Genomic DNA, 115343 nt, shown 5'->3' with positions numbered 1-115343 from the left:
CGGAATATACCGCATCCCCCATAAAACGGTATCCATACAGACTGGGAAGCCATGCCCCCTGCTTCATCGCATTATCGTCCCAATCCTTAAACAGGGAAAACGCATAGGTTTTCTTTCCGGAATCACTGACGGGACACAGCTCCTGCATCTCCTTCAGCACAGCCAGCATATCCTCCGCCGTATTCAGCTCCGGACAGCCTAATTCCTGATACAGATCCCATCGCAGATATACCCCGGAGTTACAGTCCGTCCCCTCCATGGGTGTGGTGGGGGACAGGGTGGTTACTTCGGAAGGAATCATATAAATCCCCTCTTCCTCCACAAGCTCCTTATTGCTGTATTCAATGGCTTCCCTGTATCTTTCCAGATTTTCTTTTCCCTGGATCAAGCCGGACATATCCATCACCAGGCCCGCGGTAACCAGATCCTGAAGCCTTCCTCTGTCCGCAGAGGTGAAAATCAAATCCCCCAGATTCCCGGCAGCACTCCTTGTCTGGAACAGGGTATCTCCCCCGCCCGCCACATTGGGTGCGATAATATTCAGTTCCATATTAAATTTATCTTTCACTATTTTGGCAAACCAGCCCGACTGGATTCCCTGGTAATTGGCCTGGGAATCAAATACATCCACCGTAAGGAATTCCTCGTATTTACTGTCTCCGCCGGACAGGCTCTGCGCTGCCTGCGCCCCGTCCTCCTGCGGCGCTGCGGCAGGTTTTCCGTCCCCGCACCCTGCCGCCATGGACACCGCCACAGCCGCACATAAAAGTAAGCTCACAAGTTTCTTCTTCATAAGATCCTCCTTCTTTTATCATAGTATGAATCCTTTGTTCTATCAACCTTTAACCGAACCTATCATAATACCCTTAACAAAATATCGCTGGAATATGGGATAAATAAATAAAATGGGCAGGACTACAATGACGGAAACCGTCATGCGGATGGAGGTGGGCGTCTGCTGGGTCGCCAGCGCCGCCATATTCAGGTTTGTACCGCCGCTGCTGTTTTTTACCATGGTTGCCAGGGAATTCGCCTGGTTTATATACTGGTAAAGGATATACTGCAGGGAATACAGCTTCTGATCCGTCACATAAATAAGCGTATCCTGGAACGCGTTCCACTGGGCCACCGCTGAAAAAATAGCGATGGTGGCCAATATGGGAGTGGAGGTGGGAAGGATGATCTTCAAAAACACCTTCATAACACCTGCCCCGTCAATTTCCGCCGCCTCCTGCAGTGAGCGGGGAATGGATTCCATATAGGTCTTCACCAGTATGATATTGAAGGGCTGTACAATCACGGGAACCACATACACCCAGAAGGAATTGGTCAGATGCAGGTTCTGCATGGTAAGGAACATAGGGATCAGCCCCGCATTAAAATACATCGTCACCACCATCAGCCGGTACCAAAGCTTCCGTTTCCACATCCGCTCCTGGGTGAACATAAATCCCAGAAACGCCGAAGCCAGCACCGTACAAACCGTTCCGATTACCGTCCGCCCCACAGATACAAGCGCCGCAAGCCCAAGCCCCTTTAACTGCAGCACCTGCTTATAATTCTCCAGATGCAGCTGGCTGGGCAGAAAATTAATGCTTCCGTTTCCGCTTAAATCATTTGCGCTGACGGAATTGATAATGAGATAATAAAAAGGGTAAAAGCAAATCAGGGTAAACAGGCCGAATCCCACGTAATTGATAATTGCGAACAGGATATCCCCTTTTGTTCTTTTCATCCTTTTTTCCTTGATTACAGCTTTCATACACAGCCTCCTAAATAATGGATTCTCCTCTTACCCTTTTGGATACAAAATTGACAACCACCAGAAGAGAAACGCTCACCACACTTTTCATCATACTGATTGCCGTGGCAAGGGAAATGCTCCTGCCCGTAATGCCCAGATTATAAACATACAAATCCAGAACCTGGATATGTGTCTTATTAAATGCATTCTGGAATACAAAATACTGATCCATCCCGTTATTCAGGAAATTGGCTATGGACAGCATCAGCAGTACGAAAAAGGTAGGCATCAGCGCCGGCAGTGTGATATGCCGCATCAGCTTAAACCGCCCTGCGCCGTCCACTCTGGCCGCCTCATATAACTCCTGATCCACTCCTGAAATCGCCGCAAGATACATAATGGCACTCCATCCCAGGCTCTTCCAGGTATGCCACAGCAGCATGGACAGCCATGTGTGGGAATCGCTGTCCAGGAATTTGACCGCCTCAGAGGTAATCCCCAGATTCTGCAGAAGCGTATTCACCATGCCCGTATTGGAGAACAGGCTGAACGCCACCGAATACACCAGGACCCAGCTGATAAAATTGGGCAGAGTAGTCATCGTCTGCACCAGGTTTTTAAACCATTTACACTTGATTTCACTTAGAAAAACGGCGAATCCCAGAGGCAGGACAGAAGTCAGAATACTCAGGAAACTCATTGCAAAGGTATTCTTCATAACCTGCCAGAGCTGCGCCAGCTGGGTTTCATTGCTGAAAAACATCCGAAACCACTTCAGTCCCACAAACGGGCACTGACTCAGCCTCAGCGGCGCCTTATAATCATAAAATGCATAAATCCATCCGTGCAGCGGGAAATAGGAAAACAAAAAACACAAAATCAAAAAGGGAAGAATCATTAAAAACATTTTCTTTCCCTGCTTCTCCCGGGCATTAACCGGCCTTTTTCCGCCTCTCCCTTTCATCTCAAATCCCCTTCCTTTCCGCGATAGTATCAGCTCCCGCCTTGTTTCTAAAGGGATTCTATCATTCCTGCCTTCTCTTTAATACACCACAATTTTCATCATTTTCCTTCAAAAATCCCCCTTTTTCAGGTAATGTGGAATTTTCCCGGTAAAAAAAGTGGAATTTGTCCGGTAGTGCCTCACCCCGCAGGATCCAAGTAGCCTTCCCCCGCCGCCTGTGCGGCACGACCGGGATGGAGACAGTAACCATACAAAAAACAGGCCGTAGCAAACGGCCTGTTTTTTGTATGCTAACCTATTTTATTTTCCATGCTCCAAATCCCAATCCTGGTTTGCTTTCTCCACCTTCAGGCGGGACAGAATAAGGATAGAAATGATAACCATGATAAACGGGAATCCCAGATACATGAATTTCAGCATATTGATGCAGGATTCCGACTGGACCGGCGCGTTCGCCACATATCCCCCTGCTTCCAGAAGCATCCCGGCCAGGGCGGTGCCCAGGCCGCCGCCGATTTTAATGCCCAGGGAAGAACAGGAAAACATGGTTCCGTCGATACGCTTTCCCTTTGTGCGGTAGGTATAGTCGCTGGTCGCCGCAATCAGGGCATTTAAATCTCCTGTAACAGGGCTGACGCAAAGGCCGGCAATTACGGAAAAAGCAAGCATCATGGGGATACTCCCAATCAGGCCGCCGATGATAAAGCCGATACGCATGAAAAAGGCGATGCAGTAGCCGGTGAGATTTACCTTGTACATGCTTCCGGCTTTTTTAACCAATGCGGGAGTGAGGGCCAGACCCACAATCATAGGGAACATCTGGGCCGCGGAAAAGGTACCCAATAGGGCCGGATTGCCTAAAACATAGGTCATATAATAGATACCGATCCCCGCTATACCCGTCTGGATATAGGTCAGGATATACAGTGCCACGATCATCAGATAATATTTGTTCTGCACCAGAAGCTTGGCGGACTGCAGAAGGGTCAGCTTTTCTTCGTCCCCCTTCTTTGGGGCGGTTTCATCCTCATCCACCACCTCTTTTACGGAGAAAACAGAAACCGTATTCACCACCAGCCCGATCAGGGCATAAATAATCGCCACATTCCGCCAGCCCATAGCGCCGCCGCCCATAGTGGATACCAGCCCGACGGTTATGGATGCAACCACCAGGTTGGTCGCCAGGGAAAACATGAAACGGATGGATCCCACCTGCACACGTTCGTTATTATTCCTGGTTATCAGGGAGGTGAGGGAGGCATAGGCAATATTATTTGCCGTATAGAAAACCGCATTCAGCAATGTATAAGCAATGAAGAAATAGGCGTATTTTGCCGTATCCCCCCAGCTTTCGGGAATGGCGAAAATAGCTATCAGCATTACCGCATTCCCGATATAGGACCAGAGCATCCAGGGACGGGCTTTGCCTAATTTGCTCTTTGTCTTGTCAATAAGAGAACCGAAGAATACGTCCGTGATACCGTCCGCAAACTTGGAAAACATCATCAGGGTACCGGCGATACCCGCATTCAGCCCAACGGTATCCGTCAGATAAATCATGACAAAGCTGGTAAGAAGCGCGTAAACCATATTTGCCGCAAGATCTCCGGAACCGTAACCTACCTTATTGTACCATTTTAAATATTTTTTTTCCTGCATATCCTTATCCCCCAGTCAACATTTGTTTTTGTGCGGCTTTATAATTGGATGCTGCCCTTTAAAAGATCCTCCTCGGCAGAAGATGTGCCTATGTACATTTCATATTCCATATGCTCCAGCCGGAAAGAAGCGCTCTTTGTGTCATAGTATTTCAGCTTTTCCACGGGACAGGTGATTTCCACCTGCTTTTCCTCACCGGGCGCGAGCGTCACCCGCCGGAAGCCTCTCAGCAGCCTGACCGGCCGGTCAATGGAAGAGTGGCCAAAGCCCACATACAGCTGGATTACCTCCGTGCCTTCCCTGTCTCCCGTATTTTTTACCGTACATACCCCGGTCACCTTATCTTCATCCGCACGGAAAGCCGGAGCCTCCACGGAAAACGTGGTATAGCTGCCTCCGAATCCAAAGGGCAGAAGTGGTGTTTTGCCTATCTTCTGCAGCTTGGTATAGCCATGGTAATATCCATAGTACTGGTTGGTGGTATCCCAGTTCACATGGGGCAGATCCTCTTCCTCATACGGGAGTACAAACGGAAGCTTGCCGCTGGGATTGACTTCCCCTGTCAGGATCCGGGTAATCACACTTCCCCCTTCCTGCCCCGGGTAAAAAGCCATCAGGACGGAAGCCACACTGTCAATCCAGTCCGTCACCATAATCATGTTGCCGCCAATCATAACAACCGCAGAGTTTTTGTTTTCCGGTCCCACGGTCTTGATCAATTCCACCTCATCCTCATGAAGGCCCAGTGTTTTACGATCCCCGCCCACAGCTCCGGTATAGTTTTCGGCATTTTCCACAGCAACAAATTCTCCTTCGTCGTCATGGTCAAAGCCCACCACAAAAACAACCGCATCCGCTTCCTTCGCCACTTCCTTCGCATGCTCCAGATCTTCCCCGCTGTACCAGATCACTTCCGCCTCCGGGAGCACTTCATTAAAGCCGTCCATGGGTGTTTTTACATAGGCAGGGAATACCCGGCTCGAACCATGATCCCCTATATTGGCTTTATTTGCCAGTTTTCCCAGCAGCGCGATCTTTTTGATCTTATCTTTCCGGAAAGGAAGTGCTTTTCCTTCGTTCTTTAACAGGACAATCCCTTCCTCTGCGGCACGCTTCGCCAGCTCGACATGCTCTTTGCAGCCCAGGATCTCTTTTCCGTAGGTATGCCCGCTCTTTTGATAGGAATCCTCAAAGGCCAGAATGGTACGCACGATCCGCAGGGCGGAATCATTGATGCGCCCTTCGCCCACCAACCCGTCCTTTACCGCCTGCACCAGCTTATCCCCGAAAAACTGGGTACAGCACATTTCCATATCCTGTCCGCCGTTTCCGGCTTCCACGGTATCCTTTACGCCCCAGATGAAATCGCTCATGACAAAGCCGTCGAAATCCCATTCCTCCTTCAGCACCTTACGCAGCAGATAGTCGGAATGGCCGCAGTGGGTTCCCTTGTACAGGTTATAGGCGCTCATGATACTCGCCGCCCCCGCATCCACACAGTCCTTAAAATGGGACAGATACACCTCTCGCTCGGTACGCCTTTCACAATCCACACTCACCTTAAATCGGCTGATTTCCATGGAATTAAATGCAAAATGCTTGACGCAGGCCATGACATCCTCCGCCTGTACGCCTCTCACCAGGGCCGAACCCATCTGTCCCAGCGCAAAGCTGTCCTCCCCGTAGACCTCCTGGCTGCGTCCCCAGCCGGGGTTATAGGGCAGATTGATGCACACTCCCGCAAACAGGTTGCCGCCGTGCCCCCGTACCTCACGCCCGATGGCATGCCCGATTTCTTCCTCCAGCTCCGTGTCAAAGCTGGCGCCGCGGCACATCGTTACCGGAAAGCAGGTGCTTTCCCCGGTCCCGCAGACCACCCCTCTTGGCCCGTCGCAAAAAAGCATCGGCGCAACGCCTTCCCGTTCATTTCCCCCCGCAGGATAAGGTCTGGCATTATAATGGGATGCCTCACCCATGGCATCCGCCATCATATCCTGGAATGTCAGGTTCCCGCTCATCAGGTATACCTTCTCCTCCAGCGACATCCTATCCACAATTTCCTGTGCCTTCTCTGTAAATTCAAGTCTGTGTTCCTTCGCCTGGTTCATCTCATTCTCCCTTCAGCATTCCGCATAACTATGCATTAACGTTTCCGCTTCCCTTTTATCAAAATTCAAATATCCCTGTACTACCTTTTCCACCGGTCCAATCCCCCCGCCGTTTCTGTATTCCTTTGGTGTGATTCCGGTTTCTTTTTTAAAGACACGGTAAAAAGTCGCTTCATTAGTGAAACCACATTCCCCTCCGATCATGGTAATTGGTTTCCTGCTCAGTCTCAGAAGCGCTTTTGCCTTTTCCACCCTCGCCGTATCGATCATTTCCTTGGGCGATATCCCCAGGAAGCTTTTGGCATAGCGGTACAGCGATTTTTCACTGATCCCGAAATGCCTGGAAATGCATTCCGTCAGATTTTTCTGATCGCAGTTGGCGTCGATATAAGCCCCTATTTCCGCTACAAGCTGCCCCTCTGCGGGACTGTCCGCATATCCCGGATAACGGCGGATATCAAACTGTACGCTTGCCGCCAGTTCCGCCATCAATTCATAAAATGACGCGTTCTGAACCAGATAAGCCTCCGGCTCCTCTCCATAAATGGTAAGACCGGCTTTGCAGGCCGCCTTCCTCAGCCTCTCGAAGCCGCCTTTCGGCGGAAACTGTTTCCTCACGCTGTTCAGATAAAAATATAGCAGCTGTTCCTTTCCCGCAATCCGTTCAAAAATTGTGGTGGGGAACTGAATGAAAAGGCAGAGATTATCCTGGACTCCCCGGTATCCATGCACCATTTTGCTGTTTACGAGAAAAATATCCCCCGCTTCCATCAGCATAGGACTGGGACCACAGAGAACCTGGAGCTTTCCTTTCAGCAAAACCACCAGTTCATAGTCATAATGCCAGTGATAATGGGAGCTTTCCATTCCGGTTACAAAAATTTTTGCAGGAGCCATAATCTTATGTTCGATCGGTTCAAAAACACTGTTATTCATATCCCCTCCTTTTCTTGTCGTAAACATGAAGGATGATTTGCGGTGCATACCATAAGTTGGTTGTCATCTTATACAAGAAGTATAGCACTCCCGTTTTTCTTTTGTTGTCATTTAAGATAAATATCACTATCAAAATCGGACTTTTATGTGCATATGCATTGTTAATTTTATAATTCTATCCTATACTTTATGTATATCGTATAACATTTCAACAAACAACAGGAAACGGTTACTGTGGACACGAGTAAGATACAGAAGCCGCGGCCGGGAAAGAGGTGCCATGATACGGAAAAAATTGAATGATAACTGGATAGTCACATCCGGGGAAAACGGGCTGATGAGCATGCTGCGGGGCGGAGATCCCCATGCCGTAACCGTTCATCTGCCCCACGATGCCATGATACATGAAAAAAGGACTCCCGACACGAAAAACGGAAGCCAGACCGGGTTTTACCCGGGAAATGTGTATACCTATACCAGGCAGCTGGATGTTCCCGACGCCTGGGAAGGGAACTCCGTGATGCTGGAATTTGAGGGTGTTTACGCCAATGCCCGCGTGTACATAAACGGGGATTATGCAGGAGGCCATCCTTACGGCTATACCAATTTCTATGTGGCCTGTGAAGATTTCCTGCGCTATGGGGAAACAAATGAAATCAAGGTGATTGCCAATAATCAGGAGCAGACCAGCAGATGGTACAGCGGCGGAGGCATATACCGGAATGTCAGCCTTCTTCTCGGCGGGCCGGTCCATCTGAAGGCGGACGGGCTCAAGGTATCGACCCCGGATGCGGACGGGGACTATGCGGTCATTGTCGTTAAGACTGCGCTGGAAAATGCGGGGACGCTTACGAAAAAGGTCATGCTCCATACCGAAATTACGGACGGCAGCGGAAATATTGTGGCATCGGATCGGATACCCGTCACCTCTTTTCCCCATACCTGTGAACTATCCAGGCAGCGGATGGCGGTAAAAAATCCGCTTCTCTGGGACTGTGATACCCCCAGCCTTTATACCTGCCGGGTAACGGTCATGGACAACGACACGGCGGCGGACGAGGCTGTTGTTTCCTTCGGTATCCGCACCCTGCGTCTTTCCGCTGCACAGGGACTCTGTGTCAACGGGAAAAGCGTAAAGCTTCGCGGCACCTGTATTCACCACGATAACGGAATCCTCGGCGCCGCCACGCTGGAGCGGGCGGAAGAACGCCGCTGCGAGCAATTGAAGGCGGCGGGCTTCAACTGTATCCGCAGCGCCCATCATCCCATGAGCAAGGCTATGCTGGACGCCTGCGACCGGATAGGTATGTACGTCATGGATGAGCTTTCCGACATGTGGACCCGCTCCAAAAATGCCAACGATTATTCCCAGCAGTTTCCTTATTTCTGGGAAAAGGATGTGGAACGCATGGTCGACAAGGATTTCAACCACCCCTGTGTCCTGATGTACAGTATGGGGAATGAAATCCCCGAGGCCGGCACCGCAAAAGGGGCGCAGCTTAACCGCAGGATAAACAACAAATTCAAGGAGCTGGATGATTCCCGTTATACCACCAATGCCATAAACGGCCTGCTTGCAGGCGCGCCCCATATGGGTGAAATTATGGCCGATATCCTTGGGAAGGAGCAGATGGCACAAATGGCCGCTTCTCTCGGGAAGAAAGAGACGGAAGACGACAGGACAGAAGGCGGCGCGGACGCGCTCAACGGCATGATGGCGGTTCTTTCCGGGCCTCTTGCCGACCGGATGGCAACCAGCCCCGTCCTTTCCGGCCTTTTGGAGGAAACCGCGTCCGGTATGGATATCACCGGCTATAACTATCTGACGGCACTCCATGCGGCGGAAAAGGAATTCCATCCCAACCGTGTGGTAATCGGCAGCGAAACCTTCCCCGGAGATATCGTCCGTTTATGGGATGTGGTGAAAAAGAATGACCATGTCATCGGAGATATGACCTGGACCGGCTATGATTATCTCGGGGAAGCCGGCTGCGGTATTTTCTATTATGACGGCACACAAAACTTCACCTCCCACTGGCCGGACAGCATCGCCTACATAGGAGATATCGATATCACAGGCTACCGCAGGCCTATCAGCTATCTTCGGGAAATCGTATTCGGCCTTCGCAAAAATCCTTATCTTGCCGTCCTGCGCATGAACCGGAACGGGCAGAAATCCTCCCTGACGCCCTGGATGTGGAAGGATAACATCGCCAGCTGGACATGGCCGGGATACGAGGGACAAACCGCTTACGTGGACGTCTATGCCGACGCGGAGGAAGCCGAGCTTTTTTTAAATGGGTCCTCCCTTGGAAAGAAAGCGGTGGGCGATGCCTTTATGGCTGCCTTTGAGATCCCTTATCAGCCGGGTGAACTGAAGGCAGTCAGCTACAAAGACGGCAGGGAAACCGGAAGCTGTTTCCTGCAGACCGCCGATTCCCGGGTGGAGATGGATATTTCCTGTGATCACACACAGATAAAAGCGGACGGTGCCGACCTGTCCTATCTCACCGTCTGCTTCCGGGACGCCTGCGGCCGCATAAACCTGAATATAGAAAAAGAGGTAACCATTCAGGTACAAGGCTGCGGAACGCTCCAGGGCTTCGGCAGTGCGGATCCCCAGACCCTGAACCGCTATGACAATCCTGTCTGGACCTCCTATGACGGCTATCTTCTGGCCGCCGTCAGGGCCGGATATGAAAAAGGTATCATAAAAGTAACCTTAACCTCCGAAGGCTGTGAAACCAGGACTGTTGAAATAACCACGGTTTAAAATCACCCCATAATCAAAGAAAACAGTACCGTCAGTATCCCGCAGATGCCAATGGCAAGACCGCTCATAGCCCCTTCGGTTTCCCCCAGCTCAATAGCCTTGGAGGTACCTACCGCATGGCTGCAGGCGCCGATAGCCAGCCCCGCGGTCATGGAATCCGTAACCCGGAAAACCCGGATCAGCCAGGGGGCCAGGATACTGCCCATAATCCCTGTTATGATTACTGCAACCACCGTGACCGGCACCATTCCCCCATGGCTTTCGGAAATCCCCACCGCAATGGGGGTTGTCACCGATTTGGGGATAAGGGAGTTGGTCAGCGCCTCATCCAGGCCAAAAAGCCGGCACAGCAGATAGACACTTCCCATGGAAGTGAGGGCGCCCACCGTACAGCCCACCAGAATGGGAAGCCAGTTCTTCTTCAGCAGCTCCACCCTTGTATAAACGGAAACTGCCAGACAGCTTGTAGCCGGTGCAAGGAACATGTTGATAATACTCCCGCCTTCCTTATAAGCCTCATAAGGAATCCGGAACAAGAGCAGCACGCCGATAACCAGAACAATGGCAATTATCAGCGGATTACACACCACAAGCCCTGTTTTTTTCTGAATCCGCACACCGATGGAAAAAGCCAGAATGCTCAGAGCTATGCCGAAAAAGGGGGAGGATGTCAGTTCAGCCATTTCCGTTCCCCCCTTTTCTTAAAGCCATCAGCTTCAGAGTCAGCCGGATGCTCCCGGCTGTGGCCGCAAAAGTGAGAATGGTGGTGAGCAGGCAGATGATCAGAAGCTTCCACACCGTGCTTTGAAGCACCTCAAAATAATTGATGATGCTCACGCCGGCGGGCACAAAGAAAAAGGCCATATTCGCCAGCAGGAAATCCGATTTTTCCCGGATATGCTCCACCTTCAGCACCCTGAAGGCCAGCAGCACAAACAACAGCACCATTCCTATCACGCTCGCCGGGAAAGCAAAGGGAAGCAGCGCCTCCACAATCTGGCTCACCCAGCATATAGAAAAAATAATACCGATCTGATATATGATTTTCATCGCTTTTCTTACCCTTCCACCATGATCTGGCACATTTTCATGGTAAGAAGCGCGGCTTCATGGCTTTCCGGCGTCACCCCTGCACAGCAGGCGGCATCCACGATGATACGGTTTTCCGGCAGAAAGCTTTTAAGCAGGATGGCGTTGGATACCACGCAGATATCCGTACAGAGTCCCACCAGTTCGATTGCCAGTTCCTCTTTTTCATTTTCCGTGCACAGAAGCTTTACCAGATCCATGGATCCAAAGGAAGGCTTATCTACAATTACCGCCTCCGGCATAGCCTCCGCGATTTCGGAACGGATTTCCCATCCTCTGCTCCCCTTTACGCAATGTACCACCGGAAGGTTCTTTCCTTCGCTGCTCGCAAGGTAATCCTCTCCGTGCGTATCTCTGGTGGCATAAATACAATCTGCCGGATACGATTTGATTTTACCGATTACCTTGTCCACAATTCCCTGCGCCTGCGCGGTCCCCAGAGAGCCGTCAATAAAATCATTCTGCATGTCAACTACGACAAGTACCTTTTTCATGCCAATCCTCCTCGGCAACACTTCAGACCGAACTGAACTGTTACCTTACCCTTTCGTTTTGTTTTATCTGCTGCCGACCGTCTCCCGTTTCCCGGGAATGGAAACATGCTTCATCAGGTCAGAATCTGCATCATATCCCCCAGCAGCTCTTCGGTAAGCCGTATCAGGTTTTCTGCATCCTTTTCCACAACGCCGCATTTCTTGTAACGGTATAAGAAAACCGGCGTCCCCCTGGCGCTGAAGGTGAGTTTCTTTTTATGCTTTTCCAGGATTGTCGGGATATTTTCCACCCGTATGGCGGCATCGGGACGCATGGTAAGCTTTAATTCCCCGTTTCTTCCCTTGACCTCCGTGATATACAGTTCATGGGCCAGCACCCGGATCAGGGCAATACGCAGCAGGTTCTCCACCGACTTGGGAACCTCTCCGAACCGATCCAGCAGCTCTTCCTTCATATCTTCACTTTCGGCATGGGTTTCCACACCGGCAATCCGCTTGTAAATATCCAGCTTCTGCTGTTCGTTCACAATATAGGAAGGAGGGATAAAGGCATCCGCCTCCAGTTCCACGGTGGTGGTGAAATCCACGATACTCTTCTCCCCTTTCAGGTTCTTCACGGCTTCATTGAGCATCTTGCAGTACAGATCATAGCCTACCGCTTCCATATGCCCGTGCTGCTTTCGTCCCAGAAGATTGCCCGCCCCCCTGATTTCCAGATCCCGCATGGCAATTTTAAAACCGCTGCCAAGATCGGTAAATTCCCGGATGGCAGAGAGCCTTTTTTCCGCAATTTCCTTAAGCATCTTATCCCGCTTATACATCAGGAAGGCATAGGAGGTCCGGTTGGATCGCCCTACCCGCCCTCTCAGCTGATAAAGCTGGGAAAGCCCCAGCTGATCCGCATCGTGGATGATCATGGTATTCACATTGGAGATATCCAGACCGGTTTCGATAATGGTGGTCGCCACCAGCACATCAATTTCCCCGTTGATGAAATCATACATGATCCGTTCCAGCTCATGCTCCTTCATCTGCCCGTGGGCAAACGCCACGGTCGCCTCCGGAACCAGCTCCTGCAGGACAGCGGCCACATCCGCAATTGTCTGGACCCGGTTATATACATAATATACCTGCCCGCCCCGGGTAAGCTCCCTGACAACGGCCTCCCGCACCATTTCTTCATTGTATTCACAGACAAAGGTCTGGATGGGAAGCCTGTCACTGGGCGGTTCCTCCAGGACGCTCATATCCCGGATGCCCACCAGGGACATGTGCAGGGTCCTGGGGATCGGCGTGGCGGTCAGCGTAAGCACATCCACGTTATCCTTGATTTTCTTTATTTTTTCCTTATGGGTGACGCCGAAGCGCTGCTCCTCGTCGATGATCAAAAGCCCCAGATCCTTAAACTGGATATCGGACGACAGGATCCTGTGGGTTCCGATGACAATATCCACCTGGCCCTTGCGCAGATCCTCCACGGTTTTCTTTTGCTCCGACGGGGTACGGAATCGGGACATCAGATCGATCCGTACCGGGAAATCCTTCATCCTCTGGGCAAAGGTATTATAATGCTGCTGGGCCAGAATCGTGGTGGGCACCAGAAAAGCCACCTGCTTCCCATCCTGTATGGCCTTAAATGCCGCCCGGATGGCGATTTCCGTTTTTCCGTAACCCACATCCCCGCATATCAGACGGTCCATGATACGGTAGCTTTCCATATCCTCCTTGGTAGCGGCGATAGCGGCCAGCTGATCATCCGTCTCCTCAAAAGGAAAGCATTCCTCGAATTCCTTCTGCCACACCGTATCCCGGGAATAAGGATAGCCCTCCTGCTGCTGCCTTACGGCATACAGCTCCACCAGATCCTTTGCCACTTCATCCACGGCGCTTCGTACCTTGGTTTTGGTCCTGTGCCATTCCTGGGTTCCCAGCTTATTCAGCTTGGGCGTTTTCGCCGCGTCGGAGGAAGCGTATTTCTGGATCACATCCAGGCCGGTAGCCAGCACGTAAAGGTTCCCGCCGTCCCGGTAAGATATTTTGATGTAATCCTTTACAATCCTTTCCACCTCCACCTTTTCTATCCCCTGGTAAATACCCAGGCCATGGCTTTCATGCACCACATAATCACCGATACGCAGCTCGGAAAAGTCGTTGATTTTCTGTCCTTCGAATTTTTTCTTATGCTTTTTCTTTTTCTTCTGTGCTCCGAAAATATCACTCTCGGTGATCACCACGAACTTCAGGAGAGGATATTCAAACCCTCTCTTCACATGTCCGTAAAAAAGCATCACCTCTCCCGGGATTACCTCCCGTTCCCCGTCCTCGCTGTAGAAGCTGTTCAGCCCCTGTTCCTGCAGATCCTCCGCCAGACGCCTTGCCCTGGTACGGGAACCGGAAAGCAGCAGCACCCGGTATCCGTTTTTCTTATATCTTTTCAAATCGGAAACCAGTGCGTCAAAGCTGCTGTTATAGGAAGACATGCTTTTTACATTGACATCAAACTTCCTCTGCGGCTTCAGCAGCGCATTCTTACTGTCCATGGAGGAGAGCAGCACCGTCCTGCCGTTCTGAAGGAAACCCGCCGTCACCTCCCAGCCATATAGAAGGTCCGCCTGCCGGGGAAGAATATACCCTTTTTCCAGCCGGTGCCCCATGCTTTCCCGGAATTCCATCTCCACTGCCAGCGCATGTTCCTTCACCCGAAGCGCCTCATCAATAAAGATGCAGCTTTCCCCTGCCGGGAAAAAGCGCAGGAAAGAAACCGTATCCTCATAAAAATACCGGATATAGCTCTCCAGGTTGGTGATCTGGGAAAATTCCAATACCTGCTCCCGCAGCTCCTTTACCTGGGTCCTTACCCGATGGGCCTCCTCCGTCAGAAAGGATGCCTGCAGCTTATCCCCGAATTCCTTTGCTTCCTTTTCAATCAGACGGAGTCCGTTTTCCTTCTGCGCCGCAGATAGCATCATTTCCGTGGCCGGATAAATATCCACTTCGTCCAGCTTTTCCACGCTCCGCTGGCTGAGCAGATCAAAGCTGCGGATGGATTCCACTTCTTCTCCCCACAGCTCAATACGGTACGGGTTCTCCTCCGTCAGATCAAAAATATCTATGATACCGCCCCGGATGGAAAACTGCCCCGGTGCATCCACCTGGTAATTTTTCTCATATCCCATTTCAGATAGTTTGCGGGCAAGCCCGCTTTCGTCCAGGCTGCTGTCCGCATCAATATGGATAACGGAAGCGGCTATCTCCTCCAGAGGGACCTGGGGGGACATCAAGGCCGCAAAGGTAGTGATGACCGTCAGCGGTTTCCCCTCCATGATCTTCCGAAGCGCCTTCATCCGTTCCGTCACGAGCTGGTTCCCGTGGATATCCGCCTGGTAAAAAATCAGATCCTTTGCCGGATACCAGGTCACATCCCTGTCATAAAACTGATAATCCTCAAATATTTCCCTTGCCTTCAGGTCACTGAAAGTAACGATGATTTTGTACCGGAAACCATCGCTGAGTCCATATGCCATATGAAGCTTCTGGGAATCCACGCAGCCTGTAAATCCGATACAGGCCCCCTGCTTTTTCAAGAGTGCCTGCCCTTCTTCAAATTCCGCCAGTTCCCGTAACGGCGCTGTAATTGCATTCATCTACTTTTCCCCGCCTGCCCGCTTTCCATTAAATCTGTTCATGGCCTCGTCCGGCCCCTTCTCCATCATGGTGACGGAAGCCTCCACCGCAAGAGCGATGCACTCGTCCATAATTTTACGTTCCCCGCCGGTGAAATGACCCAGCACATAATCCGCCAGATCATAGCCCTCCGGCTTGTTTCCCACGCCCATCTTAATCCGGGCAAAACCATCCGTACCCAGATGGGCAATAATATTTTTCAAACCGTTATGTCCGCCGGCGCTTCCTTTTTTCCGGATACGCAGCTGTCCCAAATCCAGGCTGATATCATCACATACCACGATCAGCTCCGTCCGGGGATCTACCTTATAATAATCTATGATCTCACGGATGCTTTCACCACTCAGATTCATAAAAGTCTGCGGTTTTGCCAGCACAACCTTTCTCCCGTCAATATATCCCCTGCCGACCAGAGCCTTATGCTTCCTCTCAATCACCCGTATCCCATATTTATCTGCCAGGGCATCTATCATATCAAATCCTACATTATGCCGGGTGTTCTCATACTCCCGCTTCGGATTTCCAAGACCTGCTATTACATACATGATTTCCGTTTCCTTCCCGCTTCTGCCATATGTTTAGTTTAATGCCTGTTTGTACCGCTGTCAAATACCGGTATCCCATCCGCCGTCCCGGTTCTCCTTCTTTTTTACAAATACAAGCTGATCCCCGGAAGAATATTCCTCCCTGTAAGTATAACCAAGCCCGCGGAAATCCTTCAGCTTTCTCCAGTCCCTGATATTTTTTTCCGCCGCGAACCGCACCATCTCCCCCCGGGCCATCTTCGCCTGCGTCCCTTTCTGGATCACCGGGATTCCCTGCCCCTTCTTTTTCCCCGCGTTTCCTTCCGCCTTCCGTCCTTCTTCTTTTTCTTCCCCGAAAACACAGGTAATATACTCCATCCCCTTCCCGATCCGGCCTTCCACACACCGGGAATACTCCCTGGAAGCCAGATTCACGATACAATCCGTCTCCCGTTCCAGCTCCTCATACAGCAGATTCCCCCAGAAATCATACAGGTTCCCAACTCCTCCGGGATTCCCCTTGGCCTGCATCTCCAGCCGGTAAGGCACCACACCGTCAAGCGGTTTCAAAATCCCATAAAACCCTGAAAGAATCCGCACATGCTCCTGCACGTAAGCCCATTCCCCGTCCGCAAAAACCCGCGGGGCCATATACTGGTACTGAATCCCCTCATAAGATAAAAGCGCCGGTGTCAGCCCCTTTTCCAGATCCATCGACCGTATTCTTTCATAATTTAAAGCGGTAATATTATCATTACACTTCCAAAGCTCCTTTAGTTCCTCCGGCTTCCTCCCTTTAAGCCATTCCAAAAGCGCCCCCGCTTTTTCCAAATAAACCGGAAGCCCTCCGATCTCCATCGTATCCGTATCCACATTCATCTTCTTCGCCGGTGAAATAATAAATCTCATGCCTGTCCGTTCCTTTCCCCCTCTGTGTAAAATATGCTATACTAACTTTTATCATTTTTTTTCGTTTTGCGCAAACTTTTTTCCTTCCTGGGAAGTCTAATGAGTGTAAAGGGCTAAAAAACAAGATTCATGAAAGAAGGTGGGGCACATGAGCCAACATTTAACTAAGAAGCAATTCGCACAGTATATGGAAAACGGAAAGGCAAAATTTTATCGTCTCGCTTTCTGTTATGTCAAAAATGAGCACGACGCGCTGGATATCCTATCGGAAGCTACCTACAGAGGTTTTATCCATCTGAACAAACTGGAAAAACCGGAATTTTTCGATACCTGGATGAGCCGGATTATCATTAATTGTGCTTATGATTTATTGAAAAAACAGAAAAAATATGAATTTGTTGTTCCTGACGACACGTTCACCGAACAGCCGGAGGAGCTTTCCATAGACGACCGCCTGGATTTATATCAGGCGCTGAATACCTTAAACCCCGAAGAAAAAACACTGATCATCCTGAAATATTTTGAGGACAGAAGCTTCCGGGAAATAGCGGAAACCATGAAACTGCCGGAAAGCACGGTGAAAACCCGGCTTTACCGCACCATCGGCAAATTAAAAGAAGCCGTTTCGGTCTGACACCCCCCAGAAAGGAGCTACAGTTATGAATAAAGGAAAAGAAAACTACAATAACATCCCCCTGCCCGATTCCCTTTCCGATGCCATTCGGACCGGACTGGACCGGGGACAAAAATATACGGCAAAAAAATGGATTACCGGTATCGGCTCTCTGGCCGCCGCATGCCTGTGTCTGGTGGTATTCGCACAGGTATTCCCCTTTGCGGACGGAAACGCCGGGGATAATGCCAACACGCCGTCCCCCGCCCGTTCCTCCTCCGACACGCCGGTAACACCCCAGGCCTTTTCCGACGAACCGCCCGTAGAGGTACAGGAACCGGAAAGCTACCGGATCCCCTGCAGCACGCCTAAGGATTCCTCCCGGGAGAACAAGGCTTACCGGATAGATGAAAAATGGGCTCCCCACCGTCTTGTTTTCACCCTTTATGATGTACGCGATTTTGATTTCGAAGCTATCAGCAAACCTCTTCTGGAATCCGATCTGGTAAAAGATGTCTATCGCAGTATTCTTCTGGACGACTCCGCCGTAAGTTTTGTCGTGGAGCTTCCTGTTAACATGGGATACCAGATTGCGGATCACAGCCAGGACGGCTATGTGGAGCTGACCCTCAACTATAACGATATCCCCGATGAAATAAGGGAAATCTATTACCTTTCCTCCGCTGAAATGGAAGGCGGTGAAGAGACCGCCCACTTCCGGGAAGCCCTTCCCACAGAGGACAGCAGCCTGGTAAAAACCCAGGACGGAAAATATCTGGTGGTTGTGGGGGAATTTGAAACACAGCAGGAGGCGGAAGAAATGCTTGCCCGGCTGGAAGAGGACGGAATGGAACCCGGAACCCTTCATATAGCCTCCGGCATGAGCGATGAATCCCCTGCCGGCAGTTCCTCCCAGGATACGGCAGCCTTTCCGGAAACCGAAGCGCCTTCTTCCATCCGTGTTTACGGCACGGTGACGGAAATAAACGGCAGCCAGGTTACCATTTCCAACGACAACCAGGACGATCCCTATTCCACCATTGTCCTTACTATCCATGAAGATACCCTGATATTGACAGCAGAAGACGGCAGGGAAAAAACACTGGAAAGTCTGCAGCCGGGAGAAATGCTCTATGCCTATGTCAGCCCGATCATGACCAGAAGCCTGCCTCCTATGTCCAACGCCGATGTGATCTTTTGTGAGATTCCCGAAGATATGATGGTTCCCACCTATGCGGTCATTACCGAAGTCACTGCCGACCCGGACGGCACTCTCAGCATCACTACCGATCAGGATCTGATTTGCTTCATCCGCGAGGATACCCCGGTTAAAACAATGGACGGCAAGAGGGAACTGGAACATTCCGTGCTGCAGCCCGGAAACAGAATCCTGGTCTGGTACCAGATCGCTACCTTAAGCATCCCCGCCCAGACCAACCCGGATGAAATCCGTGTACTTCCTTAACAATACGGCTGCCTGACGGATGGACTCCGCCAATCAAATCAAATTTCCCTGCCCGGCCTGTCACCAGGCCCCGGCAGGGAAATTTCTTTCTTACTCTTTTGCTTCTAAAACCACCTTCTGTACAAAGGACTCCAGCTTACGGCTTCCCAAATCCCCTTCGTCCCTGCTGCGCACGGAAACCGTACCGCCATCTTCTTCCTTCTGGCCGATAATAAGCATATAAGGTACCTTTTCCATCTGGGCACTGCGGATTTTATATCCGATCTTTTCATCCCGGTTATCCATTTCACACCGAATCCCCGCTTCTTTCAGTGCTGACAGCACCTCTCCGGCGTACGCAAAGAATTTCTCAGAGATAGGAAGCACCTTTACCTGTACCGGGGCCAGCCATACCGGGAACTTTCCTGCATAATGCTCTATCAGGATACCGATGAAACGCTCGATAGAACCATACACCACCCGGTGAATCATAATCGGGCGATGCTTTTCCCCATCCGCGCCCATATACTCCGCCCCGAACCGCTGCGGCAGCTGGAAATCCAGCTGGATCGTACCGCACTGCCAGGTCCTCCCAATGGAATCCTCCAGATGGAAGTCGATTTTAGGCCCATAAAATGCGCCGTCTCCTTCATTTACCACATAAACCGTTCCGGTCTCATCCAGCGCACGGCGCAGCCCTTCGGTCGCCAGTTCCCAGTCCTCATCGCTTCCGATGCTGTTTTCCGGGCGGGTGGAAAGCTCCACATGATAGGAAAAGCCGAACCTGCCGTATACCTCATGAATCAGCCTCATGACCCCTTTGATTTCCCCGGTAATCTGTTCCTTTGTCATAAAAATATGGGCATCATCCTGGGTAAAGCAGCGCACACGCATCAGCCCGTGAAGCTGGCCGGATTTTTCGTGGCGGTGGACAAGCCCCAGCTCTCCCACACGCAGCGGGAGATCCCGGTAGGATCGGGGCTGGGATTTGTAAACCAGCATACCCCCCGGACAGTTCATGGGTTTCACCGCAAATTCTTCGTCATCAATAGTCGTGGTATACATATTCTCCCTGTAATGGTCCCAGTGTCCGGAAGTCTCCCACAGCTTCCGGTTCAGCAGGATCGGTGTGGAAATTTCCTGATAACCTTCCCTTTCATGAAGCCGTCTCCAGTAATCCACCAGCGTATTTTTAAGAATCATTCCCTTGGGCAGAAAGAACGGGAAGCCCGGCCCCTCCTCCATGAGGGTAAACAGCCCCAGCTCTTTTCCAAGCTTTCTGTGATCTCTTTTTTTGGCCTCCTCCATCCTGGTAAGGTAAGCCGCCAGCTGATCCTTATCCGGGAAAGAGGTCCCGTAAATCCTGGTGAGCATCTTATTCTTTTCACTGCCTCTCCAATAAGCCCCTGCCAGGCTGGTCAGCTTGAAGGCCTTTACATATCCGGTGTTGGCAAGATGGGGGCCGGCGCACAAATCCACGAAATCTCCCTGCTTATAAAAGCTGATTACCGCATCCTCCGGCAAATCCTCTATCAGTTCCACCTTATACGCTTCGTTTCTTTCCTTCATCAGTGCCAGTGCATCCTCTCTGGAAAGGGTAAAGCGTTCCAGCGCCAGGCGTTCCTTCACAATCTTCTTCATTTCTTTTTCAATCGCCGTGAAATCATCGCTGGATATAGGGCTGCTGAACTCAAAATCATAATAGAACCCGTCATCAATAGCGGGCCCGATAGCAAGCCTTACATCCGGGTACAGACGTTTTACCGCCTGCGCCAGAATATGGGAAGTCGTATGCCTGAACGTGGCAGCGCCTTCCTTTTCCTCAAATTGTTGTTCTCCGAGCATCCCGTTCTTCAAAATAACTTCCATTTCTTTCTCTCCTTTCTACTCCTGCAACAGGTTCCCAATAGAATACATTAAAAAAACACCCTCAGAAAAACAGTCCTTCCTGTTCTTCTAAGGGTGCATCCATCTATAAAAATCCCAATCCATAAAGCCCTATCCTGCCGGCTCCTGTATTCCCGGATTCCATATCAATCTGTTATGCACGGTTCCACCTTAACTTTTCACTTCAGATTCTTACAAATCCTAATCCTTAACGCGGATATACGGCCACATTTATCTCTGATTCACAGCCTTCACATGGCGGCTCCGGAATGGTCTTCACCTCTTTCATACGTAAAAGGGCTTCCAGCTGCTGCCCTTCTCTCTGGTTACGCTGCCTTAAGGCTACTCTTTCCTTCATCGCTTTTCTTTATTCCCGCGGGCAACGAACCAACGAATACACAAACAGGTTCGCTTAACGACTGCCGCGAAGGTTGGATACCACACAGCCTGCTGCGGATATCCGACTTACCTGTATCTTAGCATTGCCTAAAATGAAAGTCAACCACTTTTTCTTTTTAACACAGGGCGTTTTACACAGGGCGGGCGGCACAAGGGGCCGTGAATTGTAACAGCCGCGAATGGTATCTGTTTCGCCACCCTCATGCGGCCTTCCGCCCTCCTTCGTCCTTTTCTTCCGCTTCCAGCCATTCTTCAAAATATTCCCGGATCACTCCAAATGGCGCAGGCCCCATATCCAGCAGGAAGCGGTGGAATTCCTTTGCCTGAAACGCACTCCCAAGTACCTCTTCCGCCTCCGCCCTCATCCGTACAATCTCCAGATACCCGGTATAATACAACAGGTAATTTGAAGGATCCGCAAGTAAACTGTCATATATTTCATCTGCAGCAGCATCGTCAATGTCAAAAAACTGTCTGATAAAATCGGCTGCTTCCTTCCTGTCCCAGCCTTCGTAATGAATGCGGATATCCAGTAATGCATACAGCCCTTTGGTAATGGAACTGTTCCGTGCCAAAACCTCACCCATTCCCTTTTCCAGTCCGTTTCCGTCAAACAGATACGAGCAGTTTTCCGCATATGTCCCCCAGCCCTCTGCGTATGCGGAAAAGGAAAGGGCATAACGCAGCTCCTGCGCCTCTTTTCTCCGGAAATACTCATTCTGATACAGATGGCCCGGAAACCCTTCGTGGGCCAGAAGAATATAGATATCATAATCACCGCTCCCCCGGTTAATATAAATTACATTTTCCTGTGGCCTGTCCATGGGCGGTACCAGATAAAAGGCGGGACTCATACTCTCCTCCAGGCTTTCCGGCACATACTTAATACGGTACGCAGTCTCCGGCAGTTCCGGAAAGTCCTTTGTCATTGCCTTCTGCAGGCTTTCCAGGACAACGGGGGGATCCTCACTGCTGAAGGAATACTGTCCGAATTTCTCCGCAAGCTCCGGCGAGCGGTAAAGGACGGAATACATGGCGTCCAAATCTGCCTCCAGCTGTTCTTCCACCGCCTGACGCAGTTCATTTACCGTGGTAAAAGAAGGATAGATGCTGTGCTCCACCAGGTATTCATAATAGGTACGCCCTTCCGGGTAATAATAGAGCCCTAAATCATTGGTTCCGCTCCCCTTCAAAGCCTCCAGCCCCTCCGCCAGTTTTTTATAAGCGGGAATAAAATGCGCGTCCAGAAGCCTCCTGTTTTCCGCAAGATAAACCTCCTTTTCTTCCCCGCTTATTCCCGGCACCTCTTCCAGCCGCTCCTGAAAGGATTGATCCAGCTGAGAGCCTTCCGCCTCTCCCAGATAAGCCCGGCAGGCTGCAATTACCTGATCCGCCATACGATCACTCATGAACAGGCCCGCTTCCGCTTTCTTCCTTTCAAAATCCAGAAGCTCCCCGTAATATACATCAATCTGTTCCAGCAGCCCCAGATAGGTATCCACACTCTCCTTTCCATAAAAACGGTATTCCGCAAGCAATACCGGCAATGTCAGATGCGTCCCCGTAACGGCATTTAAAGGCTCTTCATATAATTCCAGGCCTTTTCCGGCATCCTCCTCTTTCAGTATTTCCATCAAAATCCGATAGGTCAGCCTCTGTTCCTCCGTCAGTTCTTCTTCCTTCATCTTCTTCAAAGCTTCCCGTATCTCTTTGTCCTGTTCCCTGCTGCTCTCTATTGCTTCCAAAGAATAGGATCCAAAAGCAGAATCCGCCTCCGTAATCCCATAGGCCTGCGGATCCGCCAGCGTGAAATTTAGTGTTATCTCATCCTGGGATGCCAGTTCCGCAAACAGATCCCTGGCAAAGGCATCAAAAACCTGGCTGGGATTTCGCTCTCCGTCTCCGGCAAAATCCCCTGCCATTTTATTGCCGCATCCTTGCACCAACCCTGTTAGCAGTAAAATAACTGAGAGAATCAGCGCTGTCCTGCTTTTCCCTGTCCTGTCTCTCCTCTTCTGCCCGCCTTTCAGCATATTCTTTCTCCTCCCATACAGGAACCCACCGGTCCCGGATATCACCGTAACTGTTGCAGCAAAGCGGGTAAGCCTATTTACGTTCCCGCTTACCTGCTGAATCCTTACGAACAATCATACCTATGAAAAAAAGCGGGAATGCAGTAGCATTCCCGCCCCAAAATCAAATCCCTTCATCCGGTTCCAGCAGCGCCTTCTCATACCTGCCCAGAATAATATTCTGGATATTTTCTCTCGTTGCCTGATTAATCGGATGAGCAATGTCCCTGTACTCACCGTCCGTAGCCTTTTTACTGGGCATTGCTATAAACAACCCCTTCTCTCCTTCAATTACTTTGATATCGTGAACGACGAATTCATCATCAATTGTAATAGATACGATGGCCTTCATCTTTCCCTCTTTGGTGATTTTCCGCACACGCACGTCTGTAATCTTCATTTGAGATTCCCCCTTTAATCTTTAGATGACATACCTCTCGTTTTTCTCTACCACAATCTTAATTCCGTCTTCCCCTTTATAGAAAGTATTGGCCCGGATAGTATCCCTGCTTTCCACAATGCAGTTCTCGATGTGTGTATTATCACCGATATAAACGTCATTTAAGATAATGGAGTTCTTAATATAGCAGTTGTTCCCCACGAAAGATTTCTTGAATATGACGGAATCCTCCACCGTACCGTTTACGATGCATCCGCTGGAAATCAGGCTGTTGCTGACTTTGGCGCCCACATTGTATTTGGCGGGAGGCAGGTCGTCCACCTTGGAATAAATGTCCGGATATTGTTTGAAGAAATAATTCCGGATCTCCGGCTGCAGGAAATCCATGTTGGTGGAAAAATAATCCTCTACCGATGCGATATTCCTCCAGTATTCCTTAATCTTGTATCCATAAATCCGTTTCTGGTTCTTGTAACGGATCAGGATATCCTTAACGAAATCGTATCTGTCCTCCATGGCACAGCGCTCAATCATTTCAATGAGCAGACGGCGCCTGATTACATAAATACCGCAGGAAATCGTATTGGACTTGGCTACAATCGGCTTTTCCTCAAATTCCTCAATTCTGCAGTCTTCGTTCATCTTCACGGTACCGTACCGTTCCACATTGGCACCGACAGGCATGTCCTTGCACACTACCGTGATATCGGCCTTTTTCTCAATATGATATTCCAGGACTTTGTTATAGTCCATTTTATATACGCAGTCACCGGATGCAATTACCACATAAGGCTCATGGCTGCTCTTCAGAAAAGACAGGTTCTGATATATGGCATCTGCGGTTCCTCTGTACCAGTAGCTGTTGTCCGCCGTTACCGTAGGGGTAAAAACAAACAGCCCGCCCTGCTTACGTCCGAAATCCCACCATTTGGAGGAATTCAGATGCTCATTCAGGCTTCTGGCATTGTACTGGGTAAATACGCCCACCTTCTGGATATGGGAATTGGACATATTGCTGAGGGAAAAATCAATGCTCCTGTAGCTGCCCGCGATAGGCATCGCTCCAATAGCTCTTTTCTGGGATAATTCCTTCATTCTGTGGTTATTGCCGCCTGCTAAAATTATTCCTATCGCTCTCAATTTTCGTCACCTGCCTTAATTAAAGATTTGCCGCTTGCAAGAATGCCTGCCTGGTAATCCGTATCGGCCGTCTCTCCAAACACCACCGTATTCTTTCCGATTTGGATGTTTTTGGGTATGATACTCTTTTCTCCCACAGTAACAATGCCGCTGTTGTAAATATGAGGTGCGATATCATTGTCGGCTTCCTCGCCCATTCCCATCTTAACGTTGTCGCCAACCAGTACATTCTCTGCAATAATGGCTTTATTCAGCTCACAATTACTGCCGATAACCGTATTATTCATAATAATGGAATCGCGGACTACCGTATCCTTCCCTATGGTAACGCCGCATCCGATTACGGAATTATAAACCTTTCCGCATATTTCCGATCCTTCACCGATAATACTTCTCTCTATTACCCCGTCGGGAGCTATGTACTGAGGCGGAAGGATCTCGCTCTTTGTATATATTTTCCAATACTCTTCATACAGATTGAATTCCGGTACTATATCTATCAGCTCCATATTGGCTTCCCAATAGGAATTCAGAGTTCCAACATCCTTCCAGTATCCGTTGAACTCATAGGCATACATGGGTGCCCCCTTCTCGTGACAGTAAGGAATGACATGTTTTCCAAAATCCAGATTGGGCTGATCCGCTCTGGCTATCAGTGCTTCTTTCAGGGTTTTCCAATTAAATATGTAAATTCCCATGGAGGCCAGATTGCTTCTGGGACTCTCCGGTTTCTCTTCGAAATCCACTATCTTGCTGTTCTCGTCTGTGATGACAATACCAAAACGCTTCGCTTCTTCCATCGGTACGGGCATTACCGCGATGGTGCATTCGGCACCATTCTGTTTATGGAAATCAAGCATGACTTCATAGTCCATCTTGTAAATATGATCCCCTGACAGAATCAGTACATAATCCGGATTGTAGCTGTCCATGTAGTCAATATTCTGATAGATGGCATTGGCTGTTCCTGTATACCATTCACTGTTCTCACTCTTTTCATAAGGAGGAAGTACCGTGACACCGCCTATATTCCTGTCCAAATCCCACGGAATACCGATTCCTATATGGGTATTCAGCCTGAGGGGCTGATACTGGGTTAGTACACCTACGGTATCCACGCCTGAATTAATACAGTTGCTCAATGGGAAATCAATAATCCGGTACTTGCCGCCGAAGGACACGGCAGGTTTCGCCACTTTGGAAGTCAATACGCCCAGCCTGCTTCCCTGACCACCAGCAAGCAGCATAGCAATCATTTCTTTCTTAATCATGTCATCACCTCATGTTTCTGCATCCACATTCTGCATAGATTTACGTATATAACGTAATAAGATTATAACACATGCTTGTACAAAAGTGAATAATCTTTTACAATTTCTTTCTTCGCCCATTTTTTAAATTTTGTATATATTTAACATATTTAAAACATTAACTTTTCTTCTATTATGTATTTTATATAACATATACCAGGTGTTTCTTATGCATCTTTCTTCTATTTTTCACAAAATATGCGCTATTTCGACAAAAATTCCTTTTGGCGGCTTTTGATTTTGTAATTGCCTATTGGTTTTTTTTGCATGAATGCGTATAATACATATCAGAATGAACAAAGACTGCTTACTTTGCGTACACTGTCAGTAGAGGGCGTAAATGGCTGATGGCAGATCGTTTTGTCCAAATAATTAACAGGAAGGGTATCCCTATGTATCAAGTAGATTTCAATCATCCGGTTCACATTTACTTTATCGGCATCGGCGGCATCAGCATGAGCGGCCTTGCAGAAATTCTTCTTTCCGAAGGCTTCCGTGTATCCGGTTCCGACGCTAAAAAATCATCTCTTACCGAACTTCTGGAAAAACAGGGGGCTGTGGTTCATTATGGGCAGCGCCGTGAAAATATAACCAATGATATCGATTTAATCGTTTATACTGCCGCAATCCACAAAGACAATCCGGAATATACCGCCATGGAGGAACTGGGGCTTCCCAGCCTGACACGTGCACAGCTTCTGGGGCAGATGATGCGTAATTACAAAACTCCCATCGGCGTCAGCGGTACCCACGGCAAAACCACCACCACTTCCATGATTACGGAAATACTGCTGGAAGCAGGTACCGATCCCACCATTTCCGTGGGCGGTATCCTGAAAGCCATCCAGGGGAATATCCGGGTAGGCAAGTCCGATCTTTTTGTAACGGAGGCCTGCGAATATACCAACAGCTTTTTAAGCTTTTTCCCCAGAATCGGCATTATACTTAATATAGAAGAAGACCATATGGATTTCTTCCGGGATCTGGACGATATCCGTTCCTCCTTCCGTTCGTTTGCACAGCTGCTGCCTGAAGACGGGCTGCTGATAATAAACGGGGATATCCCTGCCTATGAAGAAATCACCCGGGGACTCGGCTGTTTGGTCCTCACCTTTGGCTCCAATCCATCCTGTGATTATTCTTATGACAACGTCAGCCATGATGAAACGGCCCATGCGTCCTTCACCCTGCACCGCCGTGGCGGCCCGGATGTGGGGGTCACTCTGGGCGTTCCCGGGGAACATAATATCCTCAATGCACTGGCCGCACTGGCGCTGGCCGATTATCTGGGTATCGATATGGAAGCGGCTTCCCGCGCCCTGACGAAGTTCACCGGCACGGATCGCCGTTTTGAGTACAAGGGTTGCGTGGAAGGCATTACTATAGTAGATGATTATGCACATCATCCCACAGAAATTACCGCAACCTTAAAAGCCGCCAGAAATTATCCCCATCAGACCCTCTGGTGCGTTTTCCAGCCTCACACCTATACCAGGACCAAGGCCTTCCTTCCCGAATTCGCCCACGCCCTTTCTCTGGCAGATAAGGTCATTCTTGCAGATATCTATCCCGCCCGGGAGACGGATACGCTGGGTATCAGCTCCCGTTCCCTGCAGGAAATTATCGTGAATTCAGGAACGGAATGTCATTATTTCCCGGATTTTGAGGAGATAGAAAAATTTATTCTGGAAAATTGTACCCCCGGCGACCTGTTGATAACTATGGGGGCCGGAGACGTTGTAAATATCGGAGAAAACCTCCTTAACAAATAGTTATCCACAATATCCACATTTTTCATGTGTATGAAAAGTGTGGATATTTGTTTTTTGTTATCCCGCGTTTTCCGTACCCTCACACATATAATCCACATTATCCACATTTTCCACATTTCCTGCAAATCCAGTATTTACAAGGTTTTTCGGCATTTTGACTGTTTCTTTTTCCACACCCTTATGATATAATGCATTTGCTTAAAATAGAAAAATAGAAGAAATAGGTGAGATTATGAGTTGTCTGAGGATTTACCAGGATAACTATATTGACGCGACCATCGTATCCAACCGCTTTATCGACGAATATATGGCGGAAGCAAACGATGCCCAGCTGAAAATATATCTGTATCTTTTGCGCATGATGAATGCCGGCTGTACCTTCAGTATTTCCGGGATTGCAGATGTCTTCAACCACACGGAAAAAGATGTGATGCGGGCATTGAAATACTGGGAAAAGTGCAGGGTGCTTTCTCTTGAATATGATACTGATAAAAACCTGATTGGCATTCATCTCCTGGAGCTGGCGGACAAAGAAGCGCCAGGCGCACCTAAGACGCCCGTGGTTTCCCTGCTGCCGCGTCAGGAAGAGAAGAACGCGGAAGAAGAAGTCCCCGCCCAAAAGCCCGCTGCCAAGGCCGAGGCTCTTAATGTGCCGTCCTCCCTTTCCAAGGAGGAAAACAAGGTTCCCCAGGCGGCTCCGCCGGCCTTTGCCAAGCCTTCTTATTCCCTGGACGAGCTGAAAGCCTTTCAGGAGAAGGACTCTACCGCCCAGCTTCTTTTTATTGCCGAACAATATCTGGGCAGGACCTTAAGCCCTTCCGATATGAAATCCATCCTTTTCTTTTCCGATCATCTGCATTTTTCAGATGATTTGATTGATTATCTGCTCCAGTACTGTGTGGAACGGGGCAAAAAGGATTTCCGTTATATCGAAAAGGTCGCCATCAGCTGGGCCGAAGCCAATATCTCCACCCCTGTGGAGGCGGAGGGGCATGCCAGCCGTTATGACAAATGTGTTTATACCATTATGAATGCCCTGGGTAAAACCAATTCCCCCACCAGAAAGGAAGCGGAGTTTATCCGCCGCTGGCGTGAGGATTATGCCTTTGAGACAGAGATTATCATCGAATCCTGCGAAAGAACCGTCCTGGCCACCGACAGGCACCGTTTTGAATATGCGGACAAGATCCTCGCCTCCTGGAAGGAAGCGGGAGTGCATCACAAAGCCGATATTGCCAAGCTGGATGAAGGCTTCCAGAAGGCCAAGCCCGCTGCCAAACCCGCATCGGACCGTTCTATTGACAAGTATAACCGCTTTATGCATAATGATTACGATTATGAAGCTCTGGAGAAGGAACTTCTGCGCAACTGAACCCGTTATATAAAGGAGAACAGCCGTGGCGTTAACAAATACCCAATATAATTCCATCATGAGGCTGTATGAGCAGAGGCAAACCAAAAACCGTCATTTACGGGATGAACGGCTTCATTATGTCTATAATCACGTTACCGGTTACCGGAATCTGGATGAATCCGTAGCCACTCTGTCCGTGGCACAGGGAAAAAAGCTGCTCAATGGCGACATGAACGCCCTTACAGAGCTTAAAGAACGGCTCCATAAGCTCACCAATGATAAAATAAAGCTTCTTTGCGATGCAGGGCTGCCCTCTGATTATCTGGAGCCTATTTTTGATTGCCCCGACTGTCAGGACACGGGTTATGTCAACGGTATAAAATGCCACTGCTTCCGGCAGGCTGAAATAGAATTACTTTACCAGCAGTCCAATCTGAAGGAAGTCCTGGATAAAGAAAATTTTGATACCATGTCTTTTGCTTATTTTAAGGGGGAAGATCTGTCAGCTTATCAGTTAGCGGTTAAAGTGTGTAAGGATTTTGCCCATACCTTCAAGCAATCGGAAAGTAACCTTTTCCTCTACGGAACAGTTGGAAGCGGAAAAACGTTCCTGAGCAATTGTATTGCCAAGGAATGTATTGAAGACGGACATTCTGTCATATATTTTAGTGCCTCCAGTCTTTTTGATACCCTTTCCCGCAACGCTTATGATTATAAGAACCAGGAAAACCTGGATTACTTATATAACGATTTATATGATTGTGACCTGCTGGTCATTGACGACCTGGGGACAGAACAAAATACTCCTTATAATGTGTCCCGTCTTTTTACATGCCTGAATGAACGTTTAATCCGCAGGAAATCCATGATTATTTCCACCAATCTTTCTCTTCCCGAATTAAAGGAACGTTATCAGGACAGAATTTTTTCAAGGATAACCAGTAATTTTGAGCTTTGCAAGCTGACAGGACAGGATATCCGAATGTACAAAAAAAGATTAACCTACAGAAAGTGAGGATCTATTCCATGGCGGAAGAAAAAAGAAACCTAGAAACAATCCCTGCAGGCTCTCTTGGCATTATTTCTCTGGCAGGCTGCAAAACTCTCGGAGAACAGGTAGACCACTATCTTGTTAAATGGCGTCAGGAAAGAGAAAGCGAGCACAAAAACAGCCTTGCTTTTTCCGGTTATCAGCGTGATTCCTATATCCTGCAAAGCAAAGTGCCGCGTTTCGGTACCGGCGAAGGAAAGGGTGTTATTCTGGAATCCGTGCGTGGTATGGATCTTTATCTTCTTGTGGACGTGGTGAATTACAGCCTGACCTATTCCCTCTGCGGCCACGAAAACCATATGTCCCCCGATGATCATTTCCAGGATCTGAAGCGTATTATTTCTGCCGTAGGAGGCAAAGCCAGAAGGATCAATGTCATCATGCCCTTTTTATATGAAAGCAGACAGCACAAACGCTCCAGCCGCGAATCCCTGGACTGTGCCATCGCTCTTCAGGAACTGGTAAAAATGGGTGTGGACAACATCATAACCTTTGATGCCCACGATCCCAGAGTGCAGAATGCCATCCCTCTCCACGGTTTTGAAACCGTACAGCCCGCCTACCAGTTCATCAAAAACCTTCTCCGCAACCAGAAGGATCTGCAGATTGATTCCGACCACATGATGGTAATCAGCCCCGATGAAGGAGGCATGGGACGGGCTATCTATATCGCCAACGTTCTGGGCCTGGATATGGGCATGTTCTATAAACGCCGGGATTATACAAAGATTGTAAACGGCCGCAATCCCATAGTTGCCCATGAATTCCTCGGATCCGATGTGGAAGGCAAGGACATGATCGTCATCGATGATATGATATCCTCCGGAGAAAGTGTACTGGAGGTTGCCGCCGCCTTAAAGAAACGCAAGGCCCGCAAAATCTTTATCTGTTCCACCTTCGGCCTTTTTACCAACGGACTGGAAGGCTTCGACAAAGCCTTCAAAGACGGCATAATCGACCGCGTCCTCACCACCAACCTGATATACCAGACTCCCGAGCTTCTTGAAAGGGATTGGTATATTAACTGCAATATGAGTAAATATGTTGCCTACCTAATCGATACGCTGAACCATGATACCTCTATCAGCGACCTGTTGGATCCCAACGAAAAGATTCAGAAGCTGCTGGCAAAATATCGTTCCGATTTACTTTGATTGTGTGTGCGAATAGATCTTACGAAATTGAAAAGAGCCAGGCCTTTATTCCTATAGGAATGAAGGTCTGGCTTTTGTTAAACCGAACACGGTGCTGCCCTGTGCGGCAAACGGCACCGGGTTTAAAGTCAGCCCTTGACTTTTCCCTTTTTCCTGTTATACTAAAAAAGCTGCAAATTCTCTAAACCACTGGAATCCGCAGCCTCATTGGTCAGTTCGAAACCTTCCTGACCCAACCGCCATAAGGCGGCAGAAAAACAAAACTAGAGGAGAAAAGAATAATGCAAAAGAAGAACATTCACTTCCTGACCCAGGCGGCTATGATTGCCGCTATTTATGTTGTGCTCACCTTTGTGGCCAACGCTTTCGGCCTTGCCAACTATGCCGTGCAGGTCCGTTTCTCTGAGGCACTTACCATTCTGCCTGTTTTCACCGCTGCCGGGATTCCCGGATTATTTATCGGCTGTCTTATCAGCAATATCCTTACGGGATGCGCGATTCCGGATATTATTTTCGGTTCCCTCGCCACGCTTATCGGCGCATTGGGTACGCGCAGGCTGCGCTCCAACCGTTTCCTTGCCGTACTGCCTCCTATTGCCGCCAATGCGGTAATCGTCCCTCTGGTCCTGAAATATGCCTACGGCCTGGAACCTCTCTGGTTCTCCTTCCTGACAGTGACGGCTGGGGAAATCATTTCCTGCGGCATTCTGGGACTGCTGCTGGCACTGGCTTTACATAAATACCGGAAACAGATTTTCGGGAACTAGAGTGTGTACCCGCGGGATGCACTATCCGCCAAAAAGGCCCTGTTAAAAGGGCCTTTTTGTGTTATGCCTGTTTCCGCTGTGCTTTCTTGCCGTCTGCGCGGTAAATGTACAGACCGGCCTGAACTGTTATATTTTTTTCACAAAGGCACGGATGGCTTCCGCAATTTCCGCCGCTTTATAATAATGGAGGTAATGGCCGCAGGAAAACGGAAGGAATTCGCCGCCCAGTTTTTCCGCATATTTCTTTTGGAGAGGTACCCAGAACTTACCCAAATCCTTTCCATCTGAACAGAATATAAGGAAAGGTACATGCGGCCTTCCGTGTTCTCTCACGGTCGCTGCATTTGCATGTATGCAGCAGCATTCCTCCATAATAACTGGATTCATGAAATTCCTGCCGGCCAGAAGCCTGGCCTGCCGGTATTCTTCCTGTGTCAGGCCGTCATGCTTTACCAGCTGAAAGAAGGGACACCGGTGTATTCCGAATATACTGATCAGTCCCGGCAGCTTCATAAGGGCCGGGGGTGTTTTCAGATAATCATAAACCTTGGGAAAGGCCATATCCAGCCCTGCAATTCCCAGAATCTCCGCGGGATAACGCTGCGCCCAGTAAAGTGCTTCCAGTCCGGACATGGAATGGGGGACAAGTACAAAGGGTCCTTTCTCACCGGCCAGGCGCAGGGCAAGGCGGGTTTCCTCCAGCATCCCCTCCAGCCGTCTGCCGCATTTGTCTATATCCGAATAGCCATAGCCTGCTTTTTCCACCACCACGCAGCGGTACCAGGGGGAAAGCTTGCGGTAAAGGGGACGGAAATCATAAACCGGCGCCGGTGTTCCTCCGCCGGACAGAAATACCAGGGTAACCTTTTTCCTGCTGTGTATATCCCTGCAGCCGGCCGCGTCTCCCTGGCAGGTCTCCTGTAATGTCCTGTCTGCCGGACCTTCCCCATATACATGCATTCTGCGGCCGTTCACCTCCACCATAGTTCCCGGAGGGATGAGAAGTTCCTGTTCTTTCCGTAAAAGTCCCCGGTGTACTGCTGCGGCCGCAGTCAGGCCACCGGCCGCTCCCGTTAATCCGAATATCCATTTATTCATCGTTTCCGTTTCCTTTCTTTCCGCCCGTGGGAATAGGGGGAGACCTTATTCATTTCCGATTCCAGCTTGTATCCGGAAGATAACCCTTCCATGGCCTTCCGGTGTATTTTCCGTCAGCACTTCGCCCCGATGGGAGGCGGCAACCTCCCTGGCAAAGGAAAGGCCAATCCCCATATGCCCTTCCTGCGGCCGGCTTTCTCCTTCGGTAAACATGGGTTCCAGGGCATGCTGCAGCGCACGGGGAGAGAATCCCGGTCCCTCATCCCACACCCGGATCTCCAGACACGGAGCCTGCCACAGGCAGCGGATGCCTATCCGCTTTCCCTGCGGGGTATGTTCCGCCGCATTTCTGATAATGTTTAAAACCGCCCGGCATACATCCTGTCTGGCCAATACCAGATCCGGCAGTTGTGTCCCCTGCCGTTCTGCAATCACACCGAACACCCTGGCGATCTCTTCCGCCCCGTTAAAAATTTCCTGCTGCAGCTGTTCTCCCGGCACCCGCTGTCTGCTTTCTGCACCCTCTGAGATATTCCTGGTCATTTTTTTCAGCCTTTCCAGATAACCGCCTGCTGCCTGCGTATTCTTGAGGATGGCGTCCAGATATTCTCTCTGTTCCTCTGTCAGCACTGTTTCTTCCAGAAGCTGGGCATTGCCGCTGATTACGGTAAGCGGCGTCTTTAAATCATGGAGCAGCGCACCGGTTTGGAATATCCTGCTGTGTTCCATTTTCCATTGTTCCTGCAGAGACTCCCGCAGCGCCGTACGCAAAGTTTCCATGGACTGCATGATCTCATCGTATTCTCTGATTCCCGATTTTCCGAAGGGTTCCTCCAGTTCTCCCCGGGACAGGCTGAGGGCGGCATTCTGCAATACCGACAGCTTTTTCCGGAATACCTTTACATAATGGCGGGTAGTAAGCCCCAGGACAAGCACCAAAAGCAGTCCCCAAAACAGAAGATACCCCTTTTCCAGGCCGTGAATGACCGCCCTTCCCTTGGGATTGCTTAATTCCATCCGGTAACGATACTGCAGGACTGCCTCTTTTCCATCCCGTTCTACCTTCACATGATAACAGCCTTTGGTATTTCTGCCGGTATCGCGGTAGGTAACCGCCGCAGCCTTGTCTTTTTCATTCAGGTTGGTTTCCGCCAGCCCGTCATTTTCCCATATGGCATAGCCGCATAAAGGGGGAATCAACTCTGTGCGGATCCCTTCTTTTTCCATAATCCGTACCGCTTCCGCCGCCATCTGTTCCCCTGCATTGGCAGGATATGCAATTCCCGTACTTACCATCAGGTTTATACCGCACCAGAACAGCAGCACAATAAGGCAGCAAAACAATCCGCAAAAAAGCATATATTTAATCAATATCCGTATCAGGCTCACGCCTTTTCCACATTCCATCGGTATCCTATCCCCCATACGGTTTCAATAGGCGCCAGATCACAGACCGCCAGCTTGGCGCGCAGATTTTTAATATGCTCCGTTACCGCTGCTTCCCCGGAATCCCTGTCGTAGCCGCATACTTCTTCCAGAAGCTGCTGCCTCGTATACACCAGGCCGGGGTGCCTTGCCAGGGTTTCACAAAGCTGGTATTCACTTTTTGTGAGGGGCAGCTCCTGCTCCTTTACAGATACCTGTTTAGCCTGCAGATCAAAATGCAGGGTGCCCGAAACAAACCGGAATACCGGGACACGCTGCTGCCTGCGCAGATGGGCTTCCACTCTGGCCCGCAGCTGGGGAAGGCTGAAAGGCTTTGTGAGATAGTCATCCCCGCCTGCCCCCAGCCCGTATAACACATCCGCGTCTTCCCCTTTGGCCGTGAGAAACAGGATGGGGCAGTCCGTGTACGAACGGATTCTGGCGCAGGCCGCCACGCCGTCCTCACCGGGCATCATAACATCCAGGATTATCAATTCCGCCTGTCTGCAAAGCCGTTCATCCAAAGTCAGGGTGTCATACATTACCGTCACAAAATGCCCGTCCTTTTCCAGTGCCCTCTTCAGCAGTCTACAAATATCCTCCGAATCATCCGCCACAATAATCCTTGCCATTGATCCCGTTCCCTCCTGTCCGATTATAAAAGCTGCATCACCCAGGATATCCCGTATAACAGATATACATGGGCGGGATAAAACCAGTAAAAGAGTTTTTTGCTGCCTTTCCCTCTTTTTCCATTATATAAAAACATGGGAATTGCTGCAAAACCGCTCATCCAGCCATACATTTGTGTAAACAGCATATCCGCCGTCGCTCCCGGCGTAAGAAGAAACGGCAGTACCCCCTCCAGAACAAGTGCCAGGACAAAAAAAACAACCGCCTGAAGCGCACGCCGCTTCCGGAATGCATACAGAAGGATGCCTTCCAGAATAAAATAAGTCCCGCCGTCCATGATGGACAAATGCATGGGGAGTATGGAATAGTGCAGAAGGATTACCGCCTGGGCTGCAGCCGGAACCACCTGAATAATTCCCAGGCCGATAAACGGCCAGGCCGCGGGAAACAGGATCGCGCAAAGCCCTCTCCCCCATTTTTTCTGTCCGCACCAGTCAATTCCCTGCAGCATGACCAGCAGAATAGAAAAGGTGGCCAGCATTTGGTTTTGGGGGACAAAGCCATCCGGCCTTCTTACAATAGAAAGGAAAAAGAACTGCAGCAGCCCCATACCCACGGCAATGGCGTAAATCCGAAGAAAATACTTTTTCCGGTCTCTGGTGTGAACAAAACCCTCCAGCAGACAGAACAAAAACAAGGGTGCGGAGAGCCTTCCCAGCATGGAAAACCAGTCCGGTATCTTCCCTGTAAATCCGAAAAAATAATGGATATGATCCATCACCATAAGTATCAGAGCCAGCCATTTCAGCTGGAAATCCGTGAATCCTTTTTTGCATATTACATTTTTCATATCCTTTTGCCTCCTGTGCTTTCTATATACAGGAGTGTAACAGGAAAATATAAGGAAATTATAAGGATCCGGAATCTTCCGTATATGTTTCTTCCTTCTTTTCTTTCCGGGTCCGCATATACCTGGTCACGGCGTAGTAGACCGGAACGGCCAAAAACAGCAGCCAGCCCGGATGCCAAAGCCCTTTAAAAATACCGAGAAGAAGATATACCAGCATCACCAGGACAGGGAAAGCGAATCTGCCCATATCCTTTCGTCGGAAAGCCTCCACACAGGAATGGAACAGGGGTATGGTCAAAAAGATGACCCAGGCGGGATGCCAGGCTCCGGTAAGCACACCTATCACAATAAACGCTGTGATTACCAGCAGGGTGAAGGGAAATTCGGATCCGGCCCATTCCCAGAAAAGGTGGCTGTCATACCGCTTCCCATTCACATAGATGCCATCGGAATCCAAGTGAACCTCATCCTCATCCTTCCCGGTGACATGAATCCCTTTCCAGCCGATATATACCTCATTGTCCTTGTCCCTGCAATGGATACCGTCCAGCCCTATATGGACATAATCCCCTTCTTCTTCCGCAAACGCCTTATCCTGTATTTCCGTTAACCGCATATCCGGGGTTTGTGTCTCTGTCAATTGCATATCCGGAGTCTGCATCCCCCTTTCTTCCCTGCCCAATCCGGGATCTTCTATATAAGAAACCGGAATCTCATCTTCCGTGCGCAGAAGCTCATCCATGGATATCCCATAGATTCTGGAAAGCAGAATCAGATTATCCGTATCAGGAGAGGCCTCCGCCCGCTCCCATTTACTCACCGCCTGCCGGCTTATGCCCAGCTTTTCAGCAAGTGCTTCCTGGGAGAAGCTGTTCTGTTTTCTTAAGGTGACAAGCCTGTTGGCAATTTCAATATTCATACGATAAGTCCTCCTGCCTTTTATGGAACTTTTGGGTTCCCGACTTCCTGCATTATAAGGGAAACCCCTGAAGTTGCACTACCAATTCTGCTTTTCATTGCCGCAACTATCGGTTGCAGCCCCTGTATTTTGGGGATTTCCCGTCTATAAGAAAGAGCCCCATTCTTCCATGGGGAGAATGGGGCCCGGTATACGACGTCTGTTATTTCTTCACATAGGACAGGAAGTGGCAGCCGGTTTCTTCGAACCATTGGGCGGCATCATTCATTCCCATCTTGTAAACCGTACCTGTTTCCGGATTCATCAGCACCACATTTGTTTCATTAAAACCGATGATAAGAACCGCACTTCCATCTCCCAGAATAGCCAGCACAGGAATTTCCCTGTCCGGATAATAAAGCACGCTTTCCAGGGTACAGCCTGATAAATCCAGTACCTGTGCATTTTCCAGATTCTCTTCCAGAACCTCCTGCACTGTCTTTCCCTGGGCAAGCAGATAATCCGAATTCCTCATGATACCTTCATAAGAGAATATGGAATCCAGGCACACAGCCAGACTGTTTTTCTCCTCCGTAACGGGGACACCCTCAATCGCCATGATCTGGTTTTTGGTATTAATCCTTCCCCTTCTCCAGATATAGGCACCGCTTTCCCCTGTCACCGTACCAGCCGTATCATAGGCCAGGTTGATCGCCTCACCGGCCGTGGGAACAATGGTCACTTCCCCGCCGGGGCTGTATACATAATAGTTCTCTGCTGTTATCCGGGACGCAGGGATATGGATTTCCCTGCTGCCTTCATACAATACCTCTCTTGGAGTAAGGAATTTAAGCTTTTTCCCGTCGAGCGCGGATTTCATCTGGATTTCCGTAATATTCTTGTACTCCTCCATGGGAATGCTGATAACCTTATTGCTTCTCTGGACATTCACCACGCCGTTTACTATCTGATCATCCTCACAGGGGATATAATTTCCCTGTTCCTCCTTTTCCACACGTTTCAAGTTGATCTGGTTCTCATTCATGCTGCAGCCGGTCACATAGACCCCCGGCTTTTCATAGGTCTTCAGCACTTTTCCGTTCTCGTTCTGGATTTTTATCTGGTACATGGGAAAAACCATTGTTCCGGCAGCATCCAGCCTTACATCGTCTGTCCGGGCCACCCCATATATCAAATCATCATTCATAAAGCCGAGAGGCATGATATAATTGCCGCTTCCCGCAGGGATTGTCACACGTTCCCCGCTGTTGAGGTTCATCAGGGTCAGACTGGTGCTTTCGTATTTTTTCCCCTGATCCTGCCAGGCAATCATCCGGTTGCTTTCCGATACCTGATAGCTGTCGCCGTTCAGATTCTCCGCCACCACATCCACCGCCTGGCTGTCAAGGTGGATACAGCTGATTTGATTGTTCAGAAGCATATACAGCTCATTTTTACCATTGATATAGGCCAGCTGCTCCACTTCCGCCTCAAATATTTCCGGCGCCTTCTGCGTGGGTATAAATGCCAGCTCCTCCACGGTATTCAGGGAGTTGTTATACAGGTATACCTCGGCCCCCGTGTAACCCTCCCTGCTGCCGCGGCTGATATACCCATATACCATGAAGAAAACGTTTCCGGCCTCATCCACCTGCAGAATTTTAAATTCGTGGCCGCCATAAAAGGAACGTTCATCCTTTCCTTCCGGATCGTAAAAAGAAAATAACTTGGAGAGCTTATTATCCGTCATATTCAGGCTGTAGAGGATTCCGGCCTGGGCGAATGCCAATACCTTCCCCCCGTCGCTTTCCATCATTTTCACATCCGAATCCGTTATTCCCAGCACTATCTTGTCTCCCACAAAAGCGGTTTTATCTTCCGAAAAAATCTCACTCATGTTTCTTTCAAAATCCAGAAGATACATGGTGCCGTCCGTTCCCTGGCGGACACGGTATACCTCATCGGCCACGCCGAAAACCTCTTTTCCCTGACGGATAAAGCTTATCAGATACTCCACCGTAATGGAAGCCGTCTGCTCGGTGATATCCCGGATGGTAAAAACAGGCTCCGTAATCTGCTTCACCTCAAGTCCTGCCCAGCCAATCTGGGATTCACTGCTGTGTATATTCACCTTGCTCAGAGTGGAATTATCCCCCTCGCTGTTTGGCTCCAGATTGGCACGGTATCCTCCCGGCCATTCCTCGCTGAAGGTAGCCGCGTTGAAATCCCTGACAAATTCCAGCTTTTCCTCCACGCCATAGCCCTCCGCCTGGATGATCCTGGTATAATAGCGGGCGCATCTGCCGTCCTCCAAATTTACAAGAACGGTCAGGCTGTATTCCGTCTTTTCATCTATCAGATCCTTCAGCACGATATCCGCAGTGATGGTATCGCCGTCCACCCGGAAATTGGTGATTTCCGTGTTTTCCACCAGCCGGCTGCCGTCCACGCTTCGCACCTCAAAAGCCATGGAAGCCACGGTCTGATCATATTTTTTGACACGCAGGGAAAGCCTTCTGTCGACTCCGATGGGCATGATGCTTTCCTTCATATATTTTTCTTCCATCGGGGAAAGGAAGCCGTGCATCATATTCACATGTTCCTCTCCCACATTTATATAAACGAGAGGCAGTTCCGGCAGCTTCATTTCCGCCGTCATATCCGTGTTCCCTTTATTCAGAAAAAGGCTGCTCACTACAAGCACCACGATAAATGTTGCTGCAAATACGCAACCCTTGATAATTGTCTTCTTCATTCCCATTCCTTTTCAGTGCCCAGCAAATCCTGCAGGCAGGTGTGCACCTGCAGAAAATCCGCCATCTGATTGATTCCCGTATCAACACGCTTTCCGCCGTTGCGCTTCACTGCCCGTATCAGAATATTTTTGGGCGTATGCTCCATATCTATAAATTCCAGCAGCTGGGTGTCATATCCGGATTCTTCCAGCAGGTTTGCCCGCAAAGCATCCGTCAGCAGCGCAGACATACGTTCCTTTACCAGGCCGTATTTCAAAGCCGGCTGAAGGATATCACAACGGATTTGGCGGTTCATTTCATGCTGGCAGCACGGAACGGACAGGATTACCCCGGCGTTCCAGCGGATTGCCTTATACAGTGCATAGTCCGTAGCCGTATCACAGGCATGGAGAGTAACCACCATATCCACCTTGTCTTCCCCGGTATAATCGGCGATATCCCCCTGCATAAAATCCAGCCCGGTATATCCGTATTTTTCCGCAAGCCCCTGGCAGCGGTGGATAACCTCTTTCTTCAGATCCAGGCCGGTAATACGGATAGCAAGCCCGCAAAGCTCATGAAGATAATAATACATGGCAAACGTAAGATAACTTTTCCCGCAGCCGAAATCAATAATACGCACACATCTGTCTTTAGGAAGTATAGGCATAATATCTGCAATAAATTCCAAAAACCTGTTAATCTGCCTGAATTTGTCATATCGGCTTTTAATAATCCTGCCGTCTTCTGTCTGGACACCCAGATCCTTCAGAAACGCAACCGGCCGGCCTTCCTCCAGGATATATTTCTTCGACCGGTTGTGGGAAAGCTCCCTGCCCTCCTCCCTGGCACGGTTTTTTTTCTTTATGGTTACCTTACCCTTTTTGCTCACCATAGCAACCGCCTGATAATCCATAGTCTCCACATCCATCTGACGGAAGGAAGCTGTGAGGGCTTTTCCCAGTTTTTCCATCGCCTGGCCAACGGTGAGATTCTCATGGAAAACCTGGTTGCCGCGATAGCTTTCCAGCTGGAAATAAAGCGCCGTCTTTATCATGACCGGCCGCAATTTAAGGCGGGTATCCCCGCTTTTATCTCTGGGACCTCCGGCGCTTATCTGATATAATCTTTCCGTCAGGCTGTCCTCTAACAGCTTGTATAATTCTTCCATCCAAAGTACCTCTGTTCTATCCGTTCAGCACATTTGCTGTCTAAACTGTTACTAAAAACGTAACGATCCATACAGGTCTGCGCATTTACTGCGCAGACCGTAAGAACGTGATTCAAGGGTGCCAAAAGCCATCGCCGGAGGCGATTTAAGATAGATTTTGGCAGTAACTGTGAAGGAACTGCACAGTTACCTGAAAACAAGCTTTCCGGCCTTACGGCCGGCTTATTAATCACGAATCTATTTTAATTCCTCTGCATAAAATGCACAACTAGAATTTATAAAATCCATTATTTCTTCTGCCATTTGAAGAGCACATGCCGCAGGAACCACCCCTGCCATGTCTTCTTCTGAAGATTTCATAATACAGAAGAACCTGGATTAGATCGCCTCTGTGACGGCGTTCCTCCTCCCTGCGGGAGGTGATTTCTATCCTGTTTTTTTCCGTCAGGAGGGTATTATCCTTCCTTTGTTCTCCGTTTTCCCCGCCTGCCGGCTCAGATGCCTGCTCTGTTTCCGTCATTTCCGCCTTTCTTTTTTCCATAAAGGCCTTAGCGGATGCCTCTCCTGCGCTTTCTGATGCCCGTTCCTCTTCCCGCAGTATTTTATCAATGACATCCTCGCTCAAACGGTACATCGCCAGCCGATCCGGGTATTCATCATAAATCATGCTTCCGCTGTAATCCATGGTGTCCAGGATATCCATAATTTTTTTCTGGTATCTTCGGGCTTCGTCCGGATAAAGCTGGAGGAAATATTCCAAATCCCTTACCGCATCATCCTCCTCGTCCCAATACATGGGCATAGGATAGGTCATATAAAAGGGGAGCGGTTTTTTTGTGCTGCCGCAGTTCCCATAGGGGCAGCCATAGTCCATATTGGCACCTCCGTTCCTCCAATCCTCCGGGTATCCTTTACCCGCGTATTCTCTGTAGCCTTTCTGATATCCTCTGTATCCCGGCATATTCCGCCCTTCGTCCTCATTGCGGTAGGGCTCTTCCGGAAATCTGCCCGGAAATTTTCTTATATCATCCATCACTTTCCCTTTCCGGACTGCTCCGCCCCTGAAGGTTTCCTCAGGCGCTTAACATCCAATCATCTTTATCTTATGTTATGCATCCGGCAGGGAAAGGGTTTATATTGTTTTTGTTTTATCGGTTAAGGCTTTGGCCGCATGTGCCGCCAATCCGGCCTCTTCTTTGGTACAATCGCCGTGATAGCGGGCTTTTTCGTACAAGCGGAGCAGATCCTTTCCCGCGTTCCCGTTCTCCGGCCCGGCTGCATCGGCCTTCTCCAGCATTTCTCTTGCGGTTTTGCCGCTTTCCGCAAGCCCCAGCTTTTTTACCGTCCGGATAAAGCATTTCCGTATTTTCTGTTCCGGTGTCCTGGCCAGTAAAGGGAGGGGGTTTTCCTTTTCTTTCTTTCTCCGTCTGCCCGCCAGGGATTCCCGGATTTCCGTTGCCTGACCTTCCTCTTCTTCCTGTAACGCTGTTTTTTCGTAAAACATCTTTATAGCGGCCAGCACCAGCTTATACAGAAGGAAACACACCAGGGCCACCGTAAGGCCTGCCACTACATATTCCGTTATTTGAATCAGCAGCTCCAGCCAGGCCGGTGTTGCCGCCGCTTCCCCCAGCCCCATATCCATCTGTCCGGCCGCTGCCGCTTCCTCCGCGATTTCCTCTTCCTTACCGGAAAAAAGGCTTAAGAAAAAGCTGATACATGCGGCGATAGCCCTGGCAACATAATAGGCGGCGGTTTTCACCAGATCCATCATGCTGCGCACAAGGCGGTTATTCGTTCCCGCCCCCAGAATAATTACCGCGAGCATCCCGAATATCCCTGCAAGGCCGCCGCCCTGCACCAGCATTTTCCTTACGGGAATATGGGCATTGCTGCTGCGGTTGAACTGTACAAAACGGACCAGATGCTCCAGATAAGAATATACAAAATAAAGGAACGTATAAAGCAGGGCCGTATTCACAATCCGGCCGCATGCCGCTTCTTTTCCCAGATAAGCGCATGCCAGAAAGGAAGCTCCCGCGGCAATCCCCCCCGCGACAGGTCCCAGCTGTCCTTCCCCGACCTCCTGGCGGGCAATCCGCAGCTGAAAAGAACGCACAAGGTAGCCCCCGGCCAGAATGCCGAAAACCACTTTCTGCATCCCCCCATTTCCCAGAAGGAATACAGCGGCGGCTGCCCCTGCAGCATGACATGCCACGAAGGTCAGGAAATGCCCCGCCTTCTCCCGGATGATAAGAAACAGAAGGGGGACGGCAAGAAAAAGAACCTGACGCAGGAGCCCCGGTGTCTGTACCCCGGACCCGGCTTCGCCTACAAGGCTCTCCAGATTGGAAAAAGAAGCAAACACAAAGGTTTCCAGGCAAAATACTATCAGGAAATTCATCACGGTATCCAACACCTGACAGCTGTAATTCATCCATTTATTTTCCATGCAGCATATCCTCCGCGTCCAGTCTGACAAAATGCAGCGCTTCCTCCCCCTCCACATGGCTTTCCATCCGGGGCAGGAGCGGGCACATCCAGGTAAAATCCGTACCTGTCCTGGCAAACACACGGATATCTTCCTGGAATTCCGGGCTTCTGTCAGCCGACAGGAACAAGGTAGCTGTATCCTTCCCTTCTTCCTCCAGCTCCCGCCTGAAAATCCCGCCGAAGGGATATACCCCTTCCTCCAGGCTGATTCTGGCAAACGCCCTGTTTATGCTTTCCATATGTCCCGGGCCTGCACCTGGCTGGATTTTCATGGGATCCCCGGTAAGGATATCCTTCCCGTTGGCATAAACAGCCGCACGGATCCCCTGTCCCAGCAATTCCCCTGCGAATCTGACGGCAATGGAAATACACAGTTCCACCAGCTTTTCGTTTTTCAGGATTCCGGAGTCCGCCAGGTTTACGAAAATACGCACCGCGCGGAGGGAGGTATAATTCCTCATATTCACCATCAGTTCGCCCATACGCGCCGTAGCCTTCCAGTTGATGGTTTTCATCTCATCACAGGGGGCATATTCCCGGATTCCCCGGTATTCAAAAGGATCCTCCAGCATATGTCTTTTAGCAAGTATCTCCCCGTTCAGCTTCTGCAGGGCGCTTTCCAGCTGCACCCCTTCCGCCGGGGCCGGATACACATACAGCGTGCTGTCCGCTTCGGCTTCCGCTATCATTTCCCTCGTAAGGAACAAATCGGCCGCCACCAGATCCAGCCCCCTGATCCGGTAATAGCCTCTGGCCCCGCAGGTAAAAGGGATTATCCGTATCACCCGCTGCCTTGGACCCAGGGACAGGATATCATTCCGGTAATATTTATCGGTTACCGCCCCTTCGCCTTCGTCCGGAAACCGGAGTTTCCTGGAAACCTGAAATTTGACCTTCAGCATTGGAAGCGGAAGCAGCTTCCTGTTTTCCACCCGCTCCGAAAGCTGGCAAACTTCACCCGCTACCGCACTTTCTTTCGAAAAGGCCAGCTCCACGGAAAGATCCTTTTCCCAGTAACGCCCATAAATCCACTTCTGAAAACAGAACAGAAATACGGCGCCGAACACAATCCAGATAATCAGCATAGCGTTCCCACCACGCTTTCTTACGGCCTGCGCAAGAAATGCGCAGATCCTTCTGAACTGTCACTAAAATCTTCCACGGGCACGGGCACGCCTGCGAGAATATCCTCCATAAGCTTCACCGCTTCTTCCTGTCTGCTTCTGCCAAAGGAAAACATCAGCCTGTGGGCCAGTACCGCGGATGCCAGCTTTTTTACATCATCCGGGATGACATAACTCCGGCCTTCCATACAGGCCCGGGCTTTGGCGCAGCGCATAAGCGCCAGCGTCCCTCTGGGACTTACCCCCATAACCACCTTCTCCTGCTTCCGTGTCGCCAGGGCAATATCCGCCAGATAACCGTTTATAAGGGGATGTACATATATTTTTTCCGCCTCCTCTTTGATGGAAAGCAGCTCTTCCCGGGACATCTCCGGACGCAGCCAAGGCAGGGGATCCCTGTCCTTGTAGGTTTCCAGGATCCGGATTTCCTCTTCTCTGTCGGGAAGTCCCATGGACAGCTTCATGATGAACCGATCGGTCTGCGCCTCCGGCAGCGGAAAGGTCCCTGCCGTTTCTACCGGATTCTGGGTGGCGATTACAAAAAACGGCTCTTCCATTTTCCTTGTTTCCCCGTCAACCGTCACCTGCCGTTCTTCCATGCATTCCAGCAGACCTGCCTGGGTCCTGGGTGTGGCCCGGTTGATTTCATCCGCCAGCAGGACATTGGTAAATACAGGCCCTTCCTTCCATTCAAAACGTTCCGTTTCCCTGCTGTATATATGCATTCCCGTTATGTCCGCAGGAAGCATATCCGGTGTAAACTGGATTCTCCCAAACTTCACTCCGAGCGAAGCGGAAAGCGCTTTTGCCATTTTCGTTTTCCCTGTCCCCGGCACATCCTCTAAAAGCACGTGTCCGCCGGCCAGAAGTCCCGCCAGAAGCTTTTCCAGCACCTCCTCTTTTCCGATTATCACCTTCCCTACATTTTCAAGAACCTTACTTACATCCTCACGCATATGCCATCCTCCCATGCAAACCTTTTGGAAACAACGGATGCCAGGCCGGGGCATCCTTAGAGAAAAAGCAGGTATACTCCATACGGGACTCTCTGCCCCGTCTGACTACACCTGCTTTCTCCCCGCCTATTTTAAAACATTAATACGTGCTATTGCTCTGTCCAAAGCAGTCTCAGCCCTTGCCAGATCCGTATTCGGCTCATGCCGTCTGATACGTTCCTCAGCCCTCTCCAGCGCTGCTTTGGCACGGTTTTCATCAATTTCCTCGGGCCATTCCACGACTTCTGCAAGTACGGTCACCTTTTCCTGCAGAATTTCCACGAAACCGGCATGCAACGCGGCTTCCCGCCTGCCCTCCCCGGTCGTGATCGTAAGAATACCCGGCTTGATCATAACGGTCATAGGGATATGGCCCTTGTAGATACCAATTGCCCCTTCCGTAGTATTGAACTCCACCATGCTTACCGGGCCGTCGTAAAAAACCCGTTCCGGCGTGATGATTTTCAATGTAAAGTTCCTGTCTTCTGCCATAAATGCACCTCTGTTTACGAATGCACGAGTGTGCCAGCACGCTCCCGCACATCATCAATACTTCCTGCATTGAGGAAATAGCTTTCCGGGATATCGTCGTGCTCTCCGTCCAGAATTTCGCGGAAGCTGCGGATGGTTTCGGAAATAGGAACATACTTTCCTTCCATACCGGTAAACTGTCCTGCCACGAAGAACGGCTGGGAAAGGAATCTCTGTACCTTTCTCGCACGGGAAACCACCAGCTTGTCCTCTTCGGAAAGCTCGTCCATACCCAGGATGGCGATGATATCCTGCAGCTCATTATAACGCTGGAGCAGCTCCTGCACTCCTCTGGCTACCCGGTAGTGCTCCTCGCCTACAATTCTAGGATCCAGGATCCTGGAAGTGGATTCCAGGGGATCCACCGCAGGGTAAATACCCAGCTCCACGATGGAACGGGAAAGTACGGTTGTGGCATCCAGATGGGCGAAGGTTGTCGCCGGCGCCGGATCCGTAAGGTCATCCGCAGGGACATACACAGCCTGTACGGATGTGATGGAACCGTTCTTTGTGGAAGTAATACGTTCCTGCAAAGCGCCCATTTCCGTCTGCAGGGTAGGCTGGTATCCCACCGCTGAGGGCATACGTCCTAAAAGTGCGGACACTTCGGAACCCGCCTGGGTGAACCGGAAAATATTGTCAATGAATAAAAGGACGTCTTTACCGCCTTTATCACGGAAGTATTCCGCCATTGTCAGACCGGAAAGCCCCACCCTCATTCTGGCTCCCGGGGGTTCATTCATCTGCCCGAACACCATGGTGGTTTTATCAATAACTCCGGATTCCTTCATTTCATAATAGAGATCGTTTCCTTCCCTGGTACGCTCCCCAACACCGGTGAATACGGAGTATCCGCCGTGCTCGGTAGCGATATTACGGATTAATTCCTGGATCAGGACTGTTTTTCCAACCCCGGCTCCTCCGAAAAGGCCGATCTTACCGCCCTTCTGATAAGGGCATAGCAAATCCACTACCTTAATACCTGTCTCCAGCAGCTCCGTTTCCGTAGACTGCTCTTCAAATTCCGGGGCTGGCCTGTGGATAGGCTCATAACTTACGCCGGAAGGAGCAGGCAGGTTATCAATCGGTTCTCCCAAAACGTTGAACATACGTCCCAGTGTCTTTTCTCCCACCGGTACGCAGATAGGGGCGCCTGTAGCTATTACATCCATCCCCCTCACCAGTCCGTCTGTGGAACCCATGGCAACACAGCGTACAATATCGTCACCCAGATGCTGGGCAACCTCCACTACGAGCGTGCCGCCGCTTCTGGTAGGAATTTTCAGCGCTTCATTGATATCCGGCAGGCAGTTCTGTTCAAATTTCACGTCCAGAACCGCGCCGATTACCTGCGTGATTTTTCCGTTTTTATTCTCTGCCATTACAGTTCATTTTCCTTTCTTAATTTTTACCAGTGCCGCCGGCCAATCACAAGCGATTGGTTAGCTGATCGCAGGCGATCATTAGCTGATCGCCTGGGCGCCTGCAATGATTTCCGTCAGCTCCTGGGTGATGGAGCTCTGGCGGGCTCTGTTGAAAGCGAGCGTCAGATCATCTATCATATCCTCCGCATTGCTTGTGGCAGCATCCATTGCCTGCATCCTGGCACCATTTTCACTGGCAGAAGCCTCCAGAAGGCCGCCGTAGATCATACTGGTAATATATTTGGGAATCAGCAGCTCCAATGCGTCCACTTCTTCCATTTCAAAATTCATGGGCGCTTCAGGCCCTGTATATTCTTCGGTCTGTCCGGCTGCTTTTTCTGCAAAATCCCCTGCCGAACCAGAACCGCCCGACGCAGAATCCGTTCCCAGGGAAGAGGGATCCGAACTTACAGGCAGCAGCCTCGTCAAAACGGGAATGTGTACCACCGTATTCTTGAACACTGTGTAAGCCAGGTAGATTTCGCCAATCTCCCCTTTTTCAAAAGCCTCGAGTACCCGCCTTCCTATATGCATGGCATCGTGGTAGGAGGGTTCATCCATAACCTCCGAATAATCGGCGGCAATATGGTAGCCGTTTCGTTCCAGCGTATCCTTTCCCTTTTTCCCAACCGCGTAAACCACTACGTCCTCTTTGTCCAGTTCGCCTCTGGTGAGCAACTTGGTGATATTGGAATTGTATCCGCCGGCCAGGCCTCTGTTGGAGGTGATGACAATCACTCCCTTTTTACTGCCGGGACCGCCGTCCAGATAGGGATGGCTGATGTTATCCGACATACCCAGAATAGACTTCACCGTCTGATACATGGTATCGAAATAGGGTTTGGATTCCTCGGCTTTTGTTTTGGCCTTCTGCAGCTTGACGGTAGAGACCAGCTTCATGGCTTTCGTTATCTGCTGGGTGCTCTGGATAGTACTCTTCCGCCTTTTAATATCTCTCATGGAAGCCATACAAATTCACCTGTTCTTTCTACCTGAATTGTGCCTTGCACTCCTCGATGGCTTTGATAAGTGTCTTTTCCGTTTCCCCAGAGATTACCTTTTCCGTTCGTATCGCGGCGGGCACTTCGGGATATTTCACATTCAGGAATTCAAACAATTCGCTCTCAAACCGTGTGACCTCCGTCACAGGAATATCCAGCAGGTACTTGTTGGTAGCCGCAAAGATAATAATAACCTGGTACTCAACAGCCATAGGCTTGTACTGCGGCTGCTTCAGGACTTCCTTGATTCTCTCGCCCTGTGCCAGCTTCTCCTTGGTATCTGCATCCAGTTCGGATCCAAACTGGGAGAAAGCGGCAAGCTCTCTGTACTGCGCCAGTTCCACACGGATAGGGGCGGCGATTTTCTTCATTGCCTTAATCTGCGCGGCCCCGCCCACACGGGATACACTTAAGCCCGCGTTTACTGCGGGCCGGAAGCCTGCATTGAACATTTCCGTTTCCAAATAGATCTGGCCGTCGGTAATGGAAATCACGTTGGTGGGAATATAGGCGGAAACGTCACCCGCCTGGGTTTCAATAATAGGAAGGGCCGTGAGGGAACCTCCGCCGTATTCCTCATTCATTCTCGCCGCACGCTCCAGAAGCCTGGAATGCAGGTAGAATACATCTCCGGGATATGCCTCACGTCCCGGCGGTCTCTTCAGCAGAAGGGACAGGGTACGGTAAGCCGCCGCATGCTTGGTGAGATCATCATAAACCACTAGCACGTCACCGCCGTTTTCCATCCACTCCTCACCGATCGCGCAGCCGGAGTAAGGCGCTATATACTGTAACGGTGCCAGCTCGCTGGCAGTGGATGCCACCACCGTCGTATAAGACATGGCGCCGAATTCTTCCAGGGTCTTAACAATGGATGCAACCGTTGAAGCCTTCTGGCCGATTGCCACATAAATACACTTAACGTTCTGCCCCTTCTGATTAATAATGGTGTCAATGGCAATGGCAGTTTTTCCTGTCTGCCTGTCGCCGATAATCAGCTCACGCTGCCCTCTTCCGATAGGAACCATGGAATCGATAGCCTTGATACCTGTCTGCAGCGGTGTATCTACTGATTTTCTGGTAATAACGCCGGACGCAACTCTTTCAATTTTACGGAATTTGTCCGTCTGTATAGGCCCTTTGCCGTCAATCGGCTGTCCAAGGGCATTGACTACACGGCCTGTCATCGCATCGCCTACGGGAACCTCAACCACCCTGCCGGTGGTTTTTACCATATCGCCTTCCCGGATATTCCTCTGGCTGCCAAGGAGTACGGCACCCACGTTATCCTCTTCCAGGTTCAGTACCATTCCGTATACTTCACCGGGAAATTCCAAAAGCTCACCCTGCATTGCGTTTTCAAGTCCGTGGATACGTGCGATACCGTCCGCAACCTGGATGACCGTACCAACCTCTGCCACTTCCAGCTTGGAGGAGTATCGCTCAATCTGTTCTTTGATAACCGAGCTTATCTCTTCTGGTCTTAAATTCATGGACTTTTAACCTTCCTCTACTTCCGCCCCCGGGGCGGTTTTCCATTTTTCCCGTTTACACAGGTTGTTTTATAAAAACTGGTAACTGTTCCGCATCTGCCGGACAGTTATGAAAGCTGTACCTTCATCAGCTGCCTCTGCAGCCCTTCCAGCTTTGTACGGATACTGGAATCAACCACCCTGTCGCCAATCCGGATCACCAGACCTCCAATCAGAGCCTTATCCAGACGGAAATGCAGCTCCATTTTGCTGTACTGTGTGGTTTCTATCAGACGTTTTTCAATTCTGGCCTTCTGCTCGTCGGTCAGCGCCACTGCGCTGGAGACATATGCCACCCCGATTTTGTGGAAAGCCTTATATCTGTCCGTATAGTAAGTAAAAATATCATCAATCGCGCCATAACGGCCCTTGTGAATCAGCACCTCCAGAAAACCGTACATGGTATCGGAAAGCTTTCCTTCAAAAACTTTCTGAAGGATTGCAAGCTTTTCATCCCTTCCGATATCCGGATGATTCATCAGTCTGGAAAAACCGGGGTTGCCTTCCAATATCTTATTAAGAGAAACAATCTCCTCCATGAGGCTGTCCACGGCTCCCTTTTCCATCCCCAGGCTAAACAGCGCTTCTCCGTAAGTTTCCGAAACTAGCTTAGCCATGTGCTATCACCTATTTCCTTAAGAGTCTCATCGATCAGGCTGTCCTGAGACGCAGCGTCAATGGTGCTTCCAATAACCTTGCCCGCCAGCACGCCTGCCAGGGAAACCATTTCCTTCTTCACCTCATCGGCCACCTTCTTCTTCTCCAGTTCCGCTTCAATTTTGGCTCTGGCCACGATTCTTGCGGCTTCGTCCCTGGCCTCCCCGACAATACGGGTTTCATTGGCCATGGCTTTCTTTCTGGTAGCGCTGAGGATCTCATCAGCTTCTTTATTGATATTTGCCAGCTTGTCCTCATATTTCTTCTTAAGAGCGGCAGCTTCTTCCTGGCTGACTCTCGCCTCTTCCAGTTCGTTCCGGATCTTGTCCTGTCTCTTTTTCAGAAATTCCCTCGCCGGGTTGAAAAGAAAATAGGACATCGCCAGGAAAAGCACAAATACGGCTATTACCGACAGTACGGCATCCGCCAGCAGCTGAAAATCCAGATCAAAAAGACGGGGCGTCATTTCGTCAGCAGTCATCAGGACTGCCATCGCTAATTTTGTCGTCAAGATGCAAGCCTCCTTTCATTCATTTTTTGGATTGAGGCCGCACCTTAAATCAGCGGTTTAACGAACATGAGCAGCATGGCAACAAGAAGTCCGTAAAGACCTGTTGTTTCGGCAACTGCCTGTCCAAGAAGCATTGTGGATGTAATATCGGATTTTGCGCCGGGGTTACGTCCTACGGCTGCGGCAGCATGTCCTGCTGCAATACCCTGTCCTACACCAGGTCCGATACCTGCGATAACCGCAAGACCTGCACCGATTGCTGAACATCCCAGAATAAAGCTTTCATTGAACTCCATAATTTCCTCCATTCTTCCGCATAAAAGCGGTTTAAAAATTATTTTCTTATTTATGAACAATTGCGCTGGTTCCATCCGCGCTGTTGTTTCCGCTTACTTATCCCCGATTGCATCTGAAATATAAGTCATGGTCAGCATACAGAATACGTATGTCTGGATCGCACCGGAGAACAGGTCAAAATATACGTGCAGAGCCGCCGGCCATATTACCGCAAACCATTTCAGCAGTCCGTATACCAGCGCCATCATGACAGTACCGGAAAGCACATTGGCAAACAGACGCAGGGACAGGGATATGGGAACAGCCACATCACCGATGATATTGATGGGCGCCCAGATAGGCCAAGGCTCGCACAAGCCCTTCAGGACACCTGACAGCTTCTGGTGTTTCAGCTTATTAAAGTGGATCAGCGTAAATGTCAGAAGCCCCAGGGGAAGCGTTACGCCATAGTCCGCCGTGGGCGGGCGCAGGCCGAACAGCCCCGAGATATTGCTTATCAGAATAAAAATAAAAATAGTGCCGATATAGTTAGCAAATTTCACCGCATTCCTGCCCATTACGTTTTGAATCATGCCGTCCAGCTTTTCCACCACCATCTCCACTATATTCTGAAAGGCACCGGGCACTTCTGAAGCATGCTTCATCGCCCGGTTTGCAGCAATGGCAAACCCGATAAGCACAAGCATGACAATCAGCAGGCATACATGGGTGGTCGTTATCCACACCTGATGTCCGAAAAAGCTGTAGGAGAAGATTCCGTGTATCATAAAATCCACTTCCGACTCCGCGGACAACAAAATACCATTCATCATAGGTTCACCTCCTTCTTTTCTTCATTTTCGGCGCCGGCTGTCTGGCCGGCCTGCCTATTCCATTCCGGGGAGTCTTCCCTATCCTCCTCAGGATGCAGGCGTTTATGCACAAAGGGCTGCAGATATGCCCCCGCCTTCAATCCCATAATTCCCAGGAAAGCCGCCAGAGGATTGGCCGCCCCCGTAAGCATTACCGCCGCAAATACGGCAACTATCACGGCATATCTGACAAAAGCGTGCTTTCGTATATAGCCCTGGGCGGCGCCTCCTCTGTCCAGCCCCTTATCCAGGGACCACCACATATGGAAAGCCGAAGCGCCTGCTAGCAGGATTCCCAGCCATAGTCCCAGGCTGTAGCCTGCCTTGTCCTTTACAAACCACACGGGGACCAGCTGACAGACGATTCCCCACAGCAGTATGCCCGTCCATAATTCCAGGACCGTTTCATTTACTTTTTCCAGAAGATTTTTCATCATGGCTGCCTTTACTCTTGTCCCTGGTTAATTTTTGTGCCAATACATATATGTTCCTGAACCCGGCAAGGGCACCGACAAAGAACAGTATGACCATAAAAAAAGATGTGCCAAGCTTTTTATCCAAAAACATGCCCGCAAAGGAGCACAAAAAAATGGGGACCAGCATATAAATTCCAAACTGGGTTATCAGGGATAAATACCTGAAAACATGATTATCCACTTCCGTATTCCTTTCACCGTTTATGGTACACTTTGTCCAGGGTAAAAACACTCATTTATGATTATACCCATTTTCCCGGATTCTGTCTACCAAAACAGTGGTTTTTTTCATTGACATTTTGTCCCGTTACGTGTAGTATTTTGGACAAATACATACTTCATTTTATAACCTTTGGCAAACCCCGGCAGACGCAGTCTGATGCGTCCCAAAGGAGGAGGAGGCGCTTATGAAAGATCCCATCCTGTACCGCAGACGTCTGATTCCCGAAGAATGCGTTCTTCTGAAAGATGACAGGATCCTTCTGCATGAGGGAAACATTCTGGTTACCAGCTGGCAGACGCTGAAGCCAAGAAAGGATCTCCACCACGGCTTTTCCTGCTATTTCTTTGACGAAGGCTATAAAATCAGCAAATTCTACGCGGCGGATAATACGCTGCTCTATTATTACTGCGATATCATCACCCACAGCTACGACGAAAAATCGAATACCCTGGTCGTTACCGACCTTTTGGCAGATGTGCTTATTTATCCCGACGGCTTTGTGAAGGTGGTGGATCTGGGGGAAATTTCCCAGGCGCTAACGGAAGGGCTCCTCACGATTCCCCTGCTTCAGGCCGCCCTGTTGTCTCTGGATGCTTTGCTGAACCGGATATATGCGGGTAAGCTCGGGGAGCTTACCGCCCCGATTAACCGGTTTGATCCTTCGGAAAGCCTGCTGCACCAGTGCTGATAGTATACAAATGACCAACTTCCTGTATTAATAAAGGCCATGGTATATACAGCTAAATTCCGACCATGGCCATTCATGTTTTATTTGCTATTTTCTCTATACTTTTCTAACTCTCTCATATCTTCGATTTGCTCAAAAATTCTACTTTTTCCCTTACCATTTAATTCTGAATAATATAATAAAAGTCTCTTTTCCTGCGGCAAAAGCATTCCGTTATTTTGATTTTGTGGTAAAAAATCTATGGGATCAATGCCCAATTTTTTGCAAATTGTAATTACCGTCCCATAAGCCATAGTATCAATGCCTCTATCCCCTTTATCCAAAGCAACTGTAATCGTACTATAAGGTATATTGACAGCTATGGAAAATTGCCTTATACTTTTGAATTGTTTTTTTATCTGTTGCTTAATTAATAATGCTTTGCTTTCCATTTCCTTAACCACCTTTTAGATACAGAAATTTATTAATTATTTATACAATATACATACATTAGAATTATATTTCTTATTTGTATGTTTATCATCATATTGATACTCTAAATAATTCCATCCCCGATAATCAACATTTAAGTATGGGTAATGTGTCTCTAAAATAAATTTCATAAAACAATTAAAGCAAATTGGCGCAATATTATTAATTCTACTATCATGATGTTGAATATGGGTATGTGCCCTTGGATGAAAATATGAATTATTTGAACTGTCAAAATCAATTCTAATTGGTGTCCGCATAGTTAAATATTTTTCAGATTCTATATCTTCAAGCATTACTTTAACACTTTCAAAGAGTCCAAATTCATTTTCCATTTCATCATCCATTAAAACAGGACAGGGCCACCACAATAAATTTTGGGCAACTAATTTTTCCTTAGAAAATGTAAACGATACCCGAACTACAGAATAGTCAATCATTATTGCCTGATAAGCATTAGATGCCAAAATAGAAAAATACTGCCCTGGAGTATTAAAGGCTTTTCCACTTACAGCCCTTCCCCCCACATGGTTATTCCAGGTTATACTGGTTATCCCCTCCTTTTTGTTTTCCTTAATACGGCAAGGCTGAATATACTTCACAATCCCTTGTGCGATAAGTATATCAAGGGTATTATTTATTTGTTGCAAAGTATTTTCAACATTCTTATTCATAATCCCCCTCCATATCTTCTGCCTTTTTTACTACATTAAAAAGTTTATTTAATTCAGGTAGCTCTTCTAAATCAATTTCTCCCTTTTCATATGATTCCATAATAAATTTTATCGCATCCGTTGCTTCTTTTATTTTTCTCTTTTCCTTTTCCGTACGATCACGATATAATAATCGTTGGCTTTCTAATTCCTTTTTCGTTGGAATTCTGAACCTGAGACCAAAATTATTGCTTATACACATTCTGGCTTCATTCTCAATTATCTCAATATCCGGTAGAATTCCGCATATACGAACCCATGCACGAGAACGGGTAATTGCAGTAAATAATGTATTACGAAGCGTTATCATCTCGGTTCCTTTTGCACAATACTGAGCATTTACTATATAAACCATTGGTGCTTCATTTCCTTTGGCCCGATAAATACTTGAGCAAGTAATACAATTTTCAACTCTAAATGTATCCCTATCTGCATTAACACCAGCTAAAATAGAATTAATTCCCCGCTGTTCCAAAAATTCCCCTAAATCATGATATTGGCTTTTAGAATAGTACGCTTCAGGAAAAATAACCAGAATATCATCGGGGTCTAATTCATTCTTTTTAATGTCCTTTTCAATTTGTTCTGATACCCATTGATACTGTTCATATACATTTTTAAAGCTTTTAATCATTATTGCATCCTGAGGTTCTAAAAGTTGTGAAAAATACTCAGGATATGAACTCTCTTTTCTCTTCAATTGTACTTCTTCACCGAACTGTAAATTACCATCTGTCACTTTATATCCTATACCATCCCATAAACTCAAGTCATCAAATAATTGGACAATCCCCGCTTTCCGGTAAATTCCAAATCCTAAAGAATGTGCTACCGTCAATGCCCACGGCGTATTTCTATAGCATATAGGCAATACAATATCCTGTCTTGCTTCATCCTCATGATTTGATAAAGATACAATTGCATTGCCTTGTTCATCAGTTCCAAACATTTCGCTAATACTTGGCATAGTATTGCTATTTAAACTTTGTAATTCATCATATGCAAATATTATTCTTTTCGGATATTTTACTGCATCATAACAAATTCTAAAAAATGCAGCCGGCATATCCTGTGCTTCATCGATCAAAATAGCATCATACATAGGGGCAAATTGGCTCCCATTTAAATGTTGAAGTTCTTCGCATATACCCTGAAATGCTCTCTGTACTCCATATTGGTTTTTTGCATTTACATAGTTCTTTGGAATAATATTCTTTCTTTTAGCAATCTCCGAATAAATTCCAGGTTCCGCTGTAGTTCCCCAAGCATGTAAAATCTGCAGCTTATCCCAATTCGGCTGTTCTCCCATATATTCATAAGTAAAATTCGTAATCATCTCCTTATACTGTTGGGAAAGTGATCTTGTATAAAATGTAACCCCGATAGTCCAGTCTGGATGTTGCGAATGCAAATACGCTGCTTTTAATGCCAGTACTACTGTTTTTCCAGATCCAGCCAACCCGCGTATCCTTTGTGGCCCATCCGGTACCTCAAAAGCAGCTTTTCTTTGCCACTCATCTAAATTAGCTATTTCAGCTTCAATTTTCTTTATAATTCCGCCATATGAATCTTGTTTTTTTATTGCAAACCTTTTCTTCTTAGGCTTCATAGAAGAAATCTTTTGTAATGATTCACACAATACAGTATAAAGCGTATCATCAAAATCCGGAACTTTCTTTAATACATCTTCTATTGTATCTGTATTGCAATAAGTATATATCTCATTTGAATCAGGTATCTCTTGAATTGGGAAAAATGAAATTATTTGAGGCCTGACAGCGAGCTCCCTGCCTTTTCGAAGAGTCTCATATTTCGTTAATGCATTTTGAAATTGAAAATACAATCGATCCTGGGCTTCCTTATCACTACTGCCAGGTTCATTAAAAATAAATGCCAATAATCCTTTTTCTTTACAAACCAATAATGCATCAACAGAAACCACCGAATCGGTTGTCGCATTTAAAGGATATCCCAAATATAAAGTACCATTTATCGGTAATTTGCTTTGCGCATTTTCCAGAGAGTGAATTAACATCTCCGTTGCAGTTGTATTTTTAATTACTCCTCGTACAATATCAATTCCCATATATATCCTCCCGTTTATGAATGATAAAATATTTATATTTTTAATTTTAACATCATATTGTTAATATGGCAATATAAAATAATTATCTGCAAATTATTTATATATGGATAACTCAAACTTCACAGCGGGCGGAGGGCCATTTGGCCACTGCGAAGTTTGAGTGGATAATATAAAAAATGAGGAAGATTTCTCTTCCTCAAATAGTTTTAATAGAAAACATGCCCTCCGATATTGATCCCTTCCAGACCGGGTATAGGTGTTCTGAAATAGACACAATTCCCCACATTGGTCATACCGCTCATCGCTTCATCCGCCGCCCGGTAACAGCTGGCGGTCGCCCTGTTCTCCGCAAGAGCCAGAGCCAGACGCCCTGTGGAAACCGGCTCGAACTGTCGGTTCTGGTATACAACGCCGGAGAGGGTATTGGGGTAAACGGAACTCAGCACCCGGTTGATTACCACCGCGCCAACGGCTACCTGCCCGTCATAGGGTTCGCCTCCCGCTTCACAATAGATCAGATTGGCAAGAAGGTATCTGTCGTCCTCCGTAAAGGTCACTTCGGAAATATCACGCCAGCTGGAATTTGCGGCCAGTCTGGATTTTGCCATTTCTTCGGCAAGCTGCTTCTGCAGAGCGGAAATATTTTTGTTCTGTTCCTCAATCTGGGCTTCCAGCGCCGCCACCTGGGCTTCCGCTCCCGCGATCTGGTTGGAATAGCTGTTTATGCTTCCTTTGGTTTTATTGATGAGGCCGCTGAATTTTTCATGCTCCGCCTCAGCGGAAGCCTTCATCTCATCCAGCTCTTCCTTTTCCTTCTCCAGCTGTGCTTCTTTTTCTTCTATCTGTTTTCTTGTTTCCTTGTACTGGGCAAGCATCTTCTGGTCATAAGCCGCAATCTGTTCAAAATATTCCGACTTGTTCAGGAAATCGGCAAATGAGGAGGAGGAAAACAACGCCTCCAGATACATCTGGCTGTTCTGCTCATACATGAACTGGATCCGCTTTTTCATACAAGTATACTGCCATTCCTCCGATTCCCTGGCTTCCTCCAGTTCCTCCTGGGTTTTGGCAATTTCCTCGTTTTTTGCGATAATATTGTTTTCTATGGTTTCCAGGTTGTCGCTTACCTCCGTCAGCTGTGTGGTAAGCCCGGCCAGCTCCCCTGCCAGACCGGTCTTGGCCTCTTCCATATTATCAATTGTGGTTTCTGTGGCATTCTTCTGATTCTCCGTAGCTTCTTTTTCCTGCTTTGCCTTATCCAGCTTTTCTTTCGTATCAGAAGTTGCCCCGGCCCGGATAACCGGGATACACAAAAACATCACAACCGCTAAAAATCCTGCCAGCAGCCTTCGCTTTCCAGCTGTCTTCATCCGATTTCTCCTTTACAGTTCGATTGTCACATTGCGGCCGGCCGATTCATACTGCCGGTATGATACCCCCGCGGCATCCAGCATACGCTTGGAAGCCCGCACAGCGGGCGTGTCCGCATACTTGTCACATTCGTAAATAATTTCTCTGATGCCGCTCTGGATAATGGCCTTGGCACATTCATTGCAAGGAAAAAGGGAAACGTAAAGCTTGGCTCCGGCGAGGCTCCCTCCCCGGTAATTGAGTATGGCATTCAATTCACTGTGCGTGACATAAGGATATTTGGTATCCTCTTCCTCCCCTTTTTTATCCCATGGGAATTCATCATCGGAACAGCCGATAGGGAACCCGTTATAGCCCATGGACAGAATTTTGTTGTCCTGGCTCACTATGCAGGCCCCCACCTGGGTGCTGGGGTCCTTGGAACGCATGCCTGACAGTTTGGCCACTCCCATAAAATACTCATCCCAGGTTATATAATCGGTTCTTTTCATGAAAATCCCTCTTATTTCTTTTTATTTCGTGCCGAAAATCCTGTCGCCCGCATCTCCCAGACCGGGAACAATATATCCATGATCATTCAGCTTCTCATCAAGCGCGCCTACATACAAATCCACATCCGGATGGATTTCCTGCATCTTTGCAATTCCTTCCGGTGCGGCAATGATACACATAAAATGGATTTTTTTACAGCCTTTGTCCTTCAGCATCTGGATAGCCGCTACGGAAGAACCGCCGGTTGCCAGCATGGGATCCACCACAAAAACCTCCCTTTCCGCGCAATCGGCAGGAAGCTTGCAGTAATATTCCACCGGGTTCAGTGTCTCCGGATCCCGGTACAGGCCGATATGGCCGATTTTCGCCGCCGGAATCAGGTTCAGCACACCGTCCACCATTCCGAGGCCGGCACGGAGAATAGGCACAATTGCCATTTTCTTACCCTTCAGCTCCTTAACTGTGGTATTGCAGATGGGCGTGGTGATTTCCACATCGGCAAGCGGCAGGCTTCTCGTGGCTTCGTAGCAGATGAGCATGGCAATCTCGCTTATCGTCTGCCTGAAATCCTTCGTACCTGTCTCGATTCTCCTGATATACCCGATTTTGTGCTGAATCAGCGGATGATCCATTACTACTACCTTTGCCATAATATTTGTCCTCCTGTATGTTTTTATATAACCGTTCAGACAAATCAAAACGGTTACGTTTGCATATCATTTTATCTTTCTGCCTGTGTAATCTGCTTTTTATTCAATTGCCCTGATCCTGCGGGCATGCTTTTCTTCCTCTGAAAAAGGAGTGTTCAAAAATGTCTCCACTATACTGAGCGCCAGGTTCTTTCCTATGATGCCCGCTCCCATAGCCAAAATATTCGCATCATTATGTTCTCGGGTAAGCCTTGCGGAAACCGTATCCGCACAAAGCGCACACCGGATTCCCTTCACCTTGTTCGCCACAATGGAAATGCCGATCCCCGTGGTACAGATAACAATTCCCTTATCACATTCCCCGCCGGCAACCGCTTCCGCGGCCGCCCTGCCGAATTCCGGGTAATCACAGGACTCCCTGCCCGTGCATCCGAAATCCCTGTAGCCGATCCCCTTCTCCTTCAAATATCCGATCACTTCCTGTTTTAAATCATAACCGCCGTGGTCACTTCCTAATGCTACCAACATATACGCACCTTTCCGCCTTTCGTCTTTGATTATATGAATGATCATTTTTAACTTTCTTCAGACTCTGATTATCCGGTGTCCCGCCGCTTTCAGCAGCCTGTTCATAATAGCCTGCCCCATTCCGTAGGCGGGAAAAGACTCCGTATACATCACTTCTATTTCTTCATCGTCAAATTCCCGCAGTATCCGGTACAGGCTGCGGGCAATGGCTTCCTCATCCCCCCGGCTTCCCACGCTTTTTACACTTGCGGCCTTATAGCGGGAAAAAGTCTCATCGGTGGCAATAATCCCGGTTTTCTTTCCTCCGGCCGCCGCGCAGGCACACAGACTGTTTATACGCTCCACAACCGCCTCCGGGTCCCCTTCCACAATAGAAAGCTCTCCTTTGGGCGCGTAATGCCTGTACTTCATGCCCGGAGCCTTCGGCCGCTGTGCGGTGCTGCCGTCCAGAATCGTCCGATCCACAGACACCTCTCCCAGCACCTTTTCCAGCATTTCCTGCGTCACATAGCCAGGACGCAGGATGGTGGGTTTGTCCCCCGAAACATCCACGATGGTGGATTCCAGACCGATTCCCACAGCTCCGCCGTCCAGAATCATATCTATCCTTCCGTTCATATCCTCCGCCACATATTCCGCCATAGTCGGGCTGGGCTTTCCCGAAGAATTGGCGCTGGGGGCCGCCACAAAACCTCCTGCCGCTTCAATCAGCCTCCGGGCCACCGGATGGGAGGGAAAACGGACGGCCACCGTATCCAGGCCTCCTGTGGTTTCTGCGGGAACCGTATCCTTTTTTTTCAGAATCATGGTAAGAGGCCCGGGCCAGAAGGCTTCCGCCAGACGCCCGGCCTCCTCCGTCACCTCTTCCGCTACCCGGTAAATATCCTCCCATCTGCAGATATGCACAATAAGAGGATTATCCGAAGGCCTTCCTTTGGCCGCATATATTTTTTTAGAGGAATCCGGATTCAGCGCATCCCCTCCCAGGCCATAAACCGTTTCCGTGGGGAACGCCACCAGACCGCCCGCTTTCAGGATATCCCCTGCCCGCCGTATCTGCTCCTCGTCCGTATGATCTCCTTTTATAACCACATATATTGTATCCATCGTACCGCTTTTCTTCCTCTGTCCATGAGAGAAATTTTAGTCTGTTCTGCGGACATGATATCATACCTGCTTCGCAGGCATGCCCTCCGGGGGATTTCAGCGCCCGGTTTTCTGCGGCTGACGCAGAAAACGGATGCGCAGGTATCATGTCCGCCCTGCGGACATTATACCCTACCTGCTTCGCAGGCATGCCCTCCGGGGGATTTCAGCGCCCGGCTTTCTGCGGCTGACGCAGAAACCGGATGCGCAGGTATCATGTCCGCCCTGCGGACATTATACCACATTCACTGCTGATGTAAAAGAAGAAAAGCCCCGTGATTTCCATACGGATGAAAAACATGTAACTGTTCACTCAGTACTGTGCATTTCCTGCACAGTACGTGAGAAAGTGATCAAGTGTGCATAAACACAAACGCCACAGGCAATTTGAAATGGATTTATGCATGTTATTGGTCACGGCGTGGGCAGTAACAAAAACCTGGCAGAATGTCTCCCCTTCCTGCCAGGTTTTCCTTCCTTTTACTCTGTTGTTTCCCACAGCTGCAGTTCCCGGCAGCCTGTAAATTCATATGGTTTTCCGTTCCAGTGTACACAGGCGGATACGCCTTCGGGCAATTCCACATAAAGTCTTCCTTTTTCCAAAGCAATCCTTACGATTCCCCAGGGCGTGCGGTGCCATGCACGGCATCCGGTCACCCGTTCCGTAACATGCGGTCTCAATACAATCCTTCTCCAGCCGGGTTCGCATTCCTCCGGAACCAACCCGGTCAGAGCCTTGAACATCCAGGCCCCGATGGCGGAACGCATATGGTGGTTCAGCGATCCCTGTTTTCCGTTCCAGTGCTCCCACAGGGAATTTCCTCCATCCTGAAGCATGTAAGCCCAGCCGGGACATTCCTTCTGTCCCGCCACCCGGAGCGCATCCTCCAGGTATCCGTATTTCGTGAGCATTTCCAATGTATAAATGGATCCGAAGATACCTCCCCCGGCCCGGTATTCCTTCTCCCGCACGATACCTGCCAGCTCTTTTGCTTCTTTTTCCGGATGTTCCGATAACCCGAAAAAGAGCACGCAGCTTAAATAGCTCTCCGTTATCCTGCATGATCCGTAATATTCCCGGATGACCGCTTTCCTTATATATGCAGCAAGGGTCTGCCACTCATTCCCATCCTCTTTTCCGAGAATACCGGATATCTGTTCCATAATCTGCGCCATGCGCATGATAAAGCAGCTGAGGATCATGCCCGCAGGACATACCTCCTGCGCCTCGTCCGGCAGAAAATCCCCCAGGCCGCTTCTGCAGATCCCTTCCTCCGAAATCTGCCGGGTATAATGCAGATATTTTTTCATGGCTTCATAATATCTTTCCAGGATTTCCGTTTTCCCCGTAAACCGATATAACTGCCAGGGAATAAAAATCAGCGCTGCGTCCCAGGTAGGGCCGCTCTGGTAGTTATAACCATATACACTGGTGGGCGCGATACACGGCAGCTGCCCGCTGGGCCACTGACAGTCCGTGAGACTGTCCAGATACTGCAGGTAGGCATCCTCCATATCCAGGTTCAGCAGTGCAAATTCGCAGGACATGTGGGCGTCCCCGGTCCATCCGTTTTTTTCCCGGTGAGGGCAGTCGGTGGGAATATGATGGAAATTAGTCCGCACCGAACGCAGAGACGCGTCATAAATACGCTGCAGACAAACGTCCGGGCATTGAAAGCCTCCGGCTGTCTGCAAATCCGTGTAAAATACGCGGGCCTTGATTTGAACAACGGCCGCATCTCCTTTTACCTGTACATAGCGGAATCCTTTATAACTGAATTCCGGATGCCAGGTTTCCTCCCCGTCTTTCCCTTTACGGTAATAATCGATTTGGTTTCTCGGGATATCCCCATGCCGCTTAATCAGCGTCTGATCGATCCCGCCCCGTGCATCCAGCCGTTCCCCATACACGATTTCCACGGTTTCCCCTTGTTTCCCTTCCAGGGTTATTTCCACATCCCCGGACAGATTGCAGCCGAAATCGTACACCTTGTCCTTCACTGTCACCGGTTCCCTGTATTCCTGAATCCGGATCCCGGGAAGCTTCTGTTTTTTCAGCAGGCCGCCGGGACCTTTGGCTACGGCGGCTTGTCTCCATTCCTTTTCCTCTGCGCCGGCATCATAAGTTTCCCCGAACCGTACGGAATTATAGCTCCATTTTCCTTCCCTGCACTGCCATCCAGAGTCCGACCGCAATATAACCCGTCCGTCCGCATAGAGCCGGCATATCATCTGGGGGTGGTTTTTCCATACCGCATGTTCAAAATCAAAACAATCCTCTCCCGGTTCATGAAACCACCCGTTTCCCAGTGTTACCCGTATCTCATTGTTTCCTGCTGCCAGAAAATCCGTAATGTCATGGGTATTATAGAGCACCGTCTTATCATAAGCGGTAAACGCGGGCTGCAGAAGCTCCTCTCCCACTCGCATCCCATTGATCTCCAGCAAATAAAAACCGAGTCCGCAGATATCCAGAGACGCTTCTGCCGGCTTTTCCTCCAGGCAGAATTCCTTACGGAAAACCGGAGTGGTATTTTCCGGGCATTCTTCAAACATGATCCATTTTGCATTCCAATCCTTCATACCCTCTCCTCTATTTCATTTCCGGATATTCCCGGAAATAGCCTGCCGCCTCCAGCTCCTGAAGCAGCGCCTGTTCCTCCTTTCGGGTCAAATCCGCAGCCGGCTGTTCCGCTTTTCCCAACGGGATCCCTTTCCGGTTAAAAAGGAATTTCATAGACCGGATCTGCCCGTATTTTAAAAGGATTCCGAGTATCCTGTCCGCCTTGAACTGCCCTTGTCTTGCCTCCTGCCATTCCCCTTTCCGGAAGGCTTCATAAATCCTTTTATAAATGCCCGGCATGATATTATAGGTGGAACCGATTCCTCCGTCCGCCCCCATAACAAGCCCGCAGAGCAAGGTTTCATCCGGGCCGTTCAAAAGATTGATATTACCGTCCTGCAGCCCGGACAGCCGGAACAGCTCGTAATAGTTATTCCTCGTGAATTTCAAACCGATTACCCCGGGCAGCTGCAGAACCTGTTCCATCAGCGCGGTAGGATCCTGTTCCCCCAACATCTGGTTTGCATATACAAGCATAGGAATCCCCACTGCCCCGGAAAGCTGCCTGTAATAATCCACAATCTCATCCATACCATAGCGGTAGATCGGGGGCGGTGTGGCGGATATCGCGTCGGCCCCCGCTTTTTCCGCCTGCCTGGCAAGACGGATTCCCGTTTTCAAAGAATAAGCGCCGATATGTACAATCGCACGTCCTCTTCCTCCCATGGCCTCCAGCGCGGCTTCCGCCAGCTCTTCCCTCGCTTCCGTTTCCATGCTGTAGCATTCTCCGGTCGCGCCTCCTATATAAAACCCGTCCGCTCCCCGTTCCAGCTCCCAGTCGATAAGACGCGCAAGCCCGACCTTTTGGATCCTCCCCTCCTCTGTCACCGGCGTGAGAAGGGCCGGAAAAATCCCCTGAAAAACCTTATTCCTGTTATCCCATTCTTTTTTCATTCTTGCTCCCGCCTGTGCGCCTTTGCGCACATTTTCATCAGGGAGGCTGAAAGCGTTTTTTCAGCCTTGCTCCCGCTTGTGCGCCTTTGCGCACATTTTCATCAGGGAGGCTGAAAGCGTTTTTTCAGCCTTGCTCCCGCTTGTGCGCCTTTGCGCACATTTTCATCAGGGAGGCTGAAAGCGTTTTTTCAGCCTTGCTCCCGCTTGTGCGCCTTTGCGCACATTTTCATCAGGGAGGCTGAAAGCGTTTTTTCAGCCTTTTACCCCGCCGATTGTAATCCCCTTCACAAAAAATTTCTGACAGCTTAAAAAGATAAGCAGCATGGGAAGGGTCGCAATCATGGCTGCCATCAGCTGATACCCCGTATTCGTTATCTGTCCCTGGGAAAACAGGGCAATCCCGATAGGGGTCGTCCGAAGGCTTTTGTCCGCTATCATAATCAGCTGCCAAAGATAATCATTCCAGGCGCTGAAAAATGAGAATATCCCCAGCGCCCCCAGCGCCGGCAGCGCCATAGGGAGCACGATGCCCGCAAATCTCCGGATTTCACCGCAGCCGTCTATTTCCGCCGCTTCCAAAAGCTCTGTGGGGATGCTTCCCATAAATTGTCTGCATAAAAACACGCCGAACGCCGGGGAAACCGTGGTCAGAACCAGCCCTATCCGGGAGTTGGTCAGATGAAGCTTCATAGCCACCAGATAATTGGGAATCAAAAGCATCTGCCTTGGCAGAAGCATGGTGGCAATTACCAGGGCAAATATAACTCCCCGGCCCCGGAATCTTTTTTTCGCAAAAGCATATCCTGCCGTTGCCCCTATAAACACCGTGATAACTGCGGTTCCCAGGCTGACTGCGGCACTGTTTGCCAGCCACAGCAGGATTTCCGTTTTCTGCCATACATAGGCGGCGTTTTTTCCTGTCAGGTTACGAAAGGGATTCAGATCCGGAGGGATGAGCTGCAGGGCCATCTGGCTTTTAAAGGCTCCTGTGATCATGACATAATAGGGAAATAAAAAAACCAGGATCAGCAGAAGCAGTAAAGAGAATGAAATCCATTTTCCTATTTTCTTTTTCTTCATAATTCCTCCTAATACTCCACGGTATCCTGTTTCATCATACGGAACTGGAGAAAAGCGATGACAGCCGTAATGCCGAACAGGATTACCCCAATCGCAGAAGCATAGCCAAAGCTTCCGTTCTGGAAGGCACTGGTGTAGACCAGCATCAGAAGCGTGGAGGTTTTAAAGCCGGGCCCTCCATTGGTCATCAGATAAGGCACGGCAAAGATCTGCAGCATGCCTATCGTACTCGTTATCAAAATATAAGTAGTGGTCCCGTGCAGAAGCTTCAGGGTAATGCGGAAAAATATCTGATTCTCCGACGCCCCGTCAATTCTGGCCGCTTCAAAATAGCAATCCGGAATGCCGTTGATCGCTGCCGTATACAGAATGATCGGCTGCCCCAGCCCATAGGTACATATCAGAAGGGCCAGCAGCGGAATCGCCGTTTTCGGACTGTCAAACCAGGATACGGGAGTCATCCCAAACAGACGGAACAAACTGGCCACCAGACCGAAGGTAGGGGAAAAAAGAAAATTCCAGACAATGACCAGCGCCACCTGATTGGTGACGGAGGGAAGATAGAAAACAGCTTTGGCGAAGGCATTCATCTTTTTTCCGCGTGTGCTCAACACTTTGGATATCCAGAGGGAAACCACCACGGTAACCGGCAGAATTATGGCCGCATAGCCAAATGTCGCCAATACGCTGCGCCGGAATGCCTCGCTCCCAAAGGCCTGTCTGTAATTATCCCATCCGCAGAATACGGAACGGCTTATGGTATAATCATAAAACGATACCTTAAAGCCATACAAAAACGGGTATACCGTAAATACAAGAAAAAAACAAAACCAGGGCAGAAGAAACAAATAGCCCCATTTTTCTTTACGAAATTGTTTCATGCGGGACTCCTTTCCCATTCGGCTGCGATGCAGGCTCCCTTCCTGTGGGTGCAGAAAGGGGAAGCACCCTGGGGCACTTCCCCTTTTGCTCATTGCTGCAGCGCTTTTGTTATTACTTCGTCTCCTGAGGTTTTCCAGTCGCCGAGCATCGTTTCCGCACTCTTATCCCCGGTAAAGTAGGACTGGAGCTGGACATAAAAGGTCTCTCTGAAATCAGACCACCAAGGCTCCAGCACCCCTATGGAAGAATCCGCATATGCCGCTGTGCTGGCGGCAGCCCTTTTTGTCTGCTCATTCAGTGTTTCATCCCCGTAATCCACGTCCAAATCCTTTAATACGGTGGAATTTCCGGTCTGTACACACACCTCCTGGCTGTATTCCTGGTTTTCCAGGAAGGTCTGGATCACCTTGCGGGCCGCTTCTGTTTTTGCTTCGTCCCCGCTGTTTTTAAATACGGTAAAACCTGTGCTGCCCCAGCTCATCACATGGGGATCCGCCTTTCCGTCCGGTGTGGGGATTTCATAAATATCCACGTCAAAGGCCTGGATATCACCGCTGTCAATTTGTTTTTTCACATTCACCGCTTCACCGGTCCCCGTACTGACGAACATACAGGCAAGCTTCTGGCTGTACCAGTTGGGGCGGATATCGTTATCCACGGTAGTGGCAGCGCCCGCAGGCACCAGCTCCTCGTCTATGAGTGTCCGGAACAGTCCCAGCGTTGCGGCGGCTTTTGTCTCATCCACCGCAACAAGCGTATGCTCTTCATTCAGGATATCGCTCCCCCCGCTCATCAGGAAGGAATAATATACCGCATCGGAGGACTTGCTTCCTGCAAAAAGCTGGGTCGCATAGATATTCTGATCCTCTCCTTTTTCCCTTGCCGCCCTGCAGAACTCCAGGAATTCCTCATAAGACCAGTGTATTTTATCCTCCGGAAGCAGGTCATAAATACCCAGCTCCTTTGCGAGCGACACATTCACGGTGATGTTATAGCCCTGAGACAGGTTGATGGGAATATAGCCCTGGACTGCGTCCAGCTTCCCGGTATCCAGGACGCCTTCATATAAAAGCGGTCTGAGCGCTTCCGCGGTATCCGTGATATCTGCCGTCAGACCGCCTCCGATTGCCGGCGCAATCCGGGAATAGGTATCCAGATACAGATCCGGCGTTGCTCCGGTTGCCATTGCTACCGTCACCTTTTCCGGTCCCGCATCCCATGTCAATACCTCTGTATTCAAAATAATCCCATACTTGTCCTTTACCTCCTGCGCCAAATCCCGGCTCATTTTTTCATCAAAGCCTTCGTACAGCGGCATGTACCAGAAGGTAATCTCCGTTCCCTCCAAATCAGCCTGCGGCGTATCCGCTGCCGTTTCCCGGACAGATGCCTCCTGATCCGGTGTCTTTGCCGTCTCAACGGTTTCTGCGGAAACGGCTGCCGTATCCTTCGTTTCCGGCACCTCCGCCTTTTCCTGACATGCGGCCAGCATCATGCCCGCAAGCAATACAGCAAGTATTCTTCTGCCTTTCTTTTTCATGGAACCCCCTCTCCGTCCGCATCGGCGGACATTGATTTCTTCTGTAAACAGTTCATGTCCTGCAGGATAGCTATATTATAACCGGTACCTTTACGCAATAAAATCAGGCCTGTTTGGAAATCCTCCGGATTTCCGCCTTAAGATCCCTCACGTTTTCTTAAGATTCCGGATTTTCCGCATATTCCCTGGGCCGTTTTCCGGTTAGCTTCTTAAATACCTCATAAAAATAAGAGGGATTGCTGTAACCGACCTCCAGCGCTATCTGGTAAATTTTCATATTACTGTCCCGCAGAAGCGTTTTGGCCTGCTCTATTCTGACCAGATTCAGATATTCCACAAAGGTGAATCCCGTTTCCTCCTTGAAAAGGCTGCAGAAATAGACGGCGGACAGGCCGATAGACTCACTCACCTGGGATAAATTCAGCTGTTCCTCCCGGTAATGCTCCCGGATATACCATTTTGCCTTTTCTATGACACGTTTCCCTTTTTTCTCGCTTTTCTGCTGCTTATACGCCTTTATCTGTCCGCATACTTCCAGCAGGACGCCCTGCAGCTCCAGAGGCTCCCGGCACTGCAGCAAGGAGAAATAGGGATCCTCCTTAAAGCAGCCTTCCATATCCCAGCGGATTTCCCGGCACGAGGTGAGGATATCCGATAACAGCCTGATACACTCCTTCTGGATACAGGAAAAAGACCCCTTTGAAGCAAGCAGAAGCCGGTTCATATAGGTTCCCACCGCCTGTCTGGTATCCAGGATACCGGCCGAACCGGAGAGCCGGATGACCTCCCCGGCCTCTTTTTCCAGGCGGATGGGTTCCCGTTCCTCCAAAACCAGTACATTCTCGATCATCGTCACATGATTCCTGCTGTAGATGCTGCTGTAATCCAGAGCCTGCCGTGCCCCTTCGCAGCTGGCAGGCAGTTCCTTCATCCGGTCCACCAGGCGGCCCACCCCGGCCTGGAAATCATAATGGGAATAAGTCTGAAGCTTGTCCCTGACCCGCATCAACATTTTCTCCGCCGCTTCTTTATCCGGCTCCTTCATCTGGATACAGACAAGCCCCTGGGAATAATCTTTCCAGAGCACCCGGCATATCAGCCGGTACTCGTTTCCGATTTCCGAAATCATATTTTGCAGGGCGAACTGGAAAACTTCCTTATCAACAATTTTCATACGTCCGAAATCGGGTACCAGAGCCGCCGCCTGAAAATAATTACCCGTTCTTTCCAGATTCAGCTTGTCCAGATGGCGCTTCAGTTCTTCTTCTGTTTCCTCCACCCCTTCCAGCACTTGCAGCATATACCTGTCCTGGAGGAGGGGCAGGTTCTCCTGAAGGATATCCTCCATGCGCTGGAATTTTGCCAGCTCCTCCGTCTTTTTCTGTATATTGGATACCGCCTTTTGCAGCGCCGCGATAAGTTCTTCCGGATCCAGCGGCTTCAAAAGGAAATCCACCGTTCCGGTTTTAATGGCTTCCCTTGCATATTCCAAAGTCCCGAAACCCGTTATCAGCACAATCTGGATATCCGTTTCCTTTTCCGCAAACCGGCGGGCCAGCTCCATTCCGTCGATTAACGGGATATTAATGTCCGTCAGCACGATATGGGGATCGTACTGCATGAACAGAGCCATAGCTTCCTCCCCCTCCGAGGCCTCAGCCGCCAGCTCAAGCCCCATCCTTTCCCAGGGAATGATTTCCTTGATATGCTCCCGTATTGCCGTGTCATCGTCAATTATCATCAGTCTGTACATGCTCCGCCATCTCCTCCGGTATCGTCAAAACCACCTTGGTATACTCGCCAAATTCGCTTTCCAGGCACATTGTGCACCTTGGCCCGTAGTACAGCTTCAGCCTTCTGTATACATTCCAGAGTCCAAAGCTGTTCCCCTGGCATTTTTCTTCCCGCACTGCCTCCCCGATCCGAAGCATTTTTTCCTGTTCCATCCCCATGCCGTTATCCGTAACCACGATGCGGATAACGGCCTCTTCTTCCTTCCCCGTCCGGTCTATGGCAATCCGTATCCACCCATCGTTGATATTTCCGGAAAAAGCGTGCAGATACGCATTTTCCACAATCGGCTGCAGGGTAATGCGGGGTACTTTTACGGAAAGAAAGGCTTCCGGGATTTCCGTTAGCAGATCGATTTTCTTCCCTCTGCACAGCATCTGCAGCTGCATATAATAGCGGATGTGTTCCAGTTCGGTGCGTATGGTATGAAAGGTGTCTCCTTTTCCTAAAGACAGCTTAAAGAACCCGCTCATGGAACGCAGTATCGTAAGCGCCATATCCATATTGCTCTTTTCCATATAGAAAATAGCCACATCCAGTGTGTTATACAGCAGATGAGGATTGATCTGTGCCTGGAGGAACTTCATCTCCCCGAACCGGAGCTGCTTCTGTTTTTTCTTGTCCTCCTCTATATACCCTCTGATATCATCCAGCATTTTATTATAGGTTCTTCCCAGGTAATCCACTTCATCCCTGCTTCTTCCCTGATACCGCAGCTGCAGGTTACCGGCTCCCGTCTGTTCCATGATATCCTTCAGGTGCTTAATGTTGCGGGTTAATCCCCTGGAAATGAAACAGGCGGCGGCCATGGACAGCAGGGTGCAGATCCCTGCGGCAGCAAGCATGGTAAAAAACACCGTATCCTGCGTGGTTTTCAGAATAGTGTTTTCAGGGACCGCCGCCAGGTACCATCCCTTGTCCCCCACCGGGACATAGAAAACCGTGCCTGCTTCCTCCTGCCCCAGGGCGACCTTTTTCCCTATTTCAGAGAGGTTCCCTGCTGAAATTACGGTGCCGTCCGCATCCGTCAGGAAACTTTCCTCTCCGAAAAAAGAATACATATTTCTCAAAACCTTCTCTTTCACATAGAATACAAGCATCCCCACCGGTTCATTGGAGCTCACATCCCGCAATATCCGCACATTCATAAAATAGGGTTCCCGAATGCCGTTCTGCAGCGCTATCGTTACCGGAATCCATAACCCATAGCTGCTTTCCTCCGAAAACCCTTTGTCATATTCCTCTATTTCCTCCATACAGCTGCTATAATCCGAATGCCCGAAATTATTTTCAAGGCCCGCCGAAACGGAAAAACCATCCTTCCGGTACAAAGTAATCTGGCTGATGGAAGAAGCGGTATTCAGAATCCTGAGGAAATTCCCGTAAACCTGGTTATGCAGTTCCACCGGATCCTCTACCGCATGTTTGCTCAACAGCGTTTTGCGCATATTTTTATCAAAGAATAAAGAAATCGCCGTATATTCCGCCGCATCCATTTTTTCCGCTATATTCTTCCCTGCAACCTCCAGGTTAGACTCCTGAAGCAGCCGGTTCATTCGGACCGCTTCCGTCCTGAACCGGGTATAAAGAAGCGCTATCCCCAAAAACATGATAATCAGACTGGTAACGAACAGGCTCCCCGCTATTTTCCCCATCAGACCGGACCGCTTTTTCAATATGCATACCTCCTTTGTGTAGAATCACCCAATTTCAGCATAGCATATCTCATTTTCCAAGCCTATCAGGAATCTTATCATTTACTCTGGTAAATTAAGGGGTACCGCCCGGGGCGGCGGATCACCTGGTATTCAAATACTCCATAATTGCCATATGGATATTCCAGGCAACCTTCTCCTGATAATAGTCATTGCAGAGCTTTTCCGCCTCCGCACTGTTGGAAAGGAAACCGCATTCCACGATAACAATAGGCTTACCCGTTTTTTTCAGCAGATAATAGCTGTCATTCGCCTTAGCCTGGCGGTGGTTCTCCGGATCCAGATATTGAATCATCCGGTTTTGTATCTTTTCTGCCAGTTCCTTGCTCATAACGCTGCTATTGAAATAGAAAACCTGTGCCCCGTCCACGTATTCCTCCCCGTAGCTGTTCTGGTGAATGCTTACAGCGAGCTGGGGCTGGGCTTCTTCGATAATCTGGATACGGCGTTTCATATCCTGTACCTTTTTATTAGAAGCGTTTTCATCGTACAGTCCCCCGTCGCTTTCCCGGGTCATTACCACTTTTACATCCGACGCCTCCAAAAAACTTTTCAGTTTCTCCGCGATCTGCAGGTTCACTTCCTTCTCCAGGGCTCCGTTAATTCCAATTTTCCCCGGATCATCCCCTCCATGCCCCGCATCTATGACCACGCAAAAACGCTCCTCCTTCTGCGCTGTCCCCTCGTTAACCAGAACAGCCGCCTGCCTGGCCGCAAAAAAAACGGACGTGAACAGAACAATCGTCACCACGCCCTTAAGAAGCTGTTCTTTAAGTTCCTGCCTCATAGGAACCTCCCGACTTTTGCTTATTCCATTCTATGTCCCGGCGTAAAAAAAAATGCCTTGCCCGGGATACCCGCAGGCAAAACATTTTCTTGTAACTGTTCAGTTTCTACGGGAATTCTCAGCCATTGGTAAAGCCGGATAAAACCTCCCATACCTCGGGATGCCCTTTTTCATATCCCAGCTTCCATGCTGCCACACCACCCAGATTATAGTTTTTCATGATATTCATCTTCACTTCCAGAGAACGGGCATCCTCAATCCATACCTGATAGAAGGAGTCGCCGTCCTGCACCTCTCCATAATTCTGACAGGTAGTCTCATCCCAGACCGCTTCTATATTCCTTTCGGAAAGGAAATTCTGCACAGCGCTCATACCCACGGCCTGGCTCTTTACCTCTCCGCCCACCGTTTCCCATATCCGTGTATAGAAAGGAACGGCATTGATCACTTTTTCCGAAGGCACGGACTGCACCATAGTGCTGATGCCTTCTTCCACATAACCGATGGAAGCCACACTGCCCGGCTCCTGGGAACCGCCGTAATGCTCATCATAACCCATGATAATTACATAATCCGCCACAACCCCCTGTTCCTTCCAGTTGTAGTGGGCGTTATAATTCTTAGGCACATAGTTGTCCACGGAAAGTACCAGATTATTGGCCCTGCAGGCTATAGACAGCTCTCGTAAGAACTCCACATAATCCTCTCCCGCATCGCTGCTCACCTGCTCCAAATCCACATTAATCCCATCCACTCCCAGGGCAAGGGCCTCATTCACCAGCCCTTCAATCAGCTTCGCCCTCTTGCTCGTATAAGACAGGATTTCCTTCGTGTTCACATCATAGGTGAAATTATCCAGAAGCGCCCACACCTCAAGCCCTCTGCTGTGTGCCGTATTCACGTAATCCGTGCTTCCGATGCTCACAAAATTCCCATCATCATCACTCAGGAAAAACCAGGTGGGCGATATCACATTCATGCCGGAAATGCCGTCAAGCACCGATTCCAATGTGGAATTAGCCGATTCGCTGGTAACCTGATGCCATCCCAGATTGATTTTATAATCCCTGCGGATGCTGGTGTATTCCGGTTCCTGATAATCCGTTACCGGTATCAGCGTCTCACTGCGCCGGTTCTCCAGACGTTTATTCTCGACATAGCCAAGATAGCCGTCGGCAGTTGCCACCTTGCTCCAGTTTTCCATTTCTTCCAGGATAACGACCTTATCCCCTGCCGATAAGTCCGTCAGGATATCACTCTTCACCCCGCCCTGATAACGGACTGCGGTATCCTTCCCGATATCCGCCGCCTGATGTTCACTCCAGCTGGTGGTGAGCACGGCCCGGTTCGGCTCCTGATACAGGGTAAAGGAAAAATTGGTATATTTCTTCACATAATCCAGAGCCACATACATGGTGCCGCCATCCAGGAAAGCGGGAATATAGCCTTCCTCTCCGTTAGCTCCGGCCTCCGCCCGTATGATGGTATCCGGTGTGGTATATAAGAGCAGCCCCTCGTTATAATCGGCATAAAACCGGTCATTCAGATAGGCGTGCACCGTATCCAGGGGCAGATAACATCTGCCCTCCGATAATCTTCCTTTTTCTTCTTTTATTTCATTATTTAATACGAGGGCCACTTCCTCCCCCGTTTCCAGTCCGTAATAGGCATTGGCGTCCATCCTCTCTTTGGAGTAGGAGAACCGTTCCAGGATCTTCATCCCGGCAGTAATGGCAACAATCACAATAATAAGGACGACAGCGATTATTACCGGAAGCTTTTTTTTCATGTTCCGTATTCCTCCTGACCGTCCTTATTATAACAGACTATTTAAACATCGTCATTACCTATTTTTACATAAATCGACAGAAATTGACTTCTCCGCCTTCCGCAGCGGCGGTACGGGGGACCGCTTTGTGTGCGTATGACGGCATCCGTGGTTTTATTATAATTTCTCTTGTTATTCAGATAGGAAACAATTATACTGTTAGGTAATAAGAGCTTTCAGCGGTATTTTACCTTATCGTACCGTACCTCCCTCAGTTTGCCTTCCGTATCGGTGACAAAATCGGGCATGTAAACGGTATCTTCACTGACGAAGAATTTTTGGGCGATTTCCTCCGGGGAAGCGGGCCTGTCCTCCAGGTACAGGGTAACCCCCTTGCTGTGAATTTCCCTCAGATGCTTCTCCAGCTTAATCTCGTCTTCTTCTTTATACATGTCTGACATCCTCCGTATTTTCTATACGCAAAGAACATCCTTCGCAGACACTGCGTTTCCCAAAAGGAACGTGATATATAATTTTGGATATTCTTCCGTATGACTGTTACGGCAATGACGACATTTAAACAGATAAAACAAGATGCTCCAGGACATGTAGCGCGGAATAAGATAAAAAAACACTTACTGATTTGAATTTTGCGAATTAAACTAAATTTAACGGAAATTTTGGAAATGGTTTTTATCCCGACAAGCACATAAGCCTGTAAGACATCCTCATACTATATATATGAGGAGAAGATATAGCGCACGCAGGTAAGATCTGGTGCAACTATGTTATTTGCTTAAAATATGATATAATAGAATCATAATAAATGAGATAAAACAACATCTCATCCCGGCTGAAAAACCGCCCTCCTTCTGACACTGATTGTCCAGAAGCATCTCTAAATGGAATTATATCCCATAAATGGAAAAATAGCAAGCCGAAATCTTAAAAAAGTTTAAACAGTTTCACAGGATGCTTGACTTATTTCTTCCATAAGTATAATATATTTGATAATCGCAGATACTATACAGATATGTTCATTTTACAGGCATTTTCAGTCACACAAGACAACAATTTCAATATCTTTATATTAAGGATGTGAGAACATGAAAATTGAAAAAGTAAATGATCATCAGATTCGTTGTACACTTACAAAAGCAGACCTGGCAGATCGTGAACTAAAAATCAGCGAGCTTGCCTACGGTACGGAAAAAGCAAAAAGCCTTTTCCGCGACATGATGCAGCAGGCATCTCTGAAATTCGGTTTTGAGGCAGAAGATATTCCGCTTATGATAGAAGCTATTCCTTTGAACTCCGATTGTATTGTACTCATCATCACCAAGGTGGAGGATCCGGAAGAACTGGATACCCGTTTTTCCAAATTCGCCCCCAGTGTCCACGATGATGACAGCCTGGACGACATGATCCAGGATTTGAATGAGGGGGCCGACGATGTGCTTGACCTGTTTAAGCGCATCCACGAAGGACGCATAAACGGATCACAGAACGGACAGAAGGCTTCCTATCCGGATGCCGAAGCAGCAGAAGATACCTCCGGTAAAGAAGGGGCCGCAGACAATTTGTCGACGGCTGAGTCATCCCTGAATCTGACAAGGATTTATTCCTTTGATTCCCTGAATCATATGACACGGCTGGCCCATATCCTGAACGGCTTTTACCACGGTGTGAATTCCCTGTACAAGGACGCAGGAACAGGGCGGTATTTCCTTATCGTCACCAGCTCCTCCCATACGCCTGAAGAATTCAACAAGCTCTGCAACTGCCTGTCCGAATACGGACGCCAGGAAAAATCCGTTCCCGCAGGGGAAGCTTATTTTGAAGAACACTACGAACTGATTATCAGCGAACACGCCCTACAGAGCTTAAGCAAAATTTAATCATGCTTGACCGAAAATGAGGCACGTACATTTCTGCACGTGCCTTATTTTTGCACTCTCTAATCCCTTTCTGACGGTCTGTACCTGAAATACACAAACCCGAAGGACAGTCAGGATTATTCCATTATAATGCTGCAATCTTGCTCATCAAATCATTAATATCCATACCATGAACCATAGCCGCTTCTTCCAGGCTCTCTCCCTGGGCGGAAGGGCATCCCAGACAATGCATGCCCGCTTCCATCAGGATAGGTGCAACATCCGGATTGGTTCTTAAGATTTCACCAATTGTCATTTCCTTCGTAATTTCAGCCATTTAGCCATCCTCCTTTTCCTTTGAAACTATCAGCGGCACCTGCCCGCCGATTTCTCTTAGTATAATACTTTTCCCAAAAATGCGCAAGATATGCGTTTTTTCTTTACATACAATTTTCCCTGGCTGAAATACTACACTGAAGTTCCCTCCCGGCCTGCCGCCCTCCCTGCTGTCCTCCTTCCGGGAGATGGATGCCTGGAAGATTCCTTCTATGCCATGGAGATGAGACCAATCTGAAGTGGCGGCCTCACCCGATACGTCAGATGCTTTGGGCTCATCGGAATGTCCGGCATAGCAGAATCTGTAAGGCATCCATCTCCCGGAAGGAGGACAGCAGGGAGGGCGGCAGGCCGGGAGGGAACCTCACCGCTGTCCCTTATTGATCGAATTTTATTAAAAAAGCATAAAACAGCCCTTTGTTTGGGAAAAAGAACAGTACGCGCCTTGACGAAGCCCTTAAGGAAACATATAATACAGGTGCGGGTGACACCAGAGAGAGGTCTTATCCGCCGTTTTACACCGGATGCGGCATAGCCGCATAACCGGTTGATTATCTACAGCTGATGCTGCCCCGGCAGCGAAAAGGAGGAAAATCTTGAGAACAGAATGGAATGGTTTTATTGGCGGCGATTGGGAACATGAAATCAACGTGCGTGATTTCATCCAGAACAATTACCACCCTTATGACGGGGATGAAGCTTTTCTCGCAGGCCCTACCCAGAATACTCTGGATCTTTGGGAGCAGGTACTGGATTTGAGCCGCAAAGAAAGAGAAGCCGGCGGTGTCCTGGATATGGATACCAAGGTCATTTCCACCATTACGTCCCATGGTCCCGGATATCTTGATAAATCCAAAGAAACTATCGTAGGCGTTCAGACGGACGCGCCCTTCAAGCGTTCCCTGCAGCCTTACGGCGGAATCCGCATGGCGCAGAAGGCATGTGCGGATAACGGCTACACTCTTGACCCGGACGTGGAGGAATTCTTCTCCACCCACAGGAAAACCCATAATGCAGGTGTTTTCGATGCTTACACCGCAGAAATGCGCGCGTGCCGGAGCGCCCATATCATCACCGGCCTTCCGGACGCTTACGGACGCGGAAGAATCATCGGTGATTACAGAAGGATCGCCCTGTACGGAATTGATCGTCTCATTGAGGACAAGCTGGCACAGAAGGATTCCACCGGCAGTGTGATGACCGATGATGTCATCCGTCTCAGGGAAGAGATATCCGAGCAGATCGCCGCCCTGAAAATGATGAAGCAAATGGCTGCTTCTTACGGCTGCGATATTTCCAGGCCTGCCGCCAACGTGCAGGAAGCCATCCAGGCCACGTACTTCGGATATCTTTCCGCAGTAAAGGAACAGAACGGAGCCGCCATGTCACTCGGCCGCACCTCCACTTTCCTGGATGTCTACGCGGAACGGGATCTGGCGCTGGGGACCTTTACGGAAGAACAGATTCAGGAATTCGTGGATCATTTCATCATGAAGCTGCGTATTATCAAATTTGCCCGTACGCCGGAATATAACGATCTCTTTTCCGGCGACCCTGTCTGGATTACCGAATCCCTGGCGGGCGTAGGTGTGGACGGACGCCATATGGCAACGAAAATGTCCTTCCGGTACCTGAATACCCTGAGTAACCTCGGACCTTCTCCCGAGCCTAACCTGACCGTGCTCTGGTCAACCAGGCTGCCGCTTAATTTCAAACGTTACTGCGCGAAGATGTCCATCCAGACTTCTTCCATCCAGTATGAAAATGATGATTTGATGCGTGTAACCCACGGCGATGATTACGGTATCGCATGCTGTGTATCCTCCATGAGAATCGGTAAGGAAATGCAGTTTTTCGGCGCACGCGCCAACCTGGCAAAATGTCTGCTTTATGCGTTGAACGGCGGTATTGATGAAAAGACCAGGAAGCAGATCGGTCCCAAATACCGTAAGTACGAAGGCGATGTGCTGGAATACGACAAGGTTATGGAAGCCTTTACCGATATGATGGAATGGCTGGCAGGCGTTTATGTGAACACCCTGAATGTCATCCACTATATGCATGATAAATACTGTTATGAAAGGGCGCAGATGTCCCTTCATGACAGGGATGTCCGCCGGTATTTCGCAACCGGCATTGCCGGCCTTTCCGTAGTGGCCGATTCCCTGTCCGCTATCAAATACGCCAAAGTGGAACCCATCCGGGACGAATCCGGCATTATAGTGGACTTCAAAACAACAGGGGATTTCCCCAAATACGGAAATGATGACGACCGAGTGGACGCCATTGCCAGGGAGCTGGTTTCCCATTTCATGACTATGGTCAGAAGGCACCATACCTACAGGGACGGTTTCCCCACCACCTCCGTACTCACCATCACCTCAAACGTGGTATACGGCAAAGCCACCGGCGCCACTCCTGACGGACGTAAGGCAGGAGAACCCTTTGCCCCCGGAGCGAACCCCATGCACGGAAGGGATACCCATGGAGCCGTGGCTTCTATGGCTTCCGTATCCAAGCTTCCCTTTAAGGATGCACAGGACGGGATATCCAATACCTTTACCATCATCCCGGGCGCTCTTGGCAAAGAAGACGAGGTGTTTGCAGGCGACATCGAAATCGATCTGGATTTATAAGCAAATGCCCTGCGGCAGACGCCAAACGGGTTCACAGGTGTATCCGTTTGGTTCGCTGCCCGCGGGAATAAAAGGAGCGTTTTATGGATCAGAAAGCTATGATAGATGACTTGGTCCGTATGCTGGACGCCGGTGCGGCAAAAGGCGTAGGCCATATCAATGTGGCTGTTGACGAAGCCCTGCCGGACAGCAAAGAGATACAGACCGGCTGTCCGGACTGTTCGGCCGCACCGCTGGCCTGCAGCATTCCCACCCTCCATGAGGGTCTTGACAGAAACGAAGAAGAAACCCTTTAACCATCCGGTTTTATTGAGAAAGGAAAGAATATTATGGAAGCAAACAGTGCCCAGATCGACAACCTTGTATCTTTACTTGACGGCTACGCGGAAAAAGGCGGCCATCATCTTAATGTAAACGTATTAAACCGTGAAACCCTTCTGGATGCCCAGAAGCATCCCGAAAAATATCCGCAGCTGACCATCCGGGTATCCGGCTACGCGGTTAATTTCATCAAGCTGACCCCGGAACAGCAGGCGGATGTTATATCCCGTACCTTCCACGAAGCTTTATAAAAAATGATTCCGTCAGGCTGGCCCTGCAAGGAAAACCTTCCCACCCGGTTTCCTGCGGGGCCTTTTGTGTTATAATATAAATAGCAGCCGGTCAGAAACTCAAAAAGAAAGGCAATTGGTATGACAAAAAGCGAACGATCCAAACCATGCTCCCCGTCCGTGGAATTCGATAACGAACAAATCCTTGCCTTCCGTCTGCAGAATATGTCGCTTTCCGCAGCGTTTCCCCCATCCGGAATCGAGGAAGCCTTCGGCGGCTGGGTCATGCAGAATACCCCGCCGGGCGTATGGGAAACCGCCCTTCATACCAGGATGCCGTCTCTTCCCCTGCCGCATATAGAGGATGCGCTCTGTCTTGGGAAAACCCTTATCCAGGCCTGGAGCCTGCGCGGCGCCCCCTGTATTTTTCCTGCGTCGGAACGGGAAATCTTTCTCACCGCCCTGCTTCCGGAAGCAGGGGATGAGTGGATTTATACAAGAGGTATTTCGGGCGCCCTGGATCACCTGGAAATGTCCCAGGAAGAACTTCTTCCTTTGGTGGAGCAGGCTGCCCTTCTTCTGGAGGATACCGTCATAACAGGAAAAGCCGCACTGGATCACGCGCTGGCAGAACAGGTGGCACCCTTACTCTCTCCCGACAGGAGAGAACGCTGGTACTCCCCTTCCATTTATGGGGCCAACCAGACGATGGGAGAAGCCGCTGTTTCTTTTCTTCTGCGTCCATGTGCGCTGAAGCAGCTGGTGGTTTTCGGAAGAAAGCAGAAAACCTCCCCCACCTTCACTTCCCTGCATAACTGGTATAAAGACCAGCCCGTTCCTCCCTCCTCCCCGGAAGATAGCATACCGGCTCTGGTGAAGCGGTATCTTCATTGTTACGGCCCGGCCACCCCGCAGATGTTTGCGGATACCCTCGGCTGTTCCCTGCGTCAGGCCCGGCGCATGTGGCAAACCGTTTTCGATCTTGTGATCCCGGTAAAAACCCCCTGCGGCAATTCCTATCTCCTGGAACAGGACAGGGAAACGCTGACACATGCAGCCGGAACCCTTCCTGCGCCGGATTCCCCCGAAGCGATCCGCCTTTTGCCCCCGCATGACCCTTATCTGGATGCCAGGGACAGGACGCTTCTCCTGCCGGACAGCACACGGCAGAAGGAAATATGGAAGATAACAGGAAATCCGGGAGCCATCCTGATAAACGGACAGATCGCCGGCATGTGGAAAACCCGTAAGGTCTCCTCAACCTTACAGGCAGAAGCAGTCTTATGGACCCCTTTCTGCGCCGCCGGGAGGCAGGAAATAGAAAACTGGTTTATCCGGTATGCCTCATTCAGGGGACTGAAATTACAGAAAACCGATATCGTCGAAGCTTTATAGCTGTTTCGTACATGCACCATTCTGCGAATGGTTAGGAAGCTTTATTCTGAATGATCCGGTTTCACATACAAAGAAAAGGAGGGCTTAGCGATTATGCAGACAAGCACACCAACCAACATACAGGGACGCATACATTCCATTGAAAGCTTCGGCACCGTTGACGGGCCGGGAGTCCGTTTTGTCGTATTCTTGCAGGGCTGTCCGATGCGCTGTGCCTACTGCCATAACCCGGATACCTGGGAAATAAACGCAGGGACTCCTGTTTCCCCCGCCAGGATTATGGAGCGTTACGAACGCAATAAAAGCTTTTATAAAGACGGAGGGATTACCGTTACCGGCGGAGAGCCTCTGCTTCAGCTGGATTTTTTGATTGAGCTGTTTACCCTTGCCAAAAAGGAAAATATCCATACCTGTATTGATACCTCAGGCATCCCCTTCACGCCTTCCAACAAAGAATGGACAGACAAGCTGAATACCCTCATGACCATGACGGATCTGGTGATGCTGGATATCAAGCATATCGATCCCAAATGCCACAAGGATCTCACCGGCTGCCCCAATGACAATATCCTGCGTTTCGCCTGGTATCTGGATAAGAAAAAGATACCGGTCTGGATCCGGCATGTGGTAGTTCCCTCCATCACCGACGATGAAACCTATCTGTACAGGCTCGGCTGGTTTATCGGAGGCTTGAGCAACCTGAAAGCCCTTGATGTGCTTCCCTATCATACCATGGGCAAAGCAAAGTACGAAAAGCTGGGCATTCCTTACCGTCTGGAGGATATCCCTCCTATGGACAGGCCAACGCTTCTCCTGAAAAAACAGGCCATTTTAAAGGGAATCAAGGACCGCCGGAACCAGCAGCCGGGTTCTTTGTAAAATCTGCATACTTGTTCTTTAAAAAGTACAAAAAATCGCCGTTTATTCACAAAAAATATCTTGTACAAAATGCTTTTCTATATTAGAATAAGTAATGATAATCAATAGAGCATAAAGGAGGATATCATTATGGCATATGTAATTAACGATTCTTGTGTAAGCTGCGGAACCTGTGAAGGACAGTGTCCTGTTGGCGCTATTTCTGCAGGAGACTCTCAGTACGTGATCGACGCTGATACCTGTATCTCCTGTGGTTCTTGTGCAGGCGTTTGCCCTACAGGCGCTATCTCCGAGGAATAATCCCGGACAATCACATAGGAAGCATTCAGGAAAGAAGCATTCAGAAGAACGAATGCTTCTTTCTTTTTGTACGCAGGGACGGCTCACGGAGCGCGGCATCCTTCGCTTCTTTACCGGAAGCGGCATTTGCTTCCTCCTGTTTTTTCTGCTCCTTTTTTTCCCTGGCAGTCAGCCTTCTTTTACTGCGTTGTCTGATAAGCTCGTCCAGTTTCCGGTAATGCTCTTCTTCCCTGTCTATTCTCACTTGCTCGCGGCGCTCGTTTTCTTCTTCCTGGACGCGGAACTGGTAGTCCATTTCCTTCATAATGGTCTCTTTGATTTCTCTGGTCAGCTCTTCGTTATTTTCCCTTACGGCCTGGGATATCAGGCTGTGCAGCAGCAGCTGGAGACGTGCGCCTTTATCCTGTATTTCCCGGTCTCCCGTTTCTGCAAGCTCCTCCTGTACACTGCGGGCCGCCTGGCTGTGTTCTCTGAGCGGGACCATCACCTGAAGACTGCTGTCCGTCAGGACCGTGCGTATGGCTTTCAGCTGAAGGCCCTGTTCCTTCAGCTTCTTGATTTCCCTGAACTGATCCACATCCTCTTTCGTATAGTACCGGTGTCCCAGATCATTTCTGCGTATGGGCAGCTTGAGTTCTTCTTCCCAATAACGGAGCACATGGCTCTCCACCCCTACCAGCTTCGCCGTTTCCGATATCAGGAACATATCCTTTTCCGGTTCCTGCCCTTTTTCCTCTTTCAGCAAAACCACCTTGCCGTTTTCTTTTTTATTTCCCATGGTTTCCTCCTGTCTGCCGCCGGGCGGCACTTCCTGTTATTATTTTTTTTTTGGATAAAAAAAGAGAACCTCCGCGTATCCGCGTGTTCTCTTTTGTAAGTGTATGCATATTATGTTGTACGGACTTATTTCGTTACCGCCACAGAGTGAACTGTAACCTTATTTCTGCAGATTGGCAAACTTGGTAAATTCAGGCAGCCATACGAGATCTATCGTTCCGATAGGGCCGTTTCTCTGCTTGGCAATGTTGATTTCCGCGATTCCCTTCTTCTCCGTATCCGGATTATAATAATCGTCACGGTATATGAACATAACCACGTCGGCATCCTGCTCTATGGCTCCGGATTCACGTAAATCGGAAAGCATGGGCCTGTGATCCGGCCTCTGCTCCACCGCACGGCTCAGCTGGGATAAGGCCAGCACGGGCACCTGCAGCTCCCTTGCCAATGCCTTCAGGGAACGGGAAATATCCGATATCTCCTGCTGTCTGGAATCCGTCCCTCTGCCGCTTCCTGACATCAGCTGAAGGTAGTCGATAATAATCATCTTCAGATCCATTTCCAGCTTGAATTTACGGCATTTGGAACGCATATCCGCAATGCTGATACCGGGAGTATCATCAATGATGAGCTTGGACTGACCGATCATGCCTGCGCTCTCTATCAGCTTTTCCCACTCCATATCCGAAAGGTTACCGGTACGCAGATGCTGGGAATCCACCTTGGACTCCATAGCAAACAGACGGTTTACCAGCTGTTCCTTGCTCATTTCCAGACTGAATATAGCGACACAGTCACCGGAATGGAAAGCCACATATTGGGCGATGTTCAAAACAAATGCCGTCTTACCCATAGACGGCCTCGCCGCAATAAGTACAAGATCCGAAGGCTGCATGCCCGCGGTACGGTAATCCAAATCAATAAAGCCTGTGGCAATACCGGTTACGCCCCCGCTGTTGTGGGAGGCTTTTTCAATCTTGTCCATGGCATTCATAACCACTTCACGGATAGGCACATAATCCCCGGTACTTCTCCTCTGGACAAGGTTAAATACCTTCTTTTCCGTCTCCTCCATGATGACTTCCATGCTGTCCTTGCCCGCATAACAGTTGTTGGCGATTTCCTCCATCAGCCGTATCAGCCGGCGCAGCATGGCCTTTTCCGCCACAATATTGGTATAATATTTAATATTGGCAGAGGTGGGAACCGCCGTAATCAGATCCCGGATAAATTCCAGGCTGCTGATCTCCGGAGGCACGTCCTTCTCCTTGAGCCGGTTCTGCAGAGTTACCAAATCCACCGGCTGTCCCTGGTCGTTTAATTCCACCATGGAATCAAAAAGCACACCGTAGGACTTATTATAAAAATCTTCTCCGCATATCAATTCGGATGCGACAACAATCGCTTCTCTGTCCATTATCATGGAACCGATTACGGATTGCTCCGCTTCCAAACTATGGGGCAATACTCTCTTTAAAATAGCCTCATCCATCGATGCCATTGATAATTCCTTCTTATTCTTCCACTTTAACCTTCAGTGTACCTGTCACCTTCTGATGCAGCCTTACGGGCACGTCATAGGTGCCGAATGCTTTTATCGCATCAGTCAGCTGAATTTTCTTCTTGTCAATATCCACGTCGCATTGTTCCTTGAATGCGGTGGCAATTTCCTTGGAGGACACGGAACCGAACACTCTTCCGCCCTCGCCGGCCTTCATCTTAATCACCACGGTTTTGCTTTCCAGTTCTTTGGCAAAAGCCTGTGCGGCTTCCAGTATCTCCTTTGCCTTCTTCTCTTCATTGGCATTCTGCAGCTTCAGATCGTTCAGGTTCTTGGTATTAGCCTCCAGACCCAGCTTTTTGGGCAGAATGAAATTCCTGGCATAGCCGTCATTTACATTTACAATTTCCCCTTTTTTACCCAGGGCTTTTACATCTTCCAATAATATCACTTTCATTATTTCAGTTCACCTTCCTCTATCATTTTATCCAATGTACCTTTTATCGTACCAATAACGGCTCCCGGTTCCGAATTGTCCACCTGGCAGCCGGCTACATTCATATGGCCGCCGCCTCCCATCCTTTCCATGATTACCTGCACATTGACCTCATCAATCGAACGGGCGCTGATATAAATCCGGCCCTGGTATTCCGTCAGCACAAAGCTTGCCTTGATCCCCCTGATATTGAGAAGTTCATTGGCTGCCTGCGCCCCTACAATAGTAGGGCTTTGGATTCCCTCGCTGCGGCACAGGGAAATGGCATAATCATTACGGTAGATCTCTGCCTGTCCCACTGCATCCGCCTTGGCCTTATATTCAGCCGCGTTTTCCCGGAACAGCTTCCTCACCCTCGTCACGTCCGCCCCATTCCTTCTCAGGAAAGCCGCCGCTTCAAAGGTACGGACCCCTGTCTTGGTCATAAAATTATTGGTATCTATCATGATGCCGGAATACATGCAGTCAGCTTCTTCGCCTTTGATGCGTACGCCGTCATTGATATACTGTAATATTTCCGAAACCATTTCACAGGTGGAGGAAGCGTAGGCTTCCACATAAGAAAGCGTGGCATTTTCAATGGTTTCCGTTCCCTGTCTGTGATGATCCAGCACCACAATGGATTTACACACCTTAAGCAGCTCCGGACATTCGGTAATGCTTGGCTTGTTCACATCCACCACCACCAGAACGGTATTGTTCCCGGCTGTTTCCAGCGCCTGCTGGCTCTTCAGGAACATATCCGGTTCGTACTCCTGGCTGTTGTGGAACATTTCTATCAAAGGCTGCACAGAGGTGGTGATTTCGTTTATGACAATCTGGGCTTTGCGGTCCAGCGTCCTGGCTATCCGGTAAATACCAATCGCCGCGCCGAAGCTGTCCACATCCCCGATTTGATGCCCCATGATCAGGACCCGATCCTTGCTGGTGATGATTTCCCTGAGGGCATGGGCTTTTACACGGGCCTTTACGCGGGTATTTTTCTCCACCTGCTGGCTCTTTCCGCCGTAATAGCTGATCTGCTCGGGTGTCTTTACCACCCCCTGGTCGCCTCCCCGTCCCAGCGCCAGGTCAATGGCTGTCCTGGCAAATTCGTAATTCTGGGAATAGCTCAGTCCGTCCAGCCCCACGCCGATACTGATGGTGACCGCCATCTCATTTCCGATGTTTACGGTTTTCACATCCTCCAGCAGTTCAAAACGCTTTTCACTCATCTGGGACACCGCTTTCTTGCGCAGCACCGCCAGATACTTGTCCTTTTCTATCTTCTTGCAGATTCCGTCAAAACCGGAAATGTACTTATTTACTTTTCTGTCAATGAGGGCCATCAGAAGGGAGCGCCTTACCTCTTCCACGCTTTCCAGCGCTTCCTCATAATTATCCAGATAAATCATGCCTACAGCCAAAGACTGGTCATCATTTTCCCGAAGGGCGATTTTCAATGCCGTCTCATCAAAAAGATACATGGCATACAGGCATCCCTTATAGTCCTCTTCCCCGATTATATCGCTGTCATCCGCCATTTCCCGCAGGGATATCCTGGTGAATTTGGCAATGTATTCGCTTTCCTCATAGGAAATTTCAAATTCTGCAATGCCTTCCTCTTCCGAAGGCAGCCTGTCCTTAGTCACTGAAGAGAAAAAGGAAGTAACGGATCTGCGCTGGGCTTTCTCATTATGTATCGCCCTGCCGAATGCATTATTATTCCATACTATCTTTCCGTCTTCGTCCAATAAAGCGTAAGGGATTGAAAGCTCCCGAAGCAGCTCCTTCTGTATCTGCCCGTACTGCGTGGCAAAACTGACCAGCTCATTAATGATAATGGGCCTGTTATACAGCATCAGATACAGAATCATTGCAAAGTAGAACACAAGAAAACAGGTGATGAGAAACCCTGCCCGCTTATCCAGAAAATAAATTCCAATATCCACTAATAAAAGCAAAAGGCCAAGATACATGGAAATCTGCATATATATCTTCAGCCTTCCCTTTAGTCTGACTCTTTTCTTCATACCTATCCTCATCCGTAGTACGAGCCGGCCCAAGTCTGCACCGCCCGGACCTCCATCGCCTGAACACTATATGCCTGTACCGGTTCCATACCTTCACAGTTACATATGCTTATCATATCCCGGACCACGGCCCGGAAATACATATCTTTGATATTATACCATTTTTCAGTAAGGATTGCCACACTTTTCATCGGGTTGAAGAGCGACGGTAAATCTGTGTTTTTTCCGTTTCCTGACAAAAAAAGACCGGCCGTCCATCAGGACAGCCAGTCCGGCTTTTACATATTCTGCCACATAAGGCATCAGGGCAGTGGTGCAAAGGCACCTTGCCGCACTACTTAGTCCGCTACGTAAGGCATCAAGGCAAGATGCCTTGCGCGCTTGATAGCAACGGTAAGCGCTCTCTGATGCTTTGCACAGTTTCCGGTGATTCTTCTGGGGAGGATTTTCCCTCTTTCGGAAACATATCTTTTTAATTTATTTACATCCTTGTAATCGATCGTATTATCTTTTCCGCAGAATACGCAGACTTTCTTTCTTCTGCGCATACCGCCTCTTCTCTTCATCGGAGAATCAGATCTCTCTGCTCTATTAAAAGCCATAGTATTGCCTCCTATCTGAAAATCACATTAATTAAACGGCAGTTCCTCGTCAATTCCGTCGGGAATATTCATGAAACCATCGCCGGGTGCGCTGGGTTCAGGCCTGGATACCGGTGCGGAATAACCCCCGTCGTTACTGGCCGCAGCGTTCTTGCTTTCAGCAAACTCCTGGTCTTCCACAACAACATCCGTGGTGTAAACCTTCACACCATCCTTGTTCGTGTAGCTGCCAGTCTGAATACGTCCTGTTACAACGACCTTTGTCCCTTTGCGCAGATATTTCTCTGCAAATTCAGCGCTTCTTCCGAATGCCACGCATCCGATAAAATCAGCTGAGTTCTCGTCATTATTGCGGTTGAACCTTCTGTCCACCGCCAGGGTATATCTGGCAATTGCCGTTGCGCTCTCTCCCTGGGAATATCTCACTTCAGGATCCCTTGTCAAACGTCCCATAAGAATTACTTTATTCATATTACCTCCTGTACTGCGAATGCATCCTCAGTACACATTCAGGAAAGCGCCTGATTATGCTTCTTCGCGCTTCACAACTAAATATCTCATAACGTTGTCCATAATGCGAATACGGCTTTCGATTTCCGCAGGTGCGGAAGTCGGTGCGTCGAACTGAACGATGTAATAGAAGCCTTCTTTCATTTTCTGGATTTCGTAAGCCAGTCTTCTCTTACCCCACTCATCAACGTTTGTAATTGTGCCGCCGAATCTTTCGATCAGAGCCTTGCATTTGTCAACAACTGCCGCTCTTTCGTCGTCTTCGATTTTCGCATTCACAACAAATGTTAATTCATATTTGCTCATGCTAGTTACCTCCTTTTGGTCTCTGGCCCCCTTTTCGGGAGCAAGGAAATTTATATATCACGGAGTAAAATAATACCACAAAAATCCTGTAGTTTCAAGCCTTTTCTCGGATTTCCCTGACGTTTTTTTCCACAAGCTTCCTTGGGACCATAATCTGGTGGCCGCAGCCCATGCATTTCAGCCGGAAATCCGCCCCGATGCGCAGGACCTCCCATTCCCTGCTGCCGCAGGGATGCTGCTTTTTCAACTTTACGATATTTCCAACCTGGATATCCATTTCCGTCACTCCTGTTCATTACAGCCTTGCTAAAATTTCCCCGATACTGCCCTGGACCACAAGATCCGCCTCTTTATCCCTTGGGGTAGGCGTTTTGTTGATCAGCACCAGCTTGTTTCCACGGTAATAGTCGATCAGGCCTGCCGCAGGATATACTGCGAGGGAAGTCCCGCCGATAAGCAGCACGTCCGCCCGGCTGATATATTCCACAGCCCGGGTGAGGATCCCATTGTCCAGCCCCTCTTCATACAGCACCACATCCGGCTTGATACAGCCTCCGCAGCTGCATTTGGGCACACCGTGGGAATGGAGGATATACGAAACATCATAAAACCTGCGGCAGCTTTCACAATAATTACGCAATACGCTTCCATGAAGCTCCAGCACGTTTTTGCTTCCGGCCTGCTGATGCAGGCCGTCAATATTCTGGGTCACCACCGCTTTAAGCTTCCCTTCCTGCTCCCACTGCGCCAGCTTCCTGTGGGCAGCGTTGGGCAATGCATCCGGACAGAGCATCTTGTCCCGGTAGAACCGGAAAAATTCCTCCGGGTTTCTCCGGTAAAACGTATGGCTCAGAATGGTTTCCGGCGGATATTCGTATTTCTGGTTATATAACCCGTCCACACTCCGGAAATCGGGAATCCCGCTTTCCGTGGACACGCCCGCCCCTCCGAAAAATACAATATTATCCGTCTTTTCTATTATTTCTTTCAGTTTTTCCCAATTTTCTTCCATCTTTGCCTTCTCTCCTCTTCTCCGGCTGACGCAGCAGGACGGCAGCGCCGTCCTGTGTCACGGTGCTGCCGTCCGGTGATTTTGGGTAACAGTCCAAACAGCTCTGCGTATTTACTGGCAGGACCGTGAACAAACGCAACGGCCGCTGGCATCCTGCCTGCCTTGAAACGGTTTAATTGGCCGGATGCGGTAACGGTTCAGACCGGTCGGAGCAGCCGCGTTTTTCCGCAAATTCCACGTACTTCATATCCTCCTGGGTAATGTGTACCTTCCACCACTCCTGCAGGTACTCAAAAACCTCTCCCAGCATTTCATCCTGCGTATCCAGGGACAGCCTGGGCACCCGGTCGATAAATTCCTGTAATTTTCTGCTGAACGCCTCATGACGTTTTATATGTTCTTCCAGCTGGTCAAATCCTATTTCACGCATATACTCTTCTTCATATGCAAAATGCGCCGCCGTATGAAAGCTCAGGCCCTCCAGGATTTTGTTGATGTCGGCACACTTAAACAGCATATTCTCATCGGTAAAAAGCTGATAGGCTCTCTGCGTGTGATCCAGCATCCTCGCATGCTGCTGATCGATAGTTTCGTTTCCGGTACGGTATTCTTCACTGACTTCGTATTGCTTCATTCCTATGGTAACCCCACTTCCTTTTCTCAATATTTGTTGTGTTTCCTGCCGTATTGCAGCACTTCTTTCCCCCCAAAAAGTCCTGCCGCATTTACTATCCGACAATAGTATAACACAACTTTTTTTGTTTGAATACCGTAATATTGCAAACGAAAAAAGTTAATTTTTTGTCAAAGTCAGACGGCTGCGGGAATAAAAAAAGGATGCAATTTTGCACCCGCGGCATATAATAAATACATACGCGCCCAAATCCTCCACCAGAAAGGTTTCAGACATGAAAAAAATAGCGGTCGCCGGCCTTCCCGGCAATACGGACAATTACCATAACGCCCTCACACAGCTGGGGGCCTCCTGCACCACCCTTACCGACGTAACCCAGTCCGGTTCCTTTGACGCCCTGCTTCTTCCAGGCGGCGGGGATATTGATCCTGTCCTGTTCGGGGAGACGGATCACGGCTCCCGTGTAATCGACCCTGTGCTGGACAGACAGCAGCTTGCCATGCTGGACGCCTTTGTACGATCCGGCCGCCCGGTTCTGGGTATCTGCAAGGGAATGCAGGTTATCAATATCTTTTTCGGCGGCGGCATCATCCAGGATCTCCCCACCAACACCCTGCACCAATATACCGGCAAGGATCAGGTCCATCCCAGCCACGCCCTGCCCGGCACCTTTCTGAGCAGGCTCTACGGAAGAAATTTTTCCGTAAACAGCGCCCATCACCAGGGAATCGGCTCTCCCGGAAAAGGGCTTTCCGTCATCCAGTATGCTCCCGACAACGTAACGGAAGCTATTGTCCACGGATTCCTGCCTATCCTGGGCGTCCAATGGCATCCCGAACGCATGTGTTTTTCCCACCGGCGGGACGACACCCCGGACGGCAGCCTTCTGCTTGCCTATTTTCTGTCGCTGATTCCGGAAAAGGAATAAACACAGGTAACTATTCAGGCAGGCCGTCGCACCTGCTGCGCCGGACGTAAGAAAGTAAGTAATTCAGGAGTGCCGGTTTCTTACCCGTTTCTCACTGTTTTACAATGACCTCATCCCACTCACGGATGCCAATATAAGACTTTGCAAATTCCGTGTAGGCTTCTTTTTCATCCGTATCTATATATTTGAACGTATTGTATATGTATTTGCGCCGCCCATTCTGGTAGGAAATCCCCAGGGCAAGCCCCTGCGCCACCTCACTGGCGTCATCCGTCTCCCTGGAAAGAAGCATGGAATCTATGTGCTGGTTGTTTTCCGCAATATAATAAGCATAGGCAAAAGCCGCCGCCTGCACGTCCTCCCCATAGGTGGAGGTAAAGCCCATCTCGCTCAGGATTACCGAACGGACCTCACCATCCGGCATCAGGTATTCCTCCTTCTGCAGATAATCCGTAACCACATCGATGTTATATATGGTAACCATGGAGGTATCCTCCGATTCCTGCACCATCTCCCCCGCTTCCCCGCTAAGTTCCCAGAACTTCGGCCAGGTCATGGGGTAGGAATACGGATGATGGGCCAGGCCCCACTGAATATTCCCTTCTTCCTTAATAATTGCATTGAAAGCATCCATCAAATCCCTGGAATCATAACTGGCATCGGAGCTTAGGTTCCTGTTCCATTGCTGATCCAGGGAAATATAAATTCTGGCATTGGCGTTAAAGCTTTTGATTCCGTTATAAAACAGCCTGACCGCCCGGGCATATTCCCTGGCATAGGTATGAATATCCACATACTTCATATAATTCCAGGTAGACCGTACATTCACTTCATTCCCGATTATCCAGTTCATCACAATGCCGTGTTCTTCATCCCGGTATCTTTCCGCAAGAAAGGCGGCCACCGCCTCCAGATAATCCGTTCCGCTCTCCTCCGCCGCATTGAATGCATAATAATACGCGTTCCCTCCCCGGGAAAGCGGATGGATGAGCTGGGGATAGGCATCCGACTTATTGTTCAGCAGAATGGCCGTAATCACAATCCCCTTATCCGTCAGGGTTTTAAAAACATAATCATATTCGGAAACCACATGGCCGTTTAAGGTGTAATCCTTTCCGTTATAATTATAGATGATGGTGGGATAATTGCTGTGCGTGCTCGGCCCCAGAAGCCTTGCTATGGGGATGTTGTAGGCGGCCTGCTTCACTCCCAGATCATCCAGCTCGGATGTCCCCAGCTTCTGGGGATCCACCAGCAGCCCTTTTATGGACTCCGACTCCGGATAAGGTTCCGAATAGCCCGCCAGCGCCTCCGGATTCGTTATGTAATGGGGTGTGCTCAGCGCCACATATTTCCCGTCCTTCTTCACCGCTACGACAAATTTGGAATACACACGGCTCTCCGCCGTATTCTCCAGGATATCCGCCTTCAGCATGAATCTGTTTTTTTTCTCCGTACGCGCAATATACGACGCATCCTCCGGTATCGTATCCTCATAGGTATCCATTTCCAGCAGATACAGATACCTGTCATCGCTGTCCGGAACCCCTTTGGTTTCCCCTTTCAATGAAAACTGTGTCCCGTCAGGAAGCACCTCACAGGAAAGGACCGTCACTCCGCTCTCATCTTCCCCGTTTCCCGCCGTATCCGCCTCTGTCCGCTCTTCCTCCCGGGGAATGTTCTCCCCCTCCGGAAGGACTTGTCCCGTTCCTTCAAAAATCCCGGCCACCTGTCTGCTGATATTTTCACTCTGATATACGACAAATATGGCAGTTCCCAATACCCCCAAAATAAGCAATAGTACCGCAAGATAGATTCCCACCACCTTGTTTCCTATTGCTTTCTTTTGTTTATGAGACCGTTCCCCCTTTTTCCGGGGATCGGTGTTTTTATTCTGTTCCTGCTTCATATTTATTCTGTTTTCCTGTTCCTGAAAATGGTTGCCGTGTTTTATTCCATCCGTTACTTGCTGAAATGCCTTAGCTTTTATTGTAACATAAGCCTTGTCCATGTAAAAGTATGAATGTTGTCCATTTTTTATTCCCTTTCTTATAAAATATGTCTAATTCTTCCCATTTTTTATCATATACCCCAAACTTCCCAGGTGCCAAAGGGCTCTCCACCTGCGGAGCCTGCGTGTATAATCCTATTTTTTCTCCAGATAAGCCCGGTAACTGGTAGGCGACATTCCGTATTCTTTTCGGAAATTCCGTAAAAAAGAAGAATAATCCGCAAACCCGCATTTCTCCCAGACTTCTCCTATGGTCATGCCCTCCTTCAGCCCTTCACAGGAACGCATCAGCCTCTTATTATTCAGGTAACTGTGGACCGTCATCCCCGTAAGCTCCTTAAAACGCCGCAGAAAATAATATTTACTCATATGCACACACGCCGCCAGATCCTCCACCCGTATCGTTTCCGTCATATGCGCTTCCATATATTCGTTCACCCGCTGCACCAGCTCGTGATGGATGCTCTCCTCCTTGGTAAAATAAAAGGAATCCCGGGAACAAAGCTCATTCAGATATACAAAAAACAGGATCAGCTGCGCCTTGTCAAACAGGCGCTTCCCCTCCGCCCCTTCCAAGTCCGGAATCTCCGTCATAGCCGCCTTCACCAGAGTACTCTTAAGAATCTCCTCATAACGCACCGGAAAATGATACGCGCAGTCCCTTCGTGCCGTAAAACATCCGCACAGATTCTGCTCCCCATCCGAAAGCCGATCCAGCATCCCCCTGCTGATCCACAGCACGATCCGCCGTGACTTCTCATGCTTCCCTTCCACATAATGATAATTATGCATCACATTCCTGCCGATAAGAAGGAAATCCCCCCGTTTCAGATTATAGGTCCTGTTATCCACCAGACTGGAAAATTCCCCCTCCATCACATAAATAACCTCATAAAAATCATGATAATGAAGCCTCGTGGCCCCTGTAGGAGCCCCGTGTTTTTCATAGATCTCGAAATCCTCCGCTATCATTACCTGCCGCTCATCCTCGCCGCTCATATACTTCGTCCGGATCGTACCCATCCCTCATCCCCTCCCCATTCTTTAAAAGTCTATAGCAATTTATGCATGATTTCAAGCAATAAATAAAGTTTTCAAGCATTTTTATATCCCTTATAATGACTGTAACATAACTGTTTGCCACCGTTGCCTGCAACATATGTTACAGGCAATAATCCACGGAAAAGCAACCGCCATACCCCCCACCACAAAGAAAGAGAGGATCCAGCCATGCAAATGACCTTACGATGGTACGGAAGCAAATTCGATACCGTTACCCTGAAACAAATCCGCCAGATTCCCGGCGTAACCGGAGTCATCTCCACGCTCTATGATTCCGTGCCCGGCGAGGCCTGGACACTTGAGGACATTCTCGCCCTCAAAAAAGAAATTGAAGACGCAGGCCTTCAGCTTGCCGGCATTGAAAGCGTAAATATCCACGATGCCATTAAAACCGGAGCCCCGGACAGGGACACCTATATCGACAACTACATTACCACGCTGGAAAACCTGGGAAAAGCGGACATCCACATGGTATGCTATAATTTTATGCCTGTTTTTGACTGGACCAGGACGGAACTTGCCCGCGTACGCCCCGATGGTTCCACCGTACTTGCATATACGCAGGAAGCAGTGGACAAACTGAATCCAGAGGATATGTTCGCTTCCATTTCCGCGGATACCAACGGCAGCATCATGCCCGGATGGGAGCCGGAACGCATGGAAAAGATCAAAGACCTTTTCGCCATGTATGAAAAGATAGATGAGGAAACGCTTTTTGCCAACCTGCGCTATTTCCTGGAACGCATTATGCCCACCTGTGACAAATACGACATCAATATGGCTATCCATCCGGATGACCCCGCATGGAGCGTTTTCGGCCTGCCCCGGATCATCATCAATAAAGAAAACATCCTGCGCATGATGAAGATGGTGGATAACCCGCATAACGGCGTCACCTTCTGTTCCGGTTCCTATGGCACGAATCTGGAAAATGATCTGCCCGGCATGATCCGTTCCCTTAAGGGCAGGATCCATTTTGCACATGTCCGCAACCTCAAGTTCAACAGCCCCACGGATTTCGAAGAATCCGCCCATCTTTCCTCCGACGGGACCTTCGATATGTATGAAATCATGAGGGCACTCTATGACATTGGTTTTGAAGGCCCCATCCGTCCGGATCACGGCCGTATGATTTGGGATGAGGTGGCAATGCCCGGCTACGGCCTCTATGACAGGGCCCTGGGCGCCGCATACCTGAACGGCCTCTGGGAGGCCATCGTAAAATCCCACGGCGGCAGATAATGGCAGCGCCCCGCAGACAGCCGGCGGAGGGCTGTCTGGCACCTGTGAAGTTTAAATCACGAAATTACCCGGTTTCCGATCAGAAAGGACAACGATTATGGAATTAAGCAAAAATGGTATCAGCAATCAGGAATGCTGGCAGGCTGCAGGTTATGACCTGCCCCGGTTTGATATCCCGGCCGTGACCCAAAAGACCCGCACCGCACCGGAATGGATCCATTTCGGCGCAGGAAATATTTTCCGCGCTTTTCAGGCCAACGTGGCCCAATGCCTTCTTAACAAGGGCATCCTTTCTACCGGCCTCATCGCCGCGGAAGGCTATGATTATGAAATTATCGAAAAAATGTACCGCCCCCATGACAATCTGGGCATCCTCGTAACCCTTAAGGCCGATGGAAGCATGGAAAAAACGGTTGTGGGCAGTATCGTGGAATCCATGATCCTGGACAGCGGGGATGAGGAAGAGTACGGACGTCTGAAAGAGATTTTCTGCGCTCCTTCCCTGAAAATGGCGAGCTTTACCATCACCGAAAAAGGCTACAGCCTGGTGGATGGCAAGAAAAAGCTTCTCCCGGATATCGCTTCCGATTTCCAATCCGGACCCGCAGCTCCCAAAAGCTACCTCGGCAAAGTAGTCTCCCTTCTTTATGAACGCTTCCTCCATGGAGCGCTCCCCCTTGCCATGGTAAGCATGGATAACTGCTCCCATAACGGGGATAAGCTGTACGCCGCAGCCTCATCTTTTGCGAAAGCCTGGGAAGAAAACGGACTCATTTCTCCCGGCTTCTGCGCCTATGTCAATGACACAAGCAAGGTCACCTTTCCCTGGACCATGATCGATAAAATAACCCCCCGTCCTGACGCAGCGGTAAAGGCCATGCTGGAAAAAGACAGGATCGACGATTTGGAACCGGTAATTACCTCCAAAAACACCTATGTTGCCCCTTTTGTAAACGCGGAGGAGTGCCAGTACCTCATCATTGAAGACGCCTTTCCCAACGGAAAGCTTCCGCTGGATGAGTGCGGTATCATCTATACCACCCGGGAAACCGTGGATAAGGTGGAAAAAATGAAGGTATGCACCTGTCTGAACCCCCTTCATACCGCCCTTGCCATATACGGGTGTCTCCTGGGCTATACCCTCATTGCCGATGAGATGAAAAACCCAATGCTTAAAAAAATGGTGGAGACCATCGGCTACCAGGAAGGACTTCCCGTTGTGGCAGACCCGGGCATCCTGGATCCGAAACAATTTATTGACGAGGTTGTCACCAAGCGTATCCCCAACCCCTTTATGCCGGATACCCCCCAGCGGATCGCAACAGATACTTCCCAGAAGCTCCCTGTCCGTTTCGGAGAGACTATCAAAGCCTATCAGGAATCCCCTTCCCTCTCCCCGGACAGCCTGCGCATCATTCCTCTTGTTTTTGCAGGCTGGCTTCGCTATCTCATGGCGACAGACGATAAGGGCACACCTTTTACGCTTTCCTCCGATCCCCTCCTGGATACGGTCCGCCCCTTTGTAGCCTCCTTCCGTCCGGGCGAACTGCCCGAAGATCTCTCCGGCCTGAATCCCCTCCTTTCCGACAGCAGGATATGGGGCGTGGACTTAATCGAAGCCGGCCTTGCCGATCGGGTAACCGATTATTTCCGCCAGCTTTGCGCAGGCAACGGAGCGGTGGAACACACCCTGAAAAAATATCTGGGATAACCAGGATAGGAGAATAACCCATGAAAACCTTCATGAACCAGGATTTCCTTCTGACCAATGAGACAGCCCGCACGCTTTATCACTCTTACGCAGAACAAATGCCTGTCTTTGATTACCACAACCACCTCAGCGCCCGGGAAATCTATGACGACATCCGCTTTTCCAACATCACCCGGGCGTGGCTTTACGGCGACCACTATAAATGGCGGGCGATGCGCACAGCCGGATTCCCTGAAGAACTCATCACCGGTCCCTGCGGTGAGCTGTCCCCTTCCGAAAGCGAAGAACAGGATTACCGGCGCTTCTGTGCCTGGGCGGAAACCATAGAAGGGGCTATCGGCAACCCGCTTTACCATTGGACGCACTTGGAGCTGCAGCGCTATTTTGACATCACACTGCCCCTTTCCCCTGGTACCTGCAAAGAAATCTGGGACAGCTGCAACAGCAGGCTCTCCTCCCCGGATTTTTCCGTACGGAACCTCCTGAAAAAGCAGAATGTCAAGAGCCTTTGTACCACCAACGATCCCTGCGAGGACTTGCATTACCACCGCCTTCTGAAAAAAGAAGGTTTTTCCGTAGAGGTCCTTCCAACCTTCCGCCCCGACAAAGCCTACCTTATAGGAAAAGAGGACTACCCCCGGTACCTGGATGCCCTCGCAAAAACATGGGGACACCCCATCGGATGCCTGTCCGACCTGAAGGAAGCCCTGACCTCCCGCCTGGATTTCTTTATCCGGGAAGCCGGCTGCCTGCTTTCCGATCACAGCCTGGAGGGCTGCATCTACGCTCCCGCCGCCGACGAACAGGCTCAGGCTATTTTTGAAAAACGTATGTCCGGCAGCTGCCTTTCCCTGGAGGAACGCCGCTGCTTCCAGGGGAACGTACTCACTTTCCTGGGGAAACAGTACGCCGCCCGCGGCATCGCCATGCAGCTTCATATCGGCGCCCTGCGCAACAATGCCGGCCGTATGCTGCAATGCCTTGGCCCTGACACCGGATTTGACAGCATCGACGACTTCACCTATGCCGGCGAACTTTCCGCCCTCCTGAACTCCATGGACTGTACCGGGGAATTACCCAAAACAATCCTCTACTGCCTGAACCAGCGCGACTACGAAATGCTCGCCGCCATGTGCGGCAATTTCCAGTCCGCACCCTGCCGCGGGAAAGTCCAGTTCGGGACAGCCTGGTGGTTCTGCGACAACAAACGCGGCATGGAAGCCCAGCTGGAGGTTCTTTCCTCCCTGAGCCTCCTGCCGGTAAGCATAGGCATGCTCACAGACTCCAGAAGCTTCCTCTCCTTCCCAAGGCACGAATACTACCGGAGAATCCTCTGCAATAAAATCGGTCAATGGGTAGAAGACGGCGAATACCCCTGCCATATCGATTACCTTGGAAAAACCATCCAAAATATCTGCTACAACAACGCGCTCCAATACCTGAAGGGGACAAACACCTGAGAGCGATTGTCCCTATCCCCTTCCGGATTATGGCAGCAAAATTCATTTTAAAAGGCAGCGCGCCAAACACCCCCTTTGTCTGGCGCACTGCCGCTTTTTGCCTTCCGCCCTTCCCGGGCCTTCACCTTTGTTACAGCTTCCTCAGTTCCTCCACAAGAAGCCCCATATCCAGCGGCTTCACCAAATACCCCGTCATCCCCGCCTCCTTTGCCAGAATACGATCCTCGTCAAAGGCATTGGCTGTCATAGCCAATACAGGTATTGTCCGCGCATCCTTTTTTTCCGAAGCCCGGATGGCCCTGGAAGCTTCCAGGCCATTCATAACAGGCATGCGGATATCCATCAGCACCGCGGAATAATAGCCTTCCGGCATCTCCCGGTACCTATCCACGGCCTCCCTGCCATTTTCTGCCGAATCCACCGTCAGCCCGTACATTTCCAGGAGGGATTTGGCAATTTCCAGGTTCAGCTGGTTGTCCTCCACCAGAAGGATGTGCTTTCCGTGAAAATTCGACGGCACCTCCTGCTTTTGTTTCTCACTGCTGTTCCCGGGAAATCCCTCCAGATGGGAAAAAGTATTATAAATCGTTGTCTTAAACAAAGGCTTGGAAATGAAGTAATTGGCTCCCGCACGGCACGCTTCTTCTTCAATACAGCTCCAGTCATAGGCGGAAATAATAATTATGGTCGTATCCGGGCCGGTAAGCTTACGGATCTGCCGGGTGGTTTCCACCCCGTCCATATCCGGCATAATCCAGTCAATCATGGCGATATCATAAGGCTGCCCGTCCTCCATCGCCTTCTTTACTTCCCGTACCGCGGTCCTGCCGGAATCCACCCACAGGGACCAGCCGCCGATTTCACCCAGGATTTCGGAAACCTGTTCCCCTACCATCTCGTCATCATCCACAATCAGCACCCGAAGGCCCTTCAGCAGCTCCCTGGACTTTCTCCTCTGCTCCGCATCCTCGTCATCATCGATCACCCCCAGCGGCAGAAGGACAGTGAAAATACTCCCTTCCTCCTTCCGGCTCCGGACTTCGATCCTTCCTCCCATAAGCTGCACCAGATTATATACGATGGAAAGACCCAGGCCGCTTCCCACATTATTCCGGGCCATTTCCGAGGATTCCTGCTCAAATGGCTGGAACAGACGGCTTTTAAATGCCTCCGACATACCGATTCCCGTATCCGATACCTGCATACGCAGGTATGCGAAGCCGTTCGTCCTTTTTTCTTCCTGTATCTGTACCTCCACACGTCCCCCGGCCGGCGTAAACTTTACCGCATTAGAAAGAAGGTTCATAACGATCTGCTTCAGCCGCAGCTCATCCCCGATATAATAATGCTCTATCGGATCCTTATAATGCAGCTCAAAATCCAGGCCCTGGTTGACTGCCTGGGGATAAATAATCGAGACAATCTCCTCTATAAACTCCACAAAATCAAACTTCTTCCGGGAAATCGTCATTTTCCCTGTTTCGATTTTGGACATGTCCAGAATATCATTGATAAGAGAAAGCAAATAACGGGAAGACGCATCGATTTTGTGGAAACAGTCCTGGATCCGGGAAGGATCGTCTTTTTTCAGCTGGCCGATTGTGGACATACCGATAATGGCGTTCATGGGTGTGCGGATATCATGGCTCATGCGGGACAGGAAATCCGATTTCGCTTCATTGGCCGCCCTTGCCGCCGCCAGCGCATCCCTCAGAAGCTGCTCCTGACGCGCCTTCTCCGCTCTCTGGGCATCCAGAAGCTTGACAAGCTCAATGGCGAGAACCTCTTCTCCCACCGGATTATCCACATAAATAATCTGAATGGAAAGCCAATGGTATTCCCCGTCCGTACCCTTTGCCCGTACTTCCATATACAATTCCCGTTCCCCGTCCCGGAAACGTGCGATAATGGATTTCCGGTCATAGAAGGCGGCAAAATCTTCCCGGTAGGAAGGATAAACCTCAGAAAGGAATTGCGCCGCCAGTTCATCAAACACCCCTTTTCTGTTCCGGAGAAAGCATTCCTGCTCTTCAATAAAGCAATCATAGGTATTCCGGGTCAGATTAATACTCATTATCATGGGATAAGCCGTACAGGTGGCCGCGCGCAGGGACTGGTTCTCAATCAGCCGCTGCCGTTCCTGAAGAAGCTGAAGCTTTTTGATTTCCGTAATATCGGTGAACAATGCCTGGATGATCTCGATTCCGTCTGCATTCACCAGCCTCTCCATAATCACATTAATCCAGACGGCCGTACCGTCTGTCCGCCTGCTCTCCCTGGTATAATTCACCGTGCCCGACATGGGATGGAGCTGCTCTATCATGCCCTTTACCCGGTTCCGGTCCTCCGCCAGGACAAGCTCCAGGGGCGAGCTTATATGACTGCGGAAATCCGCCTCAGAGGAATACCCGTAAAACTCCCACACCATCCGGTTCAGGCTCACAATGGTATGAGGCAGATCCGTTGTAAACTGGAGGATGCCGCAGGGCATGGAATTATAGAGCTGAGTCAGGAACCTGGCCTGCCTGCCCACTTCCTGGTTCACTGCGTCCATTTCCATCTGCCTCTGCTTACGTTCGGTAATATCTGAAATAAAACAGTAAATCGCTTCCTGCCCGTCCAGATCCAGCACCTTTTTCCCAATATCCGATACCCAGAAAACGCTGCCGTCCTTACGTATCACCCGGTACTCCAGACTGTAGGAATCCCCCTGATCCAGTTTTTGGCTTATGTTTTCCCATACCGTATCATAATCCTCTTCAAGGATATAACCATGCCCTGATTTGCCGGTAAGCCGTTCAAATTCATCCGGTCCTCCATATCCCAGGAGATAACAAAGGGATTCACTTATCCATTTTGCGGTGAAATTATACTCCGCACCGCATATCAGCATTCCCCCCGGAAGCTGGGAAAGCATCAGTTCAATCTGGCGATCCCTCTGCTCCAGTATCCGGCTCAGCCTCTCAAATGCTTCTCTGCCCGCCTGGGCAGGGAATAATTCATCCTCCTGAATATCCGAGTAATCCACCGAATTATGTATATGCTTCGTCCGCAGCCCTTCTTCTGTCCGTTCAAAAATAAAGGTAATCCGCTGATGCGTCCTGAAATACAATCCGGTTTCCTTCTTCGGCTGGATCCAGCTGTCCCCCTCACACAAAAAGAATTTTTCCCCCAGCCTTCGGGTTTCATATCTTTCCTCAGTCATGTCACAGGGAGCAAGATCCCCTTTCCCTTCCCGGAAACAGGCCGCCACAGCCTCCTTTCCCTCTGCCTTCTGCTTTTCCCCGGCCCCCAGCCAGACAATATCCTCAGCAAAGGTGGAAATCAGGAATTCCACATCCGATTCACAAAAATAACTCCGCAGAATTCCGTCCGCAAAAGCTTCTATTTCCTTAAGCTCTTCATCCATTCCCATGCCGCCTTTCATACCTCCGTTTGTCTATTGTTTCCAGTATAACAAAATCCCGCCCTGTCGTCATCCGGTTTTTAGCCCTTCCCGCAAAATATAACAGTTCGGGGAGGCCGCAGGGCACAAAGGGCTGTCTGAACTGTTATATTTTGCGGCCTGTTTTCCCAGTTCCTTTATGGGATAAATAGACATTTTCGGCACAAGCGGTTATAATAAAATAATTCTATATACAATTGGCTCTTCCAATAAGATAAAACCGGGGGGAATACTATGAGGAATATTCTGAAGGTCATATTCGGACGTGTTTTGTTTACCGTCCTCTGTCTGCTCATCCAGCTTGCCTGGCTCATTGCGCTCGTCTGGAAGCTGAACCAGTACTATGTATGGTTTGCATCCGTCATTGAAATTATCGGACTTATCGTTGTTCTGCGGATCAATGCCAAAAGTGAATTTTCCGCAGCCAGGCTTGTATGGACCATCGTAATCCTCGCCCTCCCCCTGTTCGGCATTATCCTGTATCTGATGTTTGGCCGGACAGGCATTACCAAAAGAACGAAAGTCTATTATGAAAAGGTGGCAGGAAAATACAGTCCCGAACTGAAACAGGATGAGCATATATTCCGGAGTCTCCGGGAAGAAAATATATACATCCATAACCAGGAAGCCTATATCCGCCGTTCCAGCGGCTATCCCGTATACCGCAACACACAAACCGTATACTATCCCCAGGCGGAACCGGCCCTGGAGGCGCTCCTGAAAGATCTGGAAAATGCCAGGGAGTTTATTTTCATGGAATATTTCGCGGTGGAGGATTCGGAAGCCTTCCGCCGGATCGAAAAAGTCCTTCTGCAAAAAGTTTCCGAAGGCGTGGAGGTACGTTTTATATATGATGACTTTGGAAGCATCGGTTATGTAAAACCGGAATTCATGCGCCGCCTGAACCAGCAGGGAATCCAGTGCCGCATTTTCAACCCCCTCGTCCCTTTCCTTTACATTTTCATGAACCACAGGGATCACCGCAAGATAACCGTTATCGATAATCGTATCAGCTTCTCCGGAGGCTTTAATCTGGCGGACGAATATTTTAATATCACCCATCCCTACGGACACTGGAAGGATACCGGCATCCGCCTGGAAGGCGATGCGGTGAAAAGCCATACCATCATGTTTCTGGAAATGTGGAATTTCATCCGGGACACCGATATCTCCTGTGAAAAGTACCTGACCGGGAATACCGCCTTCCCAAGCCCCCAAAAGGGCTATATCCAGCCTTATTCCGACACACCCCTGGACAATGTGACACTCGGCGAAAACGTGTATATGAATATACTTAAGAACGCCTCCCGATATGTGTATATTACCACCCCCTATCTTATTATCGACAATGAAATGCAGAAGGAATTGTGCATGGCGGCGGAAAGAGGTATTGATGTGCGCATTATTACTCCCGGCATCCCGGACAAAAAGCTCGTTTTCCTGCTCACCCAATCCTATTATGCCGCCCTGATCCGTTCCGGGGTCCGTATTTATGAATATACTCCGGGGTTTATCCACGCAAAAGGCTATCTCTGTGACGATCAGGTCGCCGTCGTGGGCACCATCAACATGGACTACCGCTCCCTCTACCTGCATTTTGAATGCGGGGTATACCTCTATGGCTGCGATGCCATTCAGGACATAAAAAAGGATTTTACCGAAACCTTCCCCGTATGCCGGGAAATCGGACTGGACTACTGCAGGAAACGCTCCGTTTTCATCCGCTGCTTCCAATGTATCCTGCGATTATTCGCCCCTCTTCTGTAAACAATGGATCCCCTGAACCGGAAACCATCCTAATGCGCGTGCGCCCGCCGGGCGTACAGAAAACAGGCGGACTGTTCTTGTCCGCCTGTCTGCCCTTTCCCATATTTTCTTACGATCCGCACGGTAAATACGCTTGCCTGCTGAATAGTTACCATCCTGTCTCAGTTATCAGGTTTTTCTTCTACCGCGGCTTTTGCCACCTCCGCTGCCGTGGCGGCGTCCGGCGTATAATAATCCGCGCCGATATGGCTGGCAAAACTTTTGTTCACCGGCGCGCCCCCCACCATAACAATATACTTATCCCGCAGCCCCCGCTCTTTCAGCTTATCGATGCATTCCTCCATAGCGTTCATCGTCGTGGTAAGCAGCGCCGACATACAGATCACATCCGCATCCGTTTCCTCCGCTTTCGAAATAAAGGCATCCGCATCTGCATCCACGCCCACATCGATCACCTCAAACCCGGCTCCCCTTAGCATCATAGCCACCAGATTCTTGCCGATATCATGCAGATCGCCTTTTACCGTCCCCACAACCGCCTTTCCCACCGGCTCATTCCCCATTTCCACCAGCTTCGGCTCTATTATGGTAAGTCCCGCATTCATAGCTCTCGCCGCAACCAGAACCTCCGGAACAAATATCTCGTCATTCTTAAATTTCGTGCCAACCAGCATCATGCCGTCAACCAGGCCGTCATTCAGGATTTCTTTTGCATCCATCCCCTCTTCCAGCGCCTGTATCACCAAATCCTTTACAATCCTGGCTTTCCCCTTCTGCAAGAATTCCGAAATTTCCGCTGCTGTTACCATACTTCCCACTCCTCTTGGCTTTTATGGATATTATCTTTCCCGGGCCTGAACGCCGTTCCGCCGTCCCACCATACTTTTAGCAGATACACTCCGTTCCTTTTATTTACTATATCCCATGCGCCAAATAAAAACTGGTAAAATTTAAAGATTATTAGGAATTCTTATGCCCCTTCCCGTAATGCTTTTATCTGCATTTTTATCTTTTTAGCAGCCCATTCATAATGGCTGGATGTGGCGGAAATACAGTAGGAACCCATATTTGTGGTTCCTGTCCAGGAGAAATGCTTCTTTTCAAACAATTCTTCGTTTGAATATTCCGCAATCATATCCATCACTTTCCCATGGCTGTCCCGTAGCAGTTTTTCTGCTTCTTCATACGTAGTGGCCTGATGTTTTTTCCAGAACCCCACATTCATCTGCCCATAGGTTTTCCAATTATATGGTTCAGGCAAAAATGGTTTCATCTGGCCGTTCCGGTTCGCTTCCACCCAATCCAGCAGCAGCTGGTGCCACTCATAGAGATGAATATAGACGTCGCGCAGATTATTGTCACGCGTCCAGTGCGCTTCCCTCATTTTACTGCTCTTTTCAAAACAGAAGGCCGCCCTTTTTTCCTCCTCTGTCATGGAATCCGCCAATTCCCACATGTTATCAAATTGTTCCTTTGCCGAACTGATTAAATCCTGCTTTGTTGCCGCTCTGCCCATCCTGCTTGTCCTCCATTCATTTCCTTTACTGTACCGTTATCATACCATACATAAGATGACAACAGTATGTCATCTTTTGTCATCTGAATAATTATATATGATACGTTCAGCAAGGGACACCAGATAAGCGGCCTGCGCACCAAGAGCAAAGGTACGTATTTATTTTTTTATACTTTCCTGCCATGCCATCTCCACAGGCCCTGCAACTGCTCCTGCGAAAGTCAGCCTCCTCTTTGCTTCCTGATACACCTCATCCGGCAGTTTTCCTTTTTCCGCCATCCGGACATTCCTCCTTAAATGATCTATGTTCTTTGTACCGGCAAGCACACATGCCAGCCCCGGGTGGCTGAGGGAATAACGGATCAGGAAGTCATTCTCACTTTCCCCTTCTTCACACAGCTCAGAAAGCCGTGCCGCGGCAAGCTTAGCCGGATAAGAATCATCGTACCGCTTCAGGATGCCTCTGGCAACGATTCCGGTGCCGTAACGGTCACAGGCCTCCTGAATCACATTTTCGCTCAGCCTGGTAAGCCCTCCGTAAACAAGCTGTATAACTTCTATCCGCGGATCGGAAGCAAAGGGCAGTATGGAATGATATCCATAGCCTGCAGGAAAACCATACATACCGGGACCCTTATTGCATACGGTAAGCCCCAGATGCAGCGCTTTGCCCGAACGGCGGATTTCTTCCAGGACCTCCATGGTTTCTTCCCATTTTCCCTCCGGGAAATCAGCGGGGATGACACCGTGAAGCTGAAGGATATCCACGTGATCCGTTTTCAGAAGGCGCAGGCTTTCATCAATATTACCCATGATGGTTTCCCTGTCAAAAGAATAAAGGGGACCTCTTCCCGTCATGTTGTCACCGCATTTGGTAGCCAGCACGTATTCCTCTCTGCGTCCTGCAATCGCCTTGCCGATATAATATTCACTCTTGGCATATTCCGGTGAGGTATCCACGTAGGTAATACCCTGATCCAGAACTTCGTTAAGGAGACGGACCGCACTTTTTTCATCCAGGTACAGCAGCTCCATTCCCCCGAACCCCAGTGCTGTGATTTCACAGCCGGTTTTTCCGAATTTTCTTATTTCCATCATTCCTCCCATCTGCGCGCTTCCTGCACGCCTGTGGCTGAAGCCGAAGCTTATCAGCCCGTCACTTATTGTTGTCAATCACCTGCTGGCACTGCTGGGCTGCCGTCTCCAGCGCTTTATCAAAAGGAATCTCACCCATAACCGCCTTTTCCGCCTGTGCCTTATAGAGGTTTACGATTTCCCCGGTATAACTGGGGACATATTCCCAGAAATTATTTTTCAGATCCGGATTGTTCAGAACGGTCAGAAGCTGTTCCTTATCAAATAATTCCGGATTCTCAGCGGTCATCAGATCCACTACATCCCCGATGCCGGTCTGGTTATTCTTATCCGCAGTAAAGGTAACACCCTTCATGGGGATCCCTTCAGTAGTCAGATAGCGCAGATACTTGTAGGATTCTTCAGCATTCACGGTAGTGGCACCAATGCAGTAGAAACGGTTGTCCGCATAGGCATATCCGGTACGTCCGTCAGCGGGCATGGGGAAGGATGCATAAGTAGTTGTAAAAGTATGAGGATAATTCTCCAGGTCTGCCGTCTGCGGGATGATATTGGTAGCCATCAGAATCATACTGCACTTTCCGCTGAAAAATGCAGTCCTGAAATCCAGGTTGGTGGCAAGCACCTCAGACAGCGGCATGGCACACTGATCTACCTGCTCCATGCGGTAACGCAATTCCAGGGATTCGCGGAAGGAAGGGTCATCCAGATTCAGGGTGCCGTCTTTATTCAGATACGGATTGCCGTCCAGCCTGTTGTAGGCGGTAAGTACATTATAATGATCATAGGTATAGAACATGGCACCGTAATGCTTATCCGGACCTTCCCCCCAGGTCAGCTTCCGGGCATATTCTTCGAAGTCCTCCCAGGTCCAGTTCAGGGAAGGAACCTCCAGTCCCGCCTTTTCCAGATCATCCTTGTTTATCCAGATTACATACTCCTTGACATCTCCCGGAAGGCCGTACACCTTTCCGTCCTCCACAGAAGAATCTATGGTATACAGATCCGTTACGGAAGAAACCCCTTCCGCCTTTATGAAATCATCCATAGGATAGAATTCCCCCTGGGCAGCTCTGGATGCATAATCAAACTTTACATTAAAGAAACAGATGTCAAGCTGTTCCCCGGAAAGGATTGTCGTGTCAACCTTGGTGTAGTAGTCCGCTCCGGGAACATCCACAATTTCAATCTGTACATGAGGATTTCTTCTGGTATACTCTGCGTTAATCTCGTTCAGCTTTTCTGTCAGAGTCGGTTCATTGTTAAAAAATCTCAGGGTAATTGTCTCCGGTTCCCCATTTTCTGCCGTCTGCATTCCTGTCTCCGGGGTCTCAACTGCCGGCGCCTCCTGCGCAGTCTCCCCGCCTCTTCCGCAAGCGCACAGTCCTGCCGTGAGCAAAGCTGCCATTGTGATTGATAAAAGCTGTTTCCATTTTCTCATAAAATGAGCCTCCTTGTATATATATTATTTTATTAAAACCCTCATTCTTTTACCGCCCCTATGGTAATTCCCTCTATGACATTTTTCTGGCAAATAAGGAACAGAAGCATCAGCGGCATAATGGAAAGGACAGCTGCTGCCATAGTGGGTCCATACTGGTTTCCGTATTCCGAACTGAAACTCCTCATACCCAGCTGAAGTGTAAATTTGCTGGTGGTATTGAGAAAAATCAGGGGATTCATATAATCATTCCACGTCCAGATAAACTTGAGCATAGCCAGCGTCACCAGGGACGGCTTGGATATGGGCAGTATGATACGGGTGAAGATCTGCATATGTCCTGCTCCGTCAATGATCGCCGCCTCGGAAAGTTCACCGGATATGGCTCCCATAAACTGCTTCAGCAGGAATACACCGTATACACTGAATGAAGTCAGGATAACCAGCCCCAAATGTGTGTCCATCAGACCTGCCTCCTTAAAAATCATAAAACAGGGAATCAGGGTAACCTGGGAGGGAATCATCATGGTGCTCAGATATACCATAAAGATAACACCGCTGAATTTAAATGTGATCTTCGCAAAAGCATACGCCGCCATGGCCGATACCGCCACCTGCAGCAGCGTGGACAGGACGGATATTTTAATCGTATTCAGATAATAAAGGGGAAAATCAAAAGAGCCGTTCCACGCCTCCCAATAGTTCATAAGATCTGGTGTCCGCGGTATAAATCTGATTGGGAACTCAAACACCTCCCCTTCAATTTTGAAGGAGGTGGAAATCATCCACAACAGCGGCAGAATCATCGTCAGCGCCAGAATGCCGATTATAACGGTAAAGCATATGCGTATAATAATTGTTTTCTTTTTTTCCATCCGTAAACCCTCCTGCTGCCTTCCGTTAATCTGCATCATTCTTATTTCCAAATTTCCATTGGATCAAAGTAATTACCAGGATGATGGAGAACAAAACCCAGGCCATAGCGCTGGCATAACCCATATCATAATAGGTAAATGCTTTTTGATAAATGTAATAGGCCAGAACCATAGTGGAATCTCCCGGCCCTCCCTGGGTGATAACACTGACCTGATCAAATACCTTGAAAGAACTGATCATTGCCATAATTGTCAGGAAGAACGTGGTGGGCGCCACTCCCGGTATGGTAATATATCTGATTTTCTGCCAGGCATTGCAGCCGTCTATAGCGGCAGCATCATACAATTCCCTGCTGATGCCGGTGAATCCGGCCATATAGAGGACGACATTGTAACCAATCTGTATCCATACCGTTTCTATTGCAATACCTATCAAGGCCCACTTACTGCTTCCGAACCATCCCGGCAGACTGGTAACCCCCAATGCAGACAGGAACTGATTAACGGGTCCGGATGCCGGATGTAAAATAACCTTCCAGACCACGGAGACAGCCACCAGGCTTGAAATATAAGGAAGAAAAATACTGATTTTCAGGAACGTCTTTCCATAAGTAAAGTCATGGATAATCACCGCCGCCGCGAAACCTAAAAGCAGGGATACCGGCACTGTATAAAGGGTATACAGGAAGGTGTTTTTCAGGGACGCAATGAATTTTATATCCTGGAACAACGCTGTGAAATTAGCCGCCCCCTTCCACTCCATCCCTGCAAAGCCCGAAATAAAAGACCATTTGGTAAAGCTTAAAAAGAGGGAAAAAAGCATGGGAAGGAATATGAACCCTAAAAATCCTGTAAGGCTGGGAAGCAGAAACAGATAACCCGCCAGATTTTCAGCTCCTTTCCTGGTTTTGCACAGCCTGAACGCATTTATTTTTTTATGCATTTGTATTCCCCTTTCCCACCACCGGTAACTCACATACTGTGAAGGTGCTGCCATACTGTGCCTTAGCACGGACGCAGCTTCCTTCCCCCTTTCTTATTATGCCAACTCTCTTCGTTTCAAAGGGCAGGAGATCAAAGAAATTATCCTCAAAAACCCAGCCGAAAGCTTCACCATCCTCTCCGGCTGACAGTTCCACGCATCTTGCGAAACGATCCGTACTGACAGTTACGCTGTCACCCTCAACGGTAAGAGTAAGTATGGCATCCGGAAACGCAAGCATATTTTCCTGCTTCAGAAAAGCCGTGGTGGTAAAAAGCGCCTCCCCACGCTCATCCTTTAAACAGGCATGAAGTACCGTATGCCAGTGAACCGGCCCCCAAAAATCCAGATTGGTCAGAACCCCGGAAGTATCCTTCAAAAGGGAAACCGGAATCTCCGCCTGCCTGTCTGTCCGGTTTTCATCCATACGGAAGGAAGTAAGGGTCACGGTCCCCCTGAAATCGGAAAGGGTGTCATTGACTCCCCACAGATAAACCCGATCATCCACCTCCAGGTCAATCCAGACAGGACGGACAGCCCTTTTAACCGCATAATAGGTCATAGCACATTCCCCGTAATAATCCACCAGTGCACAATAAAAATTAGGCCAGGGATCGTTTATCTTCCAGAGCATAAAACCCTGACAGATAGTATTCTCTTCACTCTTATAGTGGGGTTTCCCCCTCCTGCTTCTCGCATACATCTGGTAAATATCCTGGCTGGCCGCCGCTGTAAATTTATAAATCAGGCCATCCGGGGTATCGGCGGAATAATATTCATGTATCGGCCCAAGTTTCTCTTCCCCAAAGTTTCCGAGACGGCTTGCCCACGAGGCCGGCATGGGTTTTATGCACCCCACAGGCCTGACATCTGTATAATTCTCATCCCACATCCCGGATCCCAGCCATCGCTTCATTGATTTATACTGCGGAGGATATACCCGGATATTCTCCGAATAGAAAACCCCATAGGGTTCTCCCGGAAGAAAACGCCGGAAAGCACGGCTCCCATGAGAATCGCCAAAATCCGGATCGTTCGTATATTTTCCTTCATAGGGACAGGAAACATGGTAAACCCTCTCCGGATCCAGTTCATTACAGAGCCTGCGGAAAGTATCCGTGAGAATATCGTAGCCGATAGTACTGCTGCGTTCAAAATATTCATTCATATAAATGTTCTCGTTGCCTCCGCACCACAGATAAATGCAGGGATGGTGCTTTAGTCTGCGCAGCATGGCTTCAGCCTGGCCGGCGAGCAATTCCCGGTAATGTTCATCGCAGGGCAGCTCGGACCCTCCCGTGGGGAAATCCTGCCATACCAGAATTCCCAGTTCATCGAACCTGTCATAAAAACGATCCGGATAAGGTTTGCCAGGCCCCCATATTCTGACGGCATTCATTCCGGCCAGCCAGATCTTGTCAATAAGGTCAAAGGCTGTCTGGTCATGAAACACATTCGACGGACCATAAACAGGCGCAATATCCCCGCCAAACAGGCGGATATGTTCCCCATTGCAGGTAAATGCCATATTTCCCGTCCGCCTGATATCACGGATACCAAAAGGCCTGCATACCGGTTCACAGACGACACCGTCCATAGAAAGCTCCGCCCGAAACCGGTAAAGAGGCTGATCTCCATAATTTCTGGGCCACCACAGCTTGGGATTCTCCACAAGGATACTGCCTTCTATACGGAACTCCCCCGCTTCTACCTGTTTGCCGGATGCCCGGAACAGCGGGTTGCTTCCATCGGCTTCGCTGACCATAATGTCCGCCCTAATCATGCCGCCCCTGTAGGCAGTCCCCCGCACAGAATAACTTACCGCAGCCTTATCATATACCTGGAAAGGCTGGCTTTGTTTCACATCAATAGTTACCTCCTGAAGTTTCAGGACAGAGCACCCTTCCACATATACATCATCAAAAATGCCTATATTCCAGTATCCCCGGCATTTACCGGGATCCGCACCATAATCCTCCGCTTTTAACAGCATAGCCCTTGCGGGAACACAACCCCTGTACCTTTCCGGCATCGTGTCCGTAAAAACTTTCAACATTTTCTCATGACTGTGGAAATAAAGTAACAGGGAATTCTTTCCGTCTAAAGTTACCAGATCGGTTATCTCCTTCTCAAAAGGAAGATACATGCTCTCAGAAAGTCCAAGGTATTCTCCATTCAGAAAAATGTCACATACCGTATCAAGTCCTTTACAGCAAAGGAAATAGTGCTCTTCTTCCTTTGGTATGGTAAATTCCGTTTTATAAAACCAGTCATACCCGGATACCCAGGCCAACTCGGATGAATCCCCGCTTTCCAATACTTCGGCGGATGCAAGTCCGTTCTGTATCAGAATCTCATGTACCTGGGCAATCTGCCCGGCAGGTAAAAGATCGTCTGTAATACTATTTACTTTTTCTGATAATTCCTGTTTGGATTCGCTAAAATCAAAATTTGCTTTTCCTATCTTCCACTCCGTGAGCTTACGCTTTTCCATAGCAGCTGTTTCTGCCTCCTTTCCGCACCGTTTACATCAGCGCCTGAACATGGCTAAATCGTAGCATGTGTATTCGTGCTTTTAAACTTCAAATATGTGTTTTTGACTCAGAAAAACTCACATAATATACTATGAAAATCAGCAAAACACTCTTAAAAAGAAGAAGTATAGACAATTCCTATAGTGATATAGAGAGGGAACATGTATAATATTGACAAACGAACGGGAGGGGTTACAAAAGATGAGCAGAAAAAAATTTATCAGCAAAAAATATTATCAGGTCCTTTTTACAGCAATATTTTCTATACTGATTCTGTTATCCGGCCTCTTATCCTATCTGGCCTTATCTTTTTACGCATCAGGAATCAACAATAAGAAACTATCAGCCGCCAATGAATATTTAGAGGATACGGCAGTGAGCTATAAAGAGTTAACGCGGGAAATAGATGTTCTGTATGCCTTTCTCCTGAGTAACAATTCTACTGTTACGGAATATCTGACCGCCCGGGGCAAAAATAACCGCCCCGAAACCGAAACCCTTCAGACAATCAGAAATATAGGAAGCCTGAATACCTATATATCCTCAATTGTATTATACAATCATGTAAATGACACCTATCTGTCCAGCGAGGCTTCTTTTGATATGAAGCTCTTTTTAAAAGCCTTTCTGAAAAATTCCGCCGAAAACCTGCCGGCACAGGCAAAACAGAAGGCCGTCTTTGCCTACTATGATCCGGACCGTTCCGGGGACAACGGTGGCCCGGACTATCTAAGTATGGTTTATTACATCTTAAACAAGTATACACAGACCTACTACTGCGTGGTTTTTAATTTGGATACTGAGAAGATCGGGACAGGGATTTTAGGGGATACCCGGGAAAATGCATATCTGGTAAATGAATTTGGCTCCATTGTGGCGGCACATAGCGGAACAGCCCCGGTTACAAGCATTCCTTTTTCCTGGATAAAAAAAGCCTCTGCAGGAACTTCAGACGGTACATTCACAGAACGGCTGAACGGAGAAAATTATCTGATATCCTATCGGAGACTGGACACAACAGACTGGTATTGTTTTACGGTAAACAAAAGCAGTACTTTTCTGCTGCATTCTCCGTATCTGCTCCTCCTGCTGTGTCTCATCAGTATTTTATTATCTCTCGGACTCACCTCTTTCCTCTCAAAAAAACTTTATTCTCCTATCCACTATACGATTACGGAATTGGATCAGATAGCAGGAGCTTCGGAACTAGGTACCGGCGACGGAATGAAAAACAGAAATGATGAATTCGCTTACGTAAATTCTATTGTTACTGCATTATCCGATAAAGTGCAGGATTTAAAGCTTGAAAATTCCAGCAACATGGAAATCCTCAAAAAATCATTTTTAAAGACATTGATACAGGAGAACGGACCGGTAACAGACTTGGAAAAAGCATGGCGGATTTATAATATTCAGCTGTTTGGCCCGGAGATCTATCTGCTGCTGGTGGATACAGATTATATAACCGGCAGGGAGCAGATAAACGGACTGTCTTTTTCGGAAATACTGCAGGCAGGACTGGAAAACACCCTGGCTGATTTATGCAGCTTTGAACTGATACCCAGAACCGAAACGCAGTATATTATTTTATATACCCCAAAAACAGGAGGGATGGAATACCATCTGCCGAAAGAAAGACTGCAAAAGCTGCAGGAATTTGTATCACTTGCAGCAAATGCCAGCATAACGCTGGTGCCGGAAGGAAACTGCTACCCGGCTGCAAGGATTTATGAAGGATACAAAAATGCGGTAAGACTGCTTAAGGAACGGTTCATTCTGGGGTATGGAAAAATCATATCAAGGGATGAAATCGATACCCTCTTATCCGTTATGACCACGTATCCGGATGAACTTATAAAGGGGATGATAGAAAGCATCAAACAAAGGGATAAAGAGAACTTCCTGGAACGTTATGATAAACTGACAGATTTCTTACGTACATATGTATACCAGGATGTAATCCGTATACTCATCCACCTGGTAGATCAGATGGCAAACGTAATGCGTTCCATTACTGTAGACAGCCAGTACCTGAATATGGATTTTTCATCTGTAGATGAGTTATTCCACTCCGTACATACCCTAAAAGAAACAAAGGGATGGTTTATACAGATTTTTGATCAATACCTGAAAACCTTGCAGCATTCCGCGCTTAATAAAAACGATATTTATTGGGATGCGGTAAAGCAGGCACAGGAATCCATTCGCAAAAATTTGGGGGATCCAAATCTGAGTATAGATAGGATATCCGAAGTTGTTGGATACTCTTCCAATTATTTTTCAAAAATATTTAAAAGCCTGACAGGTGTTTACCTGAAGGATTACATAAAGAATGTGAGAATCAGCTATGCGATATCCCTTTTGGCCGAGACAGATATGACGGTAAATGAAATTTCTAACCGAACGGGATTTGTAAATCAGAACTACTTCTTCGCAGCATTTAAGAAAGAGACAGGGATGACACCGGCTGTTTACCGGAAACAGCACGGGAAGAAAAAAGAGGATGCAGGCAATACTAAGTAAAACCAAACTCATTGACTCTCTATGCGGCTAATTTTAATGGCGTATTTTCACTATTTTAGCACACTCTATTTTATATAATATTAATCGTTAAATTAAAAACAGCCTCCACCTTATTTCCACCTTATCTTGCGGTTTTATTCGGTTTAAAACGGTTTAAAACGATACTTTAGATGATACTACATATATTATTGCTTCAGTCCTTACAATTAACTCAAAGGTAATAACAATGGTCTATGATACAAAAAAATTTATTTTAAATTTTATTTATTCCAGTAAAATCAAGGCTTTCAGTACTTCACCAAGCCTGATAGATTAAAAAAATAGAGTGGACAAACGAAAAAAGAACCAGATTTCTCTGATTCTTTGTAGAGGCGCAGACCGGATTTGAACCGGTGGATACTGGTGTTGCAGACCATTGCCTTACCACTTGGCTACTGCGCCTTGTTTATTATATTATATGCAGAACACAATTAAAATATGACTCCGACGGGAATCGAACCCGTGTTACCGCCGTGAAAGGGCGATGTCTT

General features: G+C 49.1%; 101 protein-coding genes and 1 tRNA gene (1 of these 102 running past the window's edge). 22 read left to right on the top strand and 80 right to left on the bottom strand.

Going from position 1 to position 115343, the window contains the following annotated elements:
• From DXA36_RS07505 to DXA36_RS07475, 6 genes are all read right to left on the bottom strand, one after another.
• On the bottom strand, positions 1–793 hold the 5' portion of the coding sequence (locus DXA36_RS07505) for an ABC transporter substrate-binding protein (RefSeq protein ID WP_118677908.1). 983 nt of this gene lie to the left of the window's left edge; 793 of the gene's 1776 nt are visible here — the first part of the coding sequence; the start codon lies at positions 791–793; the stop codon falls past the left edge of the window.
• Between the two features lie 42 nt (positions 794–835).
• Positions 836–1762: a carbohydrate ABC transporter permease gene (locus tag DXA36_RS07500; RefSeq protein WP_118677906.1), complete on the bottom strand. Its 927-nt coding sequence runs from the start codon at positions 1760–1762 to the stop codon at positions 836–838.
• 10 nt (positions 1763–1772) lie between these two features.
• Complete coding sequence (locus DXA36_RS07495; protein WP_118677904.1) at positions 1773–2708, bottom strand: ABC transporter permease; 936 nt, start codon at positions 2706–2708, stop codon at positions 1773–1775.
• A gap of 300 nt (positions 2709–3008) precedes the next feature.
• Complete coding sequence (locus tag DXA36_RS07485; protein ID WP_118677900.1) at positions 3009–4367, bottom strand: MFS transporter; 1359 nt, start codon at positions 4365–4367, stop codon at positions 3009–3011.
• A 38-nt stretch (positions 4368–4405) separates the two neighbouring features.
• The gene (locus DXA36_RS07480; RefSeq protein ID WP_118677898.1) at positions 4406–6475 is read right to left on the bottom strand and encodes a beta-glucosidase; all 2070 of its coding nucleotides are present in this window, start codon (positions 6473–6475) and stop codon (positions 4406–4408) included.
• A 12-nt stretch (positions 6476–6487) separates the two neighbouring features.
• The gene (locus DXA36_RS07475) at positions 6488–7411 is read right to left on the bottom strand and encodes an AraC family transcriptional regulator (protein WP_182478971.1); all 924 of its coding nucleotides are present in this window, start codon (positions 7409–7411) and stop codon (positions 6488–6490) included.
• Between the two features lie 280 nt (positions 7412–7691).
• Between DXA36_RS07475 and DXA36_RS07470 the strand changes: the two genes are divergently transcribed.
• Entirely contained in the window at positions 7692–10184 is a 2493-nt protein-coding gene (locus DXA36_RS07470) for a glycoside hydrolase family 2 TIM barrel-domain containing protein (protein WP_118677894.1), read from the top strand.
• Positions 10185–10186: 2 nt separating this feature from the next.
• On the opposite strand, the gene DXA36_RS07465 is transcribed toward DXA36_RS07470, so the two are convergent.
• The 6 genes from DXA36_RS07465 to yaaA all read right to left on the bottom strand — a co-directional run bounded on the left by DXA36_RS07465 (position 10187) and on the right by yaaA (position 16884).
• Positions 10187–10867 carry an LrgB family protein gene (locus DXA36_RS07465; RefSeq protein ID WP_118677891.1) on the bottom strand — a complete coding sequence of 227 codons (681 nt, stop codon included), beginning with the start codon at positions 10865–10867 and terminating at the stop codon, positions 10187–10189.
• A complete protein-coding gene (locus tag DXA36_RS07460) occupies positions 10860–11234 on the bottom strand; it encodes a CidA/LrgA family protein (RefSeq protein WP_118677889.1) in 375 nt (124 codons plus the stop codon). Before DXA36_RS07460 ends, DXA36_RS07465 begins: the two co-directional genes overlap by 8 nt.
• 8 nt (positions 11235–11242) lie before the next feature.
• Positions 11243–11767, bottom strand: a complete 525-nt coding sequence (locus tag DXA36_RS07455; protein WP_118677887.1) for a cysteine hydrolase family protein — start codon at positions 11765–11767, stop codon at positions 11243–11245.
• Positions 11768–11880: 113 nt separating this feature from the next.
• The gene (gene mfd / locus DXA36_RS07450) at positions 11881–15411 is read right to left on the bottom strand and encodes a transcription-repair coupling factor (RefSeq protein ID WP_118677885.1); all 3531 of its coding nucleotides are present in this window, start codon (positions 15409–15411) and stop codon (positions 11881–11883) included.
• Positions 15412–15996 (bottom strand): aminoacyl-tRNA hydrolase, encoded by a 585-nt coding sequence (gene pth, locus DXA36_RS07445; RefSeq protein ID WP_118677883.1) that lies wholly within the window; start codon positions 15994–15996, stop codon positions 15412–15414. It abuts the gene before it with no gap.
• A gap of 60 nt (positions 15997–16056) precedes the next feature.
• Positions 16057–16884: a peroxide stress protein YaaA gene (gene yaaA / locus DXA36_RS07440; RefSeq protein WP_118677881.1), complete on the bottom strand. Its 828-nt coding sequence runs from the start codon at positions 16882–16884 to the stop codon at positions 16057–16059.
• Between the two features lie 148 nt (positions 16885–17032).
• Between yaaA and DXA36_RS07435 the strand changes: the two genes are divergently transcribed.
• Entirely contained in the window at positions 17033–17518 is a 486-nt protein-coding gene (locus DXA36_RS07435; protein ID WP_118677879.1) for a sigma-70 family RNA polymerase sigma factor, read from the top strand.
• Between the two features lie 25 nt (positions 17519–17543).
• Positions 17544–18962 carry an SPOR domain-containing protein gene (locus DXA36_RS07430; protein WP_118677877.1) on the top strand — a complete coding sequence of 473 codons (1419 nt, stop codon included), beginning with the start codon at positions 17544–17546 and terminating at the stop codon, positions 18960–18962.
• A gap of 90 nt (positions 18963–19052) precedes the next feature.
• Here the strand turns inward: DXA36_RS07430 and thrS are convergent, their stop codons facing one another.
• The 6 genes from thrS to DXA36_RS07405 form a co-directional block, all read right to left on the bottom strand.
• Complete coding sequence (gene thrS / locus DXA36_RS07425) at positions 19053–20810, bottom strand: threonine--tRNA ligase (protein ID WP_118677875.1); 1758 nt, start codon at positions 20808–20810, stop codon at positions 19053–19055.
• A 226-nt stretch (positions 20811–21036) separates the two neighbouring features.
• Positions 21037–21186: a hypothetical protein gene (locus DXA36_RS32880; RefSeq protein ID WP_182478970.1), complete on the bottom strand. Its 150-nt coding sequence runs from the start codon at positions 21184–21186 to the stop codon at positions 21037–21039.
• Between the two features lie 241 nt (positions 21187–21427).
• On the bottom strand, positions 21428–23260 hold the full coding sequence (locus DXA36_RS07420) for a DUF885 domain-containing protein (protein ID WP_118677873.1): 1833 nt from the start codon (positions 23258–23260) through the stop codon (positions 21428–21430).
• A 163-nt stretch (positions 23261–23423) separates the two neighbouring features.
• Positions 23424–23699 (bottom strand): septation regulator SpoVG, encoded by a 276-nt coding sequence (spoVG, locus tag DXA36_RS07415; protein WP_118677871.1) that lies wholly within the window; start codon positions 23697–23699, stop codon positions 23424–23426.
• 21 nt (positions 23700–23720) lie between these two features.
• Positions 23721–24839 carry a glucose-1-phosphate adenylyltransferase subunit GlgD gene (glgD, locus tag DXA36_RS07410; protein ID WP_118677869.1) on the bottom strand — a complete coding sequence of 373 codons (1119 nt, stop codon included), beginning with the start codon at positions 24837–24839 and terminating at the stop codon, positions 23721–23723.
• Positions 24836–26110, bottom strand: a complete 1275-nt coding sequence (locus tag DXA36_RS07405) for a glucose-1-phosphate adenylyltransferase (RefSeq protein WP_118677867.1) — start codon at positions 26108–26110, stop codon at positions 24836–24838. The genes glgD and DXA36_RS07405 overlap by 4 nt, the downstream gene beginning before the upstream one ends.
• Before the next feature lie 431 nt (positions 26111–26541).
• Between DXA36_RS07405 and murC the strand changes: the two genes are divergently transcribed.
• From murC to DXA36_RS07380, 5 genes are all read left to right on the top strand, one after another.
• Positions 26542–27921, top strand: coding sequence for a UDP-N-acetylmuramate--L-alanine ligase (murC, locus tag DXA36_RS07400; protein WP_118677865.1), 1380 nt, complete (start codon positions 26542–26544; stop codon positions 27919–27921).
• A gap of 232 nt (positions 27922–28153) precedes the next feature.
• Complete coding sequence (locus DXA36_RS07395) at positions 28154–29293, top strand: DnaD domain protein (protein ID WP_118677863.1); 1140 nt, start codon at positions 28154–28156, stop codon at positions 29291–29293.
• Positions 29294–29318: 25 nt separating this feature from the next.
• Positions 29319–30290 carry an ATP-binding protein gene (locus DXA36_RS07390; RefSeq protein ID WP_118677861.1) on the top strand — a complete coding sequence of 324 codons (972 nt, stop codon included), beginning with the start codon at positions 29319–29321 and terminating at the stop codon, positions 30288–30290.
• A gap of 11 nt (positions 30291–30301) precedes the next feature.
• Positions 30302–31480: a ribose-phosphate pyrophosphokinase gene (locus DXA36_RS07385; protein ID WP_118677859.1), complete on the top strand. Its 1179-nt coding sequence runs from the start codon at positions 30302–30304 to the stop codon at positions 31478–31480.
• Between the two features lie 281 nt (positions 31481–31761).
• A complete protein-coding gene (locus tag DXA36_RS07380; RefSeq protein WP_118677857.1) occupies positions 31762–32247 on the top strand; it encodes a QueT transporter family protein in 486 nt (161 codons plus the stop codon).
• A gap of 126 nt (positions 32248–32373) precedes the next feature.
• On the opposite strand, the gene DXA36_RS07375 is transcribed toward DXA36_RS07380, so the two are convergent.
• From DXA36_RS07375 to DXA36_RS34190, 21 genes are all read right to left on the bottom strand, one after another.
• Positions 32374–33345, bottom strand: coding sequence for an alpha/beta fold hydrolase (locus DXA36_RS07375; protein ID WP_118677855.1), 972 nt, complete (start codon positions 33343–33345; stop codon positions 32374–32376).
• Between the two features lie 45 nt (positions 33346–33390).
• Positions 33391–34752: a sensor histidine kinase gene (locus tag DXA36_RS07370; protein ID WP_182478969.1), complete on the bottom strand. Its 1362-nt coding sequence runs from the start codon at positions 34750–34752 to the stop codon at positions 33391–33393.
• Positions 34731–35402 carry a response regulator transcription factor gene (locus DXA36_RS07365; protein ID WP_118677851.1) on the bottom strand — a complete coding sequence of 224 codons (672 nt, stop codon included), beginning with the start codon at positions 35400–35402 and terminating at the stop codon, positions 34731–34733. Before DXA36_RS07365 ends, DXA36_RS07370 begins: the two co-directional genes overlap by 22 nt.
• 23 nt (positions 35403–35425) lie before the next feature.
• Positions 35426–36253 carry a TraX family protein gene (locus DXA36_RS07360; RefSeq protein ID WP_118677849.1) on the bottom strand — a complete coding sequence of 276 codons (828 nt, stop codon included), beginning with the start codon at positions 36251–36253 and terminating at the stop codon, positions 35426–35428.
• A gap of 58 nt (positions 36254–36311) precedes the next feature.
• Entirely contained in the window at positions 36312–37172 is an 861-nt protein-coding gene (locus DXA36_RS07355) for a helix-turn-helix domain-containing protein (RefSeq protein ID WP_118677847.1), read from the bottom strand.
• A 202-nt stretch (positions 37173–37374) separates the two neighbouring features.
• Positions 37375–39906, bottom strand: a complete 2532-nt coding sequence (locus tag DXA36_RS07350; RefSeq protein WP_118677845.1) for a hypothetical protein — start codon at positions 39904–39906, stop codon at positions 37375–37377.
• Complete coding sequence (locus DXA36_RS07345; protein WP_118677843.1) at positions 39903–41057, bottom strand: class I SAM-dependent methyltransferase; 1155 nt, start codon at positions 41055–41057, stop codon at positions 39903–39905. Before DXA36_RS07345 ends, DXA36_RS07350 begins: the two co-directional genes overlap by 4 nt.
• A 268-nt stretch (positions 41058–41325) precedes the next feature.
• Positions 41326–42090 carry a hypothetical protein gene (locus tag DXA36_RS07340; protein WP_118677842.1) on the bottom strand — a complete coding sequence of 255 codons (765 nt, stop codon included), beginning with the start codon at positions 42088–42090 and terminating at the stop codon, positions 41326–41328.
• A 99-nt stretch (positions 42091–42189) separates the two neighbouring features.
• Complete coding sequence (locus DXA36_RS07335; protein WP_118677840.1) at positions 42190–43509, bottom strand: hypothetical protein; 1320 nt, start codon at positions 43507–43509, stop codon at positions 42190–42192.
• Positions 43499–44635 (bottom strand): DUF58 domain-containing protein, encoded by a 1137-nt coding sequence (locus tag DXA36_RS07330; RefSeq protein ID WP_118677838.1) that lies wholly within the window; start codon positions 44633–44635, stop codon positions 43499–43501. Before DXA36_RS07330 ends, DXA36_RS07335 begins: the two co-directional genes overlap by 11 nt.
• A gap of 20 nt (positions 44636–44655) precedes the next feature.
• The gene (locus DXA36_RS07325) at positions 44656–45630 is read right to left on the bottom strand and encodes an AAA family ATPase (RefSeq protein ID WP_118677836.1); all 975 of its coding nucleotides are present in this window, start codon (positions 45628–45630) and stop codon (positions 44656–44658) included.
• 126 nt (positions 45631–45756) lie between these two features.
• Positions 45757–46161: an ATP synthase F1 subunit epsilon gene (gene atpC / locus DXA36_RS07320; protein ID WP_118677834.1), complete on the bottom strand. Its 405-nt coding sequence runs from the start codon at positions 46159–46161 to the stop codon at positions 45757–45759.
• A 14-nt stretch (positions 46162–46175) separates the two neighbouring features.
• On the bottom strand, positions 46176–47582 hold the full coding sequence (atpD, locus tag DXA36_RS07315; RefSeq protein ID WP_118677832.1) for a F0F1 ATP synthase subunit beta: 1407 nt from the start codon (positions 47580–47582) through the stop codon (positions 46176–46178).
• An 81-nt stretch (positions 47583–47663) separates the two neighbouring features.
• Positions 47664–48593 carry an ATP synthase F1 subunit gamma gene (gene atpG, locus DXA36_RS07310; RefSeq protein ID WP_118677830.1) on the bottom strand — a complete coding sequence of 310 codons (930 nt, stop codon included), beginning with the start codon at positions 48591–48593 and terminating at the stop codon, positions 47664–47666.
• A gap of 19 nt (positions 48594–48612) precedes the next feature.
• Positions 48613–50118: a F0F1 ATP synthase subunit alpha gene (atpA, locus tag DXA36_RS07305; protein WP_118677828.1), complete on the bottom strand. Its 1506-nt coding sequence runs from the start codon at positions 50116–50118 to the stop codon at positions 48613–48615.
• A 107-nt stretch (positions 50119–50225) separates the two neighbouring features.
• Positions 50226–50774: an ATP synthase F1 subunit delta gene (gene atpH, locus DXA36_RS07300; protein ID WP_118677826.1), complete on the bottom strand. Its 549-nt coding sequence runs from the start codon at positions 50772–50774 to the stop codon at positions 50226–50228.
• Positions 50762–51325 (bottom strand): F0F1 ATP synthase subunit B, encoded by a 564-nt coding sequence (gene atpF / locus DXA36_RS07295; RefSeq protein WP_118677824.1) that lies wholly within the window; start codon positions 51323–51325, stop codon positions 50762–50764. The genes atpH and atpF overlap by 13 nt, the downstream gene beginning before the upstream one ends.
• A gap of 44 nt (positions 51326–51369) precedes the next feature.
• Positions 51370–51621 carry an ATP synthase F0 subunit C gene (atpE, locus tag DXA36_RS07290; RefSeq protein WP_009251917.1) on the bottom strand — a complete coding sequence of 84 codons (252 nt, stop codon included), beginning with the start codon at positions 51619–51621 and terminating at the stop codon, positions 51370–51372.
• Between the two features lie 93 nt (positions 51622–51714).
• Positions 51715–52434 (bottom strand): F0F1 ATP synthase subunit A, encoded by a 720-nt coding sequence (atpB, locus tag DXA36_RS07285; RefSeq protein WP_118677822.1) that lies wholly within the window; start codon positions 52432–52434, stop codon positions 51715–51717.
• Complete coding sequence (locus tag DXA36_RS07280; protein ID WP_118677820.1) at positions 52431–52910, bottom strand: hypothetical protein; 480 nt, start codon at positions 52908–52910, stop codon at positions 52431–52433. Before DXA36_RS07280 ends, atpB begins: the two co-directional genes overlap by 4 nt.
• Positions 52879–53130 carry an AtpZ/AtpI family protein gene (locus tag DXA36_RS34190; RefSeq protein ID WP_118677818.1) on the bottom strand — a complete coding sequence of 84 codons (252 nt, stop codon included), beginning with the start codon at positions 53128–53130 and terminating at the stop codon, positions 52879–52881. The genes DXA36_RS07280 and DXA36_RS34190 overlap by 32 nt, the downstream gene beginning before the upstream one ends.
• 226 nt (positions 53131–53356) lie before the next feature.
• On the opposite strand from DXA36_RS34190, the gene DXA36_RS07270 reads away from it, so the two are divergent.
• Complete coding sequence (locus DXA36_RS07270; RefSeq protein WP_118677816.1) at positions 53357–53860, top strand: DUF402 domain-containing protein; 504 nt, start codon at positions 53357–53359, stop codon at positions 53858–53860.
• An 80-nt stretch (positions 53861–53940) separates the two neighbouring features.
• Here the strand turns inward: DXA36_RS07270 and DXA36_RS07265 are convergent, their stop codons facing one another.
• The 18 genes from DXA36_RS07265 to DXA36_RS07170 all read right to left on the bottom strand — a co-directional run bounded on the left by DXA36_RS07265 (position 53941) and on the right by DXA36_RS07170 (position 74849).
• Positions 53941–54291: a transcriptional regulator gene (locus tag DXA36_RS07265; protein ID WP_118677814.1), complete on the bottom strand. Its 351-nt coding sequence runs from the start codon at positions 54289–54291 to the stop codon at positions 53941–53943.
• Between the two features lie 36 nt (positions 54292–54327).
• Positions 54328–55005: a DUF2290 domain-containing protein gene (locus DXA36_RS07260; RefSeq protein WP_118677812.1), complete on the bottom strand. Its 678-nt coding sequence runs from the start codon at positions 55003–55005 to the stop codon at positions 54328–54330.
• A complete protein-coding gene (locus DXA36_RS07255; RefSeq protein WP_118677810.1) occupies positions 54998–57130 on the bottom strand; it encodes a DEAD/DEAH box helicase in 2133 nt (710 codons plus the stop codon). Before DXA36_RS07255 ends, DXA36_RS07260 begins: the two co-directional genes overlap by 8 nt.
• A gap of 206 nt (positions 57131–57336) precedes the next feature.
• The gene (locus DXA36_RS07250; RefSeq protein WP_118677808.1) at positions 57337–58500 is read right to left on the bottom strand and encodes a cell wall hydrolase; all 1164 of its coding nucleotides are present in this window, start codon (positions 58498–58500) and stop codon (positions 57337–57339) included.
• 12 nt (positions 58501–58512) lie between these two features.
• Entirely contained in the window at positions 58513–58992 is a 480-nt protein-coding gene (locus DXA36_RS07245; protein WP_118677806.1) for a deoxycytidylate deaminase, read from the bottom strand.
• A 21-nt stretch (positions 58993–59013) separates the two neighbouring features.
• Entirely contained in the window at positions 59014–59643 is a 630-nt protein-coding gene (upp, locus tag DXA36_RS07240) for a uracil phosphoribosyltransferase (protein ID WP_118677804.1), read from the bottom strand.
• 99 nt (positions 59644–59742) lie between these two features.
• On the bottom strand, positions 59743–60168 hold the full coding sequence (gene rpiB / locus DXA36_RS07235; protein WP_118678125.1) for a ribose 5-phosphate isomerase B: 426 nt from the start codon (positions 60166–60168) through the stop codon (positions 59743–59745).
• Positions 60169–60228: 60 nt separating this feature from the next.
• Positions 60229–61278 (bottom strand): L-threonylcarbamoyladenylate synthase, encoded by a 1050-nt coding sequence (locus DXA36_RS07230; protein WP_118677802.1) that lies wholly within the window; start codon positions 61276–61278, stop codon positions 60229–60231.
• A gap of 519 nt (positions 61279–61797) precedes the next feature.
• A complete protein-coding gene (locus DXA36_RS07220; RefSeq protein ID WP_118677798.1) occupies positions 61798–63900 on the bottom strand; it encodes a family 78 glycoside hydrolase catalytic domain in 2103 nt (700 codons plus the stop codon).
• A gap of 10 nt (positions 63901–63910) precedes the next feature.
• The gene (locus DXA36_RS07215; protein WP_118677796.1) at positions 63911–64834 is read right to left on the bottom strand and encodes a dihydrodipicolinate synthase family protein; all 924 of its coding nucleotides are present in this window, start codon (positions 64832–64834) and stop codon (positions 63911–63913) included.
• A gap of 252 nt (positions 64835–65086) precedes the next feature.
• Positions 65087–65914 carry a carbohydrate ABC transporter permease gene (locus tag DXA36_RS07210; protein WP_118677794.1) on the bottom strand — a complete coding sequence of 276 codons (828 nt, stop codon included), beginning with the start codon at positions 65912–65914 and terminating at the stop codon, positions 65087–65089.
• Positions 65915–65922: 8 nt separating this feature from the next.
• The gene (locus tag DXA36_RS07205) at positions 65923–66795 is read right to left on the bottom strand and encodes a carbohydrate ABC transporter permease (protein ID WP_182478968.1); all 873 of its coding nucleotides are present in this window, start codon (positions 66793–66795) and stop codon (positions 65923–65925) included.
• An 89-nt stretch (positions 66796–66884) separates the two neighbouring features.
• Entirely contained in the window at positions 66885–68336 is a 1452-nt protein-coding gene (locus tag DXA36_RS07200) for an ABC transporter substrate-binding protein (RefSeq protein ID WP_118677790.1), read from the bottom strand.
• A gap of 157 nt (positions 68337–68493) precedes the next feature.
• Positions 68494–70089 (bottom strand): response regulator, encoded by a 1596-nt coding sequence (locus tag DXA36_RS07195; RefSeq protein ID WP_118677788.1) that lies wholly within the window; start codon positions 70087–70089, stop codon positions 68494–68496.
• Positions 70067–71803, bottom strand: coding sequence for a cache domain-containing sensor histidine kinase (locus DXA36_RS32690; RefSeq protein ID WP_147366560.1), 1737 nt, complete (start codon positions 71801–71803; stop codon positions 70067–70069). The genes DXA36_RS07195 and DXA36_RS32690 overlap by 23 nt, the downstream gene beginning before the upstream one ends.
• A 121-nt stretch (positions 71804–71924) precedes the next feature.
• Complete coding sequence (locus DXA36_RS07180; RefSeq protein ID WP_118677786.1) at positions 71925–72629, bottom strand: N-acetylmuramoyl-L-alanine amidase; 705 nt, start codon at positions 72627–72629, stop codon at positions 71925–71927.
• Between the two features lie 118 nt (positions 72630–72747).
• Positions 72748–74418 (bottom strand): glycosyl hydrolase family 18 protein, encoded by a 1671-nt coding sequence (locus tag DXA36_RS07175; protein WP_118677784.1) that lies wholly within the window; start codon positions 74416–74418, stop codon positions 72748–72750.
• A 215-nt stretch (positions 74419–74633) separates the two neighbouring features.
• Positions 74634–74849, bottom strand: coding sequence for a hypothetical protein (locus tag DXA36_RS07170; RefSeq protein ID WP_118677782.1), 216 nt, complete (start codon positions 74847–74849; stop codon positions 74634–74636).
• 654 nt (positions 74850–75503) lie between these two features.
• On the opposite strand from DXA36_RS07170, the gene DXA36_RS07165 reads away from it, so the two are divergent.
• Positions 75504–76295: an adaptor protein MecA gene (locus DXA36_RS07165; RefSeq protein WP_118677780.1), complete on the top strand. Its 792-nt coding sequence runs from the start codon at positions 75504–75506 to the stop codon at positions 76293–76295.
• Between the two features lie 124 nt (positions 76296–76419).
• Here the strand turns inward: DXA36_RS07165 and DXA36_RS07160 are convergent, their stop codons facing one another.
• Complete coding sequence (locus DXA36_RS07160) at positions 76420–76611, bottom strand: DUF1858 domain-containing protein (protein ID WP_118677778.1); 192 nt, start codon at positions 76609–76611, stop codon at positions 76420–76422.
• On the bottom strand, positions 76612–76923 hold the full coding sequence (locus tag DXA36_RS07155) for a hypothetical protein (protein ID WP_118677776.1): 312 nt from the start codon (positions 76921–76923) through the stop codon (positions 76612–76614).
• A gap of 283 nt (positions 76924–77206) precedes the next feature.
• Between DXA36_RS07155 and pflB the strand changes: the two genes are divergently transcribed.
• From pflB to DXA36_RS07125, 6 genes are all read left to right on the top strand, one after another.
• Entirely contained in the window at positions 77207–79246 is a 2040-nt protein-coding gene (gene pflB, locus DXA36_RS07150; RefSeq protein ID WP_118677774.1) for a formate C-acetyltransferase, read from the top strand.
• Between the two features lie 83 nt (positions 79247–79329).
• Positions 79330–79542: a hypothetical protein gene (locus tag DXA36_RS07145; protein ID WP_118677772.1), complete on the top strand. Its 213-nt coding sequence runs from the start codon at positions 79330–79332 to the stop codon at positions 79540–79542.
• A gap of 33 nt (positions 79543–79575) precedes the next feature.
• A complete protein-coding gene (gene grcA3 / locus DXA36_RS07140) occupies positions 79576–79818 on the top strand; it encodes an autonomous glycyl radical cofactor GrcA3 (protein WP_044971341.1) in 243 nt (80 codons plus the stop codon).
• 120 nt (positions 79819–79938) lie between these two features.
• Positions 79939–81192, top strand: a complete 1254-nt coding sequence (locus tag DXA36_RS07135) for a winged helix DNA-binding domain-containing protein (protein WP_118677770.1) — start codon at positions 79939–79941, stop codon at positions 81190–81192.
• Positions 81193–81285: 93 nt separating this feature from the next.
• Positions 81286–82071: a pyruvate formate-lyase-activating protein gene (gene pflA, locus DXA36_RS07130; protein WP_330424993.1), complete on the top strand. Its 786-nt coding sequence runs from the start codon at positions 81286–81288 to the stop codon at positions 82069–82071.
• A gap of 129 nt (positions 82072–82200) precedes the next feature.
• A complete protein-coding gene (locus DXA36_RS07125) occupies positions 82201–82371 on the top strand; it encodes a DUF362 domain-containing protein (RefSeq protein ID WP_009251952.1) in 171 nt (56 codons plus the stop codon).
• A gap of 40 nt (positions 82372–82411) precedes the next feature.
• On the opposite strand, the gene DXA36_RS07120 is transcribed toward DXA36_RS07125, so the two are convergent.
• The 10 genes from DXA36_RS07120 to DXA36_RS07070 all read right to left on the bottom strand — a co-directional run bounded on the left by DXA36_RS07120 (position 82412) and on the right by DXA36_RS07070 (position 90251).
• Positions 82412–83149, bottom strand: coding sequence for a MerR family transcriptional regulator (locus tag DXA36_RS07120; RefSeq protein ID WP_243114587.1), 738 nt, complete (start codon positions 83147–83149; stop codon positions 82412–82414).
• Positions 83150–83308: 159 nt separating this feature from the next.
• A complete protein-coding gene (gene dnaB, locus DXA36_RS07115) occupies positions 83309–84640 on the bottom strand; it encodes a replicative DNA helicase (RefSeq protein ID WP_118678119.1) in 1332 nt (443 codons plus the stop codon).
• 22 nt (positions 84641–84662) lie between these two features.
• Positions 84663–85106: a 50S ribosomal protein L9 gene (rplI, locus tag DXA36_RS07110; protein WP_118677768.1), complete on the bottom strand. Its 444-nt coding sequence runs from the start codon at positions 85104–85106 to the stop codon at positions 84663–84665.
• Positions 85106–87157, bottom strand: coding sequence for a DHH family phosphoesterase (locus DXA36_RS07105; protein ID WP_118677766.1), 2052 nt, complete (start codon positions 87155–87157; stop codon positions 85106–85108). Before DXA36_RS07105 ends, rplI begins: the two co-directional genes overlap by 1 nt.
• 338 nt (positions 87158–87495) lie before the next feature.
• Positions 87496–87759 carry a 30S ribosomal protein S18 gene (gene rpsR / locus DXA36_RS07095; RefSeq protein WP_009251957.1) on the bottom strand — a complete coding sequence of 88 codons (264 nt, stop codon included), beginning with the start codon at positions 87757–87759 and terminating at the stop codon, positions 87496–87498.
• 27 nt (positions 87760–87786) lie between these two features.
• Positions 87787–88230 carry a single-stranded DNA-binding protein gene (locus DXA36_RS07090; RefSeq protein ID WP_118677762.1) on the bottom strand — a complete coding sequence of 148 codons (444 nt, stop codon included), beginning with the start codon at positions 88228–88230 and terminating at the stop codon, positions 87787–87789.
• 54 nt (positions 88231–88284) lie between these two features.
• Positions 88285–88575, bottom strand: coding sequence for a 30S ribosomal protein S6 (rpsF, locus tag DXA36_RS07085; RefSeq protein WP_009251959.1), 291 nt, complete (start codon positions 88573–88575; stop codon positions 88285–88287).
• 94 nt (positions 88576–88669) lie between these two features.
• A complete protein-coding gene (locus DXA36_RS07080) occupies positions 88670–88852 on the bottom strand; it encodes a DUF951 domain-containing protein (RefSeq protein WP_009251960.1) in 183 nt (60 codons plus the stop codon).
• A gap of 18 nt (positions 88853–88870) precedes the next feature.
• Entirely contained in the window at positions 88871–89587 is a 717-nt protein-coding gene (locus DXA36_RS07075; RefSeq protein ID WP_118677760.1) for an NAD-dependent protein deacylase, read from the bottom strand.
• Between the two features lie 172 nt (positions 89588–89759).
• Positions 89760–90251, bottom strand: coding sequence for a bacteriohemerythrin (locus tag DXA36_RS07070; RefSeq protein WP_147366559.1), 492 nt, complete (start codon positions 90249–90251; stop codon positions 89760–89762).
• 244 nt (positions 90252–90495) lie between these two features.
• Between DXA36_RS07070 and DXA36_RS07065 the strand changes: the two genes are divergently transcribed.
• Entirely contained in the window at positions 90496–91149 is a 654-nt protein-coding gene (locus tag DXA36_RS07065; protein ID WP_118677756.1) for a gamma-glutamyl-gamma-aminobutyrate hydrolase family protein, read from the top strand.
• A gap of 91 nt (positions 91150–91240) precedes the next feature.
• Here the strand turns inward: DXA36_RS07065 and DXA36_RS07060 are convergent, their stop codons facing one another.
• Together DXA36_RS07060 and DXA36_RS07055 are read right to left on the bottom strand one after the other, a co-directional pair.
• Entirely contained in the window at positions 91241–93058 is a 1818-nt protein-coding gene (locus tag DXA36_RS07060; protein WP_147366558.1) for a DUF5722 domain-containing protein, read from the bottom strand.
• A gap of 237 nt (positions 93059–93295) precedes the next feature.
• Positions 93296–94183: an AraC family transcriptional regulator gene (locus tag DXA36_RS07055; RefSeq protein WP_118677752.1), complete on the bottom strand. Its 888-nt coding sequence runs from the start codon at positions 94181–94183 to the stop codon at positions 93296–93298.
• 207 nt (positions 94184–94390) lie between these two features.
• Here DXA36_RS07055 and uxuA point away from each other — a divergent pair, with 207 nt between their 5' ends.
• The 3 genes from uxuA (at position 94391) to uxaC (ending at position 98635) form a co-directional block, all read left to right on the top strand.
• On the top strand, positions 94391–95464 hold the full coding sequence (gene uxuA / locus DXA36_RS07050; protein ID WP_118677750.1) for a mannonate dehydratase: 1074 nt from the start codon (positions 94391–94393) through the stop codon (positions 95462–95464).
• Between the two features lie 97 nt (positions 95465–95561).
• On the top strand, positions 95562–97175 hold the full coding sequence (locus DXA36_RS07045) for a mannitol dehydrogenase family protein (RefSeq protein ID WP_118677748.1): 1614 nt from the start codon (positions 95562–95564) through the stop codon (positions 97173–97175).
• Between the two features lie 20 nt (positions 97176–97195).
• A complete protein-coding gene (gene uxaC, locus DXA36_RS07040; RefSeq protein ID WP_118677746.1) occupies positions 97196–98635 on the top strand; it encodes a glucuronate isomerase in 1440 nt (479 codons plus the stop codon).
• Between the two features lie 130 nt (positions 98636–98765).
• Here uxaC and DXA36_RS07035 read toward each other — a convergent pair whose 3' ends face one another.
• Positions 98766–102044, bottom strand: coding sequence for a PAS domain-containing hybrid sensor histidine kinase/response regulator (locus tag DXA36_RS07035; RefSeq protein WP_330424991.1), 3279 nt, complete (start codon positions 102042–102044; stop codon positions 98766–98768).
• A 270-nt stretch (positions 102045–102314) separates the two neighbouring features.
• Here DXA36_RS07035 and cls point away from each other — a divergent pair, with 270 nt between their 5' ends.
• The gene (gene cls / locus DXA36_RS07030; protein WP_118677744.1) at positions 102315–103847 is read left to right on the top strand and encodes a cardiolipin synthase; all 1533 of its coding nucleotides are present in this window, start codon (positions 102315–102317) and stop codon (positions 103845–103847) included.
• 161 nt (positions 103848–104008) lie between these two features.
• Here cls and DXA36_RS07025 read toward each other — a convergent pair whose 3' ends face one another.
• The 7 genes from DXA36_RS07025 to DXA36_RS06995 form a co-directional block, all read right to left on the bottom strand.
• Positions 104009–104656, bottom strand: coding sequence for a corrinoid protein (locus tag DXA36_RS07025; protein ID WP_118677742.1), 648 nt, complete (start codon positions 104654–104656; stop codon positions 104009–104011).
• A 161-nt stretch (positions 104657–104817) separates the two neighbouring features.
• A complete protein-coding gene (locus tag DXA36_RS07020) occupies positions 104818–105363 on the bottom strand; it encodes a ClbS/DfsB family four-helix bundle protein (RefSeq protein WP_118677740.1) in 546 nt (181 codons plus the stop codon).
• A gap of 159 nt (positions 105364–105522) precedes the next feature.
• Positions 105523–106536 (bottom strand): aldo/keto reductase, encoded by a 1014-nt coding sequence (locus tag DXA36_RS07015; protein WP_147366557.1) that lies wholly within the window; start codon positions 106534–106536, stop codon positions 105523–105525.
• Complete coding sequence (locus tag DXA36_RS07010; protein WP_118677736.1) at positions 106520–107899, bottom strand: ABC transporter substrate-binding protein; 1380 nt, start codon at positions 107897–107899, stop codon at positions 106520–106522. The genes DXA36_RS07015 and DXA36_RS07010 overlap by 17 nt, the downstream gene beginning before the upstream one ends.
• A gap of 41 nt (positions 107900–107940) precedes the next feature.
• The gene (locus DXA36_RS07005) at positions 107941–108774 is read right to left on the bottom strand and encodes a carbohydrate ABC transporter permease (protein ID WP_118677734.1); all 834 of its coding nucleotides are present in this window, start codon (positions 108772–108774) and stop codon (positions 107941–107943) included.
• Between the two features lie 25 nt (positions 108775–108799).
• Entirely contained in the window at positions 108800–109717 is a 918-nt protein-coding gene (locus DXA36_RS07000; protein WP_118677732.1) for a carbohydrate ABC transporter permease, read from the bottom strand.
• Positions 109710–112250 (bottom strand): beta-mannosidase, encoded by a 2541-nt coding sequence (locus DXA36_RS06995; protein WP_118677730.1) that lies wholly within the window; start codon positions 112248–112250, stop codon positions 109710–109712. The genes DXA36_RS07000 and DXA36_RS06995 overlap by 8 nt, the downstream gene beginning before the upstream one ends.
• A 241-nt stretch (positions 112251–112491) precedes the next feature.
• On the opposite strand from DXA36_RS06995, the gene DXA36_RS06990 reads away from it, so the two are divergent.
• Positions 112492–114813: an AraC family transcriptional regulator gene (locus tag DXA36_RS06990; RefSeq protein WP_118677728.1), complete on the top strand. Its 2322-nt coding sequence runs from the start codon at positions 112492–112494 to the stop codon at positions 114811–114813.
• 369 nt (positions 114814–115182) lie between these two features.
• Here the strand turns inward: DXA36_RS06990 and DXA36_RS06985 are convergent.
• A tRNA-Cys gene (locus DXA36_RS06985) sits at positions 115183–115254 on the bottom strand.
• Positions 115255–115343: the final 89 nt, after the last annotated feature.

It is taken from the genome of Eisenbergiella sp. OF01-20 (assembly GCF_003478085.1).
Classification (GTDB): domain Bacteria; phylum Bacillota; class Clostridia; order Lachnospirales; family Lachnospiraceae; genus Eisenbergiella.
The sequence above is the reverse complement of the archived record's forward strand: the minus strand, read 5'-3'. Positions and strand labels throughout refer to the sequence as shown.

Coding starts and splice junctions, on each gene's coding strand:
- DXA36_RS07280 (WP_118677820.1), bottom strand. CDS start 52,910: ATGATGAAAAATCTTCTGGAAAAAGTAAATGAAACGGTCCTGGAATTA.
- DXA36_RS07025 (WP_118677742.1), bottom strand. CDS start 104,656: ATGGTAACAGCAGCGGAAATTTCGGAATTCTTGCAGAAGGGGAAAGCC.
- DXA36_RS07005 (WP_118677734.1), bottom strand. CDS start 108,774: ATGGAAAAAAAGAAAACAATTATTATACGCATATGCTTTACCGTTATA.
- DXA36_RS07395 (WP_118677863.1), top strand. CDS start 28,154: ATGAGTTGTCTGAGGATTTACCAGGATAACTATATTGACGCGACCATC.
- DXA36_RS07470 (WP_118677894.1), top strand. CDS start 7,692: ATGATACGGAAAAAATTGAATGATAACTGGATAGTCACATCCGGGGAA.
- DXA36_RS07495 (WP_118677904.1), bottom strand. CDS start 2,708: ATGAAAGGGAGAGGCGGAAAAAGGCCGGTTAATGCCCGGGAGAAGCAG.
- DXA36_RS07205 (WP_182478968.1), bottom strand. CDS start 66,795: ATGAAACAATTTCGTAAAGAAAAATGGGGCTATTTGTTTCTTCTGCCC.
- DXA36_RS07060 (WP_147366558.1), bottom strand. CDS start 93,058: ATGAAGCAGGAACAGAATAAAAACACCGATCCCCGGAAAAAGGGGGAA.
- DXA36_RS07210 (WP_118677794.1), bottom strand. CDS start 65,914: ATGAAGAAAAAGAAAATAGGAAAATGGATTTCATTCTCTTTACTGCTT.
- DXA36_RS07370 (WP_182478969.1), bottom strand. CDS start 34,752: ATGGAATGTGGAAAAGGCGTGAGCCTGATACGGATATTGATTAAATAT.
- dnaB (WP_118678119.1), bottom strand. CDS start 84,640: ATGGATGAGGCTATTTTAAAGAGAGTATTGCCCCATAGTTTGGAAGCG.
- DXA36_RS07465 (WP_118677891.1), bottom strand. CDS start 10,867: ATGGCTGAACTGACATCCTCCCCCTTTTTCGGCATAGCTCTGAGCATT.
- DXA36_RS07365 (WP_118677851.1), bottom strand. CDS start 35,402: ATGGCAAGGATTATTGTGGCGGATGATTCGGAGGATATTTGTAGACTG.
- atpG (WP_118677830.1), bottom strand. CDS start 48,593: ATGGCTTCCATGAGAGATATTAAAAGGCGGAAGAGTACTATCCAGAGC.
- DXA36_RS32880 (WP_182478970.1), bottom strand. CDS start 21,186: ATGAAGGAAAGAGTAGCCTTAAGGCAGCGTAACCAGAGAGAAGGGCAG.
- DXA36_RS07055 (WP_118677752.1), bottom strand. CDS start 94,183: ATGGGTACGATCCGGACGAAGTATATGAGCGGCGAGGATGAGCGGCAG.
- DXA36_RS07460 (WP_118677889.1), bottom strand. CDS start 11,234: ATGAAAATCATATATCAGATCGGTATTATTTTTTCTATATGCTGGGTG.
- uxaC (WP_118677746.1), top strand. CDS start 97,196: ATGAAAACCTTCATGAACCAGGATTTCCTTCTGACCAATGAGACAGCC.
- DXA36_RS07230 (WP_118677802.1), bottom strand. CDS start 61,278: ATGGATACAATATATGTGGTTATAAAAGGAGATCATACGGACGAGGAG.
- atpB (WP_118677822.1), bottom strand. CDS start 52,434: ATGATGAATGGTATTTTGTTGTCCGCGGAGTCGGAAGTGGATTTTATG.
- atpE (WP_009251917.1), bottom strand. CDS start 51,621: ATGGAGTTCAATGAAAGCTTTATTCTGGGATGTTCAGCAATCGGTGCA.
- DXA36_RS07010 (WP_118677736.1), bottom strand. CDS start 107,899: ATGAGAAAATGGAAACAGCTTTTATCAATCACAATGGCAGCTTTGCTC.
- DXA36_RS07405 (WP_118677867.1), bottom strand. CDS start 26,110: ATGATTAAGAAAGAAATGATTGCTATGCTGCTTGCTGGTGGTCAGGGA.
- atpC (WP_118677834.1), bottom strand. CDS start 46,161: ATGGCAGAAGACAGGAACTTTACATTGAAAATCATCACGCCGGAACGG.
- DXA36_RS07375 (WP_118677855.1), bottom strand. CDS start 33,345: ATGAATAAATGGATATTCGGATTAACGGGAGCGGCCGGTGGCCTGACT.
- DXA36_RS07120 (WP_243114587.1), bottom strand. CDS start 83,149: ATGGGAAATAAAAAAGAAAACGGCAAGGTGGTTTTGCTGAAAGAGGAA.
- DXA36_RS07385 (WP_118677859.1), top strand. CDS start 30,302: ATGGCGGAAGAAAAAAGAAACCTAGAAACAATCCCTGCAGGCTCTCTT.
- DXA36_RS07245 (WP_118677806.1), bottom strand. CDS start 58,992: ATGAAAAGAACCGATTATATAACCTGGGATGAGTATTTTATGGGAGTG.
- DXA36_RS07105 (WP_118677766.1), bottom strand. CDS start 87,157: ATGAAGAAAAGAGTCAGACTAAAGGGAAGGCTGAAGATATATATGCAG.
- DXA36_RS07360 (WP_118677849.1), bottom strand. CDS start 36,253: ATGAAAAATGTAATATGCAAAAAAGGATTCACGGATTTCCAGCTGAAA.
- DXA36_RS07220 (WP_118677798.1), bottom strand. CDS start 63,900: ATGAAGGATTGGAATGCAAAATGGATCATGTTTGAAGAATGCCCGGAA.
- DXA36_RS06990 (WP_118677728.1), top strand. CDS start 112,492: ATGAGCAGAAAAAAATTTATCAGCAAAAAATATTATCAGGTCCTTTTT.
- DXA36_RS07160 (WP_118677778.1), bottom strand. CDS start 76,611: ATGGCTGAAATTACGAAGGAAATGACAATTGGTGAAATCTTAAGAACC.
- DXA36_RS07020 (WP_118677740.1), bottom strand. CDS start 105,363: ATGGGCAGAGCGGCAACAAAGCAGGATTTAATCAGTTCGGCAAAGGAA.
- DXA36_RS06995 (WP_118677730.1), bottom strand. CDS start 112,250: ATGGAAAAGCGTAAGCTCACGGAGTGGAAGATAGGAAAAGCAAATTTT.
- DXA36_RS07165 (WP_118677780.1), top strand. CDS start 75,504: ATGAAAATTGAAAAAGTAAATGATCATCAGATTCGTTGTACACTTACA.
- DXA36_RS07075 (WP_118677760.1), bottom strand. CDS start 89,587: ATGGAAGAAAATTGGGAAAAACTGAAAGAAATAATAGAAAAGACGGAT.
- DXA36_RS07325 (WP_118677836.1), bottom strand. CDS start 45,630: ATGCGTGAGGATGTAAGTAAGGTTCTTGAAAATGTAGGGAAGGTGATA.
- pflA (WP_330424993.1), top strand. CDS start 81,286: ATGCAGACAAGCACACCAACCAACATACAGGGACGCATACATTCCATT.
- DXA36_RS07125 (WP_009251952.1), top strand. CDS start 82,201: ATGGCATATGTAATTAACGATTCTTGTGTAAGCTGCGGAACCTGTGAA.
- DXA36_RS07380 (WP_118677857.1), top strand. CDS start 31,762: ATGCAAAAGAAGAACATTCACTTCCTGACCCAGGCGGCTATGATTGCC.
- DXA36_RS07200 (WP_118677790.1), bottom strand. CDS start 68,336: ATGAAAAAGAAAGGCAGAAGAATACTTGCTGTATTGCTTGCGGGCATG.
- atpH (WP_118677826.1), bottom strand. CDS start 50,774: ATGGCTAAGCTAGTTTCGGAAACTTACGGAGAAGCGCTGTTTAGCCTG.
- DXA36_RS07250 (WP_118677808.1), bottom strand. CDS start 58,500: ATGAAGACAGCTGGAAAGCGAAGGCTGCTGGCAGGATTTTTAGCGGTT.
- DXA36_RS07455 (WP_118677887.1), bottom strand. CDS start 11,767: ATGAAAAAGGTACTTGTCGTAGTTGACATGCAGAATGATTTTATTGAC.
- atpD (WP_118677832.1), bottom strand. CDS start 47,582: ATGGCAGAGAATAAAAACGGAAAAATCACGCAGGTAATCGGCGCGGTT.
- DXA36_RS07430 (WP_118677877.1), top strand. CDS start 17,544: ATGAATAAAGGAAAAGAAAACTACAATAACATCCCCCTGCCCGATTCC.
- DXA36_RS07145 (WP_118677772.1), top strand. CDS start 79,330: ATGGATCAGAAAGCTATGATAGATGACTTGGTCCGTATGCTGGACGCC.
- thrS (WP_118677875.1), bottom strand. CDS start 20,810: ATGGAAGTTATTTTGAAGAACGGGATGCTCGGAGAACAACAATTTGAG.
- DXA36_RS07170 (WP_118677782.1), bottom strand. CDS start 74,849: ATGTATAAAGAAGAAGACGAGATTAAGCTGGAGAAGCATCTGAGGGAA.
- DXA36_RS07355 (WP_118677847.1), bottom strand. CDS start 37,172: ATGAATATTGAAATTGCCAACAGGCTTGTCACCTTAAGAAAACAGAAC.
- spoVG (WP_118677871.1), bottom strand. CDS start 23,699: ATGAAGATTACAGACGTGCGTGTGCGGAAAATCACCAAAGAGGGAAAG.
- DXA36_RS07215 (WP_118677796.1), bottom strand. CDS start 64,834: ATGAAAAAAGAATGGGATAACAGGAATAAGGTTTTTCAGGGGATTTTT.
- DXA36_RS07195 (WP_118677788.1), bottom strand. CDS start 70,089: ATGTACAGACTGATGATAATTGACGATGACACGGCAATACGGGAGCAT.
- DXA36_RS07255 (WP_118677810.1), bottom strand. CDS start 57,130: ATGGGAATTGATATTGTACGAGGAGTAATTAAAAATACAACTGCAACG.
- grcA3 (WP_044971341.1), top strand. CDS start 79,576: ATGGAAGCAAACAGTGCCCAGATCGACAACCTTGTATCTTTACTTGAC.
- DXA36_RS07180 (WP_118677786.1), bottom strand. CDS start 72,629: ATGAGGCAGGAACTTAAAGAACAGCTTCTTAAGGGCGTGGTGACGATT.
- rpsF (WP_009251959.1), bottom strand. CDS start 88,575: ATGAGCAAATATGAATTAACATTTGTTGTGAATGCGAAAATCGAAGAC.
- mfd (WP_118677885.1), bottom strand. CDS start 15,411: ATGAATGCAATTACAGCGCCGTTACGGGAACTGGCGGAATTTGAAGAA.
- DXA36_RS07135 (WP_118677770.1), top strand. CDS start 79,939: ATGACAAAAAGCGAACGATCCAAACCATGCTCCCCGTCCGTGGAATTC.
- murC (WP_118677865.1), top strand. CDS start 26,542: ATGTATCAAGTAGATTTCAATCATCCGGTTCACATTTACTTTATCGGC.
- DXA36_RS07340 (WP_118677842.1), bottom strand. CDS start 42,090: ATGGATGATATAAGAAAATTTCCGGGCAGATTTCCGGAAGAGCCCTAC.
- DXA36_RS07270 (WP_118677816.1), top strand. CDS start 53,357: ATGAAAGATCCCATCCTGTACCGCAGACGTCTGATTCCCGAAGAATGC.
- uxuA (WP_118677750.1), top strand. CDS start 94,391: ATGCAAATGACCTTACGATGGTACGGAAGCAAATTCGATACCGTTACC.
- DXA36_RS07000 (WP_118677732.1), bottom strand. CDS start 109,717: ATGCATAAAAAAATAAATGCGTTCAGGCTGTGCAAAACCAGGAAAGGA.
- DXA36_RS07330 (WP_118677838.1), bottom strand. CDS start 44,635: ATGCTGATTATCTGGATTGTGTTCGGCGCCGTATTTCTGTTCTGTTTT.
- rplI (WP_118677768.1), bottom strand. CDS start 85,106: ATGAAAGTGATATTATTGGAAGATGTAAAAGCCCTGGGTAAAAAAGGG.
- DXA36_RS07265 (WP_118677814.1), bottom strand. CDS start 54,291: ATGGAAAGCAAAGCATTATTAATTAAGCAACAGATAAAAAAACAATTC.
- DXA36_RS07475 (WP_182478971.1), bottom strand. CDS start 7,411: ATGAATAACAGTGTTTTTGAACCGATCGAACATAAGATTATGGCTCCT.
- DXA36_RS07155 (WP_118677776.1), bottom strand. CDS start 76,923: ATGCCTTACAGATTCTGCTATGCCGGACATTCCGATGAGCCCAAAGCA.
- atpA (WP_118677828.1), bottom strand. CDS start 50,118: ATGAATTTAAGACCAGAAGAGATAAGCTCGGTTATCAAAGAACAGATT.
- DXA36_RS07035 (WP_330424991.1), bottom strand. CDS start 102,044: ATGGATGAAGAGCTTAAGGAAATAGAAGCTTTTGCGGACGGAATTCTG.
- rpsR (WP_009251957.1), bottom strand. CDS start 87,759: ATGGCTTTTAATAGAGCAGAGAGATCTGATTCTCCGATGAAGAGAAGA.
- DXA36_RS07420 (WP_118677873.1), bottom strand. CDS start 23,260: ATGCTGAAAGGCGGGCAGAAGAGGAGAGACAGGACAGGGAAAAGCAGG.
- DXA36_RS07485 (WP_118677900.1), bottom strand. CDS start 4,367: ATGCAGGAAAAAAAATATTTAAAATGGTACAATAAGGTAGGTTACGGT.
- DXA36_RS07335 (WP_118677840.1), bottom strand. CDS start 43,509: ATGGAAAATAAATGGATGAATTACAGCTGTCAGGTGTTGGATACCGTG.
- cls (WP_118677744.1), top strand. CDS start 102,315: ATGAGGAATATTCTGAAGGTCATATTCGGACGTGTTTTGTTTACCGTC.
- DXA36_RS07080 (WP_009251960.1), bottom strand. CDS start 88,852: ATGGATATCCAGGTTGGAAATATCGTAAAGTTGAAAAAGCAGCATCCC.
- pth (WP_118677883.1), bottom strand. CDS start 15,996: ATGTATGTAATAGCAGGTCTTGGAAATCCGAAGCGGGAGTATGAGAAC.
- DXA36_RS07045 (WP_118677748.1), top strand. CDS start 95,562: ATGGAATTAAGCAAAAATGGTATCAGCAATCAGGAATGCTGGCAGGCT.
- DXA36_RS07480 (WP_118677898.1), bottom strand. CDS start 6,475: ATGAACCAGGCGAAGGAACACAGACTTGAATTTACAGAGAAGGCACAG.
- DXA36_RS07500 (WP_118677906.1), bottom strand. CDS start 1,762: ATGAAAGCTGTAATCAAGGAAAAAAGGATGAAAAGAACAAAAGGGGAT.
- upp (WP_118677804.1), bottom strand. CDS start 59,643: ATGGCAAAGGTAGTAGTAATGGATCATCCGCTGATTCAGCACAAAATC.
- DXA36_RS07350 (WP_118677845.1), bottom strand. CDS start 39,906: ATGAAGAAGACAATTATCAAGGGTTGCGTATTTGCAGCAACATTTATC.
- yaaA (WP_118677881.1), bottom strand. CDS start 16,884: ATGAGATTTATTATTTCACCGGCGAAGAAGATGAATGTGGATACGGAT.
- DXA36_RS07260 (WP_118677812.1), bottom strand. CDS start 55,005: ATGAATAAGAATGTTGAAAATACTTTGCAACAAATAAATAATACCCTT.
- DXA36_RS07435 (WP_118677879.1), top strand. CDS start 17,033: ATGAGCCAACATTTAACTAAGAAGCAATTCGCACAGTATATGGAAAAC.
- DXA36_RS07175 (WP_118677784.1), bottom strand. CDS start 74,418: ATGAAAAAAAAGCTTCCGGTAATAATCGCTGTCGTCCTTATTATTGTG.
- DXA36_RS07090 (WP_118677762.1), bottom strand. CDS start 88,230: ATGAATAAAGTAATTCTTATGGGACGTTTGACAAGGGATCCTGAAGTG.
- DXA36_RS07345 (WP_118677843.1), bottom strand. CDS start 41,057: ATGGAAGAATTATACAAGCTGTTAGAGGACAGCCTGACGGAAAGATTA.
- DXA36_RS07065 (WP_118677756.1), top strand. CDS start 90,496: ATGAAAAAAATAGCGGTCGCCGGCCTTCCCGGCAATACGGACAATTAC.